The organism is Paracoccus aminovorans (assembly GCF_900005615.1).
Classification (GTDB): Bacteria; Pseudomonadota; Alphaproteobacteria; order Rhodobacterales; family Rhodobacteraceae; genus Paracoccus; species Paracoccus aminovorans.
Genome location: NZ_LN832559.1, coordinates 2,830,902 through 2,941,651, shown reverse-complemented (window position 1 = coordinate 2,941,651; position 110,750 = coordinate 2,830,902). Strand labels below are relative to the sequence as shown.

The following is a 110,750-nucleotide window of genomic DNA, read 5'->3' as shown; positions in this document are numbered from 1 at the left end:
CGCTGCTGACGCCTTTGACCGCGCCCGACGACCGGGACGAGAGTCTGGGCTTCGGCGCGCGCATGGCGGATCGCGTCGCCGACTGGGGCGGTTCATGGGGCTTCATCCTCAGCTTCGTCGCCGTCCTGGCGCTGTGGATGATGGTCAATGCGGGCGGATTGCTGGTCCGGCCCTTCGACCCCTATCCCTTCATCCTGCTGAACCTGGTGCTGTCCTGCATCGCCGCATTGCAGGCGCCGGTCATCATGATGAGCCAGCGCCGGCAAGAGGCCAAGGACCGCCGCCGGGCAGAGAACGACTATCAGATCAACCTGAAGACGGAACTGGAGCTGCGGCAGCTGCATGAGAAGATCGACCACCAGCTGACGCATCAGTGGCGCCGGCTGCTGGAGATCCAGCGCATTCAGGTCGATCTGCTGCATGAGATGCGGCGCGCGCGGCAGTAGCGGCAGGCGCCAGGAAATGAAGGCGGCGAAACGAAGCCGGCGAAACGAAGGCGGCGCGGCCTGTCGCGCGGCCTCGAAGGGAACGAGCCGCTCCGTGGGAGCGGCTCGCGAGATCCACGGAGATGGTCCGGTTAGGGTTGGTGCCCACCGTCCCAGCCAGGGTTTACGACCCTTGGGGCTGCCCTCAGGCCACGGCCCCCCTGACTGTCCCGACACCTCTCTCCACTATCACTCTCGACACTGGACCACCTCCTTTCAATAAGTTGCCGTATGCGCTCAGCCTGCCACAAAATAATGACCAGTCAATGAATTTGCGCGCGGCGCTGGATCAAATTTCCGACGACGATGCGGAAGGGGACAAGCGCCAGAATCGCCTGGGCGAACTTCACCAGCCAGTCGGCTGCGGCCAGCGAAATCCACAGCGGCAGCACCGGTCCCAGGCCCAGCAGCCGAACCGGCTCATTTGCCCAGGAAACATCGTCGGCGGGGAACAGCACGGCCAGTTGTGCGGCGAAGGCGATGCTGAAGAACAGCGCGGTATCCACCACCGAGCCGACCACGCTGGCGGCCAGGGGTGGCAACCACCAGTTGTATTTTCGCAACGTGTTGAACACGGCGATGTCCATCAGCTGCGCCGAAAGGAACGCCGCGCCCGAGGCGACGGCGATGCGCAGCGTGGTCTTGTCCATGCCCGCGGCCACGAGCGAACACAGCACGCCGGTCACGAAGCCGGCAAGCACCACCCGGCGTGCGGCGGCGGGGCCATAGACCCGGTTCATGATGTCGGTGACCAGGAACGAGATCGGATAGGTGATCGCCCCCCAGGTCAGCCAGGGGCCAAGCAGGTGCTGGACGAGGATGTTCGAGGCCACCACTATGGCGGCCATGGCGATGACGCCGGGAAGAAGTCGGGACATGGTATGGTTCCGTTTTGGCAAGGTAGCGGAGACTCGGCCCGCTCGGGGCAGGGCCGCATAGGTCCGCGCCGGCTCGGTGTCAACGCTTTCCTGCGCTAGGCCGCGAAGGCCGCGGCGATTTCCACGGCAAAGGCGCCGTTCATGCCCTCGGTCGTGGTGTTGGTCAGGGCGACCAGGCTGCGGTCGCGGGCGGGATCGGCGATCCAGCTGTGACCGTAGATGCCACCCCAGCTCAGGCATCCCGCCGGCAGGCCGATCCCGGCCAGTTCGGCATCGGTGACCACCGCGCCGGCCCAGGCATGGCCCCAGCCGGGACCGCGCATAGGATGGCGGTGGTGACCGATGCGGTTGCGGCGCGCCTGGTCCCGCAGGGCCTCGCCGATGAAGGAGCCGCGATGCAGCGCCTCAATCACGGTCAGCGCCGCCTCGGCCGTGCCCGCCATGCCGCCGCCGCCCGAAGGATAGGCGTCGGGCGCCATGATCCGCTCGGGCAGGAAGCTGTAGCGTTGCTCGGGGCGCAGCGGATTGGCGACCCGCGTCGGACCGGCCATGCGCCGCGGAGGCTGCACGTCGCCGGCATAATTCGCCGCCAGAGTGCCGGGATCGGGCGCGTGGAAGGCGGCCTCGATGCCCAGGGGACCGGTGACCAGATCGGCCATCGCTTCGGGTAGGGGGCGGTCCGTCGCGGCCTCGATCACCGCGCCCAGCACGTCGGTCGCCAACGAATAGCGCCAGCGCGTGCCCGGCGCACGGTCCAGCGGCACCGCGGCCAGCCGGCGCAGGTTCTCGGCCAGCGAGATGCCGGCGTCGCCGATCCCGTCCGACACCCCGGCGCGGGCATAGGGCCCGTCCTCGGGCTGGTTGAAGCCGTAGTCCAGCCCGGCCAGATGCGACATCAGATGGTCGAGCGTGATGCGGGGCCGGCTGCCGTCGGCCAGGGCGGGGGCGAAGCCCGACAGCCAGCGGGTGACCGCGTCCTCGGGCGAAAGCCGGCCCTGGTCCATCAGCCGCAGCGCCGCCAGCGTCGTGAACGGCTTGGTGACCGAGGCATAGCGCAGCCAGCTGCCCGGCGTCATCGCCCGGCCGGCCTCGCGGTCGGCCATGCCGGCGGCGCGGGCATGGACCACCCGCCCCGAGGCGGCAAGCAGCAGCACGCAGCCGACCAGCCGCTGTTCCGCCAGGGCGTCGTCGACGGCGCGGTCCAAGGCCGCGATCAAGGCCGGCAGGCTCATTCCGTGACCCGGTATTCGACCAGCTCCGTGCGCTGGAACCAGTTGAAATTGTCATCCGAGATCAGTGTCAACCGGATCCCGGTGCCGTCGTCCCAGACCGAGATCCCCTCTAGGTTGTCGTATTGCAGCGGCCGGCTTTCCAGAAGCACGCGCTCGTTCGCGACGCCGTGCTCGGTCAGGTCGAAGCGGCGCACGCGCGAGCGAAAGCCTAGCAACCCCTTGAAATCGCGTTCCAGCAGATAGAAGCGGCCGTCCGGGCCGACATCCGCCCCAACCGCCAGCCAGTCGCCCGAGCGCGGGATCGAGAAGGGCTGGTCCCATTTGCCGTCCCGCCAGCGCCAGACCGGGAACGGCCGCGTCAGCTGGCCCGAGCGTTCCGGCAGCGTCAGCAGCGTGCCGTCGGGCAGGATCGCCAGCGCCTCGAGCGAGGAGTTGCCCTGCATCGCCTTGAACGCGGGCGGGCGCGGCAGGGGCTGGGCCGGGCTGTCGGGCGTGTCGTAGCGGGCGACGCGGGTCAGCCCCTCGAAACTGATCCAGATCGTGCCGTCCGCGGCGATTGCCAGCCCCTCGCTGTCGCCCTGCCGGCCGGGTTTCAGCGGCTTGCCGGAACTGTCGCGCAGCCGGGCGCGGCCGGCGGCCTCCATGCCGCGGATGCGGCCCTCGGCGTCGCGCTCGACCGTGCCCCAGCGGATCGAGGCGCGGTCGGACAGCGCGGTGAAGCGGCGGCCGTCGGCGCTGATCTCGATGCCGGAAAAACCGCCGAACTGATCGTCCTCCATGCGCCAGACATAGGTGGCGACATAGTCCACGCGCGGCCCGGCCGAGGGCGCGGGATCGGCGGCGCAGGCAGCGCCGGCGGACAGCAGCAGGGCCGAGAGCGCCAGCCGGGGCAGGCGCCGGAACCAGCCGCCTTGCGCCCGTTCTAGCGGGCGGTGGCGACGGCCTGGCATTGGCGGGGCATCTCGCTGAGGCGGTAGCTGCGGGGATGGCGATAGTTCGGATCGGGTGGCACCGGCTTCACCCGGCTGGGGTCGATGCGGTTCTTGATCCATTCGGCGGCCTCGGCGCAGCCGTCGCCGGGGGGCGGCGCGTCCTGCGTCTGGCAGACCGAGCCCGCCGGGCAGGCCAGCCGGACGTGGAAGTGATAATCGTGGCCGTTGATCGGGCGAATCTTGCGCAGCCAGCTGCGGTCGCCCGAGGCGCTTTGGCACATGGCGACCTTGGCGACGGGATCGACGAAGATGCGCTCGACGCGCGGGTCGCGGGCGGCGGCGCGCAGGATCGCCATATGCGAGCCGCTCCACAGCCCCGAGGGCGCGGTGCCGGCCTTGTTCACCACCGATTGCGACGAGATCTTTTCCCGCTGCGCCCGGGTCAGCTGCAGGCTGGACGGCGGCAGCATCCAGATGTCGGCGTCCAGCCCCATCTGGTGGCTGGCGTGGCCGGTCACCATCGGCCCGCCGCGCGGCTGGCTCATGTCGCCGATATAGAGCCCCTGCCAGCCGGCCTGGCGCGCCGCGCCCGAAAGGCCGATCAGGAAGCTGACCAGGTCGGGGTGGCCCCAGTTGCGGCCCCGCGACAGCCGCATCACCTGCCAGGTCGGGCCGCTTTCGGGCATCTGCGCGGCGCCGGTGATGCAGCCCTTGGAATAGAAGCCGATGGCGGCGGCGCCGCCGGCGGTGGGGCCGGGTGCGGCGCCGAACACGTCCTTGGCCAGCGGATCGGCGGCCGCGGGCAGGGCCGAGGCAAGCGCGGCCAGCGCCAGCGCGGCGGCGGTCAGGGTTCTGCGGATCACTGCTCGGGTTCTCCTTCGGTTTTGACCCAACCTAGCAGAAGCAGCGCCAGAAGGAACATCACGATGAGCGGAGAGATGCCGAGCCTCTGGCTGCCGGTCAGATCGGTCACCAGCGCGACCAGCAACGGGGCGAGGAAGGCGGTGGCCTTGCCGGAAAGCGCATAGAGGCCGAAGGCTTCGGTGGCGCGCTCGGGCGTGGTGTGGCGCACCATCATCGTGCGGCTGGCCGATTGCAGCGCGCCGCCCGCGCCGCCGATCAGCGCCCCGCACAGAAAGAACAGCGCGTCGGGCAGGCGCGCGCCCTCGGCCAGCGGCAGGCCCAGCACCTGCGCGCGGTCCATGCCGGTCAGCAGGACGCAGACCCCGGTCAGCACCAGGGTGCAGACGACGATCACCGGCCTGGGTCCCCAGCGCCGGTCGGCGCGGCCGCCGATCCAGCTGATGACGGCGGCCGAGACTGCGCTGACCACGCCGAAGACTCCGGCCAGGAACACCGGCCAGCCCAGCACCGTGCCGGCATAGACGCCGCCGAAGGCGTAAAGCGCGTTCAGCGCATCGCGCGAAAACATCGACGAGGCGAGCCAGGCCGAAAGCGACGGCCGCCGCGGCAGGCTGGACAACAGCCGCCCCAGGTCGCGCATCGCCGCCCCCAGCCGCAGCCTGCGGCGCGGGCCGGGCGTTTCCCGCACCCAAAGCGCGAAGGGGATCATGAAGACCAGATACCACAATGCGGTGAATGGACCCGCCGCCCGCGTGCCCTCGCGCAGCCCGGGATCCAGGTCCAGCACCGGCGGGACGCCCAGCAGGGTGCGGCCGGTCTGGGCGTTCTCGGCCAGAAACAGCAGCACCAGCGCCAGCGAGACGACCCCGCCCAGATAGCCGAAGGCGAAGCCCGAGCCCGAGACCCGGCCGATCTCGCCCGCGGGGGCCAGGCCGGGCAGCAGGGCATTGGTGAAGATGGTGGCGAATTCCATGCCGATCAGCCCGATCCCGAACGAGACGATGGCCAGATGCAGGTCGGGCTGCCCCGGCATCAGGAACCACAGCCCCCACGAACCCGCCATGTAGAAGCCGGAAAAGACCCAGACCCAGACCAGCCGGCGTCCGGTGTTGTCGGCGATGGCGCCCAAGACCGGCGCCAGGGTCGCGATGATCACCCCGCAAAGGCCCAGCCCGTAGCCCCAGAGCGACTGCGCCGCCGCCCCCGCCGCCTCGGCCGTCATGCCCTGCGCGATGAAATGGGCGCGGGCGACCTCGGCGTAATAGACCGGGAAGATGAAGGTCATCAGCAGCGTCGCGAAGGGCTGGCTGGCCCAGTCGAAGAACCACCAGCCCCAGATGCGTCTGCGTTCCATGAAGTCCTCGCCGCGGCCTCGTTTTCCGCGCGCATAAGGCCCCAGCGCGGTCAGGCTGGCAAGTCGGCATTCCGGTCGCCGGGGGTGATCGGCGGCAGAAGCGGCGGCCAGGGCCTTTCGGCATCCGCGGCGATCCAGGCCCGCACCCAGCCCGGCAATTCGGGGCTGACCGGATCGCGGCCTGCGGCCTGCATCAGCCGCGCCGGCGCCACGATCCCCTGGGCCGAGGTGATCGCCGCGCGCAGCAGCATGTGGTTGCAGCATTCGCCCGCGCGCCACATGCTCTGCTCCATGTAGAGAAAGCGCGCGTCCCAGCCCAGCGTCCGCGACACCATGGTGAACCGGTGAAAGCATCGGATGCGGCGGCGATAGCGCACCGAGTTGCCGGCGACGGTGATGCCCCAGCCGTTGTCCCGCATGATGCCGATGATCCCGGTCCTGACCGCCATCGGCAACCGGCCCAGGTCGTAGAGCGTCAGCGTGCGGCCGTTGTTCAGCTCGATCCAGGGGTCGAGGTCCCAGGGCCAGCAGCGGTGGGTCGAGACATGCGCGTCCAGCACGCCGATCCGGGGCGCCCGGCGGAACTTCAGCATCTCCTTGGCGAAGCGGAGCATCGGATACATGGGCGGCTTCCTTCTTGCCTTCCGGACCCCGCCCCGCTAGCGGCGGCCCGCCGGGGCGTCAATCGGAACGCTGCGGCCGATCCTTGCTGCTTGCGCAATGCGGATGCCTGCCTTACCTGTCCGGGGAACTGCCGGAAGGGAATGAAATGGTCACGCTCTACCAAGCCTTGATGCTGATACTCGACGTGGTCTGGTTCGTGATGATCGCCCATATCATCATGTCGTGGCTGATCAACTTCCAGGTGCTGAACCTGCGCCAGCCGCTGATCTGGCAGATCTGGAACGGGCTGAACCGCCTGCTGGAGCCGATCTATGCCCCGGTGCGCCGGATCCTGCCGAACACCGGCGGGCTGGACCTGGCGCCGCTGGTGGTCTTCATCGTCATCATCATCGCGCAGCGCGCGCTCGCCAATAACGCCGGCTTCTTCTACGGCTTCTAGATGTCCGCCGCGCCCCTTCTGCGTCAGGTCTTCGGCTTCGACGCCTTTCGTCCGGGGCAGGAAGAGATCGTGGATGCCGTGGCCCAGGGCCGCGACGTGCTGGCGATCATGCCGACCGGCGGCGGCAAGTCGCTGTGCTATCAGCTGCCGGCGCTGATGCGCGACGGGCTGACGGTGGTGATCTCGCCCTTGATCGCGCTGATGCGCGACCAGGTGCGGGCGCTGACCGAGGCGGGCGTTTCGGCGGCTGCGCTGACCTCTGGCAATTCCGAGGAGGAGAATTCCGAGGTGCTGCGGGCGCTGAACGCGCGCGAATTGCGGCTGCTCTACATGGCGCCCGAGCGGCTGGCCTCGGGCGCGACCATCCCGATGCTGCGCCGCGCCGGCGTGCAGGCCATCGCCGTGGACGAGGCGCATTGCGTCAGCCAGTGGGGCCACGATTTCCGCCCCGACTACCTGCGCGTGGGCGAGTTGCGCCGGGCGCTGGCGGTGCCGCTGGCCGCCTTTACCGCCACCGCCGATGCCGAGACGCGCGAGGAAATCGTCAAGCGCCTGTTCGACGGTGCGCAGCCGCAGTCGTTCCTGCGCGGCTTCGACCGGCCGAACATCCACCTGGCCTTCCAGCCCAAGGACGGGCCGCGCCGGCAGATCCTCGACTTCGCCGCCGCGCGCCGCGGTCAGTCCGGCATCGTCTATTGCGGCACCCGCGCCAAGACCGAAACCTTGGCCGGCGCCCTGAACGACGCGGGCCTTGCCGCCACCGCCTATCATGGCGGCATGGAGGCCGAGGCCCGGCGCGAGGTCGAGATCCGCTTCCAGCGCGAGGACGGGCTGATCGTGGTCGCGACCGTCGCCTTCGGCATGGGCATCGACAAGCCCGACATCCGCTGGGTCGCCCATGCCGACCTGCCGAAATCCATCGAGGCCTATTATCAGGAAATCGGCCGCGGCGGCCGCGACGGCGCCCCGGCCGAGACGCTGACGCTCTACGGCCCCGACGACATCCGCCTGCGCCGGACCCAGATCGACGAGGGCCTGGCCCCGGCCGAGCGCAAGGCCGCCGACCACGCCCGGCTGAACGCGCTGCTGGGCCTGGCCGAGGCCACCGGTTGCCGCCGCGTCGCCCTGCTGGGCTATTTCGGCGAAACGGCGGCTTCCTGCGGCAATTGCGACAACTGCGACAGCCCGCCCGACTGTTTCGACGGCACCGAGGCGGCGCAGAAGGTGCTGTCGGCGGTCCTGCGCACCGGCCAGACCTATGGCGCCGGCCATATCATCGACGTGCTGACCGGCACCATGACCGACCGCATCGGCCAGCGCGGCCACGACCGGCTGCCGACCTTCGGCTGCGGCCGGGACCTGACGAAACCGCAATGGCAGGCCGTCATCCGGCAGATGCTGGGCCGCGACCTGATCCGCCCGGACCCGGAACGCCACGGCGGCCTTGCCATCACCGCTGCCGCCCATGCCGTCCTGCGCGGCGAAACCCGCATCACCCTGCGCCGCGACGCCATGACCCGCGCCCGTCCCGCCGTGGTCGTGCGCACGCAGGTGGACGAAGAGGACGCGCCGCTGCTGTCGGCGCTGAAGGCCAAGCGCCGCGCGTTGGCCGAGGCGGCGCGGGTGCCGGCCTATGTCATCTTTCCGGACCGCACCCTGATCGAGATGGCGCAGACACGGCCGCGCACGCTGGACGAGATGGCCCGCGTGAACGGCGTCGGCGCCAAGAAGCTGGACAGCTACGGCGACGATTTCCTGCGCGTCATCGCCGGCGAGGTCGCACCGATGCATCCGGCGCGCCGCGCTCTGGCCGGCCGCGAAGCCGGCGCCTTGTTCGACCGGCTGGCCGAGGTTCAGGCCCGGCTTGCGCGCGGCGAGGACGGCACCGAAAAGCCGCTGTCGGTCGGCAATTCGACCCTGCGCCGCATCGCCGAGGACCGGCCGCGCGACCTGTCGCGCTACCTGGACGAGCCCCGGCTCGATCGCTTCGGTGCCGCCTTCGCGGCCGAAATCGCCGCCGATCCCGAAGCCTGATCACGGCTGCAGCCCGATGCGGAACTCGGAACGGCGGCAGGTTCAGCCCGTCGCAGCCGGCCAGCGTCGATCGGCCTTTTGATCGCGGCCTGGGTCAATCCCGTTTTCGATTTCGTGCCGGGGGCGTCTTCCTTTTCGAGGCCATGCATGACGATTTCTGGCCGAAGCGTTCAATCCATGCGGCACGGTTTTCCGTTGCCGCAGCGGCTTGGGCGAGGCTGCCGCAACCACGGACCCGACGGGATCATGGGCCTTGCGTCGAGTCTGCGATTTTCTGGGCCTGGAGGATCGGCCCGCTCCTGCTGCCATCGCGGTGCCGCTGGTCCAAGCGGAGTGCAGGATGGCATTCGCGCCATCGCGACCTGCGCTTTCCATTCGCTCCGGCCGCCGCGCGCTTGCGGCAATAATGGTGGTCCGCACCAAAACACTCGGCTCAGCGAGGTCAAGCAGACCTCGACGGCCAGCACGCTGCCCCGGAATCTTCAGAGCCAGAAGTTCGCTGATCGATTACAACTCCCGCCCCGGCTGCCCCTTCTCCTCGCGCCTAGCGTCGATCAGGTGGGCTGTTGCATAAACGCTGCCCTGGAAAGGATTCACTAAAAAGACCAAGGATGGCATGACGAAGTCATCGCGTGCCTGCTCCCGCATGGCGCGCTGGTTCGGCGGCGTTGCGTTCGGAGCCGCGAGTCGCGCCTCATTTGGATCCACAAGGAGAGGACTTGGCTCACGCCGCATGGGACCGTCAGGGTCGACAGCCTGTCTTCTCGAACGCAGCGATCCAGTTCTGCCTGTCGATCCAGGTGCCGTTCGAGCTACCGCTCAGGTAGACCGCGGGAGGGTCGCGAGACTGCTGTGCTGGCGGGGATGGACTGTCCGTCGCGGACTATTCGACCGTGCCGCAGACAGAGGACTCTTAAAGGTCCGGATCCCGTATCGCCGCCGTGCCGATGGCCCGCTGAACCCGCCGGTGGACAGCATCGCGATCAAGTTCCTCGGCGAAAGGCAGGCCCGCAAGCATGGCGTCAAGGTCGACACCCATGGCGCAAGGTGCGTCTGGCCATGGATACTGCGACTCCGAATATCCGCGCTGTCGCGTTTATCCCCAGCCCGTGGCGGCGACAGCCCCGTGCTGGCCGGGTATTAGCAGCTGCACCATGGGCGCACCCTCTGATCGGGTGTTTGCCATGATGCATTGGTCCCTTGCGGCCGATCTGCCTTCGATGCTCGTCCTGAGATCGGCGCGAACTCGGGTGGAACCGTTTGCGCGGCGTCAGCTTTCGCCGTTCATCATCGAAAATGCTGACGCCCTATTGATGCGCTGCCGCCCGGGCGCGGTCCTCGGCGCTGGGCATGGGGTCGCCCTCGGGCGGGCGCACCCGAAAGACCGCGCAATAGAGTGCCGGGACGAAGATCAGCGTCACCAGCGTACCGGCGATGATGCCGCCCATCATCGCGAATGCCATCGGTCCCCAGAACACCTGACGCGAGATCGGGATCAGCGCCAGACTCGCGGCCGCCGCGGTCAGCAGGATCGGGCGGGCGCGGCTGTCGGATGCCTCGAAGACCGCGTTCCATGCCGTGTGGCCCTTGGCGATCAGCACCTGGATCTCATGCACGAGGATGACCGAGTTGCGGATCAGGATGCCGATCAGCGCCAGGATCCCCAGGATCGCCACGAAGCCCATCGGCACGCCGAAGGGCAGCAGCGCCGCGACCACGCCGATCAGCCCCAGGGGCGCCGCGGCGAAGACGATGAAGCTCAGCCGGAAGCCCTGCATCTGCACCATGACCAAAAGCGCCATGACCAGCAGCATGACCGGGACCACGGCGGCGATGGGCTCCTGGCTTTCGGCCGAGGTCTCGACCGTGCCGCCGACCGTGACCTTGACGCCCTGCGGCAGGCTCTGCCGGAACTGCGCCACCCGCTCGGCCAAGGCCGCGACCAGGGTCGCCGGCTGGTCCTTGCCGGCGATGTCGGCCTTGACCGTCACCGTGGGCAGCCCGTCGCGCTGCATGATCAGCGGCTGTTCGGTGCCGTATTCCAGCACCGCCAGCGAGGCCAGCGGGATCGGCGTGCCGGTCTGGGTCGCCAGTTGCAGGTTCTGGATCGACTCGACCGACTCGCGATCCTCTTGCGAGCCGCGGGCGGTGACGTTGATCAGGAAGATGCCGTCGCGCAGTTGGGTGATGGTCCGCCCGTTGAATGTGCCGGCCAGCGCGCCGGAGATATCCTCGTTCGTGACCCCCAGCCGCCGGGCCTGGTCCTGGTTGACCTGCAGGCGGACCACCCGCGCCGGCTCGTTCCAGTCCAGCGAGATGTCGCGCAACCGCGGCTCGGTCGCCAGCACGGCGGCCAGATCGCGGGCCGCGTCGCGCGCCTGATCCGGGTCCGCTGAGGACACCCGGTATTGCACGGGCTTGCCGACCGGCGGCCCGATTTCTAGGTTCTTGACGTAAAGATCGGTGCCGATCAGGTCGTTGCGACCGAACTCGACCAGGCTGGCCTTCAGCCGGTCCCGCGCGGCCAGGTCCGGTGTCTGGATCACGATCTGGCCCATGTAGGGGCCCGGCGTCGGCACGTCCATCGACAGCACGAAACGCGGCGCCCCTTGGCCGACATGGCTGGTCCAGAACAAGGCGTCGTCGTGGTTGGCCAGCATCGCCTCGATGCGCGCGATGTCGGCATCGGTCTTGGCGATCGAGGCATTGGCGCGTTCGTTCACGTCGACGATGATCTCGGTCCGGTCCGAGGTCGGGAAGAACTGCTGCTCGACGAAGCGCATGCCGACGACCGAGGCGGCAAAGACCGCCAGGGTGATGGCGATGGTCAGCCACTTGTAGCGCATCCCCAACAGCAGCAGGCCGTGGAAGCGCCGGCGCAGCCAGCCCGCGCGCCCGGCGCCGTGCTTCATCCGCGCCGGCAGCAGCGTCACCCCCAGAAGCGGCGCGAACAGCACCGCGACGATCCAGCTGACGATCAGCGAGACCGCGATGACCACGAAGAGCGAAAAGGTGAATTCGCCGGCGGCCGAGCTGTTCAGGCCGATGGGGATGAAGCCCGCCACCGTGACCAACGTGCCGGTCAGCATCGGAAAGGCGATGGAGCTCCAGGCGTAGCTGGCGGCGCTTTCCAGGTTTTCGCCCAGTTCGAGGCGCGAGATCATGGTCTCGATGGCGATCATCGCGTCGTCGACCAAGAGCCCCAGCGCGATGATCAGCGCGCCCAGCGAGATGCGTTGCAGGGTGATGCCGTAGATGTCCAGGACGATGAAGGTGATCGCCAGCACCAGCGGTATGGTCAGCGTCACCACCAGCCCCGCCCGCAGCCCGAGGCTGACGAAGCTGACCAGCAGCACGATGGCCACCGCCTCGACCAGGGCCTGGACGAAATGGCCGACGGCCTCGTCCACCACATGGGGCTGGTCGGCGACCTTGGCCATCTCGATGCCGATGGGCAGGTTGCGGGCCACGTCCGCCATCAGCGCGTCCACTTGCTTGCCGAACTCCAGGATGTTGCCGCCGTCGCGCATGCCGATCTGCAACCCGACCGCCTCTTGCCCGTTATAGCGAAACAGCGCGGTCGGCGGGTCCTCGTAGCCGCGCCGCACGGTGGCCACGTCGCCGATGTTGAAGAAGCGCTCGCCCACGCGCAGGTTCACCGCCGCGATGGCTGCGGCGTCGTCGAACTGGCCGCCGACGCGCACCAGCACCTGTTCCGGCCCCGCCTGCACGATACCCGAAGGCGCGATGGCGTTCTGCACCGCCAGCGTCTGCACCACCTGGTTGTGGTTCAGCCCCATCGCCGCCAGCCGCGCCGAGGAGAATTCCAGATAGATCTGTTCCTTGCGCACGCCCAGCAGCGAGGTCTTGCCGGCCATGGGCAGGGCCTGGACCTGCTTGCGGATGGCCTCGACCCGATCGCGCAATTCGCGCTGGGTGAAGCCGTCCGAGGTGAAGGCGTAGATATTGCCGAACACGTCGCCGAAATCGTCGTTGAACTGGAAGCCCTGGAATTCCTGGGGAAAGTCGGGGCGGATGTCCGACATCATGCTGCGGACCCGCTTCCAGACCTCGGGCACCTGCGGACCGCGGATGGTGGGATCCAGTTCCAGGTAGACGATGGATTGGCCGGGCATGGTCACCGAGCGGGTGAATTTCAGCTCGTCCAGTTCCTCGAGCTTGGTCTCGATCCGGGTGGTGACCTGGTCCAGCGTGTCCTCGATGGTGGCGCCGGGAAGCGAGGCGCTGATCACCATGATCTTGATGGTGAAGTTCGGGTCCTCCTCGCGGCCCAGGCGCAGATAGCCCAGCGTGCCCGCGACCATCGACACGATCAGCAGAAACCACACCAGCGAGCGGTGATGCAGGGCCCAGTCGGAAAGGTTGAAGCCGCGTTCGGTCATGGCGCCACACTTGCCCCTACGGCTTGGCCCTCGGCGAGGGAATGGATGCCGCGGATCACCACCTCGTCGCCCGTCGCAAGGCCGGAGCGGATCGCGACCCGGCCGCCCAGCGGCGGGTCCTGGATCTGGACGGGCCGCAGAGAGACGCTGGCGCGGTCGCCGTCGCGGGTGACGATCCAGACCAGGCTGGCGCCGTCGCGCTGCAGGATCGCGCCCTCTGGCAGGGTCGGCCTGGCCTGGGCCGGGCCGGCCGGCCGCGCCCGCACCAATGCGCCCAGACGCAGCGCCGCATCGTCCCCCAGCGACAGGTGAACCTGCCGGGTCCGGGTCATGGCATCCGCCACCGGCTCGATTTGCGAGACGGTGGCGGGCAGCAGGCGGTCGGGCTCGTCTTCGGACCAGATTTCATAACGGTCGCCGGCCTTGACCCGCGACAGCGCGGTATCGGGCAGGTCGATGACGGCCTCGATGCCTTTCTGCGCGGAAAGCCGGATCACCGGCTCGCCGGCGCTGACCACGGCGCCGGGATTGGCATGGACCGCGCTGATGACGCCGTCGAAAGGCGCGCGCATCTCGGCGAAACCTTCGGCATCGCGGGCGCGGATCAGTTCGGATTCCGCCTGCTGCTCGGCGGCCATGGCGGCGGCCAGTGCGCGCTCGACCTGTTCGAGCTGCGCGGCCGAGGCGACGTTGCGCCGGGCCAGCGCCCGGGTGCGGTCGGCGCTGGCCTGGGCCGTGCGCAGTTCGACCTGCGCGGCATCGACCGCGGCCTGGGCGGCGCGGACGTCGCCCTGAAGATCGCCGGGATCGAGCGAGGCCAGCACCTGGCCCTGCCGCACGATGTCGCCGACATCGACATCGCGCGCGGTAAGCCGGCCCAGCGTCTGGAAGCCCAGCGCGACCTCGATCCGGGCGGCGATCACCCCGGGGATGGAATGGCGGGCGGCCAGGTCGTCGCTGACCAGGACGCTGACCACCGGCCGCGGCGGCTCGGGCGCGGGGTCTTGCCGCGACATGCCGAAGCCGGCGGCCTGCTGCGCCAGCGTCATCACCACGAGCAGCGCGGGAATCAGGACCTTGCGCATCATTCCCCCTTGCCCGCCGAGGCGCCGGCGACCTGCCGGCCGGGATAGAGCAGCTGCGAGCCGGCGCCGACCACGACCTGGCCCGGCTCGACGCCATCGCTGAGGATGACGGTGCCGTCGATGAAGCGCGCGATCCGCACGGGAGCCAGACGGACACGGTCGTCCTTCTCGACCAGCCAGACCGCGGGTCCGCCCTCGACGGCGGTCAGCGCGGTCCAGGGCACCGCGATCCCGGTGCCGGCGGGGTAATGCACCGCGCCGCGGACCGCCGCGCCCAGCAGGCTGGCGCTGGCGGGCGGGTCCTCGATCTCGGCCCGCACGGTGACCGAGCCGGTGGCTGGGTCGACCAGCGGTGCGATCTCGGTGACGCGGGCCTCCATGTGCAGACCGGGGAAGTCTATGCCGGTCAGGGAAACCGGGGCGCCGATGGCATTGCGCAGCAAGGGGGTGTCCGGGGTCAGGAACACCGCCTCGCGCCCGGTCGCCGAGGCCAGCGAGATCACGGCCTGCGCCGCGCCCACGATCTGCCCCGGCTCGGCCTTGCGTGACGTGACGATGGCATCCGAGGGTGCACGCATCACGGTGTCCTGCAACGCCCTTTCCGCCTGTCCCAGTTCGGTCCGCGCCTGGGTCTGCGCCCTGGTGGCGGCCGAGAGCGCCTGGCTTGCGCCGTCGAAGGCCGCGCGCGTGCCCACGCCGCGGCGCAGCATGGCGTCTGCGCGGTCCAACGCCTGCTGAGCCTGGGCCTCGGCCGCCTCGGCCGAGGCGACGGCGGCCTGCGCAACGCGCAAGGCCTGTTCCTGCTGCAGCGGATCGGTGCGGGCCAGAGCCTGGCCTGCCGAGACCTGGTCACCTTCGCGCACCATGACCTCGGTGATGCGGCCGCCCAGGCGAAAACCGATGTCGACGCTGTCCTTGGCGACGACCGTACCGGTCAGCGCCGCGTCGAAGGTCAGGTCGGTGCGGCGGACCTGGACGAACTCCACCGGCAACGGCGCCTCGGCCCATAGCGGCGAAGCGCAGGAAAGCAATGCAAGGATCCATCCGGTCAGGCGCGCCATGCAGGCCCCCTTGGTGGTTTGTCTTCTGATGCCCAAGATCGGCGCGGTTGAAAAGATCTGCGGTCGGGTAACCTTACGACGGGGCTCCGGTACCGGCCAGATCCTGGGTGGCCGGAGAGAATGACATTTGCGCCAGCCGCGTCCGGAATGTCGAGGCCCCGATCCAGGACAGAGTGGTGTTATTGGTAACTTCGGACTAGGGCGGCCGCGATCATGCCCCAACCGTCCACCACCAGGAAGAAGGCCAGCTTGAAGGGCAGGGCGACGATGGCGGGCGGCACCATCATCATGCCCATCGACATCAGTACGGCCGAAACCACTAGGTCGATGATCAGGAAGGGCAGCGCGACTAGGAAGCCGATCTCGAAGGCGCGTTGCAACTCGCTGAGCATGAAGGCCGGGATCAGCACGGACAGCCGGTCCGGCGCGGCCTGGGGCTCGGGCGAGACCTCGGCAAGCGTGGCGATCATCTCGGGGTCGGTGCGATGCTCCATGAAGCCGCGAAAGGGGACGATGCCGCGCTCGAAGGCCTGCTCGACGGTGATCTGCCCGTCGCGCAGCGGCGCGCCGGCGACGTTCCAGGCCTCGGTCAGCACCGGGCTCATCACGAACCAGGTCAGGAACATGGCCAGGCTGACGATCAGCATGTTGGGCGGCGACTGCTGCAGTCCCATCGACTGGCGCAGGATCGAGAGCACCGTCACGATGAAGGGAAAGCAGGTGACCATGATCGCGATGCCGGGGGCCAGCGACAGCGCCGTCAGCACCGCCAGCAGCGTGATCGAGTTGCGACCGACGCCATTGGCGACCGCATCGAGCGCCGCGGGATCCAACGGCAGCTCCTGCGCAGCGGCGACATGCGGCCATAGCAGGACCGCGAGGGCTAGGACCAGGCGGCTCACGATGCTGCGGCCGGTCCGAGGATGCGGACGCAGAGCCGGCTGTCGGCGGCGTCCGCCGTGGTCAATTCGCCCCGGGCAATGACCTTGTCGCCGACGCAGATGTCCACGCCATCCGACATGTCCTGGTCCAGCGTCAGGATGTCGTCCGGGCGCAGCCGCGACAGTTCGGCCACGGTCAGCTGCGTACCGCCCAGCCGGATGGTGATTTCCACCTGGATCTGGTCGGTTGCAATCAGGCTTGCGAGATCGTCCATGATCAATCCTCGGTCAAGATGTCGTCGATGAGGGTCTTCAATCCGCCTACGACCAGCGCCGGGTCGAAGACGATGGTGCCTTGGCCCGCCACCAGTTGCACGACCGGCTGTCCGGGCAAGGCGTCCTCGACCTGGGCCTGGGGAAAGCGCGCTCGCTCCAGGCTGTCCATCAGGTCCGGTCGCAGGTCGGCCGGACAGCGCAAGACGATGGCCTGGTCGGGAGCATGTTCGGCGAGCCGTGTCATTTCCGTGGCCAGCGCCTCCCGCAGCCGCGACTGCTGCGTGCGCGGCGCCAGAAGGTCGACGATCGCGTGCAGCACCGGAACCAGGCCGGCAAGGATCTCGCGGCGCAGGGCGGCCTCGTGCTGCTGGCTGGCACGCATCTCTTGCCGGCAGTCGGCCAGGGCCAGGCTCAATGCGTCCAGGCTGCGCTCTCGTCCTTCGGTCAGGCCCTGTTCATGGCCGCGATGATAGGCCTCGTCCACGTCGAGCATGGTCACGGTAAGTCCCGGACGTCCGTTGCCGGCTGAGAAGGAATCCAGGCGAAGTGGGGCGGGTCTCATACGGCGTCCTCACGTTTCTCGATCCAGCCCGACAGGATCTGCAGACTTTCGTCCTTGCGGGATTTCATCAGTTCTTTCAGACGGCCGACCGGGTCGCCGCTGCCAGCCATCGGCGCGAAGTCGATTTCCGGCACCACCTCGGCCATTGCCGCGACCGGGGACGGGACCTCGGCAGGCTTGCCGGCTTCGATCGCTTTCATGCCCGGCGCCTCGGACCGGTCCAGCGTGGCCAGGGCGGGAGCGCCCGCCGGCCGCGCCCGAAGCAGAGGCCGCAGCAGGAACGCGGCCAGCGCCAGCGCAAAGAAGCCTGCCAGAACGATACGGATCAGACCGTTCAGGTCCAGCTTCGACAGGAAGCCGCCCTGGCTCGCCAAGGTGCCGGCATCGGAAAGCGCCGCGAAGGGCAGGGATTTCACCGTGATCGCATCGCCCCGGGCCTCGTCGAAGCCCACGGCCGAGGCGACCAGCTCGCGCAACGCCTGAAGTTCGGATTCGTCGCGGGGGACCAGCGTGGTCTCGCCCTTGGAGTCGGTCTGCGGCACGCCGTTGACCAGAACCGCCACGGTCAGGCGGCGGGTTGCGCCCGGCTGGCGGGTGACCTCGCGGGTGACCTTGCTGACCTCGAAATTCGAGCGTTGGCGGGTTTCCGAGCGCTGGGACTTGCTCTGATCGCCACCGCTGTCCTTGCCGTCGGGCAGATTCGAGGCGGCGGTCACGGCACCCTGCTGGGAATTCGTGCTTTGATCGGCCGTTTCCTCGCTTTCCTGCGAGATCAGCGCGCGCTGCTGCGGGTCGAAGCGCTGCTCGGTCATCAACTCGGATTCGTTGACCACGTCCAGGTTCAACTCGACGATGGCGTTGCCGGCGCCGACATGGGCGGCAAGGATGCGCTCGACATTGCGCTTCATCTCGGCCTCGCGGTCCTCGCCGGCGAAATCCTCGCCCGAGGAGATGACGCCGCGCTCGCTGTCGATGACCGCCACGCGTTCGGCCGACATGCCCGGTACCCCGGAGGAGACCAGGAACTTCAGCGCCTTGGCCTGGCTTCGGTTGATCGGCGTGCCGTCGGTGGTCAGGGTAACCGAGGCGGTTGCTTCGGCCTCGCGCCGATAACCGCGGCCGCTGGGCACCGCCAGATGCACGCGCGCGGCCTTGACATTGGGCAGGGCCAGGATGGTGCGGGCAAGCTCGCCCTCCTTGGCGCGCCAATAGGCGGCGTCGAACATCTGCGAGGTGGTGCCGAAGCCGGACATGCCGTCCAGGATTTCGTAGCCCGTCCCTCCAGCGGAAGGCAGTCCCTCGCCGGCCAGGGTCATGCGCAGCTCGTCCCGGCGACTGTCCTGAACCCAGATCGAATCGCCCCGGATCTCGTAGGGCACGCCGGATTTCTCGACCGCGGCCATGACCGCGCCCGACTGCTGCGCATCCAGTCCTGAGTAAAGCAGGGACATGCCCGGGCGCGCCGCCAGCCAGGACAGTCCGGCGATCGCGGCGAATGTGAACAGGAAGGCCGCGGCCAGGATGGCCCTCTGCTTCGCGCTTCTTTCGCGCCAGTAGTCCTGCAGCTTCAGCAAAGCGTCCTCCGAATCGGCTTGATCGTCGTCGGAGACCTTCTTGGCACGGGGGCGATTAAGAATTGGTTAGCCCGCAGGTGCTATCCAGACCGCAGATCGATGGAGAATCACCATGACCGATGTCGCCGACATCAACACGGAACAGAAATCCGGACGCGGGCTTGGCCGCATTCTTCTGCCGCTGGGATTGGCGCTGGCGTTGGGCGGGGCGGGCTTTGCCTCGACCTGGCTGGGTTTCTGGTCGCCCACCGCACTGCTGGCCGCCAAGAAGCCGGAAGAAGCAAAGTCCGAGGCCATGCCTCAGGTCGATTTCGTCGGTATCCCGCAGATCGTGCTGACTCTGGCCGGCCCCCGGCCGCGCATGTTGGTGATGACCGTCAAGATCGAGACCGACCAGGTCCACAAGCCCGAGGTCGAGCATCTGATCCCGCGGCTGCTGGACAGCTTCAACAGCTTCCTGGCCGACGTCGATCCTGCGGCCTTCGAACGGCGCGGCATCCTGGACATCATCCGCGATGAACTGGCCACGCGTGCCGTTTTCGTCCTGGGCAAGGCGGCCTTTACCGATGTCCTTATCACGGAGTTTCGGATCCAATGACGATTGCCCAACTTTTACAGATATTTCTGATCGCGTTCACCGTGGGACTGTCCGGCTTCTGCTTTGCGCTGGCGCGCAGGCTGCGCAAGCTCAACGATCTGGAAAGCGGCCTCGGGGGCGCGATCGCGGTGATGACCAGCGAGATCGGCCGGCTCGAGAAGGCCATCCTGCTGGCCAAGGCCGAGGCCACCAGCGCCACCGAAGCCCTCTCGGACGAGATTGAGCGTGCCAAGGAAGAGCGCGCGTTCTGGATGCTGCAGCAGAAGTTCGCCGAGGCCGGCCCGACCCGGCCCGCGCGGCTGCAGCGCCGGCGGCGGCGCGAAGGGATGGATTGCGATGCGTAGGCCGGTGCTGTCTTTCCTGGGAGGGGTCATGATCCTTGCGGCAGCCGGGCAGGCGGTCATGGTGATGGACGGCTTTTCGCGGCTTCGGGCGACGGCAGAGCCCTCCGAACTGATGGCCGGCTGCACCGATGTCCCAGAGGCCGTGGCCTTGGCCGAGACGCTGCGCGAACGGGGCCTGCGTATCGACCGCTACATGCAGGACATGCAGCGCCGCAAGGACGAGATCGCCCTGGCAGAAAAGCAACTGACCGAAAAGCTGGTCGAGCTGCGCAAGCTCAAGCAGCAGATCGGCAACGATGATCGCGGTTACGCCCAGGCGCAAAGCGACGACATCGCTCGCCTGATTGCGGTCTATGACCAGATGAAGCCCGAGCAGGCGGCGATGGTGCTGTCGAATCTGCCGCCCGACTTCGCCGCCCAGATCCTGGCCCGCGTCCAGCCCGAGACTGGCGCCCGGATCATGGCGTCGGTCGAGCCCGGCCAGGCGGCGTTGCTGACATCGTACATGGGCGCAATCAGAGCCAGGAAATAGGTGTAACTCATGTTCGGCATGATCGGCATTGTCGTGACCTTCGCGATGGTCTTCGGCGGATATATTATGGCGGGTGGCAAGCTGGGCGTGATCCTGCATTCGCTGCCCTTCGAAATGATGATGATCGGCGGCGCCGCCGTCGGCTCGTTCCTGCTGTCGAACGAGACGGCGGTGATCAAGCAGTCGCTCTCTGGGATGGGGCGGTCGCTGAAGGGGCCGCGCTGGCACGAATCCGATCTGCAGGACGTGCTTTGCCTGCTGTTCCAGTTGCTGCGGATCGCGCGCTCCAGCCCGGTCGAACTGGAGGAGCACATCGAGAACCCGGAAAGCTCGCCCGTGTTCCAGGCCTATCCGCGCATCCTGGCCGATGAGAACGCGGTGACGCTGATCGCGGACACACTGCGCTCGGCCAGCCTGAACTACGACGACCCCTACCAGGTCGAGGAGATGCTGTCCCAGCGCATCGGACTGATGAACGAAGAGGCGATGCACGCGCCGCATGCGTTGCAGAACATGGCCGATGCGCTGCCGGCGTTGGGAATCGTTGCCGCCGTGCTGGGTGTCATCAAGACCATGAGCGCCATCGACCAGCCTCCCGAAGTTCTGGGCAAGATGATCGGCGGCGCCCTGGTGGGCACCTTTCTGGGCGTGTTCCTGGCCTATGCCCTGGTGGCACCTTTCGCGCAAAGGCTGTCGGCGGTGATGAAGCAGGACCAGGCCTTCTACGATGTGATCAAGTCGGTGCTGGTCGCGGGGCTGCACCAGCATGCCACGAACCTTTGCGTCGAGGTCGGTCGCCAGGCCGCGCCGGAACATGTCCGCCCCTCGTTCGGCGACCTCGAAAGCGCCTTGCGCGAGTTGAAGAGGGCGTCGTGATCGCCGCCTTGCTGTTGTCCGCCGCGCTTGCGGCCGAACCGCTGGCGGCTCGGGATGCCCTGATCCGCGACGCCACCGAATGGCTGCTGAACGGCGAGGATCTGCCGCGCGACATCGACGAGAGGCTGATGCGGCTGCCGCCTGCGGACCGGGTCGAGGTCCTGGTCTTTCTTCGGCGCTCGGGCATGATGCTGGGTCCGGGCTGGAGCGCGGATCGCCTGCTGGCGCCGGCAAAGAACGGGGAAACTGCGCAATGAGCATTGCCGAGACCGGCCAGGGCATGGCGCTGGCCACACGGCCGCTGGTGATCACCGGCGTGCTGGTGCTGATCGTGCTGTCCATGGTGATCCCGCTGCCGGCGGGATTGCTCGACATGGGGATCGCGCTTTCCATCGCGACGGCAACCCTGATTCTGGTCATGGCATCGCTGGTGGACAAGCCCACGGATTTTCAGGCCTTTCCGGTCCTGTTGCTGATGTCGCTGCTGATTCGGCTGTCGCTGAATATCTCCTCGACCCGACTGATCCTGACCCATGGCCACAACGGCCCCTCGGCCGCGGGCCATGTGATCCAGGGCTTTGCCGAATTCGTCGCCGGCGGCTCGCTTCTGGTCGGGTTGACGGTCTTTGCGGTGATCTCGGTGGTGAACTTCATGGTCATCACCAAGGGGTCGGGGCGGATGGCCGAGGTCTCGGCCAGGTTCGCACTGGATTCGCTGCCGGGCAAGCAGCTGGCGATCGACGGCGACCTGAATTCCGGCGCCATCGACCACGAAGAGGCCAAGCGCCGCCGCACCCGCGAGCAACGCGAGATCAGCTTCTTCGGCTCGCTGGACGGGGCGTCGAAATTCGTCAAGGGCGACGCGATTGCCGGACTGGTCATCACCATGATCAACCTTTTCGTCGGTCTGGCTGCCGGGGTGCTGGTGCATGGCATGCCCGTGGGCGAGGCGATGGCCACCTATTCCAAGCTGACGATCGGCGATGGCCTGGTCACCCAGATACCGGCGCTGATCACCTCGATGGCCGCCGCGCTGCTGCTGTCGCGCGGGGGCGCAACCGAGAACACGGCGGACCTGCTGTCGCAGCAGTTCCTGAGCAATTGGCAGGTGCCGGCGGTCGGTGCCGCCGGGATGATGCTGGTCGGGCTGGTGCCGGGCATGCCGACGATCATCTTCTTCGGTCTGGCATTGTCGCTGGCGGCGGCGGCCTGGTTCATCCGCAATCGCAAGCCCGCCGCGCAGATGGCCGAGGCCGAACCGCAGGAGCCGGCGACGCTGGCGCCCGCCCAGGCCCGCATCGGCGACGTGCTGGACACGGACGAGATCTGCGTCGAGATCGGGGCTGGACTGATCCTGAGCGCGCTGGACCCGGTTCGCGGCCTTGGCCAGCGCATCACCAACCTGCGGCTGCATATCGCGCGCAGCTATGGGCTGATCCTGCCCGATGTGCGGATCACCGACGGCACCGGCTTCGGCGAAGGCGACTATGTCATCCGCCTGCAAGGGGTGGTGCGCGGCAAGGGAACGCTGCGGCCGGCGGGAATCCTTGCCTTGGGCGCCGAGACGGTGCTGGAAGGGCTGGCGGGCGAAAGCGTGCGCGAACCCGTCTATGGCAGCGCCGCGCGCTGGATCCCGTCGGACTGGCAGGACGAGGCCGCGATTGCCGGCGCCACCGTGGTCACGCCGATGGAGGTATTGTCGACGCATCTGATGGAGGTGGTCAAGACCAACCTGCCGGCGCTGCTGACCATGTCCTCGATGCAGCGCATGATCCGCGAGCTTTGCGGCGTCTCGGACGAACATCGCGCGCAGCTGAACCAGCGCTTCTTCGACAGCATGGTGCCCGACAAGGTCTCGCCCGAGATGCTGCTGGCGGTGCTGCGCGGCATGCTCGAGGAGGGGATCTCGATCCGCAACCTGGTGCTGATCACCGACGCGGTGCACGAGGCGCGCAATGCCGCGACGCCCGAAGCGGTTTATGAACAGGTCCGCAAGCGTCTGCGCGGCCAGATCACCGAGCAATTCCTGGACGAAGAGGGCGGGCTGAGCATCCTGCAGCTGCACCCGCAATGGGAGGCCGACATCGCCCGCGCCGAGGCCGAGGGCGCGCGCACCGGCGCGAGTGCCATCCCGCAGATCCAGAAACGGCTGGCCGATGCTTTGCAAGCCACGCTGCGCGATCTGGCCCCGGGCACCGAGGTCGTGCTGGCGGTGCCGGACCATCGCCGTCGGCTGGTGCGGATGATGCTGAGCTCGGCCGGGATCGCGACCCCGGTTCTGGGGTTGGACGAAATCGACCCCTCGGCGCAGATCCGGCTGCGGGGGACGGTCGGCCCATGAACCAGTTTGCCGGCGATCCGCGCATGGTGCAGGTCCTGATCGGGCTTTTTCTGACCTATTGCCGGGTGCAGGCCTGTTTCATGATGCTGCCCGTATTCTCCGAACGCGCCCTGCCGGTGCGCGTGCGCACGGCGCTAGCCATGGCGGTCACGCCCTTGCTGGCCGAACAGACCCCGCCGGCCGGCGAAATCGACGGGCTTCTGCAACTCGCCGGGCTGGCCGGCGCCGAGATCGTTTCGGGCCTGGCCCTGGGCGGGCTGGTGCGACTGTTTGCCTCGGCGCTGGACGTGGCGGCGACCGCGATCGCCGCGACCTCGTCGCTGTCGCAACTGATCGGTGCGGCCAATGAATATTCGCCGCATCCGATCGGCAACCTGATGCACCTGGCCGGGCTGGCGGTGCTGATGGCGCTGGGCTTCCCGGCACTGGCCTGCGATCTGTTGCGCGAAAGCCTGGTGCTGCGCCCGCTCGGCGACTGGCCGCAGGTCGCAGACCTGCTGCCCCATGCCGTCGGGCTCATCCGGCAAAGCTTCGTTCTGGCCATGCTGCTGGCCTCGCCCTTCATTCTGGGCGGTTTCCTGTTCCAGCTGCTGTCGGGCATGATCAGCAAGGTGATGCCCAACCTGCCCATCGTCTTCATCGCCGCGCCTGGCGCCATTCTTCTGGCGCTGCTGGCGCTGGCGGTGCTGACCCCCTCGATCGTCTCGGTCTGGGCCGGGGCGGTGCTGGACGTCGCCGGCGAGTTGCTGCGATGAGCGACGACAGCGACGACAAGCAATTCGACGCCACGGAAAGCAAGCTGCGCAAGGCGCGCGAGGAAGGCGACATTCCGCGCTCGGCCGAACTGCAGGCGGCGCTGGCCTATCTGGGTTTCTGGTTCGCGGTGATGTTCGCGGCCGGTTGGGCGGTGCCGAACTGGACGCGCATGGCTGCGCGCGCGCTCGGCAGCGAACCCTGGCCCGACGCGCAGGGGCAATCGGTTGCGGACCTGGCGCGGGCCATGGCTTCGCAGGCCGGTCTGGCGGTTCTCGCGGCGGTGGCGATCATGGCGATGCCGGTGATCCTGGGCATTGCCGTGCAGCGCTCGCTGGTGCTGACGCCCAAGAAGCTGCTGCCGGATCCGAAGCGGATCGATCCGCTGAAGAACGCCGGGCAGAAATTCGGCAAGAACGGGTTGGTGACCTTTGCCATCTCGTTGGGCAAGGCGGTGCTGGTCGGCGTCGGCGGATGGTTCCTTTATAGTGCGCTGCTGGTCCAACTGATGAGTTCCGGCGGAATGGCGGACCTGCAATGGGTCGAGGGGCTGGGGGCGATTTTGCGCCAGGCGATCTGGCTGGCGCTGGGAATCGGCGCGGTATTCGCCGGCATCGACCTGGTGTGGAAGCGGCTGGAATACAGGAAGCGCCACCGGATGACCCGACGCGAGATGCAGGACGAACACAAGGAAAGCGAGGGCGACCCGCATCTGAAGGCGGCGCGCCGGCAGAAAGGCGTCGACATCGTTCTAAGCTCGATGCTGGCCGATGTGGAAAAGGCCGATGTGGTGATCGTGAACCCGACCCACTACGCCGTCGCGCTGGAGTGGAAGCGCGGCAGCGGCCGGGCGCCGGTCTGTCTGGCCAAGGGCGTCGACGAGGTCGCCCGCCGCATCCGCGAGCGGGCGACCGACCACCGGGTGCCGATCTGGTCCGACCCGCCTTGCGCGCGCGCCCTGCACGCCACGGTCGAGATCGGAGACGAGATCAAGCCCGAACATTTCGCGCCGGTGGCCGCTGCGATCCGCTTTGCCGAGGCCATGCGCAAGAAGGCGCGCGACGGCTGGGGGCCACCGCCGCGGCGCAAGGAGGACGGATGAGCCGCCAAACCGATGCCCTGGCCGGACTCGGGCGGATCGCCCGGCTGAAAGCCGATTTGGAGATGCGGCGCTTTGCCGCGTTTCGCGCGCATGTCGATGCCGCGCGGCAGCGGATTGGGCAACTCGAGGACGAGCTTCAGGCGCTGTATCGTGCCGAAGAAGCATTTTCCGTTTCCGAGGCGCGGCTGGTCAACGCGCTGGCGCGGGACCGCAGCCTGGCGCTCTTGGGCGCGGAACGCGACCTCGAGCGCATGTTGCCTGGCTATGAACAGGCGCGTCAGGCGGCCGCCCGTGAATTCGGGCGCGCCGAAGCGGTATCGGCGGTGCGCGATGACATGATTGCCCAAGCCCGGCTGGACCGGGCGCGGCGTGCCGGGGGGACGTGAGCCGAAGCTCGGTGCGACACGCGTCTTGCGCCATGGCTGGCGCATGGCCCGGCGTGTACAGGCGTAAGCGAACGCTCGTTCCAAGAAAAAGTGCGCGCAGGGCTCGCGGAGGATTGCATCGCGGCTTGGCCTTCCGGGCTTGAGAAACCCCTAGGGGCGGCACGGCACGGGAACCTTACCATGAGGTTCCTGGGTGATTCGGTTCTGAACGCAACCGGAAGCGGTTCGGCTGGCGGCTTCCGACGCCCAGCCGTCGGGGCCTGCCTTTGCCGGAACGGCGCCATTTCGCCGAGATTCCTGCGCAGAGGCATAAGTCGGCACATCAGCTGACATTTGTCTATTGATATGTTGCCGCTGCTGGGTCATTTCATGCAACGTATTTTATACATATTGGACTTCTTGGCGGAGGACTGGCCAGAATCCGGTTTTGGCATTATGAACGGAATGGTTCGGTTGAACCGTGACGTTATGGTTTTGCCCGGTGTGTGTTGCCGGGTGGTTAAGAACGAGTACAGAGGGGTTACCAGCGATGACCAAGTCGCTTCAGGTGATGCGCGGTCGCAAGTTCCTTCAGGTCCTGGAAGGAGCGCGGACGATTTTTCTGCGGGACGGGTTCGAGGGCGCCAGCGTCGACGAGATCGCCCGCGAGGCGGGGGTCTCCAAGGCCACGCTCTACAGTTATTTCCCCGACAAGCGGATCATGTTCATGGAGGTCTTCCGCAACGAGCTTGCGCGCGAGACCGCCGATGCCAGCGCCCTGATCGAGGTCGATCTGCCGGTCGAGCAAGTGCTGCCTTTCATCGTTCAGATCGTCTCGGCCCACATGATTTCCGAATTCGGGCTGCGGATCTATCGCGTGAGCGTGGGCGAGGCCGAGCGCTTTCCTACCCTGGCCCAGGAATATTACGAATCCGGTCCGATGCTGCTGCGCCAGCAACTGATCACCTATCTGGAGCGCTGCGTGCAGCGCGGCGAACTGAGCATCCCCGACCTGGAACTGGCGGCCGAACAGTTGATCGCGCTGGCCAGCGTCAGCGTCCACGGCCGCGCCCTGTTCCTGGGCCCCCCGGCGGTGGACAAGGAACTGGTGCGCAAGGTCAACGGCAGCGCGGTCTCGATGTTCCTCGCCTGCTATGCCAAGGGCCGCGATCCGGTGATCGAGGCGGCCGAATAGTCCCGGCGCGTTTTGCGTGCAACGCCCGGCGGCGGCATGTCGGCGGCCGCTTCTCATTCCGCTGCGGCATGACTATGATGCCGCGTCAGATATTTTCGCACTGGATGACCGCCCGATGAACCGAGTCCTGATCGCATTGCTTGCGCTTGCCCCCCTGGCCGCCTGCGCGCCGGCCTATTCGCCCGAGCCGGCGCCCGTCGTCGAGCCGCTGCCGCCGATGCCCGTGGCCAGCGTCAGCGGCCTCGAATCGCGCGAGCCCGACGCTTGCCATGCCAAGAATTACGTCTCGGCGCTGGGCCAGCCCGGTACCGTCATCCCGACCCTGGGCGTGACGCGCGAATACCGGGTCGTCGAATATCGCGGCATCGAGCCCCAGGAATACAATCCGTTGCGCATCGTCTTCCGCCTGGACGCGGCGGGCAATATCTACAACATCGACTGCGGCTGAGGACGGGCGGATGAAACGGCTTCTTCTGCTGGCCCCGCTCTGCACGCTGGCCGCTTGCGTCGAGGCCGAGCCTCCGGCACCCTTGCCGCAGTCCGACGGCTGCCAGGCGGCGGCGCTCCACGGACTGGTGGGGCAACCGCGCGCGGTTCTGGACCGGATGAAGCTTCCTGCGGCGGCCAGGGTGATCGGACCCCGCGACGCGGTGACGACGGATTTCCGTCCCGACCGCATGAATTTCGAGATCGGCGAAAACGGCCTGATCGCGAAGATCGCCTGCTACTGAGCCCGGGAGGCGCGAGATCACGGGCCTTTCCCGATCCGGCTCTGCAAGCGGTTCCCAAGCGTGTCGATGAGCCGCAGCCCTGTATGCGCCGAGGTGCCAGCGCAGTAATGACCTCTTCAGCAGGCTGGTGCGCAAAATTGTGCTGGAACTTCGGCTATTCAGTATCCTTCGATCTTGGGGGGTGTGGGCTGCTGCCCCATCGGGGCGCAATCTTGGGTCCGGCTCAATTTCTTTGGTGAGGTCGCAAAGGCAAGGATTGGCATGGCCAGTTGTGCATGCGGGAATGTCAGCGCCGATTCCATGGGGTTTCTCGGCTATGGGCGCATCCTGTCGCGCCAACCCGATAGTTTCGAGGTCCTGGATCTTACCTGATCCGGGGGGGCGAAGCTGTCCTGCGCCGGCTGTAGCCCATGGCCCGAAGTGGCCTACTTTTCGCGATTTCGCCAAATATTAGTGACCGACTATTATTTTGCGGGGCCCGGTGCAAAGCACCACCCGCAAAATGTCGGACCAGGTGCAGCGCCCCGGTACCCAGCTTCCTCCGCCCAGGAAGAAGATCGCCCCCCAATACCGCCCGATGGGCGGCCGCAACCAATTACGGATGAAGCGCCAGCAGATCCTGCCCGAACTGGTGCAGCGACATGACCTCGATGCCGTTCGGCAGCGGGAAAGCCTCGCCCCCCGGATAGACCACGATCCGCCGCACAGGTTGCAGGTCTTCGCAGGCCGAGTGAAAGCCGCGCTCGACCTTCGGCGCCAGATTGCGCTTGACCTCGACGGCCCAGACCGCGCCGCCGGGCAGGGTCAGTACCAGATCGACCTCGGCCCCCGCCCCGCTGCGGTAGAACTGCGCCTGCGTCCCTTCTGGCATCAGGGCATGGGCGGTCTCGATGATCAGCCCCTCCCAACTGGCGCCCGCAACGGGGTGGCCGAGAACGTCGTCCAGCGTCGTCAGCCCCAGAAGCGCATGCAGGATGCCGGTGTCGCGCACATAGATGCGGGGCGATTTCACCAGCCGCTTGCCGATATTCGCATGCCAGGGCTCCAGGCGGCGCACCAGCATCAGATCGACCAGCAGATCGAGATAGGAGGCGACGGTCTTGGCATCGACCCCGAGCGCGCGGGCGAGCTCGGCGGCGTTCGACAGGCCGGATTGCCGATGCGCCAGCATGGTCCAGAAGCGCCGCAGCGTCTCGGCCGCGATGCGAGGGCCGAGCGCGGGAATGTCGCGCTCCAGATAGGTGCGGATGAAATCGCGCCGCCAGCGCAGGCTGGCCTGATCGTCGCGGGCGAGAAAGCTGTCGGGAAAGCCGCCGCGCAGCCAGAGCCGGTCCAGATCGGCGGCGGGAACCTCCAGCGCATCGAGGGGAGCGAGTTCGGCATAGGCGATCCGGCCCGCCAGTGTCTCACCCGACTGCCGCAGCAGGTCGATGGAGGCCGAGCCGAGCAGCAGGAACCGCCCCGCCCGCAGCCCCTTGCGCCGCCCCCGGTCGATCAGGCCGCGCAGGTTCTGGAACAGGTCCGGCACCCGTTGCACCTCGTCGAGGATGACCAGCTTGTCCTCATGCGCTGACAGGTAGAGTTCCGGGTCGGAAAGCTTCGCCCGGTCGGCGCTGGATTCGAGGTCGAGGTAGAGCGATGGTCGCTCTTCCCCCAACTCCTGCGCCAGCGTGGTCTTGCCCACCTGGCGCGGCCCCAGCAGGGCAACGGCAGGGCTGTCGTCCAGCAGGGACTTCACGGTCTCGGTGATACGGCGCTCGATCAACATCCTTGCAATTATGGAGATAGATCCCCGATTTGCAAGGTTATTTTGAGAGCTATTCATTGCCGGGCTGACTTCAATGAGTCCAACTGTCGAAAGCCCGCTGCATCTCTTTGGGCTTGTGCAGGACACCAACGGTGCAGCGCAAGCGCAGTCAAGCCGGGTTGGAGATGGGAGACTGTTGACCGACGGCAGCTTGAAGGGTGCCGCCCGACGGGCGGCCGCAAACCCCATTCCGCCCCAGCCTCGTGGGGGCGGTCGGAATGCGGTTTGCGCGCAGCCTGACCCCGGCCCGCTCGCATCACGACGGGCCGTAGGGACGGGGTCAGGCGAATTCGTTTTCCCAGCAGGCCATCATCCAGCGCTCATCGCTGTCGGGCAGGTCGATGCCGTAGAATTCCAGCACCTGGGTCAGGTCGTAGATGCGCTCTTCCTGCTCCGGCTCGGTCAGCGCGGCCCACCAGTTGCGTGCCTTGACCTCATCCGGCTGGAAGATCGATGCGGGCAGTTCGCCTTTGAACGGTTGCGGGGGCATCATTTGTCTCCTGTCATTTGCCGCTGATCCGACGAGGCTGAGGCGGTGGCCCGTGCCTCGCCCATTTCCTGGGCGGGAACCCAGTTCAGCGCGTGAGGTTCCTGCCCTCAGCCCTTGAACCGGGAAACCTCGGGCAGCGCGGGAAGATATCGCAGGGCCGCCAATGCCATCTCCGCATTCACGCCTGCCGGCAGATCGACGGTATCTCCCTCAGCGATATGCATCAGCCGCGCCCGTAGCGTATTCCAGCTGAGGGAGCGGCCGGTCGTCATCTTTGCCATCACGACCCGACCGATGGTGAACGCAACCATGTCCGGGTTGCTCAGGTAGTCAGGCCCTTTGCGCCGATATCCGTTGGTTGCGTGCACGGTCCCGTGGGAGGTCACGGCTTGCCTCCCGTCATCCATGGCCGGACCGCGTCCAGCGCCGCTGCCGATCCAGCGAGGCTGAAGCGGTGGCGCTTGCCGCCGAAGCCGATCTCGACCCATTCCGCCTGCCGGACGTTGTGGACGAAGAGGTTGGTCGCGCCCATGCCGGCCGTGTCAAAATTGCTGAGCAGGATGTCGCCACCGGCAGCGACGAAATCCAGCTTCTCGCCATTCGAGAACAGGATGCTGACCCGTTCGCCCGCCTCGGCGTTGCGGCCGTCCAGCGTCACGCTGACGCGGCAGTTGTTGAAGTCGCAGGTGCCGTTGGCGTCAAGTTCGTTCATCTGGTCGGTGCGGGTGATCCAGATAGCCACAGCGATGGGATCAGACCCCCGCGATATCGTTCAGATCGTGCGAGATGCTGAGGGGCGTTGATGCCCGTGAACTGGAACCGCAGGCATGTTTTTGGGGTTTCCATGAAAATCGCTGCCATGATTGCGTGGGCTGTGGTGATGCTGGGCGTCTTGGCTGCTGCTTCCACCCCCGCCATCGGGCTGGAGGACGTCCGGGAAAATACCGCGAATATGCCGAGGCGTGCCGCTATAGGCGATATTGATTTGATGTGTGGTGGGCGCCTCACGGCATCGCATCTCCGTAGCGAGAGCGGACTGATAATAGCGTAGAGAGCGGCGGATCCGTCGATAATACATAAGTCGATAATACATAATATGGCGATCCGGCAGGATATTGGGATGCTGGGCAAGATCGTGTTTGGTCTTCGGATTATAAAACGCGTTGGATTTCGGGTTCTCGGTATCGTAATTTTCTACCTTGTCCATTCGGATCGCCCGCATCCTACGGTCAGGACCCATAAATTCACTTGAGCGCAGTCTAACGTCATGATTCTACCCTCCCGACATGAAGAGGGATGATGGACGAACTTTTCTGGCTGACCGATGCGCAGATGGAGCGGTTACGGCCGTTCTTTCCGAAATCACGAGGCAGGCCGCGCGTTGACGACCGGCGCGTGCCGAGCGGCATAATCTTCATTCAACGCAATGGGTTGATGTGGAAGCACACGCCTGCCGCCTATGGTCCCGCGAAGACGCTCTACAACCGTTGGAAGCGCTGGAGCCGGATGGGGGTGTTTGCCACCATCATGACCGAACTGGCCGGGCAGGCGCAGGAAACCGACACGGTGATGATCGACGCGACACATCTGAAAACGCACCGGACGGCATCGAGCCTGGGGCTCCAAAAGGGGGACGCGGACGGCTGATCGGGCGCACGAAAGGCGGACTGAACTCGAAGCTGCATGTCCTGGCCGATGCGAAGGGCCGTCCGATCCGGATGTTCCTGTCGGCGGGGCAGACCTCGGATTACATCGGGGCGGGGGCGCTCCTGTCCTCCATCCCTCCAGCCGGGGCATTGCTTGCCGACCGGGGCGACGATGCCGACTGGTTTCGCAATGCGCTGATCGACATGGGGATTTCACCCTGTATCCCATCCCGAAAAGCCCGGAAGGTGCCGATCCCACACGACGCCGACCTCTACCGTCAACGCCACAGGATCGAGAACATGTTCGCCAGACTGAAGGACTGGCGTCGGATTGCAACCCGCTATGATCGCTGCCCGATCCTGTTTCTCTCAGCCTGCGCCTTGGCAGCCACCGTCATCTATTGGTTGTGAGTCCTGACTGTAAGAAAGCACTGGTTTGCGGGTTGGAGCAGCTCTGCCGCAAACACTGGTAATACTCGTTGCTCGAATCATTACCAGTCAATAGCCTGCGGCTGGAGGAATGAAGATTTTGAAACACTATGCGCATACGGGTATTCATGAGGATCGAAGCGATTGGCAATTGCTGACCGACCATCTAGAAAATACCGCCGCTCTGGCTGCTGGGCGCGCCGTACCCCTCGGGTTGCGGGCGGCGGCATCTATGGCTGGCCTTTTCCACGACTTTGGCAAATATGACCCCGCCTTTGATCGCATCCTGTCCGGCGAAAAATTGCGTGTGGATCATTCGACGGCTGGGGCTGCCCTGCTGCATGCCCGGACGCCTGCCGGTTTGCGGCCAATTTCTGAAGTGATCGGCTATGCCATCATGGGCCATCACGCCGGGTTGCCTGATCGCCATGGCGCCGACAGCAGTATGGAGCGCCGGCTTGAGACCTTCCGCGACCCGATCGCGCCGGAAATCTCGGCCGCGACCAGCCCAGATTTTGGCTCGGTCGCCAGGGAACTGGCTAAGCTGATGCGCCCGTCATCTTGCGGCTTCGACCTGTCGGTCGCGGCGCGCATGGTGTTTTCCTGTCTGGTTGACGCGGATTTCCGTGACACCGAGTCCTTCTATGCCGGACTGAACGGCACGCGGCCGGATCGCGGCTGGCCGGCCCTAGCCGATCTGTTGCCGGAATGGAGAGACGCCTTCAATGCGCATATGGAGGGATTTCGCCAGAATGGCCGCATCAACCGCCTGCGCGCCGAGATCCTGATCCATGTCCGGCAGGCTGCGGCGATGACGCCGGGGCTTTTCACGCTGACCGTGCCCACCGGCGGCGGCAAGACGCTGGCTTCACTAGGTTTTGCGCTGGACCACGCGGCGCGTTATGGGCATCGCAGGATTATCTTCGCGATCCCCTATACCTCGATCATCGACCAGACCGCGGGTATTTTCCGCGGCCTTTTCGGCGATGCGGTGTTGGAACATCATTCGGCCATCGACGACGAAAGGACCAACCCGGAGCGCAAGGACAAGCTGCGCCTCGCCATGGAGGACTGGGCCGCGCCTCTGGTCGTCACGACCAATGTGCAGTTCTTCGAAAGCCTTTTCGCGGCGCGTCCTTCGCGCTGCCGCAAGCTGCACAATATCGCCGGTTCGGTGATCGTTCTGGACGAGGCGCAGGCCCTGCCGCGCAAGCTGCTGATGCCCGCGCTGCGGATGATCGACACGCTCTGTGCGCATTACGGCTGTTCGGTTGTGCTTTGCACGGCGACGCAGCCCGCCTTCGACAGCCGCCAGCTGAAGCAGGGTGGCTTGCCGCTGGAGGGCCGTGAACTGGCGCCCGATCCGGTGCGGCTCGCCCGCGAATTGCGCCGCGCCCGGATCGTGCAGGGGGGCGAAATGGACGACGATGCCCTCATCGAGGCCTTGCGCGACACGCCGCAAGGGATGGTCATCGTCAACAGCCGTGCCCATGCATTGGAACTGTTCAATGCGGCCAGAGCCGAGGAGTTCGAGGGGCTGGTCCATCTGACCACGCGGCAATATCCGGTGCATCGGCGCACCATTCTGGAGGAGATCCGCGCGCGCCTGAAATCCGGCATGCCCTGCCGGCTGATCGCAACTAGCCTGATCGAGGCAGGCGTGGATCTGTCGTTTCCCAAGGGCTGGCGGGCCGAGACGGGGCTGGATAGCTGCGTACAGGCCGCAGGCAGGGTGTCCCGAAATGGCGAATGGCCGGTCGAGGACAGCACGCTGACGGTGTTCTCGGCCCCAGGTCGTCCGATGCCAGATGAGGTTCGAAAACTGGCCGAAGCGATGCGCAGCATCGCCGGGCGGCATGACGACCTGCTGTCCCCCGCCGCGATCCGCGACTGGTTCGAACATGTCTATTGGCAGGCCGGGTCCGCGCGGCTGGGGCAGTCGATGGTTGATCGGATGGTCCTTGGCCGCAGCGGCACGGATTTCCCCTTCCGCAGCATGGCCGAGGATTTCCGCATGATCGAAACCACCATGGTACCGGTCATCGTTCCCGGCGATGCGGCGGCGGTCGAAGCGATCCGGCAACTGGCCTTTGAGAATATCCCCTCCGGCAAGCTGGCACGGGCATTGCAAGTCTATATCGTCCAAGTGCCCGCCAAGGCGCGCGCGCTGCTGGTCGAGGCAGGCCATGCGTCCTTTCACCAGCCTGCGTTGCGGGGGGATCAGTTCTGCGTGCTGGACAATACCGCGCTCTATCATGCGGACAGCGGGTTGTGGTGGGAGCATGCGGAATATCTGGGGACCGAGCAGTCGATCTGGTGATTGATGCAATTTTAGGCGGATTTCCGCTTGCCTGCTCCACTCTGCGCGATAAGCTGACAAAAATCACGAGGGATAATGGCTTACGGTATCCGCCTGCATGTTTGGGGCCAGCATGGGCTGTTCACGCGACCCGAGTTGAAGGTCGAGCGCATGTCCTATGATGTCATGACGCCCTCGGCGGCGCGCGGCATTCTCGAAGCCATCCACTGGAAGCCCGCCATCCGCTGGGTCATCGACCGCATCCATGTGCTGGAACCGATCCGCTTCCAGTCCATCCGCCGCAACGAGGTCGGCCACAAGGCGCCCGCCGGCAAGATCAGGCAGGCGATGAAGCGCGGCAACCTGGAGGATTTGCAGCTTCTGGTCGATGAGGATCGCCAGCAGCGTGCCTCGACCGTCCTGGTCGCGCCCCGCTATGTGATCGAGGCGCATTTCGACATGACGGGAAAGGCGGGCCCCGAGGATAGCGCGGGCAAGCATCTGGACGTCTTCAACCGTCGTGCCGCGCGGGGGCAGTGCTTTCATCAGCCCTGTCTTGGCACCCGTGAATTCACCGCGCATTTCGAACTGATTCCGCCGGAGGCGCCGCTGCCCGCCCGCAGTCCCGAGGCGGAAACCGCCGAGCATGGTTTCGGCGCGCCGCGCGATCTTGGTTTCATGCTGTGGGACATCGACCATGGGAAACCGGGCCGACCTTCGCTGTTTTTCCGCGCCGCGCTGCGCGACGGCGCGCTGGAGGTGCCACAGCCCGGCAGTCCGGAGGTGAAGGGATGAGCATGCTTGCCTCGCTGGTGCGGGCCTATGATCGGCTGCCCGACGCACCGCCCTTCGGCTTCTCGACCGAGAAGATCGGCTTTTGCGTGCTGCTGAACGCGGACGGATCGGTTGCCAGTGTCGAGGATCTGCGCGACTACGCCGGGAAAAGACCGGCGCCGCGGAGCATTGTCGTTCCTGCAACTCCCAAACGCTCGGGAAGCACACCTCGTCCTAATTTTCTTTGGGACAACATCAATTATGCGCTGGGAGGGGGAAAGCTCTCGGACCCGGCCGACAAGCGATTCGATTCATTCCGAGACAAACATCTGGAATACCTTTCTGACAGCAACAGCCCTGAGGTGCGTGCATTCTGCGAATTTCTTAAGCACTGGAACGTCGAGGACGTTGGACGATACTTTCCTCCGGAAAACCTCCCGACAGATGGGATCGTGTTTGCGATGTCCGATACCTATCGCGAATATTTTCTGCATCAGACGGTGGAGATGCGAAATTTCTGGAATGACAACAGAAGTCGTTGGATCGCGATTGAGGGAAAAAGTTCAACTCCGGCAGCATGCCTTGTCACCGGAAAAATGTCTCCGATAGCGCGCACGCACCCGCCTATAAAGGGTATGTCTGGAGCGGGCGGAAAGAGCGAGATGGCATTGATTTCCTTTAACGATAACGCCTACGAATCTTACGGGCACGAACAAGGGGATAATGCTCCCGTATCTGAAGCGGCTGCATTCGCCTACACCACTGTCCTGAACCGCTTTCTCGACAAAGACAGCGGCCATCGCATCCAGATCGGCGATGCCTCGACGGTGTTCTGGGCGGATTGCAGCGACATGAAGCTGGCCGCGGAGGCGGAGGTCTTCTTTGCGGCGTTGCTGGACTCCGTTTCCGAGGAGAAACTGGTTGCCGAGGATGAGAGGTTGGAAACCGCCAAAATCCATTCCCGCCTGGACTCCATCCGCAACGGCCAACGTCTGTCGCAGGTCGCGCCCGAACTGGCCGAGGGGGTGCGCTTTCACGTTCTGGGGCTGGCCCCCAATGCCGCCCGGCTTTCGGTGCGCTTCTACTGGCAGGACGATTTCGGTCGGCTGACCGGGAACTTCCAGCAGTATCTTGCGGATATGGCGATCGACCCACCTCCGCGCGATGGCTGGCCGCCGCTGTGGCGCTATCTTCTGGAACTGGCTTCGCAAGGCAAGCGCGAGAATGTGCCGCCCCTGATCGCCGGCGAATGGCTGCGTGCGATCCTGACCGGCACGGCCTATCCGCTGACCCTGCTTTCTACGGTGCTGATGCGCATGCGCGCCGATGGCGAGATCAACGCTCTGCGATGCGCTATGCTGAAATCCGTCCTGATCCGCAATTTCCACTATAAGGAGACCCCGGTGGCGCTTGATCCCACATCCAGAGACACGGGCTATGTGTTGGGGCGTCTGTTCGCCGTCTATGAGAACATCCAGAGAGCCGCACTTGGCAAAAGCGTGAATGCTACGATTCGCGACAAGTTCTATGGCTCAGCATCGGCCACGCCGGCGCGCGTGTTCGGCTCGCTTGCAGCCAACGCGTTCAATCATCTGGCGAGGATCCGCAAGGACAAGCCGGCGTTCGCTCATTATCTGCAAGCTGAATTGCAGGAGATCGCCAATTTGCTCGACGTCTCGAAGGAGCCTTTTCCAGCGTCTCTTTCTCAGGAGGCACAGGCAAAGTTCGCACTGGGCTATTACCACCAAGCCAGTTTCCGCAAGAATGATGACAAGACCCCCGAGGTATCCCAATGACCACGCTTTCCCGCCGCCATGATTTCGTGCTGATCTTCGACGTGACGAACGGCAATCCCAATGGCGACCCCGATGCGGGCAACCTGCCGCGGCTTGATCCTGAGACAAATCACGGCTTGGTCACCGACGTCAGCCTGAAGCGGAAGATCCGCAATTACGTCGAACTGGCGCGAGAAAGTGCCGAGGGGCATCACATCTATGTCCAGGAAGGTGCGATCCTGAACGAGAAACACCGCCAAGCCTATGTCGCTCTGCGTGGCGACGAAAAGTCGAAAAAGGATGCCAAGCTGAACCCCCGGGACGATGCCGAGGCAAAGGAACTGCGCGACTTCATGTGCCGCAATTTCTTCGACGTGCGAACATTCGGTGCCGTCATGTCTACCGGGATCAATTGTGGCCAGGTCAAGGGCCCGGTGCAGATGACCTTTGCCAATTCGGTCGAGCCGGTTCTGCCGGTCGAGATTTCGATCACCCGCATGGCGGCCACCAACGAGGCCGAGCAGAAGAAGCGGGCCGAAGGGGACGATGGCGATTTGCGCACCGACAACCGTACGATGGGCCGCAAGCATATCGTGCCCTACGGCCTCTATGTCGCGCATGGCTTCGTCTCGGCCAAATTCGCCGAACGTACGGGCTTTTCCGAAGCCGATCTGGACCTGCTGTTCGAGGCGCTGGCGAACATGTTCGAGCATGATCGCGCGGCCGCGCGGGGCGAGATGACTTCGCGCAAGCTGATCGTCTTCCGCCATGCGAATGCGCTTGGCAATGCGCCGGCACACCGGCTGTTCGACCTGGTTCAGATCGGCCGCAACGTGGATGGCGAATTCCGTGCGCTGGATGACCGCGGCCTGAGCAATCTGCCGCCGGCGCGGAAATTCACCGATTACAGCGTCAATATCGACCGTGAGGGTCTGCCCGAAGGCGTCGAAATCCTCGAACTGCTGTGACTGTGACCGGCGCCGAGGAATCCATTCCCCTCTCGGCGCTGCAACATGCGGTCTATTGTCTGCGCCAGGCTGCGCTGATCCATCTGGAGCGGCTTTGGGCCGAGAATCGCTTTACCGCCGAAGGCGACGTCCTGCACGCCGTTGCCGACAAGGGCGGTCACCGCAAGGCGCGCGGGGTGCGGCGGGTGATGGCCTTGCCGCTGGCGTGCCATCGCTTGAACCTGACCGGCACCGCCGACCTGGTCGAGTTCCTCCCCGGTCCGGATGGCGAGACCGCTTTCCCCATCGAATACAAGCGCGGCAAGCCCAAGCTGCACCGCGCCGACGAGGTGCAGCTTTGCGCACAGGCGCTCTGCCTTGAGGAAATGACCGGCCGTCCGGTGCCACAGGGTGCCCTGTTCTACGGTCAGACCAAACGCCGGGTAACCGTGCCTTTCGACGCCGATCTGCGTGCGCTGACCGAAAGCACCGCTGCCGAACTGGCCGCGGTGCTGGCCAGTCGCCGCACGCCGCCGCCGACGCCGCATCGCAGCCGCTGCCGGGCCTGTTCGCTTCTCGATCTGTGCCGGCCCGAGGCGATTCGCCGTCCCGTGCGGCAATGGCGCGACCGTATGCTGGCAAGGGCGCTGGAATGAAGAAGCTGCTGAACACCGTTTATGTCACGACCGAGGGGACCGCCCTTAAGAAGGATGGCGAGAACCTGGTGGCCGAAATCGAGGGGGCCGAAAAGGCGCGTGTGCCTCTGCATATGCTGGCCTCGGTCGTCGCCTTCGGGCCGATCCTGCTGTCTCCGGCGCTGATCGGCATCTGTGCCGAGCGCGGCATCACGTTGGTGCTTCTGGATCGCGCCGGGCGGTTCCAAGCCCGGGTCGAGGGGCCGGTCGCGGGGAATGTCCTGCTGCGGCGTGCACAATATCAGGCTGCCGACGACGCGACGGATGTGGTGCGCGGCATCGTCATGGGCAAGATCGCCAACCAGCGCGCGGTGATCCGGCGCGCGCTGCGCGATTACGGCGGCGAGATGACGACCGAGGCGCGTAATGGGCTCGAGCGGGCAACGGATCGCATGGCCATGATCCTGCGCCGCGTGCAGTTGTCCGACGATAGCGTGGATCTGTTGCGCGGCGCCGAAGGTGAGGCGGCGACGCTGTATTTCGGCGTCTTCGATCACCTGATCCGCTCACCCGATCCCGAGCTTCGCTGGACGAGCCGCTCGCGCCGCCCGCCGCTCGATCCGATGAATGCGGTACTGTCCTTTCTCTATACCCTGCTGACCCATGATTGCCGTTCAGCCTGCGAGGCGATCGGGTTGGACCCCGCCGTCGGCTTCCTGCACCGCGACCGCCCCGGCCGGCCCAGCTTGGCGCTGGACCTGATGGAAGAACTTCGCGCGCCCCTGGCGGATCGTCTGGCGCTGTCCTTGGTGAATCGCCGCCAGTTGCGCGCAGGGGACTTTCGCCGCATTGACGGCGGCGCGGTGTTGCTGACCGACGACGCCCGCCGCACCGTCCTGACCGCCTGGCAGGAGCGCAAGAAGGAAGAGCGCCAGCATCCCTTCCTGCAGGAAAAGGCGCCGTTCGGATTAGTGCCCTATCTTCAGGCGCAGATGCTCGCGCGTCACCTTCGCGGCGATCTGGACGCCTATCCGCCCTGGTTCTGGAGTTGAGATGCTTGTCCTAGTCACCTATGACGTAAATACGCTGGACACCGGCGGCAAGAAGCGTTTGCGCCAGGTTGCCCGAGCGTGCGAGGATTACGGCCAGCGGGTGCAATTCTCGGTCTTCGAGATCGAGGTGGACCCGGCGCAATGGATCCGGCTGAAGGCGCGCCTGGAAGGGGTCATCCGACCCGAGGTCGATAGCCTGCGCTATTATTACCTCGGTTCAAACTGGGCGCGCCGGGTCGAGCATGTCGGTGCAAAACCCGCGACGGATCTTAACGGCCCGCTGATTCTATAGTTTTCTTGACCCTGCGAACATGAAGCGTGTCGACTTTTGCGCTGAGGTTCGCATCGGGGCGGCTTTTTTGAAATCGTTGGATTTTCTTTTCCTGTCCGTCATGTCGGCTGACTTAGGACGAGCGCAACTGCCCCTTTCGCATTCGCAAGGAAGATTGCGGGATAACAACAGCGCGGTATAGGGAGGGCAGTCGCCCCCTTCGCGGGGGCGTGGATCGAAACAGGATGTCGCGCAGATGGTCGCGGCCCCATGAACGTCGCCCCCTTCGCGGGGGCGTGGATCGAAACCGTAGAGGCGGGAGAAGCGGATTCGTCCGTCGCCGTCGCCCCCTTCGCGGGGGCGTGGATCGAAACGCAACGAACGGCTCAACCATCAGGACTCACCGACGTCGCCCCCTTCGCGGGGGCGTGGATCGAAACACCGGGCAATGGGCTGCCTACACGCTGGCGCGGGCGTCGCCCCCTTCGCGGGGGCGTGGATCGAAACACATAACGAATCCAATCCCCTATAATCAAACGGCCCGTCGCCCCCTTCGCGGGGGCGTGGATCGAAACGAGGCGAAACACGCCGCGAATGTCGCCAGCATGAAGTCGCCCCCTTCGCGGGGGCGTGGATCGAAACGGATTGCTCGATACGGGCCGATGGAAGCGTTATGGTCGCCCCCTTCGCGGGGGCGTGGATCGAAACATCGCCGGATCGCTGCAACCGACCATCATCAACCGTCGCCCCCTTCGCGGGGGCGTGGATCGAAACGGCCAGGTCAGGTTGTAGGAGCCGTCGATGTCCGTCGCCCCCTTCGCGGGGGCGTGGATCGAAACGCCCCAGATGCGCCGCACCGGGCCGAGGTGGTCGTCGCCCCCTTCGCGGGGGCGTGGATCGAAACACCTGCGAGATAAGCGCGGCGCGGGCGTCCTCTGTCGCCCCCTTCGCGGGGGCGTGGATCGAAACGCCGCCGTGCCGCTAGGCGCACTCGCTGTAACGGGGTCGCCCCCTTCGCGGGGGCGTGGATCGAAACGAATGGGTCCACGAGGAGGCCGATGCGCACGGAATGTCGCCCCCTTCGCGGGGGCGTGGATCGAAACATGCGCTGGCCTTTTAGATATTCCAGGCTGATCTGTCGCCCCCTTCGCGGGGGCGTGGATCGAAACGGGCAAGCCCGCGCCCCGCGCGTCCGTGTCGCGACGTCGCCCCCTTCGCGGGGGCGTGGATCGAAACGCGTCAGGGTGCGCGTCGATCTCTTGTGGCATAAGGTCGCCCCCTTCGCGGGGGCGTGGATCGAAACCTTCGCCCGGGGCCGCATTGCGGCAGCACCTTCTGTCGCCCCCTTCGCGGGGGCGTGGATCGAAACAGGCGGGTGATCAGCGGAATGTTGATGGTCTTGGTCGCCCCCTTCGCGGGGGCGTGGATCGAAACGCAGCCGAAACCCCAGCAGCGCATCACTTGTCCCGTCGCCCCCTTCGCGGGGGCGTGGATCGAAACGGCTCTGTCGAGCATTTCGAGCGCACGATCTGCGGTCGCCCCCTTCGCGGGGGCGTGGATCGAAACAAACCCCAAGAAGCCGTGCGGGAAGTGCATGACGGTCGCCCCCTTCGCGGGGGCGTGGATCGAAACGCCCTCACCGCGACGGGCGGGGGCGGTGCTGGCTTGTCGCCCCCTTCGCGGGGGCGTGGATCGAAACCTCAAACATGATGTGGAAGTACTCGACGTACGGCGTCGCCCCCTTCGCGGGGGCGTGGATCGAAACTTCGGATTGTCCTTCTTGCCCCAAGTGATCCATTGTCGCCCCCTTCGCGGGGGCGTGGATCGAAACCCAGTCATTTCGTGCCGCAGCGCGAGCCGCGCACGTCGCCCCCTTCGCGGGGGCGTGGATCGAAACGCCAAAGCGTCAGCATCAATATTGATGCCTTCGGGTCGCCCCCTTCGCGGGGGCGTGGATCGAAACAACGTGCGAAAGCAACATCACCATCGCAACCGGTCGCCCCCTTCGCGGGGGCGTGGATCGAAACCCGACGCCCGAGGCGTCGAGGTAGGTTGATTTTGTCGCCCCCTTCGCGGGGGCGTGGATCGAAACTGCCGTCGCTGGTCGTGGTTGTGCAGCCCGGTCGTCGCCCCCTTCGCGGGGGCGTGGATCGAAACACGGTCGACGAATACGACCGGATGCAGCTGCGGTGTCGCCCCCTTCGCGGGGGCGTGGATCGAAACTGACAATGGCACAACAATTAACAGTGCAAGGGCGAGTCGCCCCCTTCGCGGGGGCGTGGATCGAAACAGTTACAACATCACCGACAATTCGGCTTTCGCGAGTCGCCCCCTTCGCGGGGGCGTGGATCGAAACACGCGACACAATGTCAAGCGCAGCATAAAGTTCGGGTCGCCCCCTTCGCGGGGGCGTGGATCGAAACAGCCAGTTAGTGAACGGGCAATGATTGGCCGACCAGTCGCCCCCTTCGCGGGGGCGTGGATCGAAACTTATGCATAGTCATAGGGTCCGACGAAATCTAATTGTCGCCCCCTTCGCGGGGGCGTGGATCGAAACATTCAAAACGCCGGGCAATACCAGCAACCCGGAAGTCGCCCCCTTCGCGGGGGCGTGGATCGAAACGCAACGTGAAGGATATGCCGGTCATTTCGTTATCGTCGCCCCCTTCGCGGGGGCGTGGATCGAAACTCATGCAGCGCAGAGGGAATCGCTATGGTCAATGGTCGCCCCCTTCGCGGGGGCGTGGATCGAAACCGAGGCAGTCCGAGGCCGCGCAGCGTCGTTTCGCTGTCGCCCCCTTCGCGGGGGCGTGGATCGAAACGACCGCAGCATTCTGCAAATGCAGACCGCCATTTGTCGCCCCCTTCGCGGGGGCGTGGATCGAAACATGGATTACATCGGGCGCCGGAATTACACGGTGCGGTCGCCCCCTTCGCGGGGGCGTGGATCGAAACCGCAAGCTAGGGCTGAGCGCGGAGGATGTCGCGAAGTCGCCCCCTTCGCGGGGGCGTGGATCGAAACAACTTGACGGTGCGAACCCGCCGGCCGTCGACCGTCGCCCCCTTCGCGGGGGCGTGGATCGAAACCCGCGCTCGTTGCGGGCGTCCATGCGCGCATCCGGTCGCCCCCTTCGCGGGGGCGTGGATCGAAACAGCCTCGCCGTCATGGGCGGCGGGGCTGGCCTGACGTCGCCCCCTTCGCGGGGGCGTGGATCGAAACAGCGGTGTCCTGCTTGGCGCGACCGCGCTGTCTAGTCGCCCCCTTCGCGGGGGCGTGGATCGAAACATCGACCCGGCCTTCCACCTGACCGATGCCCAGCAGTCGCCCCCTTCGCGGGGGCGTGGATCGAAACAGCAATTCACCGTCCCGAAGGGTCATTGTGGTTGTCGCCCCCTTCGCGGGGGCGTGGATCGAAACCGGCTGCGGCTTTCGGATCGCCGCGAACCGGGCCGTCGCCCCCTTCGCGGGGGCGTGGATCGAAACGCCGCCCTATCAGCCGAAGAGCAAGGGTAACGTCGTCGCCCCCTTCGCGGGGGCGTGGATCGAAACATGCATGCGACCGTCGAATGCCCGGCGCTCGGCAGTCGCCCCCTTCGCGGGGGCGTGGATCGAAACGGCCCGAAACCTTGCCGCCGAAGGCTGTGCGCTGGTCGCCCCCTTCGCGGGGGCGTGGATCGAAACTTGTCCGAATGTAGCAGTAAGGCTTGTGGTAGGTGTCGCCCCCTTCGCGGGGGCGTGGATCGAAACGTTGCGGGCGCTCGGGCGCGAGGTGAGGCCACGTCGCCCCCTTCGCGGGGGCGTGGATCGAAACGTTGCGGGCGCTCGGGCGCGAGGTGAGGCCACGTCGCCCCCTTCGCGGGGGCGTGGATCGAAACATCGACGAATTCGATGCGCTCGCGCCGCAGCGGCGTCGCCCCCTTCGCGGGGGCGTGGATCGAAACGGATGAGAGATCTTGCGGTCCGCGCGCCTGACGGTCGCCCCCTTCGCGGGGGCGTGGATCGAAACTCCCAATCGGAGGTCGGGGCATCCACGCGCTTGGTCGCCCCCTTCGCGGGGGCGTGGATCGAAACCTCATACCAGCAGATCCTCATCCACGGGCGGGGACGTCGCCCCCTTCGCGGGGGCGTGGATCGAAACGCCGGCATCCAGACGCAGGGTTGGACCAGCGTCCGGTCGCCCCCTTCGCGGGGGCGTGGATCGAAACATTTCAGCGCCTCCATTTCGGCGAGGATGGCGTGTCGCCCCCTTCGCGGGGGCGTGGATCGAAACGACAATTTCGCGGCGCTGGTCACCACCCCTTACCCGTCGCCCCCTTCGCGGGGGCGTGGATCGAAACGCGATGGTGGCGTGCTCGTCGTAGATCAACATGTCGTCGCCCCCTTCGCGGGGGCGTGGATCGAAACAGCCCGGAAGGTATCGCGTCCAACCCCTTGTGACCGTCGCCCCCTTCGCGGGGGCGTGGATCGAAACGAGGCGATTGTCGAGAAGGGGGCCAAGACGGCCGGTCGCCCCCTTCGCGGGGGCGTGGATCGAAACGGGGCAATGACACCCGAGCCGGCGACGATGGTGATGTCGCCCCCTTCGCGGGGGCGTGGATCGAAACGTGCAATGCAACGGCACTGAATCGTTTCATCAGCGTCGCCCCCTTCGCGGGGGCGTGGATCGAAACCGGTTGCAGATGGATTGGGATTTTCGGCGCATAGGTCGCCCCCTTCGCGGGGGCGTGGATCGAAACGCGCGGGCGTGGATGCCCTGCAGGATGGCGGCAGGTCGCCCCCTTCGCGGGGGCGTGGATCGAAACAACCGCCTGATTGATAGCTTCATGTTCGGATTTGTCGCCCCCTTCGCGGGGGCGTGGATCGAAACGACGGTCCGGTGCAGATCCAGCGCGCCACCTGGGGTCGCCCCCTTCGCGGGGGCGTGGATCGAAACCCAAGCAAGGCGAGGGCCGTAATATCGAAGCTATCGTCGCCCCCTTCGCGGGGGCGTGGATCGAAACAGCGCATAGGCGCCGGCAACTGCATCAACGAGACGTCGCCCCCTTCGCGGGGGCGTGGATCGAAACCAAACGACCTCGGCGAAGATTTCCCCCGACCCGAGGTCGCCCCCTTCGCGGGGGCGTGGATCGAAACGTGTGCGCGCGAAATGTGCGGTCGAGCGGGGTGTCGTCGCCCCCTTCGCGGGGGCGTGGATCGAAACCAGCGCGGCCCGGATGAAGCTGCGACCCATGGAGTCGCCCCCTTCGCGGGGGCGTGGATCGAAACATCCGCAGGATCTCATCCAAGCGATCCGGGGCAAGTCGCCCCCTTCGCGGGGGCGTGGATCGAAACCTCAACGCGGGCATTGAAGGCGAGATGAAACGCATGTCGCCCCCTTCGCGGGGGCGTGGATCGAAACGAGCGTAATCGGCCCCATGCGTTGCGGGTTCTTGGCGTCGCCCCCTTCGCGGGGGCGTGGATCGAAACAGCACGGCCGAAGAGGCGTTCAGCGCGGCAAGCACGTCGCCCCCTTCGCGGGGGCGTGGATCGAAACGGCGAGGCGAACTGGTTGACTTCGGGTCGGATCGTCGCCCCCTTCGCGGGGGCGTGGATCGAAACACGCCCGACCAGCGTGCCGAATACATGGCCACGGGTCGCCCCCTTCGCGGGGGCGTGGATCGAAACGATCTCGCGATCCGAAATCCGCTGAAGAATGCGCGTCGCCCCCTTCGCGGGGGCGTGGATCGAAACCGGCGTGCCGATCCCGCCCGATGTGCTGCTGGAAGGTCGCCCCCTTCGCGGGGGCGTGGATCGAAACGCTGACCACGACCGCAGCTTCACCGGGCAATGGGGTCGCCCCCTTCGCGGGGGCGTGGATCGAAACACGGCGTCCTCGATCTGCTGGGCCTGCGCCGCACGGTCGCCCCCTTCGCGGGGGCGTGGATCGAAACTTCCAGGGTACTGAACATCTGGCCGTTGACGCGATGTCGCCCCCTTCGCGGGGGCGTGGATCGAAACACCTGCGCGCGCTGCGGCGTGATCGGGCAGAGCCGCGTCGCCCCCTTCGCGGGGGCGTGGATCGAAACAGGCGGATGCGAGTGCCGTGGATGTCGATGGTGGTCGCCCCCTTCGCGGGGGCGTGGATCGAAACGTGCAAACCGCCTACGGCTGGCCGGTGGGCGAGGGTCGACCGCCGGTCGAAGTGGTGGTGTCGTTCATCGATGCACATCGGGGAGTGCATGGGGTCGAGCCGATCTGTGGCGTGCTGCCGATCGCCCCGTCCACCTATTACAGCCACCTGGCGAAGCGGGCCGATCCCACGCGGCAGTCCGACCGGGCGCGCCGCGACGAGGCCCTGCGGCCAGAGATCCTGCGCGTATTCGAGGAAAACTGGCATGTCTACGGCGTGCGCAAGGTCTGGCGGCAGCTGGGCCGGGAAGGCTTCGATGTTGCCCGATGCACGGTGGCAAGGCTGATGAAGGGCATGGGTATTCAAGGCATTATCCGCGGCAAGCCGCATAGAACGACGGTGCCGGACAAGAAGGCTCCATACCCGTTGGACAAGGTGAATCGGCAGTTCCGGATTGTCGCGGAGAGCCTGCAACCCGGTGTTCGGTTGCGGATGTGGCGCGGCGTCATGACATGCAGCCCCACCATCTTTCGGAATGGCGTAGCCGTGCGCGGCGCGGATTGTTGGCTCTGCCGGCCGATTTCATGGCGCAGCCCAAGTTGCCCCGCTCCATTTCCACGGAGCCGTTTTTTGTGCCGCTGGCGGTTGACGATCCTTCTGATCGACGGGCCGGGAAGGCCGTGCCTGTGGCGCCTGATCGGCACAGGCACGGGATCCTGACCGTGGAAATCGGCGCCGGCATCGTGCTGCGTGTTCCCGGTGATGTCGCAGTGGAGCGTGCCGCCGCCCTGGTGCGCGCGTTGCGAGGAGAGGCATGATCGTTGCGGGCGCGCGGCAGCCGATCCTGATCGCGAAGCCGGTGGACTTCCGCTGCGGGCACCAGGCCCTTGCGCTGATGGTTCAGACAGAGTTGAAGCTCGACCCGCATTCCGGGGTGACGGTGATCTTCCGGTCGAAACGCGGGGACAGGTTGAAGATCCTGGTCTGGGACGGCACCGGAATGGTGCTGACCTACAAGGTTCTGGAACACGGCAGCTTCGCCTGGCCCAAGGTCCAGGACGGGGTGATGCGGCTGTCACGGGCGCAGGCGGAAGCTCTGTTCGAGGGTCTGGACTGGCGGCGGACGGTTGCGCGGCGCGTGGCGGCGCCGACTGCGGCGGGGTAATCAGACGGGTATTTTGCCTTGTTTTACTGGGATTTCTGGTCCGGATCGGGTAGGAAGGCGCATGTCGCAGCCCTTCGATCTCAGCCTTGTTCCCGGACCTGCCTGCCGAGGTGAGGAAGGCTTTTGCGGCGATGCAGTTCGAGCTTTCGGTCGAACGGGCGGCCCGCCAGCACGAGCAGGCGGTGGTGGCCGAGAAGGAAGCCTTCATCACCGAACTGAAGGCGCTGATCGAAAAGCTGGAAGGCCAGGTCCGGGATTACCGTCGCACGAAGTTCGGACCGAAATCGGAAAAGATGGACCCGGCGCAACTGGCACTGGCGCTGGAAGATCTGGAAACGGCCATTGCCGAGACCCAGGCACAGATCGCGGACGTCGAGGACAGGATCGCTGCCAGCGAACCAGAGCCCGAGAAGCGCAAGCCGCAGGCGCCCCGCAAGGCACGGGCATTGCCCGAGAGCCTGCCGCGCGTCGAGCGGGTGGTCGAGCCCGACAGCATCGTCTGCCCCTGCGGTTGGGGGACATGTCCGGATCGGCGAGGACCGGAGCGAACGGCTGGATTACATCCCGGCACGTTATCAGGTGATCGCCACAGTGCGCCCCCGTTATGCCTGCCCCAAGGGGCGAGCCGGTGTGGTGCAGGCCAAGGCACCCGCGCATCTTCTGGAGGGCAGTTGGCCGACCGAGGCACTGCTGGCGCAGATCGCCGTTTCCAAGCATTCCGAGCATATGCCGCTGAACCGGCAGGCCGTGGTGATGGCGCGGCACGGGCTGCCGATCGAGCGCTCGGTGCTGGCCGACTGGATGGGCCGGACCGGTGCCCTGATCGCGCCCGTGGTCGACCACATGGCCAGGCGGCTGATGGCGGAAAGCACGCGGCTCTATGTCGATGAAACCACCGCCCCGGTGCTCGATCCAGGGCGTGGCACGACGAAAACCGGCTACCTCTGGGCCGTTTTACGGGACGACCGGGGTTGGGGCGGCACCGCTCCGCCCGGCGTGGTATTCCACTACCGGCCCGGGCGTAAGGGCGAATATGCCGCTGAAATCCTTGCTGGCTTCGATGGCACGATCCAGGTTGATGCCTATGGTGCCTATACCCATCTCGCCACGCCAAAACGCACCGGCGGCGCTCCCTTGCGGTTGGCCTTTTGTTGGGCGCACGGTCGGCGCAAGCTGATCAAGGCCAAGCCGAAGAAAGGCTCACCGATCATCGATGAGGCGCTCCTGCGCATTGCTGCACTCTACAAGGTCGAGGATGCCATCCGCGGAAGCGATCCGGAACATCGACGGGCCGTCCGGCAGGAACTGTCCCGCCCCCTAGTCGACGCGTTCTTTACCTGGCTGAAGGCGCAGGCTGCCCGGGTCTCGCGAAAATCCGACCTTGGTGAGGCCATGGCCTATATGCTGAAGCGCCAGGACGGCTTCCGGCTGTTCCTTGATGACGGCCGCGTCGACATCGACTCCAACTTGGTCGAGAATGCCATCCGAAGCCGGCCATGAACCGCCGCAACGCATTGTTCGCCGGCCATGACGAGGGCGGACGCAACTGGGCTCGCTTCGCCAGCCTCATCGGCACATGCAAGATGAATGGCGTCGAGCCCTATGCCTACCTGCGCGATCTCTTCACGCGCCTGGCCAACGGCCACCGGGAAAAAGACATCGACGCCCATATGCCCAGGCGGCGAAACCAGCCGGGATGAGCTCATAAAGGACTCCTTTCTGAGCTACGAACGGGCATCAGCTCTGTCCGGCGCCCCGCGGCGCAAGCCTGAAATCAATGGGGCGCAGCCGCCGCATACGAAGAACGCGACGATCGAGCTTTATCAGGCCGGTTGTGATGACGAGATGGTGAAGGCCGTGATCGGCCATTCAGGCGTGGAGATGCTGAAGAAATACGGCGGCCGGGTCCGCCAGCGCAAACTGGCGCGGCGTGCGCAGGACGCCAGAAACCGCGCAGAACAGAACAAGAGCGGAACGTGAATGTTTCAACGCTCGTTTCAAACCGAGGCCGATATGACCGAAAAGGTGCCGCAAGCTATTGAAAATATTGGAGGCGGGTACCGGAATCGAACCGGTCTTCACGGATTTGCAATCCGCTGCGTAACCTCTCCGCCAACCCGCCGGAGCCTCGCGTTTGCTAGGGTTTTCGATCGCCTGGGTCAAGGGGGTATCGCGCGCTTCTGGATCTTCCCCTAGCTGGCATTTGCTGCCAGGTCGGGACGATCAGCGGTACAAGGGGCATGGTCCTTACCCCGGAGCGCCCCGCCATGGCGCGGAAGGCACCGTGCCCCGCAAGGCCAGGAACGCGGGCTGATGGGCCCGCAGGCCTGATCCGGGTCCGCCCCCGAGCAGAGGCGGTTCAGCGATAGAAATGGTCGCGGCGGAAGGGATAGCCGGATTGCGTGCCGGGCAGGTCTCCATCCTGCTGCGTCGGGTCGGGGTGGATCAGCAGGATCTGGTGCAGCGCCACCCAGCCTTGCTGGAAGGCCAGCGCGCAGCCGGAGAGGTACAGCCGATAGGCGCGCAGCACCTCGCCGGCACGATCGGCGGGCATGGCGCGGGCCAGCACCGCCTCGGCCTCGGGCAGCTGCGATTCCAGCGCGTCTGACCAGGCCCACAGCGTGCGGGCATAATGCGGCCGCAGGTTCTCGGTGTCGACCATCTCCAGCCCGGCCTGCGACAGGGTGCGGATGGCGTGGCTGACGTGGATCAGCTCGCCGCCGGGAAAGATGTGATCCTCGATGAAATCGCCCAAGCCGCCGCCGACCATGGCGTCGTCCAGGCCGGCGGCGGTGATGCCGTGGTTCAGCACCATGCCGCCCGGCCTGACCAGCCGGCACAGGATCTCGCAATAGGTCGGCATGTTGGCGCGCCCGACATGCTCGACCATGCCGACCGAGGCCAGCTTGTCGAACGGCCGCTCGGGCCGCAGGTCGCGATAGTCGCAGATCTGGATGCGAACCCGGTCGCCCAGCCCCTCGGCCGCGATCAGCCCGTTCACATGGTCGTACTGGTTCTGCGACAGGGTGATGCCGGTCGCATCCACGCCGTAGTGGCGCGCGGCGTGCAGCAACAGCCCGCCCCAGCCGGCGCCGATGTCGACGAAACGCTCGCCCGGGCGCAGGTCCAGCTTGCGGCAGATCAGATCCAGCTTGGCCACCTGGGCCGCCGCCAGATCCATCTGCGGTTCGGCGAAATAGGCACAGGAATAGACGCGCAACGGATCCAGCCACAGCGCATAGAAATCGTTCGAGACGTCGTAATGCGCCCGGATCTGCTGGGCGTCGCGGTCGCGGCTGTGGTTCAGGACCGAGTTGAGGCGATTCTTGAACCTTTGCCAGGGGCTCGGCAGCTGTGCCTGGCCGCCCGCAGGCACCAGGGCCGCCACCACCTGCATCAGGTCGCGCATGCTGCCCTCGACCCGGACCTGGCCGCGCACGATGTCGTCGCCCAGCCGGCCCAGCCGGCCCGAGGCCAGGTGCCGCAGCCCGGCCATCGTCTGGAAGGCCAGGGTGACCGGCGCATCGGGAGGGCCCAGCCGCCGGCCCGAGGGCAGGCGCAGCGCCAGCGGCGCGGACAGGCTGTGCAGCTTGCTTTCGACCAGAGATTCCAAAGCCGACATATGTACCTCACGCTAGGGCTGGCCGCGAATCGGAGGAGGGGGGTTGCGAGTCGCGGCAGCGTTTCCTGACGGATGTCCCGAATGACAGGCGGGGCAACAATGCGGGCACACTAGACCCGATTCGCCGCGAAAGGCCAGAGCCCAGGCGCCGCGCGAAGGGCAGGGGCTGAAACGCCGAAAGCGGCCCGAAGGCCGCTGTCCGCTGTTCCCGAAGGAAGAATTCTGGAGCGGGCGATGAGATTCGAACTCACGACCCTAACCTTGGCAAGGTTATGCTCTACCCCTGAGCTACGCCCGCACTCCATGTCCCAAGGCCGCTTGGCCTTCGGTGAGGCGTCATTTATGGGACCGCGCGGGGCCGTGCAAGGGGAAAATCGCCGCGTCCGGGAAAATTTTCGGCCCCCTTGTCAGGCCCGGCCGCGGCGCCCCCGCAGGCGGAGGCGACCGGGCTTGACCCCGGGGCCGGCATGCCGAAACTGCCGGGCAGAGGGGTGCCGATGAAACCGTCCGACCAGCTTTCCGAATTCGTGCGCCATGCCATGGCGCAGGGCGGCAGCCGCCAGCAGATCGCCCAGGCGTTGGCCCAGGCCGGCTGGTCCGGCCCCGAGATCGACGAGGCGATCCAGGGCTGGGAAGCGGCGCCGGGACTGCCGCCGGTGCCGCGCCCGCGGCCCTATGCCTCGGCGCAGGAGGCGCTGCTCTATGGGCTTCTGTTCCTGTCGCTGGGCATGGTCGCCTGGCATGTCTGCGACCTGGGCATGGGCATGATCGACCGGCTGATCCCCGACCCGGCCGAGGGCTGGACCTATCGCGGCGGCAGTTCGGTGCGCTGGTCCATCGCCTCGCTGATCGGCTTCGCGCCGCTGTTCCTGTTCCTGAACCGCAAGGTCGCGCGCATGAGCCGGGGCGATGCCGGGCCGCGGCGGTCGCTGGTGCGCAAATGGTTCGCCTCGCTGACGCTGCTGGTCGCCTCGCTGGTGTTCCTGGGCGACGGCATCTATGCCGTCTATGCGCTGCTGAACGGCGAACTGACCGCGCGCTTCGCCGCCAAGGCGGCGTTGGTCGCCGGGATGGCGGTGCTGGTCTTTGCCTATTACCGGGACGAGTTGAATGACTAGCCGCGGTTGGCCCGCCCTTGTCATCGGCCTGCTGGCGGCGCTGGCCGTCGGCGCCGGGCTGGTCCTGACCGGCGGCCCGTCCGAGGCACGCAAGGAGCGGCGCGACCGCCAGCGCGACAGCGACCTTTCGGCGCTGGCCGGGTTGGTGCGCTGCCTGGCCGAGCACGACCACCGCCGCCTGCCCCAGGTGCTGGCGCCGACGCCGGACTGCGACTGGCAGGCGCGGCTGCAGGACCCTTTCACCGGCAAGCCCTATCGCTACGAGGTCACCGGGCCGCGCAGCTATCGGCTATGCGCCGATTTCGAGCTGCCCGAGGACCGGCCGCCCGGCCTGCGCGACCGCGACGCCGCGGGCTGCGTCAGCCGCGAATACCTGCCCGGCCGCCGGACCGCGCCGGGGGCAGAGGCGACGATTCCCTATCGGGAATGACCCGCTCAGCCCAGGGTCGACAGCGGCAGGGACAGGTTCTCGGGCTGAAGCGCGGCGGCCAGGAAACGCGGCAGGCCCGCCGACAGCCGGGCGAATTCCGGCGGCGGGGTCAGCAGCGGATCGGCCTCGATCAGCAGGTCCAGCCCGTTTGCCTCGCCGTCGCCGCGGATGGTGATGTTGAAGCCGTCGCCCGGCCCGTTCGACAGCACATGGCGCCGGGTGTCGCAGCCCGAAAAGCGGGCCTCGTCAAAGGGTAGCACGTTGATCAGCGGCGAGAAGAAGAAGCGGCTGCGCGGCGCCATGCCGTAATCCTCGGCGATCTGTTCGATGCGATAGCGGCCGTGGCGGCGCAGCTTGCGCAGCCGCGCGCCCAGCCCGGCCAGCGCCTGGGACAGCGGCTCGGTTTCCGACAGCGACACGTCCAGCGGCAGGATGTTCACCACCAGCGCGGGGACCGAGACGGCGACGCTGCCCATCCGGCTCATGTAGGGCAGCCAGACCGGCATCGAGATGCGGCCGCGGTCCTGCCGGTGCCGGGCCGAGCCGTCGCGCAGGTTCAGTGCCGCCCAGGCCGCGCAGAGCACGGTCAGCAGGTCTGGCCAGCCCATCCCCGTCGCCTGCGCCTGCCGCATCAGCGCCCCGCGCAACGCCGACAGGTCGCTGGCCGTGGCCAGGCTTTCGGCGGGGTAGTCCTCGGACCCCTTGCGCAGCACCCGCGGCCGCGGCTCGGCCGCCAGCACCCCGGCCCAGTGCTGGCCGTCGGCGGCGTGGCGCGGGCTGGCGCGGTAATCGGTCTCTTCGTTCAGATAGGCGGCGAAGCGGCCAAGCCCGGGGCCGGGATCGCCGCCGTCCAGCGCCGCGGCGTAAAGCCGGGCGCAGCGCCGTTCGATCAGGCCCATGGCATAGCCGTCCAGCGCGATGTGATGGCCGCGGTTGAACCACAGGTAATGGTCCGCCCCCAGCCGGATCAGCCATTGCGCGGCCAGCGGCTGTTCCAGCAGGTCCAGCGGCGAATCGACATCGGCCTGCATCAGCGCAAAGCCCTGCGCGCGGGCATCGGCGCGGCCCGACAGGTCCAGGCGGCGCAACCGCGGCCGCCGCGTGGGCGCGATGCGCTGGACCGGCTGGCCGTCCGGCCCCAGGCTGAAGCGCAGCGCCATGATGTCGGTCTCGGCGATGGTGGCCTGGATGGCGCGCGCCAGTGCCGGCGGATCGGCGACGCCGCGCAATTCCACGGCATGGGCCACCGTCGAGACGGCTTCGCCGGGGTGGAAACGGAACTCTTCCCAGAAATCCAGCTGGGCCAGCGTCAAGGGCATCCAAAGCCCGTCAGCCTGATGGTGCGTCATGAAATCCCCGCTCCGCTGAAGGAGGTCGGCTGCCTGAAAATGAGAGGGAGAGCTGGCTTTCCGGACGCCCGGGCGCGGCTGGCTTGCTTCGAGAGAGAGAGCGGGATAAAAATACTCAACAATTGATCCCCGTCAAGGCGCCGGCGGTGCCCTGAGCGGGTCGTTGCCGTCGAAGAAATCTGCCGCCGCAAACAGGTATGTCCATGATCGAATTCAGCCCCTGGCCCCGGGATCTTGCGCAACGCTATCGCCAGGCGGGCTACTGGATCGACCAGCCCCTGACCCATATCCTGGACGCCCAGATGGCCGCCGGACCCGAGGCCGAGGCGCTGGTCTGCGGCAGCCGCCGCCTCAGCTATGCCGACCTGGACCGGCAGTCGCGCAACCTGGCCGCCTATCTGGCCGAGCAGGGGCTGGGCCATGGCGACACCGCGCTGGTGCAACTGCCGAACGTCGCCGAATTCTTTGCCGTGTTCTTCGCGCTCTTGCGCATCGGCGTGGTGCCGGTGAACGCGCTCTTCAGCCACCGCCGGCTGGAGCTTGCCGCCTATGCCCAGCAGATCGCGCCGCGCGTGGTCATCGCGTCGCGCGCGCATGAGCTGTTCCGGGACGACGCCTTCGCCGTGGAACTGCGCGCCGGGGGCGTCGAACATGTGCTGCTGCTGGGCGAGGACGACCCGGCGCTGAGCCTGGCGCGCCGGCTGGAACAGCCCGGCGAACTGCCTTCCGGCGCCGGTCCCACGCCCGCCGACCAGGTGGCCTTCTTCCAGCTGTCCGGCGGCTCGACCGGTACGCCGAAGCTGATCCCGCGCACGCATAACGACTATGATTACAGCATCCGCGCCAGCGTCGAGATCTGCGGCGTGACCTCGGCCACGCGCTTTCTTTGCGCATTGCCGGCGGCGCATAACTTCACCCTCAGCTCGCCGGGAACGCTGGGCGTGTTCCACGCCGGGGGCACCGTGGTCATGGCGCCCTCGCCCGAGCCGCTGGGCTGCTTCCCCCTGATCGCGGCCGAGCGCGTGACCATGGCCCCGCTGGTCCCGCCCGCCGTCGCCCTATGGTTGCGCGCGGTGGAAGAGGACCCGTCGCGCCGCGCCCAGCTGGACAGTCTGGAATCGATGCTGGTCGGCGGCGCCAGCTTCGCCGAGGCCACCGCCCGGCGGGTGCCGGAACGCCTGGGCTGCCGCTTGCAGCAGGTCTTCGGCATGGCCGAGGGGCTGGTGAACTACACCCGCCCGAACGAGCCGGCCGAGGTGATCTTCACCACCCAGGGCCGCCCGATCAGCCCCGACGACGAGGTCCGTATCCTGGACGAGGACGGCCGCCCGGTCCCCGACGGCACCCCCGGGGCGCTGGCGACGCGCGGCCCCTATACCTTCCGCGGCTATTACCGCAGCCCGGAACACAATGCGAAGGCCTTTGATTCGGAAGGCTTCTACCATTCCGGCGACGTGGTGGTGCGGGTGGACGGCAATCTGCGCGTGGTCGGCCGCATCAAGGATCAGATCAACCGGGGCGGCGAAAAGATCGCCGCCGAGGAAATCGAGAACCTGCTCTTGCGCCATCCCGACATCACCCATGCCGCGCTGGTCGCGACCCCCGACGCGCATCTGGGCGAAAAGAGCTGCGCCTTCCTGGTCCTGCGCGACGGGCTGGAGAAACTTTCGCCCCCGGCCCTGCGCCGGCATCTGCTGGAGCTGGGCGTCGCCGAATACAAGCTGCCCGACCGTTTCCGCTTCCTGCCCGAGCTGCCGCTGACGGCGGTGGGCAAGATCGACAAGCGCCGCCTGCGCGACAGCCTCGCGGCGGCCACCGCCTGAAAGGACCGAACCATGCTCGACAAGACCGAACTCAGCCCCGAATGGCTGGCCTCCCGCGTGGCCGAGATGATCGAGGACGATTGCGAGATCGACCCGGCCGAGAACCTGGTGCTCTATGGGCTCGATTCCATCGCGGTGATGACCTTCGCCAGCGAGTTGAAGCAGATGGGCGTTGAGGCCGGTTTCGAGGAACTGGCCCGCGAGCCCACGCTGGCGAACTGGTGGGCGCTGATCGCCTCGCGGCTGTAGCGGGCTGCTGAAAAAGCCGCCGCGGCTGGGCGCATTGGACCAGAAAACAGGAATTTTGCCTCGAATTGCCCGCAAAGCGGCTCTAGGCCGGCGCACAGTTCCCCGCACCGGCGCGCGTTGGATCGGAAAACAGGAAACTTGCCTTGCATTGCCTGCAAATGCCTTGTTTTCCAGCCGATCCTGTCAGGCCCAGAACGATTTTTCCGTCCCCCAACCTTTCGCAAAAGGTTGCTGGGAAGGCATGGTGGTGGAAGCGGTTCCGGTGCAAATCTCGCGGCCGATTTGAGGCGGATCTGCCGGTTCCGGCCGGAACTGCGGCCTGCCGACCTGAAGAACGCGGCACATCCGATGCGTGCCGGCCCCGTCCGAGAGCGGGGACTGCCGACGTTGCTGCCGCTGCGGCGCTGGCCCGAGGGATCGGCGCGGGTGTAGCGCAGCGATTGCCATGGCGGCCTTGGCCATCGGCGCGCGCATGGCGGAAGGGCGGAGGCCGCGGGGATCGCCGCGCCCTTCCATCCTGCGGAAGTCTTTGGTCGCCCGTCAGGCCCGCAGCGTGGCGCCGCCGTCGACGTAGAGGTCGGCCATGGTGACATGGCCGGACTGGTCCGACAGCAGGAACATCACCGCGCCGGCGATGTCCTCGGGCGTCGCCAGCTTCTGCAGCGGGATGCCGGTGCGATAGGCTTCCAGGCTGCCCTCGATCACCGCGCGTTCGCCGGCGCCGCCGTCCTCGGTCCACATGCCGGTCTGCATCGGCGTCAGGGTCGAGCCCGGCGCGACGATATTGCAGCGCACGCCCTGGCCGGCCAGTTCCAGGCCCAGGCAGCGGATCGTCATGGTCGCGGCCGCCTTGGACGCCGCATAGGCGCCCATGTTCAACCGCGGGATGCCGGCGGCGTTCGAGCTGACCGCGACGATGGCGCCCTTGCCCTGCCGCGCCATGGCCCGGCCGAAGGCGCGGGTCACGTTGAAGGTGCCGGTGGTATTGACGCCGATCACGCGGTCCCATTCCCTCGGGTCCAGATCCAGCAGCGGCCCGATGGCCAGCACTCCCGCCGCATGGACGCCCAGGCCCAGCGGGCCGTTTTCGGCCTCGACCTCGGCCACCAGCGCCTCGGCCGCCGCACCGTCGCGCACGTCCAGCACACGGTTCGGCACGCCCGGCACCGGCGCGGCCTCCAGAGCGGCCAGCGTGTCGGCGGCGGTGACGCGGGCGCCGGCCTGGACCAGCGCGGCGACGACCGACCGGCCGATGCCGCCGGCGGCGCCGGTCACGATGGCGGTCTTGCCCTGAAATCCGGTCAGCTGCATGTCATTCCTCTCCCAGCGCGGTCAGGGCGTGATCCGTCGTCAGCGGCACCCCGCAGGTCGCCGCGATCCAGCCCATCGCCAGATCATGCTTCTCGCGTGAGAAATCGGCCTGGGCGTCGGCGACGGCAAAGGCCTCGATGTCGCGCTGGAACGCCTCGGCGGCGGTGGCGAGGCAGCCGATATGGGCATAGATGCCGCAGATCATCAGCTGGTCGCGGCCGCGCGCGCGCATCAGATGCTCCAGGTTCGACCGCTGAAAGGCGCTGTAGCGGTGCTTGTGCAGGACGAAATCGCCGGCGGCGGGCGCGAGCTCCGGCAGGATCTCCTCATGCTCGGGGATGGCGTTCATCCCCGGGCCCCAGAGGTCGGCCTGCAAACCGCGATCGGGGCGGAACTGGTCGCCCTTCTGCGCGGTGTAGAAGACCGGCACCCCCGCCGCCCGCGCCGCGGCGATCAGCCGGGCGATATTCGCGACCACCGGTGCCAGCGGCGCGCCCTCGGGAAAGGGGCGGCAGAAATAGCGCTGCATGTCATGGACCAGCAGCGCCAGCCGGTCGCGGCGCGGCTGCCAGGGGCCGCGCGGCTGCGGCAGTTCGCCTTGGATCGGCGGGTCGTAGGGGGCGATGCCGGGCAGGGCCATCAGTCTTCTCCGTCCTTGCGCAGGCCCTCCAGCCCGGCATCGGCCGGTAGGCCCAGCGCGGCCAGGAAGGCGCCGAATTTCGCGCCGGTCTCGGCGGCCTCGGCCATCGGGTCCGAGCCGGGGACGATCCCCGCGCCCGCGTAAAGCCGCGCTTGCCGGCCGCTGATCTCGGCGCATCGGATGGCGACATACCAGGCGCCGTCGCCCTTGCCGTCGCACCAACCGACGGCGCCGGCATAGAAGTCCCGGGCGACGGGTTCAAGCTCGGCGATCAGCTTGGCGGCGCGCATGGTGGGCACGCCGCAGACGGCGGGGGTCGGATGCAGCGCCGAGGCCAGCACGACCGAAGGCGTGTCCTCGTCGCGCAGCCGCCCCTCGATCCGGGTGCCCAGATGCCACATGCTGCGGGTCGAGGTCACGGTCGTGCCCTCGGGGCAGGACAGGTCGCGGCAATAGGGCGACAGCGTGTCCAGGATCGCCTCGACCACCAGCGCATGTTCGCGGTGGTCCTTGGCCGAGCCGGCCAGCGCCTCGGCGCCCTCGCGGTCGGCGACCGGGTCGGCCAGCCGCCGCGCCGAGCCGGCCAGCGGATGCGAAAGCACAAGCCGCCCGGTCTTCTGCACCAGCAGTTCGGGCGTGGCGCCGCACAGCACCCGGTCCTGCGGATGGGCCGGACCGGCGGGCAGCGCGACGCGGAAGGCGGTGACGGTGCGATCGGCATGCAGCCGCGACATCAGCGCCTCGACCGGGATCGGCGCCTGGGATTCGACCAGAAGCGTGCGGGCCAGCACGATCTTTTCCAGCGCGTTCTGGCGGCCGGATTCCTCGTACATCATCGCCAGCGCCCGGGTGACGGCGCGGGCGTAATCCGTGGCCGAGGGCTGGTGCCGCAGCCGCCAGTCCGGCAGCGGCAGGCCGCGGGGCGCGATGCCGGTCGGCTCGGGCGCCGGGGCGCGGCGGCATTGCCACAGGCAATCCTCGGCCCGGCGGTCGAAGGGCAGGGCGCCGCCGATCAGCTCCTCGGCCCCGACCGAGGCCAGCGCCGTCGCGACCCGGCTGCCCAGTGTGGCGGCATTGCCCGCGGGCAGCCGCCGGGCCGCGCCGCGGCCAAGCACATGACCCGAAGGCCCGTTGAAGCCGAAAAGGACCGGATCAGGCACGGATGACGCCGATGTCTTGGGCGCCTCGGACAGGCGGATGTTCATGATGCATCTCTTTTAAAAGAACTTTCCTCCCCGTCCGAACGGGCTGCGCAGCGGTGGGATGACGCGCCTCGCGCAGTCATGGACATGCCGCGTTCAGATCTGGGGCAGAATTCTCCCACTTGGGTCAGTAACCGATGGCCGGGTGGCGAAATGGCCGCAGCTCCGCCAGGGAGCAGACGAGCCGAACAGGGCCTGTCGACCCCTTCCCTTGGCTTCCCGCGCGCAATCTGTCAAAGCGGCCGGGCAAAGACAAGTAAAAAGATCAGGATTGGGGCGGCTGCACGGAAAGGCCCGGAAGCGCTGCGGAACCTCCGGCGTCCGAACCGGGTTGCGAGGGGGAGCCAGCACCAGGGGGCAAGGGGCATGACAGGACAGGGCGAACCGGCCGCCGAAAGCGGCTTCGACCTTGCGGGGGCGCGGGTCTGCGTCATCGTCAACCGGGGTTCGGGGCGCAAGCAGGGCCAGGACATCGCGCAAGAGCTGCGCCGCCTGTTGCAGGACAGGGTCGCCGCGCTGGAAATCCACGGCACCGACGAGGGCGCCACCCTGCCCGAGATGGCGCGCGACGCGGTGGCGCGCGGGGTCGAACTGATCGTCGCGGCCGGCGGCGACGGCACCCAGGCCGCGGTGGCCAGCGCCGTCGCCGGCAGCGACACCGCCATGGCGGTGATCCCCGGCGGCACCTTCAACTATTTCGCCCGCGATCTCGGCTCGGGCGAAACCGTCGAGGAGGCGCTGCGCATCTTCGACGCCCCGGTTCTGCGCCATGTCGACGTGGGCGAGATGAACGGCATGATCTTTCTCAACAACGTCAGTTTCGGCGCCTATCCCGAGATCCTGCGGCGGCGCGAAAGCATCTATCGGCGCTGGGGCCGTTCACGTCTGGCCGCCTATTGGTCGGCGGTGGCGGCGATGTGGAACCTGCGCCACCCGTTGCGGCTGGTGGTGCGCGCCGGCGGCGAAGAGCGGCGTTTCACCACCGCGCTGGCCTTCGTGGCGAAAAGCGCCTACCAGCTCGACAGTTTCGGGCTGGAGGGTGCGGATTGCGTGCGCAAGGGCCAGCTCGCGCTTCTGGTGGCGCGGGCCCGGCGGCCCTGGCCGCTGGTGCGCTCGGCGCTGCGGCTGGCCCTGGGCAAGACGGCGCGCTATGCCGATTTCAACCTGGTCTGCGCCGAGGAGATCGCGCTGGAAACCCTGCCCGCCCATGAATATGTCGCCCATGACGGCGAAAAGACCTGGATGGATTCGCCCTTTCGCATCCGTGTGCGCAAGGGCGCGCTGAAGGTCCTGGTGCCGGCGGGCAGCGGGGGCCGCGACGCGGCATGACGCGGATCCTGCACCTGTCGGACCTGCATTTCGGCTATGAACGCGTGGCCTTGGTCGAGCCGCTGCTGGACCTGGTCAATGCCGCCCGCGCCGATCTGGTGGTGGTGACAGGCGACCTGACCCATCGCGGCCGCTCGGCGCAATTCGCCCAAGCCGCGGCGTTCCTGCGCCGGATCGAGGCGCCTTTGATCGCGGTGCCGGGCAATCACGACATCCCGCTCTACAAGCTGGCGGACCGGATGATGCGGCCCTATCGCCGCTGGCGCCGCGCCATCGCCCGCAACCTGGAGCCGGTGGGCCATGTCGGGGCGGTGCGCGTGCAAGGCGTGAACAGCGTCGATCCGATGTCCTGGCAGCGCGGCGCCATCTCTTCGGCCCAGGTCGCGCGCGTGGTCGCGGCGATCCAGCCCGATTGCGTCAACATCGCCGCCCTGCACCACCCGATGCAGCAGCGGCCCGAGGTCGACAAGGCGCTGATGAAGGGCGCCCCCGACGCCCTGGTCCGATTCGAGACCCAGGGCGTGCAGCTGGTGCTGACCGGGCACCTGCATCTCTGGTCGATCGGCGCCTTCCAGGGCGAAAGCGGCCGGCCGATCCTTCAGGTGCAGGCGGGCACGGCGCTTTGCGCCCGCCCCGGAGATCGCCAGAACGAATTCGCCACCCTGGACTTCGACGGGCCCAACCTGCGGGTGGAACGCCATGTCGCGCCGATGGACGAGCCCGGCTTTCGCCCGCCCGAACAGCTTCGCTTCACCCGCCGCAGCGGCCTTTGGCGTCCTGCCTGATCTTCACCGTTTCGCACATGCTCCGGGGGAACGCGGCCTCGCCCCCATTGAGGGGGCGGTGCCGCGTGGGGGCAGAGCCCCCGGTGCCGCTCAGCCCTTCGCGGCGATCCTGAACCGCGTGCCCCAGGGATCGGTGAGTGCCTGCCCCGGCAGCGCGGCCATCGCCGCGGCATCGGCGGCCAGCACCACCTCGGCCAGGCCGGTCGAGTCGGGGCTGCGGCGGCCGGCCCCTCGGCTCTGCCAGATGTTGCCCGCCAGGTGATGGTGATAGCCGCCGGTGGCGAAGAAGCTGGCGCCGAAAACCTGTGCGCTGCGATCCATGCCCAGCCGGCCCATGTAGAAGGCCTCGGCTTCGGCGATGTCGCCGACCTGCAGGTGGACGTGGCCGACCACGCTGCCCTGGGGCGCGCCGGTCCAGGGCCGGTCGGCAGCCGCGGCCAGGGTCTGCAGGTCCAGGGGCAGGGTATCCATCCGCACCTGCCGCCCATCCGTCTGCCAGGCGGCGCGCGGACGGTCGGCATAAAGCTCGATGCCGTTGCCTTCGGGGTCGCGCAGATACAGCGCCTCGCTGACCAGATGGTCCGAGGCGCCGTCGAGCCGCAGCTGCCGCCCGGCCGCATGCCGCAGCCAGGCACCCAGATCCCGGCGGTCGGGCAGCAGGAAGGCGGTATGGAACAGCCCCGCCTCATGCGGGCGCCGGCGCGCGGCGGCGTCGCGGCGCAGCTCCAGCAACGGCAGGTCGCCCGCGCCCAGAACCAGGTCCTCGCCGCTGCCGGAGAGGCGCTCCAGCCCGATGACCGAGCGGTAGAAATCCCCGACGCGGTCGAGGTCGTTCACGATCAGCGCAACCTGGCTGACCTGAAGGGGCGCGTCGCTTGTGGCCATGATGGTCTCCTTGATCCTTGCGCCCAAGATAAGCGCCGCACGAAGCGCCGGAAACGGCGGCAGTCGCGGAAGACTGTCGCCACACCGGCGGCAATTCCGCCGCATTGCCTTCGCCGGCGCCAGGGCGCATGATGCGGGGCCTTTCGCCGCCGGAACCAGATGACGCCCCGCAAGACCCAGCCCGCCCGCAAGCCGCCCCTTTCCGACACCCCCCGGCCCGAAGCCGCGCCGCTGGCCGCCGATCCCGCGCGGATGGAGATCTTCCTGGTCGCCACCCCCGGCCTCGAAGAGCCGCTGGCCGCCGAGGCGCGGGCGCTGGGCTTTGACGCGCAGGTCCAGCCCGGCGGCGTTGCCTTCACCGGCGGCTGGCCCGAGGTCTGGCGCGCGAACCTGCATCTGCGCGGCGCCACCCGCGTGCTGGCCCGCATTGGCGCCTTCCGTGCCATGCACCCGGCGCAGCTGGACAAGCGCGCGCGCCGCTTTCCCTGGGCCGACTGGCTGCGCCCCGAGGTGCCGCTGCGGCTGGAGGCGACCAGCCGCAAGTCGCGCATCTATCACGCCGGCGCCATCATCCAGCGCGTCGAGGCCGCCCTTCGCGATACGCTGGGCGTCGCCTTCGCCGACGATGCCCCGGTCACGCTGAAGATCCGGCTTGAGGACGATCTTTGCACGCTCAGCCTGGATACCTCGGGCGAATCGTTGCACAAGCGCGGCCACAAGCAGGCCGTCGGCAAGGCGCCGATGCGCGAGACCATGGCGGCGATGTTCCTGCGCCAATGCGGTTTCGACGGGCGCGAGCCGGTGCTGGATCCGATGTGCGGCTCGGGCACCTTCGTCATCGAGGCGGCCGAGATCGCCGCCGGGCTGGCCCCGGGCCGGCTGCGCGACTTCGCCTTCCAGCAGCTGAGGTCTTTCGATCCCGAAGCGTGGCAGGCGATGCGGGCGACGGCTGCCGCACCGCCCGCACCGGCGCTGCGCCACCATGGCCGCGACCGCGACGCCGGCGCCATCCGCATGAGCCGCGAGAACGCCGAGCGCGCCGGCGTGCAGGACCTTACCGACTTCCAGACCGGCGCCGTTGCCGAACTGCAGCGCCCCGAAGGCCCGCCCGGCCTGGTGATCGTCAACCCGCCCTATGGCGCGCGGATCGGCAACAAGGGGCCGCTCTTCTGCCTGCACGCGGCCATGGGCGAGGTGTTGCGCATGCGCTTCCGCGGCTGGCGCGTGGGGCTGGTGACCAGCGACGCGCAACTGGCCCGCGCCACCGGCCTGCCGTTCCGTGAACCGGGACCTTATGTCGCCCATGGCGGGCTGAAGGTGCGGCTGTGGCGGACGGGACCGCTCTAGCAGGCTGCTGAAGAAGTATTCCGAGAGGGTGTCGGGACGAAATTGTTCCAGACCGGCCAAATTCCGGTCGGAAGGCAGGTCATTCCGGCCGGTTCGGGGCAAGTTTTCCGCTTTCTGCTCGACTATGCCCCGTCGCGGGACGTCTTCGGCAGCCTCCTGGTAGCCGAAACCCGCGGGCCACCCCGGCGTTGATGCGATCGGTCGCAGGGACGCGGCGCCTTGCGCCGGGCTATGATCCCTGCCGGAACAGCGCAGGAGAATCCGATGGACATTCGCTTCGACGACAAGATCGCCCTGGTCACCGGCGCCGGTTCGGGGCTGGGCGAGGCCATAGCGCTGGAGCTTGCCGCCTCGGGCGCCACGGTGGTGGCGGCCGACCTGCATGAGGAGACCGCCCAGGCCACGGCGGCGAAGATCGTGGCAGCCGGCGGCAAGGCCAAGGCGGTCGCCGGCGACGTCGCCGATCCCGAACAGGTCCGCAAGGCCGTCGATGCCGCCAAGGCGTTGGGAGGGCTGCACCTGCTGGTCAACAACGCCGGCATCGGCGGCCCCAGCGCCCCGACCGGGGCATATCCGCTGGACGGCTGGAAGAAAGTCATCGACATCAACCTGAACGCCGTCTTCTACGGCATGCGTTTCGGCATTCCGGCGATGCTGGAATCGGGCGGCGGGGCGATCGTGAACATGGCCTCGATCCTGGGATCGGTCGGCTTCGACGGCGCCCCGGCCTATGTCTCGGCCAAGCATGCGGTGGTCGGCATGACCAAGAACGCGGCGATGGAATATGCGACGCAGGGCATCCGGGTGAACTCGGTCGGCCCGGCCTTCATCGACACGCCGCTGCTGGACCACATGGACCAGGAGACGAAGCAGATGCTGGTGTCGCGCCACCCGGTCGGTCGGCTGGGCCGGGCCGAGGAGGTGGCGGCGCTGGTGGCCTTCCTGCTCTCGGACCGGGCGAGCTTCATCACCGGCAGCTATCATCTGGTGGACGGCGGCTATACCGCGCGCTGATCCTGGCGCCGTCGCGCGGGCCAGCGGGGCAGGGCGGGGACCAGCAGCTCCTCGCCCGGCCGCAGCACCGAGGCCAGCCAGGCAAGGTCGCGCCGGGCCATGGCGATGCAGCCGGCGGTCGGAAAGCCCGGCCGGCGCCATTGGTGCAGGAAGATCGCCGAACCTGCGCCCGGCCGGGCATCCGGCCAGTTCCAGTCGGTGACCAGCACGATGTCGTAAAGCGGGTCGGGCCGGCGCATCGCCTCGTGGCTGGCGGCGAAGGGCGCGCGGGTGGCGTGGTTGTAGGCCGGATGCCCGGAGGCGTCGCACCACAGGTCCCCGGGCAGGATCGGCTGCGCCCATGCCGCCGGCCGCGCCATCCGGTCGGGCCGATAGAGCAGCCCGACGATGCGGTGCCGACCCAGCGGCGTGGCGCCGTCGCCCTCGCGCTTGGTCGGCGTCAGCCCGCCACGGCCGATGCTGCACGGCAGGACCCGGCCGCGGGCCCAAAGCCCCATCGGCGTCAGGCGGATCACAGCAGATGCCCGGATTTCGCGGCTTTGACGTCCAGGTAACCGGTGTTGTGGCGGTTGCGCGGCGTGACCAGCGGCACCCGCTCGGCCACAGCGATGCCGTGGCTTTCCAGCATGGCGACCTTGCGCGGATTGTTGGTCATCAGCCGCACCGCGCCGAAACCCATGCGGCGCAGGATGCCGGCGCCGATGCGAAAGTCGCGCTCGTCGTCCTGGAAGCCCAGGCGGTGGTTGGCCTCGACGGTGTCGAAGCCCTGGTTCTGCAGCGCATAGGCCCGCATCTTGTTCGCCAGCCCGATGCCGCGGCCTTCCTGGTTGAGATACAGCAGCACGCCTTCGCCAGCCTGCCCCATGGCCTGCAGCGCGGCATGCAACTGCGGACCACAGTCGCATTTCAGGCTGCCCAGCACGTCGCCGGTGAAACAGGCGGAATGCAGCCGCGCCAGCACCGGCGCCGTGCGCGAGGGGGCGCCGATCTCGACCGCGTAATGTTCGGCCTCGCCATTGTCGGGGCGGAAGATGTGCAGTTTCGCGTTCTCGGCCGCCAGCAGCGGCAGGCGGGCGGCGGCCACCGGCGCCATCGCCGCCTCGGCCGCCATCTGCGCCAGCGCCGGGCCGGGCGAAAGCCGCGTCAGCTCTTGCGGCGGGGCGGCCACCGGCACCACCAGCACCGCCGGCAGCAGCTGCGCCGATTTCGCCAGCGCGATGCCGGCGCGATGGGCGGCGACATCGCCGCCGCGCGGGCTGCGGAACGGCCCCTTCATCGGCGTCATCAGGTCGCCCGCCGGATCGGCCACGGCGCGCAGCCAGGACAGATCGGCGTCGCCCGGCACCTCGACCCGCGCCAGGTCGCCGTCGTAGACCCGCGCCTTCAGCGTCTCGGCCCGCGGCTCGGTGATCGCCAGAACGGCGGGGCCGAGCGCGCGCATCGCCTGCAGCCGGGGGGCGGCCAGCGTCTCGACCGCGGCGACCAGATGGCCGCCGATGACCACGGGCAGGCCCATGCGCAGGTCGGCGCGGGCGCGCGAAAGGGTCTCGGTCAGGGTCGGGATCAGGGTCATCGGGCCAGCGGGGTTGAAACAATCTGAAACATAGGGCGGATTTCCGACAACTCCATGTGAGAATTGCTGCAAACCGCTGGACGCCTTGCGCGCCGCGCCACAGTTTTCCGTCATAACGCCAAAGGAGGCAAGAATGGCCGGACTGAAAAAGATCCTGCTGGTCGACGACGAAGAGGACCTGCGCGAGGCCCTGGCCGAGCAGCTGGCCGCCACCGAGGATTTCGAGGTCTTCGAGGCCGGCTCGGGCCACGAGGCCGTCGAGAAGAGCAAGGGCGCCATCTTCGACCTGGTGGTGCTGGACGTGGGCCTGCCCGACACCGACGGGCGCGAGCTGTGCAAGCGGCTGCGCAAGCAGGGGGTCAAGTGTCCCATCGTCATGCTGACCGGCCACGACACCGATGCCGACACCATCCTGGGGCTGGATTCGGGTGCGAACGACTATATCACCAAGCCGTTCAAGTTCCCGGTGCTGCTGGCCCGCCTGCGCGCGCAGCTGCGCACGCATGAGCAGTCCGAGGACGCGATCTTCCAGCTGGGTCCCTATACGTTCAAGCCGGCGATGAAGATCCTGGTCGATGCCAAGGACCGCAAGATCCGGCTGACGGAAAAGGAAACCAACATCCTGAAGTTCCTGTATCGCGCCCAGGACGGCGTGGTGCCGCGCGACGTGCTCTTGCACGAGGTCTGGGGCTACAACGCCGGCGTGACCACCCACACGCTGGAGACGCATATCTACCGCCTGCGCCAGAAGATCGAGCCGGACCCCTCGAACGCCCGGCTGCTGGTGACCGAGTCCGGCGGCTATCGGCTGGTCGCCTGATAAAGGTTTACCGGCGGAACCCGCGGCCGGCCCGCGGGTTTGGCCTGCGAAGCCCAGTGGTCGGAGGATGCGGCCACATGACGACCCGGCCCCGGCCCCACCGGCGGCCGGGTTTTCCGTCGGCCCGGCCCGCGGGGGCGCTTCGCCCCCCGCACCCCCCGAGAGTATTTCTGAACGAAGAAGAGGGGGGTCGGGTTTCCCCGCCGGAGGTGGGGAGAGCACGCGGTGGACAAGCCACGCCCCCGCCCCTAGGGTCCGTTCCCGAAAAGGAGCTGCCATGTTCACCATTGCCACCTGGAACATCAACTCGGTCCGCCTGCGCGAGGCCCTGGTCGCGCGCCTGCTGACCGAGGAGGCGCCGGACGTCCTATGCCTGCAGGAGATCAAGAGCCCGGTCGAGAAGATCCCGCTGGAGGGCTTCCAGGCGCTGGGCTATCGCCACATCGTCGCGCGCGGCCAAAAGGGCTATAACGGCGTCGCCATCCTGTCGAAGCTGCCGCTCGCGGATGCGGGCGATCGCGACTATGCCGGGCTGGGCCATGCCCGCCACGTCGCGGCCCGGCTGGAAAACGGCGTCACCATCCACAATTTCTACGTTCCGGCCGGCGGCGACATTCCCGATCGCGAGCAGAACCTGAAATTCGGCCAGAAGCTGGATTTCCTGACCGAGATGCGCGATGCCTTCCACGCCGACAATCCGGCCCGCTCGATCATGGTGGGCGATCTGAACATCGCCCCGCGCGAGGATGACGTCTGGAACCACAAGGCGCTTCTGAAGATCGTCAGCCACACGCCGCTGGAGGTCGAGCATCTGGGCGCGGCACAGGATGCGGGCAAGTGGGTCGACATCACCCGCAAGGACATTCCGGACGGCCGGCTCTACAGTTGGTGGAGCTATCGGGCCCGGGACTGGGACGCGGCCGACAAGGGCCGGCGTCTGGACCATATCTGGGCCACGCCCGACATCGCCAACGCCGGCCATGGCAGCCGCATCCTGCGTCCGGTGCGCGGCTGGGAACAGCCCAGCGACCACGTTCCGGTGCTGGCGCGTTTCGACCTCTAGCAGGCAGCGGAAAACGCAGCGGCATAGCCGGCCTGGGATCTGGGAAACTCGCCGCAAACGGGCGTTTGCCGTCGATTTCTTGACCGGTTTTCGTCGGATCCGGAATGATCTTCCGGCAGATGCCCTCTCGGGGCTCTCTTTTTGGCGCCAGTTCGACATGTCGCGCGGGGTCGGGACCTCACTGCGTCCCGTCCCGGTGGCGCCCTCGCGCCGGCGCCTGCCGGGGGCGGCGACGTTGCGACCTTGCATCGCCCCGGTCGCTGCTCCATCTAGGGGACAACCCGTTCGCAAGAGGAATTCCGATGCTCGAGCTTGGCCAAGCCCCCGCCGAAAAAGCCCCCGCCGACATCATCAAGGACGTGACCGAGGCGACCTTCATGGCCGATGTCATCGACGCCTCGATGACGGTGCCGGTCATCGTCGATTTCTGGGCGCCCTGGTGCGGCCCCTGCAAGACCCTCGGCCCGCAGCTGGAGGCCGAGGTCGCCCGTCACAAGGGCCGCGTCCGCATGGCCAAGATCAACGTGGACGAAAACCAGATGATCGCCGGCCAGCTGCGCGTGCAGTCGATCCCGACCGTCTATGCCTTCTTCCAGGGCCAGCCGGTCGACGCCTTCCAGGGCGCGGTGCCGCAAAGCCAGGTCAAGCAATTCGTCGAGAAGCTGGCCGCCATGTCCGGCGACGACGGCGGCCTGGCCGAGGCGCTGGACGCCGCCGAGGCGATGCTGGCCGAAGGCGCCGCCGAGGATGCGGCCGAGACCTTTGCCGCCATCCTCGAGGAAGAGCCCGAGAACGCGGTGGCCTGGGGCGGGGCGATCCGCGCCTGGCTGGCGGCGGGTGATGCGGACCGGGCCGAGCAGGAACTGGCCCGGGTCCCCGCCAGCGTCGCCGGCGCGGCGCCGGTCGAGGCCGCCCGCGCCCAGCTGCAACTGGCGCGGCAGGCCGCCAATGCCGGTCCGCTGGACGAATTGCGTCGCAAGGTCGAGGCCGATCCGGCCGATCAGCAGGCGCGGCTGGACTACGCCACCGCCCTGCATGCCGCCGGACAGGTCGAAGAGGCCATCGACCAGCTTCTGGACGCTTTCCGCCGCGACCGCGACTGGAACGACGGCGCGGCCAAGGCGCAGCTGCTGACGGTCTTCGACGCGCTGAAGCCGACCGATCCGCTGGTGCAGAAGGGACGCCGGCGGCTGTCCTCGCTGATCTTTGCCTAGGCCATGTCCCGCGGCATCGACCTGCCCGAGGTCATTCCCCTGTTCCCCTTGCCGGGCGCGGTGCTGATGCCGCGCACCCGGCTGCCGCTGCAGATCTTCGAGCCGCGCTACCTGCAGATGGTCGAGGACGTGCTCAAGACCCCCGCCCGGCTGATCGGCATGATCCAGCCGGCCGAATCCGGGCTGGAGTCGCTGGCCCAGGTCGGCTGCGCCGGGCGCATCGTCGCCTTTTCCGAACTGGACGACGGCCGGCTGATGATCTCGCTGAAGGCGATCACGCGCTTCCGGCTGGCCGAGGTGCGGCCGGGCTTCACCCCCTATCTGCGCGGCCGGGTGGACTGCACGGGCTTTGCCGCGGACCTCAGCCCCGATCCCGAACAGGATGCCGGCTTCCAGCGCAGCGGCTTCATCGCCCGGCTGGGACGCTACATGGAGCAGCGCGGCCTGTCCACCGACTGGGATTCGGCCGAGGCGACCGACGACGAGACGCTGGTGAACTCGATGTCCATGCTGCTGCCGCTGGCCGCCGAGGAAAAGCAGGCCCTGCTGGAATGCCCGACGCTCAGCCAGCGTCGCGTGCTTCTGGACGGGCTCTTGGAATATGCGCTGCATGGCGGCGACAGCGAGGAGACGATCCAGTGAGCGAAGACACCCCCCAACGCGGCTTCGACCGTCATATGCTCGAAGCGCTGGTTTGCCCGGTCACCCACGTCGCGCTGCGCTACGACGCCGCGGCGCAAGAGTTGATCTCGGATGCCGCGGGCCTCGCCTTTCCGATCCGCGACGGCATCCCGATCATGCTTCTGGACGAAGCGCGTCAGATCCGCGCCTGACCGGCCGGGAAGGGTCGGCGAAAAATTGGCGGGCGCACGGGATAACCCGGGGACGTGCGCCCGCCGCGCGGTCATGTCCGGCAGATGTCCGACCGCACAAGGAAACGCTTCTCGCGACCGTTGTCGAGGCTGAACATGCCGCCTCGGCCCGGTACCACGTCAATGGTCAGGTTGGTGTGCTTCCAGGCATCATGCTGGCTGGCCGAGATATAGAAGGGCATGCCCCCGATCTCGCCCAGCTTCACGTCGCGCTCGCTGATACGGAACTCGCCCTGCGGATAGCACATGGGCGACGAGCCGTCGCAGCAGCCGCCGGATTGGTGGAACAGCACCGGCCCATGCTCGGCCACGATCTCGGCCAGCAGGTCCAGCGCGGCGGGCGTGGCTGTGACGGTGGCCATTTGGTCTTCTCCTTTCACATCCCGCTGCGGATGCAGCCATGATGTCTAGGTATTCGGACAACGAAGAAACAACGCGCATTTTTTCGTTTCACAAATACCCCGCGGGGGTGCGGGGGCGCGAAGCCCCCGCCGCCGGGATCAGAAGAAGCCCAGCTTCTTCGGCGAATAGCTGACCAGCATGTTCTTGGTCTGCTGATAGTGGTCCAGCATCATCTTGTGCGTCTCGCGCCCGATGCCCGACTGCTTGTAGCCGCCGAAGGCCGCATGGGCCGGATAGGCGTGATAGCAATTGGTCCAGACCCGGCCCGCCTTGATGCCGCGGCCCATGCGGTAGCAGGTGTTGGCATCGCGCGACCACACGCCCGAGCCGAGGCCATAGAGCGTGTCATTGGCGATCGACAGCGCCTCGGCCTCGTCCTTGAAGGTGGTCACCGACACGACCGGGCCGAAGATCTCTTCCTGGAAGATCCGCATCTTGTTGTGGCCGCGAAAGATGGTCGGCTGGATGTAGAACCCGCCCGACAGCTCGCCCCCCAGGTCGGCGGCGGAACCGCCCGTCAGCACCTCGGCGCCTTCCTTCTTGCCGATGTCGAGGTAGCTCAGGATCTTTTCCTTCTGCTCGCTCGACGCCTGGGCGCCGATCATGGTCGAGGCATCGCGCGGGTCGCCCTGCTTGATCGCCTCGACCCGTTTCACGGCGCGCTCCATGAAACGGTCATAGATCGATTCCTGGATCAGCACCCGCGAGGGGCAGGTGCAGACCTCGCCCTGGTTCAGCGCGAACATGGCGAAGCCTTCCAGCGCCTTGTCGAAGAAATCGTCGTCCTCGCGCGCCACGTCGGCGAAGAAGATGTTCGGCGACTTGCCGCCCAGCTCCAGCGTCACCGGGATCAGGTTCTCGGCCGCGTATTGCATGATCAGCCGGCCGGTGGTGGTTTCGCCGGTGAAGGCGATCTTGGCGATGCGCGGATTGGACGCCAGCGGCTTGCCGGCTTCCAGCCCGAAGCCGTTGACGATGTTCAAGACGCCCGGCGGCAGCAGGTCGCCGATCAGGTTCGCCCAGACCATGATGCTGGCCGGGGTCTGCTCGGCCGGCTTCAGCACTACGCAGTTGCCTGCGGCCAGCGCGGGCGCCAGTTTCCAGCAGGCCATCAGCAGCGGGAAGTTCCAGGGGATGATCTGTCCGACCACGCCCAGCGGCTCGTGGAAGTGATAGGCGATGGTTTCGCTGTCGATTTCCGAGATGGTGCCTTCCTGCGACCGCAGCACGCCGGCGAAATAGCGGAAATGGTCGATGGCCAAGGGCACGTCGGCGGCCATGGTCTCGCGGATCGGCTTGCCGTTGTCCCAGGTCTCGGCCGTGGCGAGCAGCTCCAGGTTCGCCTCCATGCGGTCGGCGATGCGCAGCATGATGTTCGACCGCTCGGCCGGGGCGGTATGGCCCCATTTGTCCTTGGCGGCATGGGCGGCATCCAGCGCCGCCTCGATGTCCTCGGCGTTCGAGCGGGCGATCTCGCCGATCTCGGCGCCGGTGATGGGCGTGGTGTTGACGAAATATTTGCCCGACTTCGGTGCGACCCAGTCGCCGCCGATGTAGTTGTCGTAGCGCTTGGCAAAGGGCAATGCGTTCACGCCCTTGAAGTCATGCGTCTGGTCGTTCGGCATGATGGTTCCTCCTGTCCTGCCCGGCTCCTCCCGCCGGTTCTTCCAGAAGGGTGGGGCGCGCGGCCCCGCAAATCAACGCGGCCGCCACGCCGCGCCGCGGAATGTGTTTCACCCCCGAGACAATCGCCCCGGATTTTCCGAAATCCCCAGCCGCTGCATCCGGCGATAGAGCGTCGCCCGGCCCACCCCCAGCGCGCGGGCGGCGGCCGAGACATTGCCCTCGGCCCGGGCGAGAGCGCGAATCACCGCGGCGCGCTCGGCTTTTTCAAAGCCGGTGGCCTCATCGTCGCGACCCAGCAGGTCCGAGGCCGGCCGCGGCCGCAGCCGGCCCTCCTTCTCCAGCCCGAAGGCGCGGCGGGCCGCGCGGTTGGCGCCGATGGCCAGGTCGTCCTTGTCCACCGCGATCAGCAGCGCCGCATCCTCGGCGCCCGCCGCCTGCGCGGCGATGATGCGCGCGCCGGGAAAAGACACGCGAAAGAACGCCGCTTCGATGGCCCGCGCGCTGTGGGCGACCTGCGCCGCGATCAGCGCGTTCCAGCGCTCGGTATGGTCCGAGCGGGCCGAGCTCACGTCCAGCGCCGCGATCAGCCGCCCGTCCGGCCCCCAGATCGGCGCGTCCATGCAGGAAAGGCCGGTGTTGCGGGTATAGAAATGCTCGTCGCGGTGAATGGTGACCTGGCGGCCCTCGGCCAGGCAGGTGCCGATGCCGTTGGTGCCCTCGGCCTGTTCCGACCAGTCGGTGCCGGCACACAGCCCCCAGTCGCGGAACACCCCCGTATCGGCATCCCTGGCGCGCTGTTCCAGCACGATGCCGGTGGCGTCGGTCAGAAGCACGTTGCAGCCGGTCGGGCAGACCAGCTGGAACAGCTGGTCCAGCTGCGGCCGGGCGACGGCGATGAACTCGTCCAGTCGGCCGCGGCGCTCGGCCAGTTCTCGCCCGGTCAGGCGGCGCAGCTGCGGCGGGCGGGCGGGGTCCAGCCCGTGCTTGACCATCGAGCGGCGCCAGCTGGCGGCCAGCCGCGTCACCGCCCCCGGCGATTGCGAGGCCGAGGCGACGCGATCCTCATGGCGTTCGGGCAAGGTCTCCTCCCTTCCCTGTCGGTCGCGGGATTATCGCGCGGCGAACCCGTTCCGGCAAGCGATGCTTTCCGCGGCGCGCGCTGCCGGACGGGAAATCCCGCCCGGCTTTCTCTGTTCTGCAAATACTCATCGTCGCGACGGCGCCACCGGCGCCGCGCGGAGATCAGGGCGCGACCGTGACGGTGCCGCTATCGCTCCAGGCGCGGAACTCGGGGCGATACATGTCCTCGACGCTGGCCGCCGGGTGGCGGAACTGGCCGGGGGTCACGGCGCGGACGATATAGACCAGCCGGAACGGCTCGGCCGAGGTCCAGGTCAGCGCCGCCGCGAAACGGTCGGCGCGGAATTCGGTCATCTCGGCCGAGGTCTCGCCTTCCAGCCAATCCAGCGCCGAGACGTCGCCTGCGCGCAAGAGGTTCGGGTTGTCGATCTCCCATCCCGCCGGCAGCGGATCCGAGATGACCAGCCGCCCGCCGCCCTCGGACTGGGGCGAGACCTGCAGCTCGACCACCATGCGCGTGCCCTGCTTCAGGCTGGCGGGGTCCAGCGCCTCGCCCTCGATGCTGTAATAGCGCCGGGCGATGGCATAGCCCTTGCCGCCCGCCGCGACCTGGCCCGAGGGTTTTCCGGTCGCGGTCAGCGTCACTTCCAGCGCGCCGTCGCCGGTATTGGCAAGGCTCGCCTCGGCGTCGGGCAGGCTCGCCACCGGCTGGTTCAGCGCCACCCCGTTCAGCGTCGCCGGCGGGGTCGCGCGCGACAGCGACTGCGCCGCCATCACCGTCCAGACCGATTCTTGGGTGGAAAGGCTGCGCCCGTCCTCCTCGGCCCGGGCGATGCGCTCGGCGACCTGGCTGGTCAGGTCGGTTTCGTCCACGGCCCGGGTCTTGGCCTCGGCCGCCAGCGCCAGCAGCGCCGTCGCGTCACGCAGCTTAGTGCCGTAGTCGGCGCGGAAGGCATAGGGCTCGGGCGCGCCGAGGTTCAGCAGGTTGCGCGCCTGCGTGAACATCCGGTCCGCCCGCCCCTGGTCGCCATAGGACGCCAGCGCCGCGCCCAGGTTCGCCGCGCCCATGGGGGTCGAGAACGACCCGGCGGCGGTGTCGGCGTAATAGCGCAGGTCGCCGACGGTGGCGGCACGCTCGCGCGCCAGCACCGCCAGCGCATAGGCGAGTGCGGCATTCTCCTCGGCCGAGGCGGCGGTGGGTTCGGTGGCGTAATTGGCCCGGTTCCGCAGGTTGTCGATCGCCAGCTTGAAGGCGGTGTCGGGCACTGCATGGCCGGCCGCGCGTGCCCGCGACAGGAAGTCGGTGACATAGGCCTCCAGCCACAGGTCGCCCGAATCGGCATACCACAACCCGAAACCGCCGTTGCTGCCCTGCCGGGTCAGGATCTGCGTGATCGCCTTTTGCACCTGCTCGGCCGTATCGCCGCCATCCACGCCTTCCAGCGCGGCGAGGCCGGGCAGATACAAGAGCGGCATCGCCCCCGAAGTCAGCTGCTCGGTGCAGCCATAGGGATAGCGCGAAAGGCGCGCCAGCGCCCCCGCCACGTCCAGCCGCGCGTAAGGTCCGACCGCCGCCGTCAGCAGGGCGCCGGGCAGCATGCCTTGGGTCAGCGTGGCAGGCACAGAGACGCTTTGCCCCGGCTCGACCACCAGGCGGTCCTGGCGCTGGATGTCGGCCTCGTTCAGCGCCACGGGGATGGTGATATCCTTGGTCAGCGCCTGCCCGTCGGGCGTGGTCAGCGTCAGGCGCAGGTTGGCCAACCCCTCGGCATCGCCCGCCGTCACCGGCATCTGCACCTGTGCTTCGGCCTTCTCGGCCAGCGTCACGCTGTCCGTGGGCAGGCTGGTCGCCAGCGGCGCGGCGCCGCCGACCTGCTCGACCGCCAGCTTGACCGCGCCCGCGGGCCCCGCGGCATGGGTCAGCCGCAGCCCGACCTGCGCCCGGTCGCCCGGCGCCAGGAAGGCGGGCGCGGTCACGGTCATCACCACCGGGTCGCGCACCAGCACCGAGGCATCGGCCTGGCCCACGCCCTTGGCGGACCAGACAACGGCCATCACCCGCACCTCGCCGTTGAAATCGCCTACCGGCACCTCGACGGTCGCGGTGCCGTCCGCGCCCACGGTCACCGAGCCGGAAAACCAGCTCATCAGCTTTTCGGTCGGCGGCGGCGCCTCGGCATTGCCGCTCATGGCGTCGCCGCCTTCGCGCAGCGCGCCGTCCGGGGCGCCGGTGGACAGGATCAGCCGGCCGTAGAGATCGCGCAGCCCCACGCCCAGCCGGCGCTGGCCGAAGTAATGCTGCGATGGGTTCGGCGGCTGGAACCGGGTCAGGTTCAGGATGCCCTGATCGACGGCGGCGACGGTGGCATGCACCGTTCCGCCCGCCGCGCCATCGACCTTCAGCGTGACCGGGATGGTGCCGCGCGGGCGGGTCTCGGCGGGGGCCTCGATGCTGGCCGTCAGCTTGCGGTCGCCGGGATCGACGGCGGCATGGGCCAGCCCCAGCGCCCGCACCGGCGCGCGGGTGTCGGCCTTGGCCTCGCCCAGGGGACGGATGGCGCTGACGGTGACATAGACCCCGGCGCCCCAATCGTCGGTCACCGGCAGGTCGATCCGGTTCTCGCCCGCCTTCAATGCCACGGTCTGCATGGACACCAGCCGGTTCGACAGCACCGAGACCAGGCCCAGCCCGTCGCTGGCGGCATCGACCGTGACCCGCGCGGTATCGCCGCTGCGATAGGCGGGCTTGTCCAGCAAAACCTGCAAGCGGTCGGGCGTCTGCGTGCCGGCATTCGCCACCGCGCCCCAGCCGGCATAGAACCGGGTCGAGCTTTGCCCGCCCTGGCCCGAGGCCGGCTCGGCCACCAGTTCGTATTGGCCCCATTCGACGGGCGCCGCGATCTCGGCCGGGGCGGCGCCCGGTTCGGCCACGCCTTCGTCGACGCGGGTGCGGGTGGTGATCGCCTCCCAGTTCCATTGCCCGCCCAGCGAATACCATTGGTAGTCGGTGTCGATGCGGTTCAGCACCCAGCGCAGGGGTTCGGCGGCCGGTTTCAGGTCCGGCCCGACCGCGACCAGCGCGAAGCGCGCCTCCACGCCCTCGGCCACGGTGCCGCCCTCGAACAGCGGCTTGATGCCGACGACCGGGGCCTCGGGCATGACCACGCGGGTCTCGGTGCGCTCGACCGGGCGGCCGGCGCCTTCGCGGATGTCCAGCACCACCTCGGCCGCGACCGGGCGCGGGCCAAGCTCGCCCGCCGGTGGCAGGTCGATCTGGGTCTGGTAATCGCCCTGCGCATCGGTCTGGCCGGCGGGCAGGCTGTCCGTCACCGGCGAGGTGTCGTCGTCCTCGCGGCCGAAGACATAGCCGTCGAAGCCGGCCAGTTCGCGGGTGGGCGACAGGCGCAGCGTGCCCTCGACCGGCAGGTTCGCGGCAGGCGCCCCGAACAGCCAATGCGCGTTCAGCGTCAGCGCCAGCGTGCCGCCGGCGCGGGCCGGTCCTTCGGGCAGTTTCGGGGTGAAGTCGATGCGCTCGGGCAGGAAATCCTCGACCAGCAGGCGGGCTGTGGCCAGAGCCGGGCCGTCGGCCTCGGTCCGCAGCTCCATCCGCCAGGTGCCGCGCGGGGCGTTGCCGGGGATCTGCCAGGCCACCGTGCTGCCGCCGGCGCCCGCGTCCTGTGCGGGCAGGCGGGTCGCCTCGACCCCGTCGGGGCGCAGGATCACGGCGGTCAGCGGCAGGTTCTGCAGCGCGCGCGATTCGGCATCGCGGGCCAGCACGGTGGCGTTCACCGTCTCGCCGACGCGATAGGCGCCGCGGTCGGTGGTCAGGAACAGGTCGATGGGGGGCGCCGGCGGCTGGCCCTCGACGCCGCGGTCGGACAGGTCGAACTCGGGGTCCGACAGCGACAGGAAGGCCATGTCGCGCGGCGCGCGATCCGCGCCCTCGCCTTGCCAATCGGTCACCGTCACCAGTGCAGGCGCCGCCCCGTCCTTGCCGAGCGCCAGGCCCGGCGCGAAATGCGCGATGCCGTCGGCGTCGGTCACGGCCTTGGCCAGAACCTCGTTCGAGCGGCTGACCAGCGCCACCTCGGCCCCCGGCTTAGCCGAGGTATCGGCAAGGCTGCGCACCGCGACGGTCAGCCCGTCGGTGCCGCTGAAGGTGGAAATCCCGAAATCCGAGATCACGAACCATTGCGTCGCGAGTCCGGTGTCCGAGACGTTCTCGTTCTCGATCCCCGCCTCGACGATATAGATGCCGGGCTCCAGCGGGCCGGCCTCGGCCGGGATGGCAAGGCTGGTCGTCAGTTCGCGGTTCAGGCTGTCCTGGCCCATGGGCTTGGCGACCTGCGCCTTGCCCTTCCAGACCTCGCGCGCCATGCGGTCGCCGAAGTAATCCGCCTGCCAGCTGTCCAGGGGGGTGGCGAACATGTCCTCGGCCATGGCGCGGATCAGGTTGCGGTCGGAAATGCGCAGCAGGCGCAGGTCGATGGTGTCGGCATTGACCGTGACCATCGACAGCCGCTGGTCGCCCGAGGCTGGCAGGACATAGGCGCGGCCGGGAAAGCGCACCTCGGGGCTGCGGTCGCGGACATAGCCCTTGAGAGTCACGTCGCGGGCCAGCACCTCGCCATCGGCCGAGGGCAGGCCGGCGCGCAGGGTGACCTCGACGTCCTGGCCGTGGGTCAGGCCGGCGACGCAAAGCCGGTCGCCGCTGGCCTCGACGGTCAGGTCGCGGCCGGGCAGGCGCAGGAATTGCGCGTAATCGGTGCTGCCCGACAGTTCGCGCGTCATCACCGCGCAGAAGCGCGGCGTCTTGCCTTCGGATTCGACCTGCGTGTCGGAAACGCGCAACCCGTTGCGCGCCTGCGATTCCTCCAGCGCCTGCGCGATGGCGCCGTCGGCGGGCGCCAGTTTCGCCGCCAGCCGCAGCGCCGCCAGTGCGTCGCGGCCGCGGTCCAGCCGCTCCCACGCCATGGCGAGCCAGGACAGCGCCCGGGCGGCCACCGCGTCCTCGCCCGCGCGCAGATAGCCGTTGATCGCCATCGAGGCGATGGCGGCCGAGGCCTCGCGGTCGTTCTGGTCGCTGGTGTAAAGCGTCAGCCGGGCCAGGTTGGTCCAGTCCTCGGCCCGGTCATAGCGCGCGGCCTCGGCGGCGGTGATGCGGGCGGCCCGGGCCAGGTCGCCGCTGCTCTCGGCCTCTTGCGCGCTGCCCTGCGCATCGCCTTGCGGCGGGTGCAGCGCCGGGAAGGAGCGCGCCAGCGATTGCGCGGCGCCCAGCGATTGCGCGTCCAGGAACGGGGCCGTCCCGGTGCGCGATTCGGCGCGCAGCCGCTCTTCGGCGGTGGCGGTGACGACATGGCCCGACAGGGCGCCGACGAAAGCGGCGGCGGCGCCGGTGCCCTCGCCCTTGGGGAAGCAGGCGCGGGCGCGTTCGTTATAGGTCAGCGCGGTGCAGGCGGCATTGCCCAGGCAGGCCTGCACGCAGGCTTGCAGCGTGGTGTCGAAGAGCGGGCCAAGATCGCCGCCCGGCAGGTCGGTATCGGCTTGCAGGGACAGCCGCCGCTCGGGCAGGGGCGCGTCTTGTGCATGCGCTGTGCCGACCAGCAGCAGACCGGCCAGAGCCGCCGCGATGAAACCGTGCCGGGCAAGACGTGCCATGACCATACCTTCCTGTTGCGCTCGGCATAGTTGTGGCATCGGGGCGCGGGCGAGGCAATCTATTCCCATTCCAGTTCGGCGAAGGCCGTGGCGGCATTGCGTGCCGTCACCGCCTGGAAATCGGCCCAGCCTTCGGACACCGGCCGCATCGCCAGCACGATCGCGGGGATCGCAGCCGAAAGCGCCAGACCCCGCGCGATGGCGTCGCGCGTGGCGTCGCGCAGGGCAGAGAGGTAATGCCGCGTCGGCGTCACCGCCTCGTCCCAGCCTTCGGTGACCGGACCGTGGCCGGGCACCACCAGCGCCGGCAGCGGGTCGGGCGGATGGTCGAGCCAGTCCAGCCAGCCCTGCAACGAGCCGTCGAGCGACGGCGTCAGCCCCAGAAACGCCAGATCGCCGGTGAACAGCGTCTCGGTTTCCAGATCCAGCACCGTCATGTCGCTGTCGGTATGGGCGGGCGGGACCGGCACCAGCCGCAGGTCGCGGCCGCCCAGCGCGATCGTCTCGGGGCCCGCGACCTCATGGTCCACCGAAGCGATGCGGGTGCCGGCGAAATTCTCGGCCCCGATCTGGCGCGGGACCGAGATCATCCAGGCCTCCGCCCGCCGCGCCACCGCCTCGGGCAGGCGGGCGTCGGCGACGATGGCGGCGCCGGCTTCGGAAAACACCTGGGCGCCCAGGATGTGATCGGGGTGCATATGGGTCAGGATGGCGTGGCTGACCGGCTTGTCGGTCACCTGGCGGATGGCGGCGTACAGCGCCTCGCCCTCGGCCCGGGTTTCGCCGGTGTCGATCACCGCCACCGAATCGCCGATGACGAAGGAGAGGTTCGCGATCCGGCCCCGGTTCTGCGGCGACAGCTGGTCCATGGCGCCCTGGTGGACAAAGACGCCGGGCGCGACCTCCTGCATGGTCAGGGCGGGCAGTTCGGCGGTCTCGACGCAGCGCGCGCCGCCCTCGCCGGCGCGCAGGTCGGGGTGCCGGGTCAGCCAGTCCCGGGCGACGGCCTCGGCGCGCGCCTCGCAATCCCCGCGGCTTGCGGCCTCGTCGGCGGGCAGCAGGCGGGTGTCGCAGGTGCCGGGCTGGGCGGCGAGGCAGGCGGCCAGGACCAGGTGGAACATGGCGTTTCCTTTCGGGCGGCAAGGCTAGCACAGCCCCATGGGGCTTGCCATCTACGACCTTTGGCGCGTTGACGCGGATACCGCCCGGGCCCAGCATCGACCTGCACGCATTCGACGCGATGCCCAGTAGGAGGAGAAACAGATGGCCTGGACCAAACCCGCGCTGAAGGAAATCGCCTGCGGTATGGAAATCAACATGTATGCCCCGGCCGAGGACGAGCCGGTCCTGTTCTAAGCCGATCCGGTGAAATCCGGGTCCGGTCCCCGGCCATCGGGGGCCGGGTCTTCCAGGACCCCTGACCCATGCGCATCCTGATTCTCGGCAGCGGCGCCGGTGGCGGCGTGCCGCAGTGGAACTGTGGCTGCCGCAACTGCGATGCCGCGCGCCAAGGGCACATCCCCGCCATGAGCCAGAGCGGGATCGCCGTATCCGCCAATGGCCGCGACTGGGCGCTGGTGAACGCCTCGCCCGACCTGCGCCAGCAATTGGCCGCGACGCCGGCCCTGCGTCCGCAGGGGCTGCGCGGCTCTCCGATCCGGTCGGTGCTGGTGACGAACGGCGACATCGACCATGTCGCCGGGTTGCTGACTTTGCGCGAGGGGCAGGCCTTCGACCTGTTCGCGACCCCCGCCATCCAGGCGGTGCTGGCCGCCAATCCGATGTTGTCGGCGCTGGACCCGGCACTGGTCCAGCGGCGCGAGGTGGCGCTGGACTGCGGCTTCGACCTGGTGCCCGGGCTGCGCGCCACGCTGTTCGCGGTGCCGGGCAAGGTGCCGCTGTATCTGGAGGGCGCGCGGGTCGAGACCGAACTGATGGGCGAGCAGACCGTGGGCGTCGAACTGGCCGCGAACGGCCGCCGGGCCTTCTATATTCCCGGCTGCGCCTCGGTCCCGGACTGGCTGCGCGACCGCATCGAAGGTGCGGATGCGCTGCTGTTCGACGGCACGCTCTGGACCGATGACGAGATGGTCCGCGAGGGCCTGGGCGCCAAGACCGGGCGGCGCATGGGCCATGTGCCGGTCTCGGGTCCCGGCGGCAGCCTGGATGCGTTGGGTCGGGTGTCCCTGGGCGCCCGCATCTATGTGCATCTGAACAATTCCAACCCGCTGGTCGATCCCGCCAGCCCCGAGCGCGCACAGGCGCAGGCGGCTGGCTGGAAGATCGGCCACGACGGCATGGAGATCGCGCCATGAAGCTTGCCGACCACCGCGCCCAGACCCGCGCCGAGTTCCACGAACGCCTGAAGCGCATCGGCGCCGAGCGCTATCACGACCGTCACCCGTTCCACAAACGCCTGCACGGCGGGCAGTGCAGTCCGGACGAGGTGCGGGCCTGGGTCGTCAACCGCTGGCATTACCAGTCGCGCATCCCGATGAAGGACGCGGCCTTCCTGTCGCGGCTGGAGGACCCGCAGCTGCGCCGCATCTGGCGCCACCGGATCGAGGATCACGACGGCGGCGTGGACGCGGGCGGCGGCATCCGGCGCTGGCTGGCGCTGGCCCGGGCCGTGGGCTTGGATCCCGATTACGTCGCCAGCGGCGCGGGGGTGATGCCGGCGACGCGCTTCGCCGTCGATGCCTATGTGCGCTTCGTGCGCGACATGCCGCTGCTGGATGCCGTGGCCGCCAGCCTGACCGAGATGTTCGCGCCCAAGATCCACGCCGAGCGCATCGAAGGGCTGCTGAAGCATTACGATTTCGCCGACGACGCCAGCCTCGCCTATTTCCGAAACCGGCTGACCGAGGCGCCGAAGGATGTCGAATTCGGCCTGACCTATGTCCTGGACCACGCCGACACGCTGGAGAAACAGGACGCGGCGGCGGCGGCGCTGGTGTTCAAGACCGACGTGCTGTGGGCCCAGCTGGACGCGCTGTGGCACGGCTATGTCGAGGGGCGGCTTCCCCCCGGCGCCTGGCGGCCGGGCGAGGGGCTGCTGGATTCGGCCATCCCCGAGCCCGCGCGAGACGCGGCTGCGGTGCCATGACCGGGCGGGCCATCAGCGGCGCCTGCGTGCCCTATCTGCCGCGCGGCGTGCGGCTGCACGACGACCGGGTGCGCGGCATCCGCGTGCTGCTGGCGCCGGAACGGGCGGTGCAGCTGGATGCGGTCGGCGACGCGATCCTGTCCGAGCTGGACGGCAAGCGCAGCCTGGCCGAGGTCGTGGTGAACCTCTGCACGCGCTATGACGCCCCCGCCGAGCAGATCGAGGGCGACGTGCAGGATTTCATCCGCGGTCTCGTCGACCGGCGCATGGTGTTCCTGGCCTGCGCCGAGGGCGACGGCACGCAGGAGGACGCCGCATGACCGACGCGCCCGCCCCCCGCGACATCGACGGCAATCCGGTTCGCGCCGGCCTGCCGATGGCGATGCTGGCCGAGCTGACGCATCGTTGCCCGCTGGCCTGCCCCTATTGCTCGAACCCGCTGGAGCTGACGCGGGTGCAGGCCGAGCTGACGGCGGCGGAATGGGCCGACACCTTCCGGCAGGCCGCCGAACTGGGCGTGCTGCAGGTGCATCTGTCGGGGGGCGAGCCGGCCTCGCGCCGGGACCTGGCCGAGATCGCCCGCGCGGCACGGGATGCGGGGCTTTACGTCAACCTCATTACCTCGGGCATCGGCCTGACCGAGGCGCGGCTGCGCGAACTCGACGGCGTGGTCGATCACATCCAGCTGTCGCTGCAGGGCATCGACGCCGAGATGGCCGACTGGATCAGCGGCTATGGCGGCAGCTTCGCCCGCAAGATGCAGGTGGCGGAATGGATCGGCGCCATCGGCTTTCCGCTGACCCTGAACGCGGTGGTGCATCGCCAGAACCTGGACCGCCTGCCCGAGATGATCGCCCTGGCCGAGCGGCTGGGCTGCCGCCGCATCGAGGTCGCGACCGTGCAGTTCCACGGCTGGGCCGACCTGAACCGGCGGCCGCTGATGCCGACCATGGCCCAGGCCGCGCAGGCGCGCGAGGTGGTGAACGCGGCGCGCGCGCGGCTGCGCGGGCGCATGGTCATCGACTATGTGCCGGCCGACCATCATGCCGTCTATCCGAAAAGCTGCATGGGCGGCTGGGGCTCGACCGGTCTCAACATCGCCCCGGACGGGACCGTGCTGCCCTGCCACGCCGCCCAGACCATCGCCGGGCTGCATTTCGACAATATCCGCGAGCGGGGGCTGGCGCGGATCTGGCATCACGGCGACGCTTTCAACGCCTTTCGCGGCACGGCCTGGCTGCCCGAGCCCTGCCAGTCCTGCGACCGGCGCGAGGTGGATTTCGGCGGCTGCCGCTGCCAGGCGATGGCGATGGCGGGGGATGCGCGGGCGACCGATCCGGTCTGTTCGCGCTCGCCCTTCAACGCCCGGCTGCGGGCCGAGGCCGAGGCGGATGCCGCCAGCGACGACACCGCGCTGGTCTATCGCCGCATGCCGAAGGAGAAACGCACATGAAACTTGCGCCCATTCCGGCCCTTGTGATGGCCCTGCTGGCCGCGCCGGGACTTGCGGCCGACGTGGCGAACCCGATGCAGCCCTCGGCGCTGTGGGACGACATGCGGCTGGCGGTGATCGGCACCGACGAGGAGCCGCCGGTCGATCCGGCGGTCTTCGACCTCGACGCCCCGCCGCGCGCCGACAATCCGGCGCTGGTGCCGGTCCATATCACCCAGCCGCCCGGCGCTCCCGCCATCACCGCGCTGACGCTGGTGGTGGACGGCAACCCGGCGCCGGTTGCGGCCGAGTTCACATTCGGCGCGGCGCTGATGCCCCTGGATTTCGAGGTGCGGGTCCGGGTGGACAGCTATTCCGACCTGCGCGCCATCGCCACGCTGGCGGACGGGCGCAAGGTCATGGCCGGGCGCTTCGTCAAGGCTTCGGGCGGCTGCGCGGCGCCGGCCGGGAAAAGCATGGACCAGGTGCGCGCCACCATGGGCCAGATGCGCTATCGCGAGACCGAGGAAGCCGGCCGCCAGATCGGCACGCTGATGATCCGGCACCCGAATTTCTCGGGGTTGCAGCGCGACCAGGTGACGCTCCTGACCATTCCCGCCGAGTTCATCCAGGTGCTGGAGGTCAAGCAGGGTGCGGCGCCGCTGTTCGCCATGGAGGCCGGGATCTCGATTTCCGAAGACCCGGTGTTCCGCTTTGCCCATGCCCCGGGCGAGGGGCCGGTGACGGTCCACGCCCAGGACACTGACGGAAGGGTCTGGGATCAGTCGTTCTGAAGCCGCGCCGGCTGGCCGGCCAGGTGCAGGGGGCGGGCGTGCAGCGCCTCGGCCTCGCGCGGGTCGTGGGTGACCAGCACCAGCCCGGCGCCCGTGCGCGCCAGCAGCGCGTCGGTCAGCGCCAGCATCCGCGCCGCCGTCTCGGCGTCCAGCGAGGCGAAGGGCTCGTCCATCAGCAGGATGTCGGGGCCGGCGGCAAAGGCGCGGGCCAGGGCCAGCCGCCGCTGCTGGCCCAGCGACAGCTGGCGGGGGACCTTCGCCTCGTGCCCGGCCAAGCCCACCTGCGCCAGCCAGTCCCGTGCCGTGGCGGCGTCGCAGCCGGTCGGGATGGCGATGTTCGCCACCGCGTCGCGCCAGGGCAGCAGCACCGGTTCCTGGAACACCACGGCCAGCCGGTCGGCGCCGTCCAGCCGGCCGCGATACTCTGCGTCGAGCCCGGCCAGGATGCGCAGCAGCGTCGATTTCCCGATGCCCGAGGGGCCGAGGATCGCCACCCGCTCGCCCCGCGCGACAGAAAGCGTCAGCGGGCCCAGCACCGGCCGCGTGCCGAAGGATTTGGCGTCCAGGTCAAGCCGCATCCTGCCTCCAGCGGTTGGCCCGCGCCTCCCACGGCCGCAGCAGGGCAAGGTCGATCGCCAGCATGACGGCGACGAAGGCCAGCGCCCAGGCCAGCACGCCGGTCACGTCGAAGCTGGAGAACAGCAGGTGGATCTTGAAGCCGACGCCGTTCGAGCGGCCCAGGAACTCGACCACCAGCACGATCTTCCAGATCAGCGAGATGCCGGCCCGCGCCGAGGCGGCGACATGCGGCGCCAGTTGCGGCAGCACGACATGGCGCAGCCGCGCCAGCGGCGCCATGCGAAAGGCGCGGGCCATGTCGTCGAGGTCGGGCCGCAGCGCCCGGGTGCCCTCGCGGATCATCACCGTGACCACCGGGATCTTGTTCAGCGCCACGGCCAGGATGGCGGCGGTTTCGTTCAGGCCGATCCAGATGTAGCACAGCACGATCACCACCAGCGCCGGCACGTTCAGCAGGATGATGACGCCGGGGTTGAGCCATTGGTCCGCCCCGCGGCTGCGGCCCATCCACAGCCCCAGCGCCATGCCGACCGCCATGGCCAGCGCGAAGCTGGCGACGACGCGGAACAGGGTCATGCCGGCGTTGAACCACAGCTCGCCCGTGGCGACGAGCCGGCCGATGCGCGCCGCGACCTCCCAGGGGGCCGGCAGGGTCTGCGGCCGGTCGGTCAGCTGCGAGGCGACGGTCCACAGCAGCAGCATGGCGAGCACCGACAACAGCCCCGGCACCAGGCCGGAACGGGTCGCGGGGGGCTTGGGCGTCCTGGTCAAGCCGGCGCTACTCCGGCCACCAGAACAGGCCCTCGGGCAGGGTGGCGACGCCGCCGGTCAATTCCTCGCCGCCCAGTTCGGCCATGGTGGCGAACATCTTCTGCGCGTTCGCGGCATCGACCGGGCCGTGGGCGGGGATGCCGGCGCGCCAGCCGGCCTTCAGCGCCTCGAATTCGGCGTCGTCGGCGGCCTCCATGATCGGGCGCAGGTCCTCCCAGGCGGCATCGTCGCGCGCCAGCAGCGCCTTGGCGGTGCGCGAGGCGCGGGCCAGGCCTTCGGCCAGCACCCGGTTGGACTCGATCCAGTCGTCGCGCAGCACATAGCCCAGAAGCGGCGTGGACGGGTCCAGCCCCAGGTCGCCGGCCGCGGTCTGGACCGACATGATCTCGCGCATGCCGCGCGCCTTCATCTTGGCCTGGAAATGCCAGAAGTTGATCGCGGCATCGACCTCGCCGGTCTCGGCGGCGTTCAGGATCATCGGCGGCGCGCCGAAGACCTGCTGGGTCACGTCGGCCAGGTCCTGGCCCAGCTTCTCGCGCGACCAGGCGCGCAGGATCAGCCAGCTTTTGTCCACCGGACCGCCGGCGATGCCGATCTTCTTGCCCTTGAGGTCGGCCAGCGTCCGCGCCGGGCTGTCTGCGCGCACCATCACGCCGCCCACGGCGGTGGAATAGGGCAGGAAGCGGAAGCCGGTGCCGCGCGCCCGCTGCTGCGCCACCCACAGGAAGTCCGAGACGATGGTGTCGACCTCGCCCCCCTGCATGGCGACCTGGGTGGCGGGGTTGCCGGCCAGGATCATCGGCACCAGGCGAAAGCCGTTCTCGCGGTCGAGCCCGCGCTTGACGATGGTCTGCAGCTCCCAGTTGACAGTGCCGTTTTCCAGGGTGCCGACGCGGATGGCGGGCAGCGCGGCGTCCTGGGCCGCGGCGGGAAGCGCCAGGCCGGCAAGCGCGGCCGCCCCGGCCAGCAGGGTGATTCTCCGGCTAAGACGCATGTGATTTCCCCCTCTGGATCCCGTCAAATTGGCATGGGCCCCGGTTTCGGCCAATACACCCGAAGTCGTAGCCCGAAACCGGCTGCGGCGTCCAACGCCCTTGCGCCCCCGGCCCGGGGTCGTAAGATAGAAGCCCCAGGGCGAGGGGTGCCAACCCCCCGGCCCCCTGTCGTTTCTTTGGGAGGAGAACGATGGCCTCAGCCGAAATGCAGACGCAGGATCGCGCCGTATCGCCAAGGCTTTCCGCAGAACGCGTCCGCGAGATCCTGATCGTGGACGACCATCCGCTGATGTGCGACGCGCTGGCCCTGACGCTGAAGATCAGCTTCGGGCTCAAGAACGTACGCACGGCCCGCAGCCTGGCGGCGGCGCAGGAACAGATCCGGTCGCAGGGCGCGCCGGATGCGGTGATCCTGGACCTGAACCTGCCCGATGCCAAGGGCGCCGAGGGGCTGGTCACCCTGCGCCGCCAGATCCCGGACGTGCCGATCACCATGATCTCGGCCGACCTGGAAAACGCCATGATCTCGGCCGCGATGGCGGCCGGGGCGCAGGGCTATGTCAGCAAGTCGCTGGGCCGCGAGGCGCTGGTCGACAGCCTGCGCCGCATGTGGGAGGGCGAGCGGGTGACCCCCGACAGCTACCAGCCCGACAGCGTCGGCGAAGAGGATGCCGCCCGCGTGGAACTGGCCCGCCGCTTCGCCAGCCTGACGCCGCAGCAGATGAAGATCCTGCGGCTGATCTGCCAGGGCAAGGCGAACAAGGAGATCAGCTACGAGCTGTCGATCGCCGAAGCCACGGTCAAGACCCACATCACCGCGATCATGTCCAAGATCAACGCCCGCCGCCGGACCCAGGCGGTGCTTCTGGCCAATAGCGTCCGGCTGTTCGAGCCGGCATGAGCGGCGCCGCGCCCTGGCCGGAGGCCGCCCGCGCCGGCGCGGGCGCGCCGCCCCTGGCGGTGTCGGTCCCGGCCGAGGCGACGGACATGGCCGCCAGCATCGCCCGGGCGATGGCACCGCTGGATCCGGCGCTGGTGCTGCTTTTCGGGACGCCCGGCTGCGGGATGCCGGAACTGGGGATCGAGCTGCGCCGCCGTCTGGGCGCGGACTGCCGCGTCGTCGGCTGTTCCTCGGCGGGCGAGATCGGGCCGCGCGGCTATTGCGCCGCCACGGTGACGGCGGTGGGCCTGCCCTCGGCCAGCTTCCGCATCGGCATCTGCGTGCTGCGCGACCAGGCCCTGGTGCCGGCCTCGGAATGGATGGCGGTGCTGCGCCGCTTCCACGCCGATTTCCGGCCTGACCTGCGGCGCTCGGTCTTCGGGGTGCTGCTGCCCGACGCCCATGCCCGGCAGGAGGACGTACTGACCGCGACGCTGGACGCGGCGATCCCGGGGCTGCCGGTGGTGGGCGGCTCCAGCGCCGAGGGCATCCTGTTCGCGCCCAGCTGCCAGATGGTCGACGGCATGATCCATTCCGGCGCGGCGCTGTTCCTGCTGGTCGAGACCGACCTGGCGGTGTCCGAGGTGCTGTTTTCGCATTTCAGCCCGACCGACAGGCGGGCGGTGGTGACGGCGGCTGATCCGCACAACCGCATCATCCTGGAACTGAACGCCGAGCCGGCGGCGCAGGAATACGCCCGCCTGGCCGGGCTGCGGCCGGATGCGCTGACGCCGACCGAATTCGCCCGCCACCCGCTGCTCTTGCGCACCGGCAAGCGCCACCACGTCCGCGCCATCCGCGCGGTGACGCCGGAAGGCGGCTTGCAGCTGATGTCGGGGACCGAGCCCGGCCATATCCTGACGCTGGGCCGGGCCATGGACATGACCCGCGGCTTTGCCGAGATGATGGATGCGCTGCCGCGCCCGCCGCTGATGGTGCTGGGCTTCGACTGCATCCTGCGCCGGCTGGCGCTGGAACGCGCCGGCATGATCCCGCAGATGTCGGAACTGCTGGCCCGCTACCGCGTCGCCGGCTTCAACACCTATGGCGAGCAGCACAGCGGCATGCACGTCAACCAGACCTTCGTCGGCATGGCCCTGATGCCGCCCGAGCCGGGCTGAGCCATGTTCCTGCGCGACGACGATCCCCCGGCCCGCCGGGTCGAGAAGCTGGCCCGCATCGCCGACGTCCTGGTCGAGCGCATCGACCGGCTGGAGGAAAGCCGCGGCTCGGCCTGGTCGATGTTCCAGGCCGCGCTGGCGCTGGAGCGCGAGGTGCAGGTCCGCACCCGCGAGCTGGAGCAGGCTCTGGCCGACCTGTCGGAACGCAACCGCGAACTGGCCGTGGCCCGCGCCTCGGCCGAAGAGGCGAACCGTTCCAAGACCCGTTTCCTGCGCGCGGCCAGCCACGACCTGCTGCAGCCGCTGTCGGCCGCGAAGCTGTTCCTGTCGGCGCTGAAGGACACCGAACTGGACGAATTCCAGAGCGAATTGACCGGTCGGCTGTCGGGCGCCTTCGAATCGGTCGAGGAACTGATGCACGCGGTGCTGGACATCTCGCGCCTCGACAGCCAGCGCATCGAGTTCCAGAGGAAACCCGTGGATCTGGGCGACATGTTCCGCCGCCTTGCCGTGGAATACGCCCCCATGGCCGAGGCCAAGGGGCTGCGGCTCAGCTTCGCGCCGACCTCGGCGGTGGTCGAGAGCGACCCGACCTTCCTGCGCAGGATCGCGCAGAACCTGATCTCGAACGCGATCAAGTATACCGACCGCGGCGGGGTGCTGGTCGGCGTCCGCAAGCGGGGCGAACGCGCCTGGCTGGAAATCTTCGACACCGGCATCGGCATCGCCGCCACCGACCGCGCCCGCATCTTCGACGAGTTCCAGCGCATCGGCCGCGAGGGCGGCGGCGTGCCGGGCATGGGGCTGGGCCTGTCGATCGTGCGCCGGGCCTGCGCCAAGCTGGGCCATCCCATCGCCATGGACAGCGAGCCGGGGCGCGGCACCGTCTTTCGCGTCAGCCTGCCCCTGGCCGCGCGGGGGGCCGAGACCGCCCGCCCCGACGGCGAAGGCGCCGGCCCGTCCCTGCGCGGGCGGGTGGCGCTGGTGGTGGAAAACGACGACGCCATGCGCCGGGCGCTGGAGCTGGTGCTGAAGGACCGGCTGGGCATGGTGCCCCGCGTCTCGGGCGGGATCGCCGAGGCGCTGGCCCAGATGGGCGACGAGCCGCCGGACGTGGTGATCGCGGATTACAACCTCGACAACGGCGACACCGGATTGCAGGCCATCGCCGCGCTGCGCCAGGCCGCCGGCCAGCCGGTGCCGGCGATCCTGGTGACGGCGCAGCGCGCCCCGGAACTGGCGCGCGCCAGCCACGCCATCGACGTGCCGCTGCTGGAAAAGCCGGTGCGTCCCGAGGATCTGCAGGCCATGCTGTGCCAGATGCTGGCCTAAGACCAAAGCAGGATAAAGCCGGGCATGGACTTTTCCCATGCTCCGGCCGGGGGCAAGTTCCCGTTAAGGAGGCAGGGAAGCACATGGGATTTCTGCGTCGTACCGTCCTGGCCTGGCTGGTGGCCGCCGCAACTGCCGCCGCCACACCGCTTTGCGCGGGCGAGGCAGGCGACCTAGTCTTTGCCGAACGCGCGCCCTGGGACCTGTCCGCGCCGCTGGTCTGGACGCTGGCCCAGACCGGCCCCGAGGTCGAGGGTTTCCGGCCGGCCGGGCAGGGCACCCTGTCGCTGAGCGAGGGCGTCGATGCCTCGGACGGCAAGCCGGTGCTGGAACTGGCCGAAAAGACCCCGCGCATCACCCGTAAGCTGGGGCCGTTCCCGGTCTCGGGCGGCGATCCGGTGCTGACCTTCTTCCTGGAATCCACCGCCCGCGACATGGCGGCGCTGACCGGCGGCAGCCCCTTCTACATCCGCAACCGGATCAAGGAGGCGCTGTTCCAGGGCGGCGAGGTCCGGCACGAGGGCGGCGCCACCGTCGCCGTCTTTACGCCCTTCAAGGGGGACGAGAACCGCGACCGCATGTTCGGCTTCGACACGCTGGAGCTGCGCTTCACCCTGGACGATCCCAAGCGGCCGATCCGCGGCCTGGTGGCGCGGACCGGCCCCCTGGCGGGCGGGCGGCCCGCCTATGACAGCGAAATGGTGTTGCAATGATGATCCGGGCGACCCTTGTGGCGGCGTTTGCGGTCTGGGCCGGATCGGCCGTGGCGCAGGCGGTGAACGACTATCCCACCAATGCGCGGGCGGATTACGTCTTCGTCTGCATGGCGACGAACGGCCAGACCCGCGAGATGCTGGAAAAATGCAGCTGCGCCATCGACCAGATCGCCTCGGTCCTGTCCTATGACGATTACGTCAAGGCCGAGACGGTGCTGGCCATGCGCCAGGTTCCCGGCGAACGCTCGGCCTCGTTCCGCAACACCGGCACCAACGACATGGTGGCGAATTATCACCGCGCCGAGGCCGAGGCCGAGATCCTCTGCTTCTGAACTGGACAATCGCCGCCGCCCGCGCTTCCCTGTCGCCGGGTTGAACGGGAGAAAAGCCGATGGATCTGGGGATCAGGGGCAAGACGGGCCTTGTCTGCGCCGCGTCGAAAGGGCTGGGCCGGGGCTGCGCCGAGGCGCTGGCCGAGGCCGGGGTCGATCTGGTCATCAACGCGCGCGGCGCCGAGACGCTGGAGGCCACCGCCCGCGACATCGCCGCGCGACACGGGGTTTCCGTCACGCTGGTCGCCGCCGACATCACCACCGAGGACGGCCGCGCCGCCGTCCTGGAGGCGCTGGGCGGGCAGGCCGACATTCTGGTCAACAACGCCGGCGGCCCGCCGCCCGGCAGCTGGACAGACTGGACCCGCGAGGATTTCATCAAGGCCATCGACGCCAACATGCTGACCGCCATCGCGCTGATGCAGGCGCTGGTGCCGGGCATGATGGAACGCGGCTGGGGCCGGGTCGTCAACATCACCTCGCAGTCGGTGCGCGCGCCCATCGCGCAGCTGGGCCTGTCGAACACCGCCCGGGCCGGGCTGACCGGCTTTGTCGCCGGCATGTCGCGGCAGGTGGCGGCTTCGGGCGTGGTGGTGAACAACCTGCTGCCCGGCATCCACGCGACCGAGCGCGCCTATGCGCTGGACAAGGGCGTCTCCCAGGCCGAGGGGCTGGAGATCACCGAGGCCCGCCGCAAGCGCGAGGCGACGATCCCGACCCGCAGCTATGGCCGGCCCGAGGATTTCGGCGCGACCTGTGCCTTCCTGTGCAGCCAGCACGCAAGGTTCATCGTCGGCCAGAATATCCTGCTGGACGGCGGCGCCTCGAACATCACGATCTGAGGCATGGAATCCATGCGACAAATCGATGGAAGACCCTTGTCAGCCGCATGGGCGCGGGCTACGACTTAAGTCGGAAATCGGGAGACGCTGGCGCAAGCCAGGGCCGAAGGAGCAACCGCCCCGGGAATCTCTCAGGCGAAGGGACCGTTTTCCGGTGAAGACTCTGGAGAGAGGCGGTTCAGGCCGCCCGCCGAAGGGATAACGATCTCAGGCGCCCGTGGCCGGGCAGGGACAGAGGGGGCATCTGATGCGGGCGGGATCATCCCGTCCGGGAAACAGGGGATGCCCATGGCCGAGCTCAAGCGAACGCCGCTTTACGACCTGCATGTCGCGCTGGGCGCGAAACTGGTGCCCTTTGCCGGCTGGGAGATGCCGGTGCAATATCCGATGGGCGTGCTGAACGAGCACCTGCACACCCGCGCCCATGCCGGGCTTTTCGATGTCAGCCACATGGGCCAGGTGATCCTGCGCGGTCCGGACGCGGCGCGGGCGCTGGAGACGCTGGTGCCCGCCGACGTGGTCGGGCTGGCGGCGGGCCGGCAGCGTTATGGGCTGTTCACCGCGCCGGACGGCGGCATCCTCGACGACCTGATGTTCGCCAACAAGGGCGACCACCTTTATCTGGTGGTGAACGCCGCCTGCGCGGAACAGGACATCGCCCATCTGCGCCGGCTGGAGGCGCTGGGGATCGAAGTCCTGCCGGTGACGGATCGCGCTCTGCTGGCCTTGCAGGGACCCGAGGCCGAGGCGGTGCTGGCGCGGCTGCTGCCCGGCGTCGGGGCCATGCGCTTCATGGACGTGGCCGAGTTCGACTGGCGGGGGGTGCGGCTGTGGGTCAGCCGCTCGGGCTATACCGGCGAGGACGGTTTCGAGATTGTCGTGCCCCAGGGGCTGGCGGTCGAGCTGGCGCAGGCGCTGCTGGACCAGCCCGGGGTCGCGCCCATCGGGTTGGGCGCCCGCGACAGCCTGCGGCTGGAGGCCGGGCTGCCGCTTTACGGCCATGACATGGATGCCGCGACCACCCCGGGCGCGGCCGGGCTGGGGCGGTCGATCCCGAAGCTGCGGCGCCAGGGCGGCGCGCGCGCGGGCGGCTTTCCCGGCGCCGACACGGTGCTGGCCGAGCTGGCCGCGGGTCCGGCGCGGGTCCGCATGGGCTTGTGCCCCGAGGGCCGCGCGCCGATCCGCGACGGGGTCGAGATCTTTGCCGCCCCCGAGGGCGGCGCGGCCATCGGCACGGTCTGCTCGGGCGGTTTCGGCCCCTCGGTCGGCGGGCCGGTCGCCATGGCGATCCTGCCCTCGGACCTGGCGCCCGGCGCGACGGTCTGGGCCGAATTGCGCGGCAGGCGCATTCCCGTGGCGATTGCCGCGCTTCCTTTCCATCAACCCGGCTACAAGCGCTGAGAGGCCAGAGATGCTGAAATTCACCGAAGACCACGAATGGCTGAAACAGGACGGCGACGAGATCACCGTCGGCATCACCGCCCATGCCAGCGAGCAGCTGGGCGACGTCGTTTTCGTCGAACTGCCCGAGGTCGGCCGCGAGGTCGCGGCGGGCGAAGAGATCGTGGTGATCGAATCGGTCAAGGCGGCCTCGGACATCGTGGCGCCGGTCGGCGGCGTGATCACCGCCGTCAACGAGGCGCTGCCCGACAATCCCGGCGCGGTGAACGAGGATGCGATGGGCACCTGGTTCTTTCGCATCCGGCCGGCCTCGGTCGATCTGTCGGGCTTCATGGACGAGGCCGCCTATCAGGCGCTGATCGGCTGATCGGGGCGGCTGCCGGGGGCGCTTCGCCCCCCGGACCCCCAGAGGGTATTTGGAAAACGGAAAATGCCAGGTGGGGCGTTCGCGGCCCGCGCAATCCCGATGCATCGAGGCCAGTGATGGGTAAATGGATCCCGACCGATTACAATCCCGACGATTTCGCCAATCGGCGCCATATCGGGCCTTCTCCGGCCGAGATGGAGGCGATGCTTGCGGCCGTGGGCGTCGGGACCCTGGACGAGCTGATCGCCCAGACCGTGCCCGCGAGCATCCGCCAGGCCGAGCCGCTGGACTGGCCGGCGCTGTCCGAGGCGGCGCTGCTGGCGCGCATGCGTGCGGTGGCGGGGCGCAACAAGGTCCTGACCAGCCTGATCGGGCAGGGCTATTACGGCACCGTCACGCCGCCGGCGATCCAGCGCAATATCCTGGAGAACCCGGCCTGGTATACCGCCTATACCCCCTATCAGCCCGAGATCGCCCAGGGGCGGCTGGAGGCGCTGCTGAATTTCCAGACCATGGTCGCCGACCTGACCGGCTTGCCGGTGGCCAACGCGTCCCTGCTGGACGAGGCGACCGCCGCCGCCGAGGCCATGGCCATGGCGCAGCGCGTGGCGAAGTCGAAGGCGCGGGCCTTCTTCGTCAGCGATGCCTTGCATCCGCAGACGGTGGCGGTGATCGAGACCCGCGCCGCGCCGCTGGGGATCGAGATCGTCCGGGGGGCGGAATGCGATCACTCGGCGGTGTTCGGGGCGATCTTCCAGTATCCGGGCACCTTCGGCGAGGTGAGGGATTACACGGCCGAGATCGCCGCCCTGCATGCGGCGGGGGCCGTGGCGGTCATGGCGACCGATCTTTTGGCGCTTTGCGTGCTGAAGGAGCCGGGGGTGATGGGGGCGGATATCGCCGTCGGCTCGGCGCAGCGCTTCGGGGTGCCGATGGGCTATGGCGGGCCGCATGCCGGCTTCATGGCCTGCCGCGACGAGATGAAGCGCGCCATGCCGGGGCGGATCGTGGGCGTGTCCATCGACAGCCACGGTCACCGCGCCTATCGGCTGGCGCTGCAGACCCGCGAGCAGCATATCCGCCGCGAGAAGGCGACATCGAACGTCTGCACGGCGCAGGCGCTGCTGGCGGTGATGGCGGGCTTCTATGCCGTATTCCACGGCCCGTCCGGGCTGCGGGCGATCGCCCAGCGGGTGCATCTGGACGCGGTGACGCTGGCGGATGCGCTGCGGGCGGCCGGGGCCGAGGTCGAGCCTGCGAATTTCTTCGACACCATCACCGTGCGCGTCGGTGTCGGGCAGGCGGGGATCCTGGCCGCCGCTCGGCAGCGCGGCATCAACCTGCGCAAGGTCGGGCGGGACCGGGTGGGGATTTCGGTCGACGAGACCACCGATGCGGGGGTGATCGCACGGGTGCTGGACGCGTTCGGCATCGCCGAGCCCGCGGCGCCGGCGGTGGCGCCGGCGCTCCCCGAGGGGCTGATCCGCGAAAGCGACTACCTGACGCATCCGGTCTTTCACATGAACCGGGCGGAATCCGAGATGATGCGCTATATGCGCAGGCTCAGCGACTGCGACCTGGCGTTGGATCGGGCGATGATCCCGCTGGGTTCATGCACCATGAAGCTGAATGCGGCGGCAGAGATGATGCCGATCACCTGGCCCGAGTTCGCCGCGCTGCATCCCTTCGCCCCCGAGGACCAGGCTGCCGGCTATCACGAGGTCTTCGCCGACCTGACCGACAAGCTTTGCGCGATCACCGGCTATGACGCGTTTTCGCTGCAGCCGAACAGCGGTGCGCAGGGCGAGTACGCGGGCCTGCTGACCATCGCCGCCTATCACCGTTCGCGCGGAGAGGAGCGCGACGTCTGCCTGATCCCGGTATCGGCGCACGGCACCAATCCGGCCTCGGCGCAGATGGCGGGGATGCGGGTCGTGGTGGTGAAATCGGCCCCGAACGGCGACATCGATCTGGAGGATTTCGCGACCCAGGCGGCGAAGGCCGGCGACCGTCTGGCGGCGGCGATGATCACCTATCCCAGCACGCATGGCGTGTTCGAGGACAGCCTGCGCGAGGTTTGTCGCATTACCCACGAGCATGGCGGCCAGGTCTATATCGACGGTGCCAACATGAACGCGCTGGTCGGTCTGGTGCGGCCGGGCGAGATCGGCGGCGACGTCAGCCATCTGAACCTGCACAAGACCTTTGCCATCCCGCATGGTGGCGGCGGACCGGGCATGGGCCCGATCGGGGTGAAGGCGCATCTGGCGCCCTTCCTGCCCTCCGACCCGCGCGAGGGTGCGGGGGCGGTCTCGGCGGCGCCTTGGGGGTCGGCCTCGATCCTGCTGATCTCCTGGGCCTATATCCTGATGATGGGCGGGGCCGGGCTGACCCAGGCGACGCGGGTCGCGATGCTGAATGCGAATTATATCGCGAGCCGGCTTTCTGGGGCCTATCCCGTGCTGTTCATGGGCAACCGGGGCCGTGTTGCGCATGAATGCATCCTGGACACCCGCCCCTTTGCCGCCCATGGCGTGACCGTGGACGACATCGCCAAGCGGTTGATCGACAACGGTTTCCATGCGCCGACCATGAGCTGGCCGGTGGCCGGCACGCTGATGGTCGAGCCCACGGAATCCGAAACCAAGGCCGAGATCGACCGCCTGATCACCGCCTTCCTGGCCATCCGCGACGAGATCGCCGACGTGGCGGAAGGCCGCCTCGGCATCGAGGCGAGCCCGCTGCGCCATGCTCCGCATACGGTCGAGGACCTGGTCGCTGCCTGGGCGCGCGCCTATACGCGCGAGCAGGGCTGCTTTCCGGCCGGGGCGTTCCGGGTGGACAAATACTGGCCTCCGGTCGGCAGGGTGGACAATGTCCACGGCGACCGGAATCTGGTCTGCACCTGCCCGCCGTTGGACAGCTATGCCGATGCGGCAGAGTGATCGCATCGCAGCCTGACCGGGGGCGGGCTGGTCCCGTGTCGGCAAAGCGGAGAAGCCGGGATTTGACCGCTTGACAAGTCATATCTGCTGGGCGAGATAGCACCCGATGGGGCCGTAGCTCAGTTGGTAGAGCGCATCGTTCGCAATGATGAGGCCAGGGGTTCGATTCCCCTCGGCTCCACCAGTAACCTATTTTCATTTAAAATCAGTAGGTTGCAGGGTTCCTTCCCCACATACTTTCCCCACTGGTTTGCCCTACAGCTTAGGTATTTTGCTACCTCAATACTTACCTGGCGAATCACTCTGATTTTTTTTGTAGAATCAGGTATTGAGCCTTAGGGCAATTACCTTAAAGCCTTGATTTTTATTTTTTTTATTTTGGAAATGTAGGGGATTACCCCAACGCCAGGGGGTGGCCTAGCCTAGAATCAGGGGGGACCCTATCCGTTAGGTGACTTCCGGTCATCAAGGCCATACATCGAATCAACAGAAACATCCTATAAAGAATCCATCGTTCACAATCCTACAAGGAAGTGCTCCTTGCATCTTCCGAATGATGAAGGCAAAGCCTTTACACAAAATAGTCAAGCAACATTGTTCACTCTTAGCTTTGCTAAGTCCAACGGGCTAGTGCAGCTTCTGCCTGTTCAGGGTTGTCCTTGATCCTGATGACTGCCTGACGTGACAGGTTATGCGTTCTGGCAATCTCCGATACGCTCACAGAGGCTTGGAGAGCGTCCCTGACAAGGTTGTAGGTTGCCCGGTCGTAGGAAGGCTTCCTGCCAAGATACTTCCCTTCTGTAGCCTTGGCATGAGCTATACCAGCTTTCTGAGCTTCCTTTGTAGCTTCTGCTTGAGCTTGAGAGGTTGCCGCCATGAAGGCAATGAGACTGTCACGGATAGCTTTCTGCACAGGGTCTTGTGTCGATCCGTCTGTTGAACGGCTTGCAATAAGGACCCCGCTTCTGGGGTGATCGGCGTCCAAAATGGACCCCACCGACCGGGGGTTGGGTCCATTGTGCCTTCGATGATTATCGGAGGCCGAGCACGGGATGCTGATCGTGGAGACAATCGCAAAAATCAGGCGGCTACATTTCACCGAGGGCAAGGGGATCAAGACGATCTGCCGTGACCTGAAGCTGTCGAAGAAGGTGGTGCGGAAGGTGATCCGCACCGGGATTACCGAGTTCACCTATACCCGGACGGTGCAGCCGCGCCCGAAGCTGGGTGCCTGGCTGGGGGAACTCAACCGGCTGCTGGAGGTCAACGCCGCGCGGTCCAGCCGGGAACGTCAGTCTCTGATACAGATCTACGAAGAACTGAGCGGTCTCGGTTATGAAGGTGGGTATGACGCGGTGCGCCGCTACGCCTCGAACTGGGCACGCACTCAGAGTTCAGGCGCTTCTGCCGCCTTCGTGCCCCTGAGCTTTGCGCCCGGTGAAGCCTATCAGTTCGACTGGAGCCACGAGGTTGTGGTGATCGATGGGGCGACCACCACCATCAAAGTGGCCCATGTTCGCCTGTGCCACAGCCGGATGTTCTTTGTGCGGGCCTATCCGCGCGAGACGCAGGAGATGGTGTTCGATGCCCACGACAGGGCTTTCGCCTTCTTCAAGGGCACCTGCACCCGCGGGATCTACGACAACATGAAGACGGCGGTGGAGACCATCTTCACCGGCAAGGAACGCCTCTACAATCGTCGGTTCCTGCAGATGGCCAGCCATTATCTGGTCGAACCCGTTGCCTGCACCCCTGCTGCGGGTTGGGAGAAAGGCCAGGTGGAGAGCCAGGTCGGCACTGTCCGTCAGCGGTTTTTCGCGCCCCGCGTCAGGGTCAAGAGCTACGAGGAACTGAATGCCTGGCTGCTGGACAAGTGCATCGCCTCGGCCAGAACCAGCAAGCATCCGGAGCTGACGGACAAAACCGTCTGGCAGGTCTTCCAGGAAGAGCGCCCGCACCTTGTCCCCTATGCCGGGCGCTTCGACGGATTCCATTCACTGCCTGCGGCGGTGTCAAAGACCTGTCTCGTGCGCTTCGACAACAACAAATACTCCGTCGCGGCAACGGCTGTCGGGCGGCAGGTCGAGATCAGGGCCTATGCTGAGCGGATCGAGATCCGGCAGGAGGGCCGACTGGTCGGAGACCACCCGCGTCACTTCGGCCGGGACCGAACGGTTTACAATCCCTGGCATTATGTGCCTGTTCTGCTTCGCAAACCCGGGGCGCTGCGTAACGGCGCACCGTTCAAGGACTGGGTTCTTCCCGGAGCTCTTGAACAGATCCGCCGCAAGCTGCAGGGCTCCTCAGATGGCGACCGCCAGATGGTGAAGGTCCTCGGCGCTGTGCTGACGGAAGGGATGCCTGTGGTTCAAAAGGCATGTGCCGAAGCTCTCTCGCAAGGCGTCCATTCTGCCGATGTAATCCTCAATATTCTATCCCGCAGGCGAGATCCGGAACCACCACCGCTTCTGCTGACCTCTCCGGCCTTGCAGTTGACCCATGAGCCTGTGGCGGACTGCGCCCGTTATGATCTGCTGCGGAGGGCCTGCTGATGGATCGTGCTGACATCATGGCTGCAATGGGCGAGTTGAAGCTCTACGGGATGCGCGCCGCTTATGACGAACTCATGGCGGTGGCTGTGCGCCGCCAGCACGAACCCCGCCAGATCGTTGGAGATCTTCTGGCCGCCGAGATCAACGAGAAGAAAGCGCGGTCGGTCAAATACCAGATCACCACCGCCAAGCTGCCCTATGCCCGGGAGATCGAGGAGTTCACCTTCGATGACACCCCAATCAACGAGACCCTGGTGCGAGATCTGGCCAGCGGGGAGTTCCTCAGCCAACAGCGCAATGTCGTGCTGGTTGGCGGCACCGGGACCGGCAAGACCCATATCTCTGTGGCCATAGCGCGCGCGGTCATCCGCAATGGTGCCCGGGGCAGGTTCTTCAATGTCGTCGATCTGGTGAACAGGCTGGAGGCCGAGGCCCGTGCCGGACGGGCAGGCCGGCTTGCAGAACATCTGATGCGGCTCGACTTCGTCATCCTCGATGAACTCGGATACCTGCCATTCGCGCAGTCCGGCGGCCAGCTGCTGTTCCATCTGATCAGCAAGCTCTATGAGCAGACTTCCGTCATCGTCACCACCAACCTCGCATTCGGGGAGTGGCCGACCGTCTTCGGAGACGCAAAGATGACCACCGCGCTGCTCGACCGGCTCACCCACCACTGCGACATCGTCGAGACCGGCAACGACAGCTGGCGCATCAAAACCCGAGCCTGAACACCCTCCAAAACGCAGGCCCGCGTCGGCTGCGCCAGCTGGAAAGCTACGCCGCCACGGGCCTGCTCACCCGCGCGCCAAAGGGGTCACTTTTGGACGCCGATCAGGGGGCCCGTTTGAATGCCGATTGACACTAAGGATTGCCGTGTCGTTTCAGTGATTTCGAAGCGAACAGGCTTACCCGTCTTGCTCTGGGTGACCGAGGTGCGCTCCTTCACCCTCCCTGCCGCGAAGACGTCGCGGACTTTCAGGCAAACGAGGTCGCAGCCACGAAGCTTGCTGTCGATGGCCATATTGAACAGGGCAAGATCCCGCCGGTTATCCGCCATCTCAAGGCGGACACGGATGGACCATACATGCTTCGGCAGCAGGGGGCGCTTTTGGCCGGCCTGCCCGCACGGGGAGCTGGGGGCTTCACCGAGCCACGCCCGCCCTCTTGCGCCCTGCAGCAGCATGTTGCCCGAAGCTCATCACCAACATACGTACCAACCGCAAAGATGCTGGCGTCTCGCTGATGCGGCATAAAATGGCGATCGTTGATGCCCACTCCCCGTTATGGCGCTCGACCGCGTCAGCGGTCAGCGTTTCTTGTTCGACTGCGACAGGACCGACCCGGCCAGCGATTTCGTTGTGGCGCTGTACTTCGGGCTAGACAGCACCTGCGAAGCGCGATCCTCCATCCGCGCGCCTGTCTGCTTGTCTGTCCCGGCCTGCGCCAGCGCCGACCCCGCGAGGCTGCGGGCGGTTGCCGAAGCGTTCGGGTTGCCGAGTATCGAGCCAGCCTTCGACGCCATACCGCCTGAAGTGCCTTTTGTGTTCTTAGACATGCTATTGTCTCCAATGGACGACTGACACCACATCTAGCAGATGTTCATCTTTCGTCCAAATGGATTCCGCAAGACATAGTGCTAGACAGGAGAGCAGTGAGGCCGCACATTGTGCCGCATGATCAAACGCAGGGCTATGTCCGAAAATGGGTGATGTGGCCTGAGAAGGCGGCGTATCGTGGCGGGTGCTGAAGCCTGCCAGAACCTTCCGCAGGAGCGATACGCCATGAAGGACAATACCACGATCACCCAGCTTCACCAGCCCGGAACGATCCTTGACCCGCTGACCGAGATCGCCCGCGAGGGTGCTCGCCAGATGCTGGCCGCGGCGCTCAGGCGGAAGCGGCGAGCTTCGTCGCCAGGTTCACGGACGAGCGTCTGCCCGATGGGCGCCAGCGCGTTGTTCATCACGGCACGGCCCTGCGCGGATGATCCAGACCGGGATCGACCCCTTGCCGGTGCAGCGGCACAAGGTGCGCGACCGCGCTACCGCCGTGCCGGCCGAGAAGAAGGTCCGCTTCACCTCGAACATCCTGCCACGGCGTCCGGATCCATCGTCGAGGCGTGGGTCACATTCGAACGCTTCTCGCCCCTGAAGCCGACTTCGGCATTGCGGGGGTTGGGTTTGGTGCGGGGCATCGGAGCGATCTCGGTCGTGTTGGGCTGGTCAAGGGCCGTGGCGCCGCCGGCGACCAGCAGATCGCGGGTCAGGATCGACGACTTTGCAGGCGATGGTGTGATCGAGTGTCGGGTGGTGGATTGAACCGTATGCATAGCACGTAGCTGCCTCCGTTGTTGGCAGCGACATCCCCGCGGCCTTGTCCCGACTTTCCTTGAAGCAACTCCGGCCAGCACTCCGGTTGCTACCCGCAAATCGAGAAAGCCTTGGAACGACGGTTTCGACAGTCAGCGCGAGTAGACACGACAAAGCGCAGCCGGTTCCAGATCGTCAGAATGAGGCCGCCATAAAGGAGTGGCGGCAGCGGTTGCATGGCTGCGGGCAACCCGCCGAGCATCGCGATGATGAGGCCGAGCACGGCGAGGGAGGCGAGCGTCACCTGATTGGCCGTGATGCCCATTCCCGCAAACTTGGCGGCCAACGGCCTGATCACCGTCTTCAGACGAGGTTTCAGGAATGTGAGCGTAGACGCCCCAAGAAGCGGCGCGTCGAGCTGGATCTGCGACTTGCGGCCAGTCGGTCGCGCGGATGCGTCGAAACTCAGCGTCATCGTCATCTGGTCCGGTTTCGGGGGGGGGGTGCCACGGCCACTGGTGGCCGCGTGACTTATGCGGTTTGCGACGCTTCCCCTTGCTTGCGCGCCCTGGCCAAGATCTCTGCCTCCGTTTTCCTGGGATGATCGCGGGGGATCGGTGTGGGGCTCTGCCAGTCGGTCTCGCCGCATTCGCGAAACCTGTGGATGGCGCACTCGATCGCGGCGCGATCGATGGCAGGGATATCGAGGACGATCTCCAGCCCGGTGCCGTAGCGATAGGCGCGGTCCAGCCGGAAGGATTCATGGACCGGGGGCGGGGTGTCGCGCAGGATGTCCGAGGCCGCCCGCACCTAGTATTCCCGGAAGGTGAGGCCGTCGAGCGCGGCATGCCGGCGCGGTTCGGGCAGGATCACCGGGTAGAACTTCTGCCGGCCGACGGAATACACTGGCCCGGATTTCCAGCGGAACTCGGCTTCGAACTCGGCCGGGGTCAGGCGCGCGCAGGTCCGATCCCAGGCTAGGTCCTGGATCCGGTCCTGGAAGACCAGCCCGCCGGTGACCAGGGTGGCGTTCCAGATGCTGTGGCCGTCGAGGCCGAGGAACACAAAATCGAACCATTGCCGGGCAGGCGCTGTCTCGTCCAGCACCATGTCGCTGGCGAACAGTCCGCCATGGCGCGGGGTCTCGCGCAGGATGCGTCCGCGCAGGCGGATGAAGGCATCGCGCTGGCGATGCCGCGACAGGTTTTCGTAGGGGGTGAACGATCTGCGCGTGTTGCCGCGCCGGTGCCGCATGGTTGCCTCCTCCCTCTCGTCCCAAGACATCTTGCCTCCTCTCCCGTCTAGCGGTGCATGCCTGTGCGGCGCCGTCGGATGCGACACCGACCCTCGCTTTTGCCCCCGGCTGGGCATCGCGCCAGTGCCGATGCGCCGGCATGTCGTGCGACCGGGCCGCAGCCTGTCGAAGCATCACCGACGGGCAATCCCAAGCCTTGACGCCAGCATCACGCTGTTCGCGCTGCCTTGGCAATGACCTTGGCGCCGCTGACCACGGGGCTGCCGAAGCGATTCTCCCGCACGCCCGCGCCCTATCCGCCCTCAGGCCAATCCGGCCCCCGGCTCGACCTCCCGCCAGTGCCTGTTGACCGGCAGCCCGCGCGCCCGCTGCAGGGCCTGGCGGAGCGTGACGGGCCGGTAATCCCAGGCATCGACGCCGACATTGACCGCATTGCGCGACCCCAGCCAATGGCCATGCACATGGCCGAAGAGATGCGCCGCGCCGCCGCGGGCCTGGGTCTAGGTCATCATCGGGTAATGGCAGAGCGTGACCGGCTGCGCCGCGTCGGGATCCTCGACCTCGGCCAGGTACGAGGGGCTGTCCCAGGGCAGCCCCCGGGTCGCGATCCCGTCGTGATCGCCGATCACCAGGTGCTGCCGCGCGCCGGGCAGCTGTTCGAAGATCCCGCGCAGTCCGTCCGCGTCCCCGGCCTGCGGCCCGCCGGCGAAATCGCCGAGGATCCAGAGATCGTCCTCGGCCCCGACCTTCTTCCAGAGGTTTTCGAGCAGCACCGTTTCCATGTGCCCGGCATGGCGGAAGGGCCATCTGGTGACCGGGATGATCTCCTCATGCTCGAGATGCAGATCGGCGGTGTACCAATGGGTCATGGCTGTGGTCTCCTGCGGTTCATCCGGCCGCATGGCGGTCTGGGGTGTCGGCGCGGCTGAATCCCGGGCCCCGGATCAATCCGTCCGCCAGCCCCTTGCGGATCGCCGGTGTGCGGCTGCGAGTTCCTCGGGTGACAATCGCTCCAGGTAGCCGTGCTCGAAGACCACCGCCTCCGCCCCGGCGAACTGGTCGAGATCCATGCGCAGGAAGGCCTCCTGCACGAAGCGGTGGCGGATGGCGCGGCCCTGCAGGATGTCGCCGATTTCCAGATGAGCCTGGAACTCCAGCGCGACGGCGGCGAAGGCGAGGCGCCGGCCCCTCGGGCCCGGGCCGGAAAAGCTTGCGGGCGCGACCAGCCCGATCGCATGCAGTGCCCGGGCCGCCGCGACATCGGCGCAGCCGTGAAGGTGCAGGTTGACCAGGGCGAGGCCCAGGTCGGGGGTGAGACAGGTCGGGAAGGTCGTGGCTCCGTGACTGGAATGATGAAACGCTTGGATCATGTCACCCACCTCGCCGGATGCTTGCACACTGCCGGGCGGTGACGCGGCGCCCGCTACTCCGCCCCACCCGCAGCCCCGGCCTGCATGCAGGGCCGTGGCGCGTTCCCGGCGCGGCTGCGCGCCAGCCAGTCCCGGGCCAGGGCCAGCACCTCACCCATCCGGCTGCCGCCGTCGGCATCGACCATGCCGTGGTCCAGCCCGGGCAATTCCCAATAGGCAAGATTGCAGCGGCCCGCCCTGGCGAAGAGATCGGCACTGGCGCGGGCGGCCTCGGCCGGGGCCGAGCCGTCGCGGCCGCCCTGGACCAGCAGGATCGGGGCGCGGGCGCGCAGCAGGTCGTCGGCGGCGCGGTAGTCGATCAGGTCGGACCAGAAGCTCGGCAAGCAATCCAGAGGAAACTATGTTTTCACCGCGTTGACGGCGAGTCAGCACTATGATGTGCCAATTTCCTTGCTGAATCGGCAGCTTCGTCTAGAGGGCCTGCGAGCCGACAATCGACCGAATCACAGCAGTGATCCGACGCTGCTGATTCCGCGGGCGCGGATGGAAGATATTATCGCAAAGGTTCGCAAGCTGTCCTCGATCACGGTGGCGCGCTCCGTTTTGGGCGCGGATCGTTATGTGATGGAGCGGCTTCGCGCGGCCGGGCTGTTGGTGCCGCATTTTGCCGATGATGGCGGCATGCCGATGTATCATCAGGATCAGATAATGGCGTTCCTGAAACGTCTTCAAGATGCGGTGACGGGGATTCGAAAGCCATCGCGATATTGGAGACCAATCACCTCGGCGGCGGCGCGTACCCACTGCTCGACGGCGTGGATTCTTGGACAGGTCTTTGGCGGCAGGCTGGAATTGGCCGCGCGACTGCCGAATCCGTTTCAGTTGGCCGATTTCGTGGTGCCGATGAATTCGTTGAAGGCGCTGCTGCACCTCCAGCCAGAAGGTATGGTGACAGTCGCAGAGGCAGCAAAATGGCTGGCAGTAGATGTCAGGACCATTCAGAATACGCGATTGGCAAAGTTTGCTGATCGGGCCTCGGAACCGACGCAGCACGACGCCGAGGAGGGCGAGTCATGAGCGAACCCTTCATGGAGATCGACCACGACATCTGGAATTATGGCCAACCCAAGCTGCGCTCGGTGGGCAAGATCACCCTGCCGGACGTCCACGGCGTGCTTCCGTTCACCGGCGCCCGGAATCCGACCACCATCAGCAGCACCTCGCATAAGGTAAGCCTGACCTACAAGACCGAGGCCAATGGGTGGCAACCGCGTATCGGGTTGGCTGAAAGCGGCGCCGAGGTCGCGGTAGGTGAGATGGCCTTGACCACGCCCGGCATTTATAATGTCGAGTTTCAGCCAGTACGCTTCCCTTACCGGCATCCGTCTGGTCGCAGCGCCTGGCATACGATCGACCTGAGGATCACGTTCCGGTCTGGTTTGCGCCGCTTCATCTTTGTCCGAAACAGGGACAGCCTAGAAAAGCCTTGGGTGCGGGAAGAAATCGACGCCATCGCCGAAGCCGTTCCGCACCATGAGGCGCATGAGTTCGCCGTTGTCGACGGCGATAGTTATTCCCGCCCGCACCGCGAGAACCTGCGCCGCATGCACTGGCTGGTGGCATTCGAGCCAGATCCGGCCTCAGACCGGTTGGTCGAAGCCGCCATCCATGACCTGAAAACCCTTTGGCGGATGTCGGATCTGATCCCGCATCTCGATCTGTCCCCAAGTCGCATTTTCCATTCCTGCATGCGCCTGATCGCCGCGAAAAAGCTCGGTGCCAATCGGGACGCCGTTATCTGCCATCGCTCCCGCATCTGGAGGGTCGAAGAATGACGCTGAACTATACTATTCCCCCCGGCCTGCATGTGAAAACGGCGGGGACTACCCGCATTCTCTATCCCAATGGCGACGGCCATTACCGCGCTGAGCATGCTGAGACCGGACGGGTCGAGGTGATGAGCTATAATGAGGTGCTGGCCAGATTGCGGCGCCCTGACTGCTCGACCAATCAGATAGCCGATTCCGGCGGGGCGGCGCGTGTCCGGCAAGGCGGGTTGCATTACCGGCAGCAACTGTCCGAAGACCTGCGGGACCAGATCGATCTGCGTAAGGCTATCATCGCCGGGGTCGATTATCTTGCCGAAGCCGGTGTGGAGGTCACCGCTGCGGCGCTTGACAAGGACCACAATCGGCGCGTCATGCGCGACATTGCCAGGCAGCTTTACATCACCCGCCCCATCAACCTAGCTCCGCGTGGCGGATCGACCAAACTGGTCGCGTTCATGCCGAAGGGCCGAACCATCCTTGAATATCGGCAACGTTACATCGATGCGGGCCATGACGAAATGTCCTTGGTTGATCGGGTCTGGTTACGCGGTAACCGCGCACCCCGCATCCTGACCAGAGTGCGCGAACTGATGACTGAGGCAATCGAGCAGATCCATCTCGACCTGAAAAAGCCCAATGTCTCGGCCGCGCTTCGGCACCTGTGCACACTGATCACCGAGGAAAACGCCAAACGTAAGCTGAACGGCCTGGAGCCGCTGAAGCCGGTCACCCACAAGACCATGGCTGATCATATCAGGATGATTGGTTCCACTGCTCTGGCGATCGCTCGGGATGGTGCACGGGCCGTGGCCAATAACCGGTCTCGCGGCTGTACGGACACACGGGCACTGATGATCGGTGAATTGGTTCAGATCGATGAATGCAAGCTGTCGCTGATCACGGTCGCGAAGAAAAAGGGTTGGTGGGAACGGCTAAGCGCGGATGAGCAGGCTGCGCTGGAAGAGATTGATGAGATCATCCACACCCGTCTCTGGCTAGTTTTGATGCTGGATGTGGCAACGCGTATGCCCTTGGCTTGGGTCTTGACCGGCAGCCCCTCGAAGGAGGCCACGTTGGAGGCCATGCGCATGGCCACGCGCGACAAGACCCGCGAAAAAGTCATCTATGGCTGCGAATGCGATCCGATGCCACCCGTTGGCATCGGAAGCCTCAAGGGCGATAATGGTTACGGCATCCGAAATGCTGCCGTGAAAGCCGCAACCCTCGGCATCCTCGGCCAAAGCGTCGATGCGCGCAGCTATCACGGCGTCGACAAACCCTATCTCGAACGCATGTTCGGCTCGATGGAAAGCATCCTGATCAATCTGATCCACGGCTATACCGGGCGCCGGGCCGGCGCACTGCCGGGCTATGATCCGATCAAAAATGGCGTTCTGGATTGTGAGGAGCTTTACGGCCTGATCACCCGCTATCTGGTCGATGAGTACCCGAACGAGCGGCATTACGGCGTCACCCTGATGGGGCGCCGCCCGATCAAAATGAAGGAGTATATCGATCACAACTACGGTGCGATTTCCGCGCCCGGCCCGCATGACCGGCGCATCCATCTGGGCTGGGAGAACAAGGCCAAGATCACCGACGAGGGCGTCAAGGTCTTCGGGCTACCCTACAATTCGCCAGCATTACAGTCGGTCAGGGATCACGTCGAGGGCAAGGTCTCGGTTCATTCCGATCCGGATTGCACCAATCATGTCACTGTCCTGATCAAGGGCCATCCCGACCCGATTCTTGCTGATCTGTCCTAGACCGCGATGTCTGATTTGACCATTCCGGAATTCTTGGCCATCGCCGAGGCTACGCGGGCCGAGGACCCGGAGGAGGCAGAAGACGCTGAGGCTCTTCTGGCGCGGGTGCGGCGCGAACGCTTCGACCGGATGCATTTCATCGCGGTCGAGCACAAGCTGGCGCGCAGTTACATGACCACGGATGAGGCGCAGAAGAAAGCTCAGATCGTGACAGCGGGCCAGCATTCGCGCCGCCGGACAGCAGTCCCGGGAATGGTACAGCCCGGTTGCATAGCCGATGAAACCGCGACCTCGGGTGTGCGCAGGATCGGTCCCGGCTTCCAGCCGCCCATTGACGGTCAGGTCCTGCAGCCCGGTGCCGATGCGGACAGGTCCGAGCCCGCACTGCCCAAACCCGACACGACTGGGAAACTGTCATGAGCTTCGTCAATCTCGCCACGGCCGGGACGATTTCGGCGCTGAAGGGCGCCCATTATAGCTTCCCGCGGGCCACGCGCCTGCGGGAGGGGATGGAGTGGATGGTTACCGATTACTATGCCAAAGCCGCCCTTCGCCACCCCTTCGAGGCGCGAGGCCTGCTTGTTACTGGTCCCTCGCGGATCGGCAAAACGACCGAGATTCGCAGGCAGATTTTTAGTCTGAACGATGGCAGCACGAAAATGCCTGATGGCCGATCGGCGCGGTTTGTCTCTGTTGTGCTCAAGGGGTTGCTCAGCTGGAAGGATCTGGGCATACATACTCTGCGCGAGGGTCTGGGCTATCCGGCCGAGGGCCGCCTGACACAGCGCGAGGTTTGGGACCGAGTCGTTATTCAGGCACGCGAACAGGGCGTGATCGGCATCCATTACGACGAATGTCAACACATCTTCCCGAAAGCCACGGGCGAGGCGCGGGTCATGATACTCGACAGCTTCAAATCCCTACTGAAGCAGCCTGAATGGCCGCTGATGCTGATCCTGTCCGGCGTCAACAGCCTCGTTCCACATATTACCAGCGAGGAACAGCTGGCCTATCTCCTGCGCCCGGTTTCTTTCTCTGAGATCGCCCTGCATAGGCCCGATGATCTGACCGAACTGGTCAACCTCTGCCACGCCTATGCCGACAAAGCCGGTCTGGGTTTTGCCAATCTGAACTCGCGTGATTTCTACGAACGCCTGACCTGCGCCTGCGCCAGTCGATGGGGATTGGTGATCGAACTCTTGATTGACGCCTACGTGATTGCACTGGATCAGGGCGGGATCGAACCCGGCCTGCAAGACTTCTGCCTAGCTTTCACCCGTCGAACTGGTCTGCGCGAGGGCTATTCCCCCTTCTCGATCGACAGCTACGAAAAGCTGTTCGAGGCCCGGAAGATCTTCGAAATTTGGGAAAAGAAACGCTCCGCGATCAGCATGTGATCTGAATCTCGCCCCCGCAACTAAGGCTCGCGCTTTGCGCGGGCCTTTTCATGGGCGAAGGCGTAAAAATGATCAAAAATTCGCACGTCCGCAATTGCTCCAAATCGGAACGGAATTGCTCCAAAAAAATTCAGGTGCAATATTTATATTTAATATCAGTATTCTGCAGGTGATTCGATATCGGAGCCGCGAAAGCCTGCACTCTTACAGTCGAATGAAAAAAGTAGTGATTTTTCGAGGTTTTCCGCGAGACTTCACGTCTTGTCCCCACACTTGTCCCATCATCACGGCAAGGTTGGCCTCGTTTCTGGTCTTCGTCGGGGCTGCAAGGGTCTCCTCCCCAAATCAGGTATCCTGCTTTACAGGAACTGCGCATGTCGGAAGTCTGGAACTGCGCGTGTCGAAAGTTGGCGCTCTCATCTCGGTGCAACGGGTTGCAAATATCGCCTCCCCCAATGGCGATACCAGTCAGCGTGTGAGGTGGTGGAATTGAGCGTGTCGAAAGTTTTCAGCACCCCCTTTGGGTCGATGTAGCTGCGGGTGATGCGCTTGGGCAGTTCATGCCACGCGATGTTGAAGGCGCAGAGGCGCGGATAGAAGCACATCTCGGAATAGGGCAGGTGGTCATGTATCCACCATGCCAGCGCCCGCCAGTCCTCGCCCGCCGCGTAGCGATCAGCGAACCATGGGATGACGATGCAGGCTGTGGCCCCGAATGCGCCGTTTTCGTCCCGGACGGACTCTGTTGCACCAAAGAGTTGATGGCCGGATTTCCCCCTTCCCCGGACAGATCTATCCCACGGCCTCTGTGACGGGGATGCCAAGCGCGGTGTAACGGTTCAGAATAGCGATACGGACCTGAAGCTCGGCGACCTGTCGGTCAAAGTCCCGTGCCATGAGGCGCTGACCCAGCAGTTTCACACAGTGCATCTTCGTCTCGACGCGGCTTCGGGGGTGGTATCCACTCCATCGTCGCCAGAGGGCACGACCGAGGTATTTCGATGCCCGCAGAGCCTCGTTTCGTGCGCCCGCGCCGGCGGCGACTGTCTTCCAGGGTTTGGCGTTCTTGCGGGGCGGAATGACAGCGTCGGCGCCGCGGTCAGCGATGGCATCGTGGCATTTGCGGGTGTCGTAGGCGCCGTCTGCTGTGACGCGGCCGATCTGCTCGTGCGCCGGGATCTGTTTGAGCAGGTCGGGTAACACCGGCGCATCGCCGATGTGGCTCCCTGTGATCTCCACCGCCCGAACCTCCAGCGTTTCCTCATCAATCCCCAGATGGATCTTGCGCCAGACGCGCCGTTTCGGGCCGCCATGCTTGCGGGCGTGCCACTCGCCTTCGCCCTCGACCTTGATGCCAGTGCTGTCGATCAGCAGGTGCAGCGGCCCCTTGGACCCGCGATACGGTATGTTCACAGCCAGGGTCTTCTGGCGACGGGACAGGGTGCTGAAGTCAGGCACCGTCCAGTCGAGACCAACCAACTGCAGCAGGCTCTCGACGAAACCAGTCGTCTGCCTGAGCGCCATGCCGAAGAGCACCTTCATCGAAAGACACGTCTGAATGGCGGCATCGCTGTAGGTCTGCTGGCGGCCACGCCTGCCTGTCGGCGCGGCATCCCAGCTCATCTCGGGGTCGAACCAGATCGTCAGCGAACCCCGGCGCTTGAGCGCTTCATTGTAGGCTGGCCAGTTCCGGGTTCTGTATGTCGGGGATGCGGGTCGGCTCATGCAGACCAGCTACCGTACGGGTTTCATCAGATGAATCCATGACAGGATTTGTGCAACAGTGCCTCGGAAACGTATGCTCTTTGGCATGAGGTCCTTCAGGACCGGGTGCGAGAGGCGCGGCGTGCAACCGGAACAGGACCTTGGTTCGACGCCGATTAACAGTCAGCCGGCGTTTCCTGGTTAATTCTTTCGTTCTACCTGCTTGACCGGGTGTCGCACGACGAGCCCGGTCATTGGCTTATGGGTGATTCGCATGGTGGTTCTATTGCGCCTCAAGAACGCAGGGTGAACACTTGGGCAGCACGCCAGAACCCCGTCTGGACAAATAGGCCAGATAGCAGATTTGTATAGCAGAAGTGCTATATTTGCCAGTTGGTTGCGGGACATTGGCGTAAACCCGCGACAGGCTGACCCCTCGTAAAGAGGGAGATCACGATGACTAACGCCGCTCACATCCAGGCCATCTACGACCAGGCCGAAATCATCATCGACAACCTGGACATCGGCTTGGCCTGTCTTGCGGCGCTCGAGGCGGCGCTGA

At 67.2% G+C, this 110,750-nt stretch carries 104 protein-coding genes, 3 tRNA genes, 5 pseudogenes, 1 CRISPR repeat array, 1 riboswitch and 1 other annotated feature (2 of these 115 cut by a window edge); of the genes and pseudogenes, 67 read left to right on the top strand and 45 right to left on the bottom strand.

Translation table 11 applies throughout. The annotated features are described in order from the left end of the window. A protein-coding gene (locus JCM7685_RS14640) for a DUF1003 domain-containing protein (protein ID WP_074966500.1) crosses the window boundary here: on the top strand, positions 1–446 show its 3' portion. Its footprint begins 265 nt before the window's first position; only the last 446 of its 711 coding nucleotides appear in the window; its start codon lies beyond the left edge, outside the window; it ends in the stop codon at positions 444–446. Between the two features lie 302 nt (positions 447–748). Here JCM7685_RS14640 and JCM7685_RS14635 read toward each other — a convergent pair whose 3' ends face one another. The 6 genes from JCM7685_RS14635 to JCM7685_RS14610 form a co-directional block, all read right to left on the bottom strand. Further along, on the bottom strand, positions 749–1,363 hold the full coding sequence (locus tag JCM7685_RS14635; protein ID WP_074966463.1) for a VUT family protein: 615 nt from the start codon (positions 1,361–1,363) through the stop codon (positions 749–751). Positions 1,364–1,458: 95 nt separating this feature from the next. Further along, positions 1,459–2,595 carry a serine hydrolase domain-containing protein gene (locus JCM7685_RS14630; RefSeq protein ID WP_074966464.1) on the bottom strand — a complete coding sequence of 379 codons (1,137 nt, stop codon included), beginning with the start codon at positions 2,593–2,595 and terminating at the stop codon, positions 1,459–1,461. Next, on the bottom strand, positions 2,592–3,545 hold the full coding sequence (locus tag JCM7685_RS14625; RefSeq protein WP_074966465.1) for an esterase-like activity of phytase family protein: 954 nt from the start codon (positions 3,543–3,545) through the stop codon (positions 2,592–2,594). Before JCM7685_RS14625 ends, JCM7685_RS14630 begins: the two co-directional genes overlap by 4 nt. Continuing rightward, positions 3,518–4,390, bottom strand: a complete 873-nt coding sequence (gene mepA / locus JCM7685_RS14620; protein ID WP_074966466.1) for a penicillin-insensitive murein endopeptidase — start codon at positions 4,388–4,390, stop codon at positions 3,518–3,520. The genes JCM7685_RS14625 and mepA overlap by 28 nt, the downstream gene beginning before the upstream one ends. Beyond that, positions 4,387–5,745 (bottom strand): MFS transporter, encoded by a 1,359-nt coding sequence (locus JCM7685_RS14615; RefSeq protein ID WP_074966467.1) that lies wholly within the window; start codon positions 5,743–5,745, stop codon positions 4,387–4,389. The genes mepA and JCM7685_RS14615 overlap by 4 nt, the downstream gene beginning before the upstream one ends. A gap of 50 nt (positions 5,746–5,795) precedes the next feature. Then, complete coding sequence (locus JCM7685_RS14610; protein ID WP_074966468.1) at positions 5,796–6,368, bottom strand: acyl-CoA thioesterase; 573 nt, start codon at positions 6,366–6,368, stop codon at positions 5,796–5,798. A gap of 146 nt (positions 6,369–6,514) precedes the next feature. Here JCM7685_RS14610 and JCM7685_RS14605 point away from each other — a divergent pair, with 146 nt between their 5' ends. The 3 genes and pseudogenes from JCM7685_RS14605 to JCM7685_RS20370 all read left to right on the top strand — a co-directional run. Then, entirely contained in the window at positions 6,515–6,808 is a 294-nt protein-coding gene (locus tag JCM7685_RS14605) for a YggT family protein (RefSeq protein ID WP_074966469.1), read from the top strand. Further along, positions 6,809–8,842 carry a DNA helicase RecQ gene (gene recQ / locus JCM7685_RS14600; RefSeq protein ID WP_074966470.1) on the top strand — a complete coding sequence of 678 codons (2,034 nt, stop codon included), beginning with the start codon at positions 6,809–6,811 and terminating at the stop codon, positions 8,840–8,842. A 627-nt stretch (positions 8,843–9,469) separates the two neighbouring features. After that, positions 9,470–9,974: pseudogene (locus tag JCM7685_RS20370) on the top strand (transposase); the annotation flags it as partial. A 175-nt stretch (positions 9,975–10,149) separates the two neighbouring features. Here JCM7685_RS20370 and JCM7685_RS14595 read toward each other — a convergent pair. From JCM7685_RS14595 to fliF, 7 genes are all read right to left on the bottom strand, one after another. Further along, positions 10,150–13,245, bottom strand: coding sequence for an efflux RND transporter permease subunit (locus tag JCM7685_RS14595; RefSeq protein WP_074966471.1), 3,096 nt, complete (start codon positions 13,243–13,245; stop codon positions 10,150–10,152). Beyond that, on the bottom strand, positions 13,242–14,330 hold the full coding sequence (locus tag JCM7685_RS14590; protein WP_231964654.1) for an efflux RND transporter periplasmic adaptor subunit: 1,089 nt from the start codon (positions 14,328–14,330) through the stop codon (positions 13,242–13,244). The genes JCM7685_RS14595 and JCM7685_RS14590 overlap by 4 nt, the downstream gene beginning before the upstream one ends. Then, positions 14,330–15,391 carry an efflux RND transporter periplasmic adaptor subunit gene (locus tag JCM7685_RS14585; protein WP_074966473.1) on the bottom strand — a complete coding sequence of 354 codons (1,062 nt, stop codon included), beginning with the start codon at positions 15,389–15,391 and terminating at the stop codon, positions 14,330–14,332. The genes JCM7685_RS14590 and JCM7685_RS14585 overlap by 1 nt, the downstream gene beginning before the upstream one ends. Before the next feature lie 179 nt (positions 15,392–15,570). Continuing rightward, positions 15,571–16,293, bottom strand: a complete 723-nt coding sequence (gene fliP, locus JCM7685_RS14580) for a flagellar type III secretion system pore protein FliP (protein ID WP_074966474.1) — start codon at positions 16,291–16,293, stop codon at positions 15,571–15,573. Continuing rightward, positions 16,290–16,547, bottom strand: a complete 258-nt coding sequence (locus JCM7685_RS14575) for a FliM/FliN family flagellar motor C-terminal domain-containing protein (RefSeq protein ID WP_074966475.1) — start codon at positions 16,545–16,547, stop codon at positions 16,290–16,292. The genes fliP and JCM7685_RS14575 overlap by 4 nt, the downstream gene beginning before the upstream one ends. Before the next feature lie 2 nt (positions 16,548–16,549). Continuing rightward, positions 16,550–17,041, bottom strand: coding sequence for a hypothetical protein (locus JCM7685_RS14570; RefSeq protein WP_083412587.1), 492 nt, complete (start codon positions 17,039–17,041; stop codon positions 16,550–16,552). A 65-nt stretch (positions 17,042–17,106) separates the two neighbouring features. Further along, positions 17,107–18,684, bottom strand: a complete 1,578-nt coding sequence (gene fliF / locus JCM7685_RS14565) for a flagellar basal-body MS-ring/collar protein FliF (RefSeq protein ID WP_074966477.1) — start codon at positions 18,682–18,684, stop codon at positions 17,107–17,109. 112 nt (positions 18,685–18,796) lie between these two features. Between fliF and JCM7685_RS14560 the strand changes: the two genes are divergently transcribed. From JCM7685_RS14560 to JCM7685_RS14505, 12 genes are all read left to right on the top strand, one after another. Further along, positions 18,797–19,282 (top strand): flagellar basal body-associated FliL family protein, encoded by a 486-nt coding sequence (locus JCM7685_RS14560; RefSeq protein ID WP_074966478.1) that lies wholly within the window; start codon positions 18,797–18,799, stop codon positions 19,280–19,282. Beyond that, complete coding sequence (locus JCM7685_RS14555) at positions 19,279–19,626, top strand: hypothetical protein (RefSeq protein WP_074966479.1); 348 nt, start codon at positions 19,279–19,281, stop codon at positions 19,624–19,626. The genes JCM7685_RS14560 and JCM7685_RS14555 overlap by 4 nt, the downstream gene beginning before the upstream one ends. A gap of 58 nt (positions 19,627–19,684) precedes the next feature. Next, positions 19,685–20,158, top strand: a complete 474-nt coding sequence (locus JCM7685_RS14550; protein WP_231964653.1) for a MotE family protein — start codon at positions 19,685–19,687, stop codon at positions 20,156–20,158. Positions 20,159–20,167: 9 nt separating this feature from the next. Next, positions 20,168–21,034 carry a flagellar motor stator protein MotA gene (gene motA, locus JCM7685_RS14545; RefSeq protein WP_074966481.1) on the top strand — a complete coding sequence of 289 codons (867 nt, stop codon included), beginning with the start codon at positions 20,168–20,170 and terminating at the stop codon, positions 21,032–21,034. After that, the gene (locus tag JCM7685_RS14540; RefSeq protein WP_074966482.1) at positions 21,031–21,291 is read left to right on the top strand and encodes a hypothetical protein; all 261 of its coding nucleotides are present in this window, start codon (positions 21,031–21,033) and stop codon (positions 21,289–21,291) included. Before motA ends, JCM7685_RS14540 begins: the two co-directional genes overlap by 4 nt. Next, positions 21,288–23,375, top strand: a complete 2,088-nt coding sequence (locus JCM7685_RS14535; RefSeq protein ID WP_083412589.1) for a flagellar biosynthesis protein FlhA — start codon at positions 21,288–21,290, stop codon at positions 23,373–23,375. The genes JCM7685_RS14540 and JCM7685_RS14535 overlap by 4 nt, the downstream gene beginning before the upstream one ends. Then, positions 23,372–24,130, top strand: coding sequence for a flagellar biosynthetic protein FliR (locus tag JCM7685_RS14530; protein ID WP_074966483.1), 759 nt, complete (start codon positions 23,372–23,374; stop codon positions 24,128–24,130). The genes JCM7685_RS14535 and JCM7685_RS14530 overlap by 4 nt, the downstream gene beginning before the upstream one ends. Continuing rightward, positions 24,127–25,230, top strand: a complete 1,104-nt coding sequence (gene flhB, locus JCM7685_RS14525) for a flagellar type III secretion system protein FlhB (protein WP_074966484.1) — start codon at positions 24,127–24,129, stop codon at positions 25,228–25,230. Before JCM7685_RS14530 ends, flhB begins: the two co-directional genes overlap by 4 nt. After that, on the top strand, positions 25,227–25,616 hold the full coding sequence (locus tag JCM7685_RS14520) for a hypothetical protein (protein ID WP_074966485.1): 390 nt from the start codon (positions 25,227–25,229) through the stop codon (positions 25,614–25,616). Before flhB ends, JCM7685_RS14520 begins: the two co-directional genes overlap by 4 nt. Before the next feature lie 529 nt (positions 25,617–26,145). Continuing rightward, on the top strand, positions 26,146–26,790 hold the full coding sequence (locus JCM7685_RS14515) for a TetR/AcrR family transcriptional regulator (RefSeq protein WP_074966486.1): 645 nt from the start codon (positions 26,146–26,148) through the stop codon (positions 26,788–26,790). Between the two features lie 115 nt (positions 26,791–26,905). Then, positions 26,906–27,238, top strand: a complete 333-nt coding sequence (locus tag JCM7685_RS14510) for a hypothetical protein (RefSeq protein ID WP_074966487.1) — start codon at positions 26,906–26,908, stop codon at positions 27,236–27,238. A 10-nt stretch (positions 27,239–27,248) separates the two neighbouring features. Further along, on the top strand, positions 27,249–27,521 hold the full coding sequence (locus JCM7685_RS14505) for an I78 family peptidase inhibitor (RefSeq protein WP_074966488.1): 273 nt from the start codon (positions 27,249–27,251) through the stop codon (positions 27,519–27,521). Between the two features lie 595 nt (positions 27,522–28,116). On the opposite strand, the gene JCM7685_RS14500 is transcribed toward JCM7685_RS14505, so the two are convergent. From JCM7685_RS14500 to JCM7685_RS19645, 5 genes are all read right to left on the bottom strand, one after another. Further along, the gene (locus JCM7685_RS14500) at positions 28,117–29,289 is read right to left on the bottom strand and encodes an ATP-binding protein (RefSeq protein ID WP_074966489.1); all 1,173 of its coding nucleotides are present in this window, start codon (positions 29,287–29,289) and stop codon (positions 28,117–28,119) included. Positions 29,290–29,608: 319 nt separating this feature from the next. After that, positions 29,609–29,818, bottom strand: a complete 210-nt coding sequence (locus tag JCM7685_RS14495; protein WP_011748680.1) for a hypothetical protein — start codon at positions 29,816–29,818, stop codon at positions 29,609–29,611. A 107-nt stretch (positions 29,819–29,925) separates the two neighbouring features. Then, positions 29,926–30,129, bottom strand: coding sequence for a hypothetical protein (locus JCM7685_RS14490; protein ID WP_231964652.1), 204 nt, complete (start codon positions 30,127–30,129; stop codon positions 29,926–29,928). 71 nt (positions 30,130–30,200) lie between these two features. After that, positions 30,201–30,530, bottom strand: a complete 330-nt coding sequence (locus tag JCM7685_RS14485) for a DUF1176 domain-containing protein (RefSeq protein ID WP_231964651.1) — start codon at positions 30,528–30,530, stop codon at positions 30,201–30,203. Between the two features lie 60 nt (positions 30,531–30,590). Continuing rightward, on the bottom strand, positions 30,591–31,025 hold the full coding sequence (locus JCM7685_RS19645; protein WP_139218065.1) for a hypothetical protein: 435 nt from the start codon (positions 31,023–31,025) through the stop codon (positions 30,591–30,593). 92 nt (positions 31,026–31,117) lie between these two features. Between JCM7685_RS19645 and JCM7685_RS14470 the strand changes: the two genes are divergently transcribed. The 13 genes and pseudogenes from JCM7685_RS14470 to JCM7685_RS20555 all read left to right on the top strand — a co-directional run bounded on the left by JCM7685_RS14470 (position 31,118) and on the right by JCM7685_RS20555 (position 48,901). Further along, positions 31,118–31,875 (top strand): IS5 family transposase gene (locus JCM7685_RS14470; protein WP_100526122.1). Its coding sequence is split into 2 segments (ribosomal slippage): positions 31,118–31,436 and positions 31,436–31,875, totalling 759 coding nucleotides; the frame shifts between segments, so codons are not numbered across the junction. Positions 31,876–31,984: 109 nt separating this feature from the next. Beyond that, positions 31,985–34,213 (top strand): CRISPR-associated helicase/endonuclease Cas3, encoded by a 2,229-nt coding sequence (locus JCM7685_RS14465; RefSeq protein ID WP_074971175.1) that lies wholly within the window; start codon positions 31,985–31,987, stop codon positions 34,211–34,213. 75 nt (positions 34,214–34,288) lie between these two features. Next, the gene (gene cas5c / locus JCM7685_RS14460; RefSeq protein ID WP_074971177.1) at positions 34,289–34,987 is read left to right on the top strand and encodes a type I-C CRISPR-associated protein Cas5c; all 699 of its coding nucleotides are present in this window, start codon (positions 34,289–34,291) and stop codon (positions 34,985–34,987) included. Further along, positions 34,984–36,762, top strand: a complete 1,779-nt coding sequence (gene cas8c, locus JCM7685_RS14455; RefSeq protein WP_074971179.1) for a type I-C CRISPR-associated protein Cas8c/Csd1 — start codon at positions 34,984–34,986, stop codon at positions 36,760–36,762. Before cas5c ends, cas8c begins: the two co-directional genes overlap by 4 nt. Next, positions 36,759–37,709 (top strand): type I-C CRISPR-associated protein Cas7/Csd2, encoded by a 951-nt coding sequence (gene cas7c / locus JCM7685_RS14450; RefSeq protein WP_074971181.1) that lies wholly within the window; start codon positions 36,759–36,761, stop codon positions 37,707–37,709. The genes cas8c and cas7c overlap by 4 nt, the downstream gene beginning before the upstream one ends. Positions 37,710–37,711: 2 nt before the next feature. Further along, positions 37,712–38,344: a CRISPR-associated protein Cas4 gene (gene cas4 / locus JCM7685_RS14445; protein ID WP_231964650.1), complete on the top strand. Its 633-nt coding sequence runs from the start codon at positions 37,712–37,714 to the stop codon at positions 38,342–38,344. Next, complete coding sequence (gene cas1c, locus JCM7685_RS14440) at positions 38,341–39,375, top strand: type I-C CRISPR-associated endonuclease Cas1c (protein WP_074971184.1); 1,035 nt, start codon at positions 38,341–38,343, stop codon at positions 39,373–39,375. The genes cas4 and cas1c overlap by 4 nt, the downstream gene beginning before the upstream one ends. A 1-nt stretch (position 39,376) precedes the next feature. Further along, positions 39,377–39,667: a CRISPR-associated endonuclease Cas2 gene (gene cas2, locus JCM7685_RS14435; protein ID WP_074971186.1), complete on the top strand. Its 291-nt coding sequence runs from the start codon at positions 39,377–39,379 to the stop codon at positions 39,665–39,667. A 189-nt stretch (positions 39,668–39,856) separates the two neighbouring features. Further along, positions 39,857–45,777: direct repeats of the CRISPR family, unit length 32 nt; unit sequence GTCGCCCCCTTCGCGGGGGCGTGGATCGAAAC. A gap of 27 nt (positions 45,778–45,804) precedes the next feature. After that, positions 45,805–45,906 (top strand) — a sequence feature (AL1L pseudoknot). Further along, a pseudogene (locus tag JCM7685_RS20365) lies at positions 45,805–46,213 on the top strand (IS3 family transposase); the annotation flags it as partial. (Overlaps the previous feature by 102 nt.) Positions 46,214–46,268: 55 nt before the next feature. After that, entirely contained in the window at positions 46,269–46,574 is a 306-nt protein-coding gene (locus JCM7685_RS20820) for a hypothetical protein (RefSeq protein ID WP_100526093.1), read from the top strand. After that, positions 46,571–46,921, top strand: a complete 351-nt coding sequence (gene tnpB / locus JCM7685_RS14420) for an IS66 family insertion sequence element accessory protein TnpB (RefSeq protein WP_100526092.1) — start codon at positions 46,571–46,573, stop codon at positions 46,919–46,921. The genes JCM7685_RS20820 and tnpB overlap by 4 nt, the downstream gene beginning before the upstream one ends. A 61-nt stretch (positions 46,922–46,982) precedes the next feature. After that, positions 46,983–48,621, top strand: a pseudogene (gene tnpC, locus JCM7685_RS14415) (IS66 family transposase). 145 nt (positions 48,622–48,766) lie between these two features. Beyond that, entirely contained in the window at positions 48,767–48,901 is a 135-nt protein-coding gene (locus tag JCM7685_RS20555; RefSeq protein WP_269458816.1) for a hypothetical protein, read from the top strand. 68 nt (positions 48,902–48,969) lie between these two features. Here the strand turns inward: JCM7685_RS20555 and JCM7685_RS14405 are convergent. The 3 genes from JCM7685_RS14405 to JCM7685_RS14395 all read right to left on the bottom strand — a co-directional run bounded on the left by JCM7685_RS14405 (position 48,970) and on the right by JCM7685_RS14395 (position 50,841). Beyond that, a tRNA-Cys gene (locus JCM7685_RS14405) sits at positions 48,970–49,043 on the bottom strand. A gap of 237 nt (positions 49,044–49,280) precedes the next feature. Beyond that, positions 49,281–50,543: a class I SAM-dependent methyltransferase gene (locus JCM7685_RS14400; protein ID WP_074969258.1), complete on the bottom strand. Its 1,263-nt coding sequence runs from the start codon at positions 50,541–50,543 to the stop codon at positions 49,281–49,283. A 223-nt stretch (positions 50,544–50,766) separates the two neighbouring features. Next, positions 50,767–50,841: transfer RNA gene (locus JCM7685_RS14395), tRNA-Gly, on the bottom strand. A gap of 199 nt (positions 50,842–51,040) precedes the next feature. On the opposite strand from JCM7685_RS14395, the gene JCM7685_RS14390 reads away from it, so the two are divergent. Both JCM7685_RS14390 and JCM7685_RS14385 read left to right on the top strand, forming a co-directional pair. After that, a complete protein-coding gene (locus JCM7685_RS14390; protein ID WP_074969260.1) occupies positions 51,041–51,661 on the top strand; it encodes a DUF5671 domain-containing protein in 621 nt (206 codons plus the stop codon). Beyond that, complete coding sequence (locus JCM7685_RS14385; protein WP_074969262.1) at positions 51,654–52,091, top strand: hypothetical protein; 438 nt, start codon at positions 51,654–51,656, stop codon at positions 52,089–52,091. The genes JCM7685_RS14390 and JCM7685_RS14385 overlap by 8 nt, the downstream gene beginning before the upstream one ends. Before the next feature lie 5 nt (positions 52,092–52,096). On the opposite strand, the gene JCM7685_RS14380 is transcribed toward JCM7685_RS14385, so the two are convergent. Further along, positions 52,097–53,440, bottom strand: a complete 1,344-nt coding sequence (locus tag JCM7685_RS14380; RefSeq protein ID WP_083412840.1) for a condensation domain-containing protein — start codon at positions 53,438–53,440, stop codon at positions 52,097–52,099. 203 nt (positions 53,441–53,643) lie between these two features. Here JCM7685_RS14380 and JCM7685_RS14375 point away from each other — a divergent pair, with 203 nt between their 5' ends. Together JCM7685_RS14375 and JCM7685_RS14370 are read left to right on the top strand one after the other, a co-directional pair. After that, positions 53,644–55,263: a (2,3-dihydroxybenzoyl)adenylate synthase gene (locus JCM7685_RS14375; RefSeq protein ID WP_074969328.1), complete on the top strand. Its 1,620-nt coding sequence runs from the start codon at positions 53,644–53,646 to the stop codon at positions 55,261–55,263. Positions 55,264–55,275: 12 nt separating this feature from the next. Further along, complete coding sequence (locus tag JCM7685_RS14370) at positions 55,276–55,512, top strand: phosphopantetheine-binding protein (RefSeq protein ID WP_074969265.1); 237 nt, start codon at positions 55,276–55,278, stop codon at positions 55,510–55,512. A 540-nt stretch (positions 55,513–56,052) separates the two neighbouring features. On the opposite strand, the gene JCM7685_RS14365 is transcribed toward JCM7685_RS14370, so the two are convergent. From JCM7685_RS14365 to JCM7685_RS14355, 3 genes are read right to left on the bottom strand one after another with little or no spacing between them, the layout of a single operon-like run. Beyond that, complete coding sequence (locus JCM7685_RS14365; RefSeq protein ID WP_074969266.1) at positions 56,053–56,823, bottom strand: SDR family oxidoreductase; 771 nt, start codon at positions 56,821–56,823, stop codon at positions 56,053–56,055. 1 nt (position 56,824) lies between these two features. After that, the gene (locus JCM7685_RS14360; protein ID WP_074969268.1) at positions 56,825–57,463 is read right to left on the bottom strand and encodes an isochorismatase family protein; all 639 of its coding nucleotides are present in this window, start codon (positions 57,461–57,463) and stop codon (positions 56,825–56,827) included. Further along, positions 57,463–58,668, bottom strand: a complete 1,206-nt coding sequence (locus JCM7685_RS14355) for an isochorismate synthase (protein ID WP_074969270.1) — start codon at positions 58,666–58,668, stop codon at positions 57,463–57,465. The genes JCM7685_RS14360 and JCM7685_RS14355 overlap by 1 nt, the downstream gene beginning before the upstream one ends. A gap of 363 nt (positions 58,669–59,031) precedes the next feature. Here JCM7685_RS14355 and JCM7685_RS14350 point away from each other — a divergent pair, with 363 nt between their 5' ends. Continuing rightward, complete coding sequence (locus JCM7685_RS14350; RefSeq protein ID WP_074969271.1) at positions 59,032–59,994, top strand: diacylglycerol/lipid kinase family protein; 963 nt, start codon at positions 59,032–59,034, stop codon at positions 59,992–59,994. After that, entirely contained in the window at positions 59,991–60,779 is a 789-nt protein-coding gene (locus JCM7685_RS14345) for a metallophosphoesterase family protein (RefSeq protein ID WP_074969273.1), read from the top strand. Before JCM7685_RS14350 ends, JCM7685_RS14345 begins: the two co-directional genes overlap by 4 nt. A 90-nt stretch (positions 60,780–60,869) precedes the next feature. On the opposite strand, the gene JCM7685_RS14340 is transcribed toward JCM7685_RS14345, so the two are convergent. Beyond that, positions 60,870–61,664, bottom strand: coding sequence for a VOC family protein (locus tag JCM7685_RS14340; RefSeq protein WP_074969275.1), 795 nt, complete (start codon positions 61,662–61,664; stop codon positions 60,870–60,872). Between the two features lie 159 nt (positions 61,665–61,823). Between JCM7685_RS14340 and JCM7685_RS14335 the strand changes: the two genes are divergently transcribed. Next, a complete protein-coding gene (locus tag JCM7685_RS14335; RefSeq protein ID WP_083412842.1) occupies positions 61,824–63,011 on the top strand; it encodes a THUMP domain-containing class I SAM-dependent RNA methyltransferase in 1,188 nt (395 codons plus the stop codon). Between the two features lie 264 nt (positions 63,012–63,275). After that, positions 63,276–64,025 carry an SDR family NAD(P)-dependent oxidoreductase gene (locus JCM7685_RS14330; RefSeq protein WP_074969277.1) on the top strand — a complete coding sequence of 250 codons (750 nt, stop codon included), beginning with the start codon at positions 63,276–63,278 and terminating at the stop codon, positions 64,023–64,025. Here the strand turns inward: JCM7685_RS14330 and JCM7685_RS14325 are convergent. Both JCM7685_RS14325 and ribA read right to left on the bottom strand, forming a co-directional pair. Then, positions 64,010–64,522, bottom strand: coding sequence for a L,D-transpeptidase family protein (locus JCM7685_RS14325; RefSeq protein ID WP_170848951.1), 513 nt, complete (start codon positions 64,520–64,522; stop codon positions 64,010–64,012). The genes JCM7685_RS14330 and JCM7685_RS14325 overlap by 16 nt on opposite strands. A gap of 14 nt (positions 64,523–64,536) precedes the next feature. Then, positions 64,537–65,598: a GTP cyclohydrolase II gene (ribA, locus tag JCM7685_RS14320; protein WP_074969279.1), complete on the bottom strand. Its 1,062-nt coding sequence runs from the start codon at positions 65,596–65,598 to the stop codon at positions 64,537–64,539. Between the two features lie 133 nt (positions 65,599–65,731). Here ribA and JCM7685_RS14315 point away from each other — a divergent pair, with 133 nt between their 5' ends. The 5 genes from JCM7685_RS14315 to JCM7685_RS14295 all read left to right on the top strand — a co-directional run bounded on the left by JCM7685_RS14315 (position 65,732) and on the right by JCM7685_RS14295 (position 69,528). Beyond that, a complete protein-coding gene (locus JCM7685_RS14315; protein WP_074969281.1) occupies positions 65,732–66,418 on the top strand; it encodes a response regulator transcription factor in 687 nt (228 codons plus the stop codon). 277 nt (positions 66,419–66,695) lie between these two features. Then, a complete protein-coding gene (locus JCM7685_RS14310; RefSeq protein WP_074969283.1) occupies positions 66,696–67,481 on the top strand; it encodes an exodeoxyribonuclease III in 786 nt (261 codons plus the stop codon). A 302-nt stretch (positions 67,482–67,783) separates the two neighbouring features. Then, positions 67,784–68,695 (top strand): thioredoxin family protein, encoded by a 912-nt coding sequence (locus JCM7685_RS14305; RefSeq protein ID WP_074969285.1) that lies wholly within the window; start codon positions 67,784–67,786, stop codon positions 68,693–68,695. Positions 68,696–68,698: 3 nt separating this feature from the next. Beyond that, complete coding sequence (locus tag JCM7685_RS14300) at positions 68,699–69,337, top strand: LON peptidase substrate-binding domain-containing protein (protein WP_074969287.1); 639 nt, start codon at positions 68,699–68,701, stop codon at positions 69,335–69,337. A 35-nt stretch (positions 69,338–69,372) separates the two neighbouring features. Continuing rightward, the gene (locus tag JCM7685_RS14295; protein ID WP_139218109.1) at positions 69,373–69,528 is read left to right on the top strand and encodes a Trm112 family protein; all 156 of its coding nucleotides are present in this window, start codon (positions 69,373–69,375) and stop codon (positions 69,526–69,528) included. A gap of 71 nt (positions 69,529–69,599) precedes the next feature. Here JCM7685_RS14295 and JCM7685_RS14290 read toward each other — a convergent pair whose 3' ends face one another. From JCM7685_RS14290 to JCM7685_RS14270, 5 genes are all read right to left on the bottom strand, one after another. Next, positions 69,600–69,929, bottom strand: a complete 330-nt coding sequence (locus JCM7685_RS14290) for a DUF779 domain-containing protein (RefSeq protein WP_074969290.1) — start codon at positions 69,927–69,929, stop codon at positions 69,600–69,602. Between the two features lie 138 nt (positions 69,930–70,067). Then, on the bottom strand, positions 70,068–71,594 hold the full coding sequence (gene adh, locus JCM7685_RS14285; RefSeq protein WP_074969292.1) for an aldehyde dehydrogenase: 1,527 nt from the start codon (positions 71,592–71,594) through the stop codon (positions 70,068–70,070). A gap of 108 nt (positions 71,595–71,702) precedes the next feature. Continuing rightward, a complete protein-coding gene (locus tag JCM7685_RS14280) occupies positions 71,703–72,674 on the bottom strand; it encodes a helix-turn-helix domain-containing protein (protein WP_074969294.1) in 972 nt (323 codons plus the stop codon). Positions 72,675–72,837: 163 nt separating this feature from the next. After that, on the bottom strand, positions 72,838–78,333 hold the full coding sequence (locus tag JCM7685_RS14275) for an alpha-2-macroglobulin family protein (RefSeq protein WP_074969334.1): 5,496 nt from the start codon (positions 78,331–78,333) through the stop codon (positions 72,838–72,840). Positions 78,334–78,392: 59 nt separating this feature from the next. Then, positions 78,393–79,454, bottom strand: coding sequence for a quinoprotein relay system zinc metallohydrolase 2 (locus JCM7685_RS14270; RefSeq protein WP_074969296.1), 1,062 nt, complete (start codon positions 79,452–79,454; stop codon positions 78,393–78,395). 142 nt (positions 79,455–79,596) lie between these two features. On the opposite strand from JCM7685_RS14270, the gene pqqA reads away from it, so the two are divergent. From pqqA to JCM7685_RS14240, 6 genes are all read left to right on the top strand, one after another. Then, positions 79,597–79,689 carry a pyrroloquinoline quinone precursor peptide PqqA gene (gene pqqA / locus JCM7685_RS14265; RefSeq protein WP_019353469.1) on the top strand — a complete coding sequence of 31 codons (93 nt, stop codon included), beginning with the start codon at positions 79,597–79,599 and terminating at the stop codon, positions 79,687–79,689. Between the two features lie 68 nt (positions 79,690–79,757). After that, a complete protein-coding gene (gene pqqB / locus JCM7685_RS14260) occupies positions 79,758–80,648 on the top strand; it encodes a pyrroloquinoline quinone biosynthesis protein PqqB (RefSeq protein ID WP_074969298.1) in 891 nt (296 codons plus the stop codon). Further along, positions 80,645–81,439 (top strand): pyrroloquinoline-quinone synthase PqqC, encoded by a 795-nt coding sequence (gene pqqC / locus JCM7685_RS14255; protein WP_074969300.1) that lies wholly within the window; start codon positions 80,645–80,647, stop codon positions 81,437–81,439. The genes pqqB and pqqC overlap by 4 nt, the downstream gene beginning before the upstream one ends. After that, positions 81,436–81,759: a pyrroloquinoline quinone biosynthesis peptide chaperone PqqD gene (gene pqqD / locus JCM7685_RS14250; RefSeq protein WP_074969302.1), complete on the top strand. Its 324-nt coding sequence runs from the start codon at positions 81,436–81,438 to the stop codon at positions 81,757–81,759. Before pqqC ends, pqqD begins: the two co-directional genes overlap by 4 nt. Beyond that, on the top strand, positions 81,756–82,892 hold the full coding sequence (gene pqqE / locus JCM7685_RS14245; protein WP_074969304.1) for a pyrroloquinoline quinone biosynthesis protein PqqE: 1,137 nt from the start codon (positions 81,756–81,758) through the stop codon (positions 82,890–82,892). The genes pqqD and pqqE overlap by 4 nt, the downstream gene beginning before the upstream one ends. Then, positions 82,889–83,665, top strand: a complete 777-nt coding sequence (locus JCM7685_RS14240; protein ID WP_074969306.1) for a quinoprotein dehydrogenase-associated SoxYZ-like carrier — start codon at positions 82,889–82,891, stop codon at positions 83,663–83,665. The genes pqqE and JCM7685_RS14240 overlap by 4 nt, the downstream gene beginning before the upstream one ends. Here JCM7685_RS14240 and JCM7685_RS14235 read toward each other — a convergent pair. Genes JCM7685_RS14235 through JCM7685_RS14225 form a run of 3 tightly spaced genes read right to left on the bottom strand, consistent with a single transcriptional unit; the run spans position 83,653 to position 86,009 of the window. Beyond that, positions 83,653–84,243, bottom strand: coding sequence for an ATP-binding cassette domain-containing protein (locus tag JCM7685_RS14235; protein ID WP_074969308.1), 591 nt, complete (start codon positions 84,241–84,243; stop codon positions 83,653–83,655). The genes JCM7685_RS14240 and JCM7685_RS14235 overlap by 13 nt on opposite strands. Then, positions 84,233–85,015 (bottom strand): ABC transporter permease, encoded by a 783-nt coding sequence (locus JCM7685_RS14230; protein WP_074969310.1) that lies wholly within the window; start codon positions 85,013–85,015, stop codon positions 84,233–84,235. The genes JCM7685_RS14235 and JCM7685_RS14230 overlap by 11 nt, the downstream gene beginning before the upstream one ends. Positions 85,016–85,022: 7 nt before the next feature. Beyond that, positions 85,023–86,009 carry an ABC transporter substrate-binding protein gene (locus tag JCM7685_RS14225; RefSeq protein WP_074969312.1) on the bottom strand — a complete coding sequence of 329 codons (987 nt, stop codon included), beginning with the start codon at positions 86,007–86,009 and terminating at the stop codon, positions 85,023–85,025. A gap of 191 nt (positions 86,010–86,200) precedes the next feature. On the opposite strand from JCM7685_RS14225, the gene JCM7685_RS14220 reads away from it, so the two are divergent. From JCM7685_RS14220 to istB, 12 genes are all read left to right on the top strand, one after another. Continuing rightward, positions 86,201–86,911 carry a response regulator gene (locus JCM7685_RS14220; RefSeq protein ID WP_074969314.1) on the top strand — a complete coding sequence of 237 codons (711 nt, stop codon included), beginning with the start codon at positions 86,201–86,203 and terminating at the stop codon, positions 86,909–86,911. Next, the gene (locus JCM7685_RS14215) at positions 86,908–88,071 is read left to right on the top strand and encodes an FIST N-terminal domain-containing protein (RefSeq protein WP_074969316.1); all 1,164 of its coding nucleotides are present in this window, start codon (positions 86,908–86,910) and stop codon (positions 88,069–88,071) included. The genes JCM7685_RS14220 and JCM7685_RS14215 overlap by 4 nt, the downstream gene beginning before the upstream one ends. A gap of 3 nt (positions 88,072–88,074) precedes the next feature. Further along, on the top strand, positions 88,075–89,403 hold the full coding sequence (locus JCM7685_RS14210; protein ID WP_074969318.1) for an ATP-binding response regulator: 1,329 nt from the start codon (positions 88,075–88,077) through the stop codon (positions 89,401–89,403). Between the two features lie 83 nt (positions 89,404–89,486). Further along, complete coding sequence (locus JCM7685_RS14205; RefSeq protein WP_074969320.1) at positions 89,487–90,116, top strand: hypothetical protein; 630 nt, start codon at positions 89,487–89,489, stop codon at positions 90,114–90,116. Then, a complete protein-coding gene (locus tag JCM7685_RS14200; protein ID WP_074969336.1) occupies positions 90,116–90,451 on the top strand; it encodes a hypothetical protein in 336 nt (111 codons plus the stop codon). Before JCM7685_RS14205 ends, JCM7685_RS14200 begins: the two co-directional genes overlap by 1 nt. Before the next feature lie 59 nt (positions 90,452–90,510). Then, complete coding sequence (locus JCM7685_RS14195; RefSeq protein ID WP_074969322.1) at positions 90,511–91,293, top strand: SDR family oxidoreductase; 783 nt, start codon at positions 90,511–90,513, stop codon at positions 91,291–91,293. Between the two features lie 68 nt (positions 91,294–91,361). Beyond that, a riboswitch (glycine riboswitch) is annotated at positions 91,362–91,450 on the top strand. Positions 91,451–91,581: 131 nt separating this feature from the next. Further along, positions 91,582–92,694: a glycine cleavage system aminomethyltransferase GcvT gene (gcvT, locus tag JCM7685_RS14190; RefSeq protein ID WP_074969324.1), complete on the top strand. Its 1,113-nt coding sequence runs from the start codon at positions 91,582–91,584 to the stop codon at positions 92,692–92,694. A gap of 10 nt (positions 92,695–92,704) precedes the next feature. Beyond that, positions 92,705–93,061, top strand: coding sequence for a glycine cleavage system protein GcvH (gene gcvH, locus JCM7685_RS14185; RefSeq protein ID WP_083412844.1), 357 nt, complete (start codon positions 92,705–92,707; stop codon positions 93,059–93,061). Positions 93,062–93,177: 116 nt separating this feature from the next. Beyond that, positions 93,178–96,006 carry an aminomethyl-transferring glycine dehydrogenase gene (gene gcvP / locus JCM7685_RS14180; protein WP_074969326.1) on the top strand — a complete coding sequence of 943 codons (2,829 nt, stop codon included), beginning with the start codon at positions 93,178–93,180 and terminating at the stop codon, positions 96,004–96,006. Positions 96,007–96,114: 108 nt separating this feature from the next. Then, a tRNA-Ala gene (locus JCM7685_RS14175) sits at positions 96,115–96,190 on the top strand. An 868-nt stretch (positions 96,191–97,058) separates the two neighbouring features. Beyond that, positions 97,059–98,558 (top strand): IS21 family transposase, encoded by a 1,500-nt coding sequence (istA, locus tag JCM7685_RS14170; RefSeq protein ID WP_090271472.1) that lies wholly within the window; start codon positions 97,059–97,061, stop codon positions 98,556–98,558. Next, the gene (gene istB / locus JCM7685_RS14165) at positions 98,558–99,286 is read left to right on the top strand and encodes an IS21-like element helper ATPase IstB (protein WP_028030902.1); all 729 of its coding nucleotides are present in this window, start codon (positions 98,558–98,560) and stop codon (positions 99,284–99,286) included. Before istA ends, istB begins: the two co-directional genes overlap by 1 nt. 134 nt (positions 99,287–99,420) lie before the next feature. Here istB and JCM7685_RS14160 read toward each other — a convergent pair. Beyond that, positions 99,421–99,672: pseudogene (locus tag JCM7685_RS14160) on the bottom strand (integrase); the annotation flags it as partial. Between the two features lie 192 nt (positions 99,673–99,864). Continuing rightward, positions 99,865–100,113, bottom strand: coding sequence for a hypothetical protein (locus tag JCM7685_RS14155; RefSeq protein WP_074971137.1), 249 nt, complete (start codon positions 100,111–100,113; stop codon positions 99,865–99,867). Between the two features lie 226 nt (positions 100,114–100,339). On the opposite strand from JCM7685_RS14155, the pseudogene JCM7685_RS20920 reads away from it, so the two are divergent. Continuing rightward, positions 100,340–100,655 (top strand): annotated as a pseudogene (locus JCM7685_RS20920) (IS256 family transposase); the annotation flags it as partial. Between the two features lie 321 nt (positions 100,656–100,976). Here JCM7685_RS20920 and JCM7685_RS14140 read toward each other — a convergent pair. The 6 genes from JCM7685_RS14140 to JCM7685_RS14115 form a co-directional block, all read right to left on the bottom strand. Then, complete coding sequence (locus JCM7685_RS14140) at positions 100,977–101,348, bottom strand: hypothetical protein (protein WP_074971135.1); 372 nt, start codon at positions 101,346–101,348, stop codon at positions 100,977–100,979. 50 nt (positions 101,349–101,398) lie between these two features. Next, complete coding sequence (locus JCM7685_RS14135) at positions 101,399–101,677, bottom strand: hypothetical protein (RefSeq protein WP_074971133.1); 279 nt, start codon at positions 101,675–101,677, stop codon at positions 101,399–101,401. Beyond that, positions 101,678–102,121, bottom strand: a complete 444-nt coding sequence (locus tag JCM7685_RS14130; protein ID WP_074971131.1) for a hypothetical protein — start codon at positions 102,119–102,121, stop codon at positions 101,678–101,680. A 501-nt stretch (positions 102,122–102,622) separates the two neighbouring features. Next, positions 102,623–102,991, bottom strand: coding sequence for a hypothetical protein (locus JCM7685_RS14125; protein WP_231964649.1), 369 nt, complete (start codon positions 102,989–102,991; stop codon positions 102,623–102,625). A 75-nt stretch (positions 102,992–103,066) separates the two neighbouring features. After that, positions 103,067–103,501 (bottom strand): hypothetical protein, encoded by a 435-nt coding sequence (locus JCM7685_RS14120; RefSeq protein ID WP_139218156.1) that lies wholly within the window; start codon positions 103,499–103,501, stop codon positions 103,067–103,069. Between the two features lie 44 nt (positions 103,502–103,545). After that, entirely contained in the window at positions 103,546–103,875 is a 330-nt protein-coding gene (locus JCM7685_RS14115; protein ID WP_074971127.1) for a hypothetical protein, read from the bottom strand. Positions 103,876–104,035: 160 nt separating this feature from the next. Here JCM7685_RS14115 and JCM7685_RS14110 point away from each other — a divergent pair, with 160 nt between their 5' ends. The 5 genes from JCM7685_RS14110 to JCM7685_RS14090 are packed head-to-tail and all read left to right on the top strand — an operon-like array spanning position 104,036 to position 108,484. Then, on the top strand, positions 104,036–104,569 hold the full coding sequence (locus JCM7685_RS14110) for a hypothetical protein (protein ID WP_074971125.1): 534 nt from the start codon (positions 104,036–104,038) through the stop codon (positions 104,567–104,569). Beyond that, complete coding sequence (locus tag JCM7685_RS14105) at positions 104,566–105,327, top strand: hypothetical protein (protein WP_074971123.1); 762 nt, start codon at positions 104,566–104,568, stop codon at positions 105,325–105,327. The genes JCM7685_RS14110 and JCM7685_RS14105 overlap by 4 nt, the downstream gene beginning before the upstream one ends. Then, on the top strand, positions 105,324–107,087 hold the full coding sequence (locus tag JCM7685_RS14100; RefSeq protein WP_139218155.1) for a transposase family protein: 1,764 nt from the start codon (positions 105,324–105,326) through the stop codon (positions 107,085–107,087). Before JCM7685_RS14105 ends, JCM7685_RS14100 begins: the two co-directional genes overlap by 4 nt. Before the next feature lie 6 nt (positions 107,088–107,093). Then, positions 107,094–107,507, top strand: a complete 414-nt coding sequence (locus tag JCM7685_RS14095; RefSeq protein ID WP_074971119.1) for a hypothetical protein — start codon at positions 107,094–107,096, stop codon at positions 107,505–107,507. Then, the gene (locus tag JCM7685_RS14090) at positions 107,504–108,484 is read left to right on the top strand and encodes an ATP-binding protein (RefSeq protein WP_074971117.1); all 981 of its coding nucleotides are present in this window, start codon (positions 107,504–107,506) and stop codon (positions 108,482–108,484) included. Before JCM7685_RS14095 ends, JCM7685_RS14090 begins: the two co-directional genes overlap by 4 nt. A 792-nt stretch (positions 108,485–109,276) precedes the next feature. On the opposite strand, the gene JCM7685_RS14085 is transcribed toward JCM7685_RS14090, so the two are convergent. Then, positions 109,277–110,209, bottom strand: a complete 933-nt coding sequence (locus tag JCM7685_RS14085) for an IS5 family transposase (RefSeq protein WP_100526042.1) — start codon at positions 110,207–110,209, stop codon at positions 109,277–109,279. Between the two features lie 435 nt (positions 110,210–110,644). On the opposite strand from JCM7685_RS14085, the gene JCM7685_RS14080 reads away from it, so the two are divergent. Beyond that, positions 110,645–110,750, top strand: the 5' end (the start) of a protein-coding gene (locus tag JCM7685_RS14080) for a hypothetical protein (RefSeq protein WP_074965999.1). It continues 110 nt past the right edge of the window; 106 of the gene's 216 nt are visible here — the first part of the coding sequence; its start codon is at positions 110,645–110,647; the stop codon falls past the right edge of the window.

What these genes read in the sequence shown, in the direction of transcription:
- JCM7685_RS14635 (WP_074966463.1), bottom strand. Translation starts at nt 1,363, where the DNA reads ATGTCCCGACTTCTTCCCGGCGTCATCGCCATGGCCGCCATAGTGGTG.
- JCM7685_RS14630 (WP_074966464.1), bottom strand. Translation starts at nt 2,595, where the DNA reads ATGAGCCTGCCGGCCTTGATCGCGGCCTTGGACCGCGCCGTCGACGAC.
- JCM7685_RS14625 (WP_074966465.1), bottom strand. Translation starts at nt 3,545, where the DNA reads ATGCCAGGCCGTCGCCACCGCCCGCTAGAACGGGCGCAAGGCGGCTGG.
- JCM7685_RS14615 (WP_074966467.1), bottom strand. Translation starts at nt 5,745, where the DNA reads ATGGAACGCAGACGCATCTGGGGCTGGTGGTTCTTCGACTGGGCCAGC.
- JCM7685_RS14610 (WP_074966468.1), bottom strand. Translation starts at nt 6,368, where the DNA reads ATGTATCCGATGCTCCGCTTCGCCAAGGAGATGCTGAAGTTCCGCCGG.
- JCM7685_RS14605 (WP_074966469.1), top strand. Translation starts at nt 6,515, where the DNA reads ATGGTCACGCTCTACCAAGCCTTGATGCTGATACTCGACGTGGTCTGG.
- recQ (WP_074966470.1), top strand. Translation starts at nt 6,809, where the DNA reads ATGTCCGCCGCGCCCCTTCTGCGTCAGGTCTTCGGCTTCGACGCCTTT.
- JCM7685_RS14595 (WP_074966471.1), bottom strand. Translation starts at nt 13,245, where the DNA reads ATGACCGAACGCGGCTTCAACCTTTCCGACTGGGCCCTGCATCACCGC.
- JCM7685_RS14590 (WP_231964654.1), bottom strand. Translation starts at nt 14,330, where the DNA reads ATGCGCAAGGTCCTGATTCCCGCGCTGCTCGTGGTGATGACGCTGGCG.
- JCM7685_RS14585 (WP_074966473.1), bottom strand. Translation starts at nt 15,391, where the DNA reads ATGGCGCGCCTGACCGGATGGATCCTTGCATTGCTTTCCTGCGCTTCG.
- JCM7685_RS14575 (WP_074966475.1), bottom strand. Translation starts at nt 16,547, where the DNA reads ATGGACGATCTCGCAAGCCTGATTGCAACCGACCAGATCCAGGTGGAA.
- JCM7685_RS14570 (WP_083412587.1), bottom strand. Translation starts at nt 17,041, where the DNA reads ATGCTCGACGTGGACGAGGCCTATCATCGCGGCCATGAACAGGGCCTG.
- JCM7685_RS14560 (WP_074966478.1), top strand. Translation starts at nt 18,797, where the DNA reads ATGACCGATGTCGCCGACATCAACACGGAACAGAAATCCGGACGCGGG.
- JCM7685_RS14555 (WP_074966479.1), top strand. Translation starts at nt 19,279, where the DNA reads ATGACGATTGCCCAACTTTTACAGATATTTCTGATCGCGTTCACCGTG.
- JCM7685_RS14550 (WP_231964653.1), top strand. Translation starts at nt 19,685, where the DNA reads ATGGTGATGGACGGCTTTTCGCGGCTTCGGGCGACGGCAGAGCCCTCC.
- motA (WP_074966481.1), top strand. Translation starts at nt 20,168, where the DNA reads ATGTTCGGCATGATCGGCATTGTCGTGACCTTCGCGATGGTCTTCGGC.
- JCM7685_RS14535 (WP_083412589.1), top strand. Translation starts at nt 21,288, where the DNA reads ATGAGCATTGCCGAGACCGGCCAGGGCATGGCGCTGGCCACACGGCCG.
- JCM7685_RS14530 (WP_074966483.1), top strand. Translation starts at nt 23,372, where the DNA reads ATGAACCAGTTTGCCGGCGATCCGCGCATGGTGCAGGTCCTGATCGGG.
- flhB (WP_074966484.1), top strand. Translation starts at nt 24,127, where the DNA reads ATGAGCGACGACAGCGACGACAAGCAATTCGACGCCACGGAAAGCAAG.
- JCM7685_RS14520 (WP_074966485.1), top strand. Translation starts at nt 25,227, where the DNA reads ATGAGCCGCCAAACCGATGCCCTGGCCGGACTCGGGCGGATCGCCCGG.
- JCM7685_RS14515 (WP_074966486.1), top strand. Translation starts at nt 26,146, where the DNA reads ATGACCAAGTCGCTTCAGGTGATGCGCGGTCGCAAGTTCCTTCAGGTC.
- JCM7685_RS14510 (WP_074966487.1), top strand. Translation starts at nt 26,906, where the DNA reads ATGAACCGAGTCCTGATCGCATTGCTTGCGCTTGCCCCCCTGGCCGCC.
- JCM7685_RS14505 (WP_074966488.1), top strand. Translation starts at nt 27,249, where the DNA reads ATGAAACGGCTTCTTCTGCTGGCCCCGCTCTGCACGCTGGCCGCTTGC.
- JCM7685_RS14500 (WP_074966489.1), bottom strand. Translation starts at nt 29,289, where the DNA reads ATGTTGATCGAGCGCCGTATCACCGAGACCGTGAAGTCCCTGCTGGAC.
- JCM7685_RS14495 (WP_011748680.1), bottom strand. Translation starts at nt 29,818, where the DNA reads ATGCCCCCGCAACCGTTCAAAGGCGAACTGCCCGCATCGATCTTCCAG.
- JCM7685_RS14490 (WP_231964652.1), bottom strand. Translation starts at nt 30,129, where the DNA reads ATGGTTGCGTTCACCATCGGTCGGGTCGTGATGGCAAAGATGACGACC.
- JCM7685_RS14485 (WP_231964651.1), bottom strand. Translation starts at nt 30,530, where the DNA reads ATGAACGAACTTGACGCCAACGGCACCTGCGACTTCAACAACTGCCGC.
- JCM7685_RS19645 (WP_139218065.1), bottom strand. Translation starts at nt 31,025, where the DNA reads ATGGACAAGGTAGAAAATTACGATACCGAGAACCCGAAATCCAACGCG.
- JCM7685_RS14465 (WP_074971175.1), top strand. Translation starts at nt 31,985, where the DNA reads ATGAAGATTTTGAAACACTATGCGCATACGGGTATTCATGAGGATCGA.
- cas5c (WP_074971177.1), top strand. Translation starts at nt 34,289, where the DNA reads ATGGCTTACGGTATCCGCCTGCATGTTTGGGGCCAGCATGGGCTGTTC.
- cas8c (WP_074971179.1), top strand. Translation starts at nt 34,984, where the DNA reads ATGAGCATGCTTGCCTCGCTGGTGCGGGCCTATGATCGGCTGCCCGAC.
- cas7c (WP_074971181.1), top strand. Translation starts at nt 36,759, where the DNA reads ATGACCACGCTTTCCCGCCGCCATGATTTCGTGCTGATCTTCGACGTG.
- cas1c (WP_074971184.1), top strand. Translation starts at nt 38,341, where the DNA reads ATGAAGAAGCTGCTGAACACCGTTTATGTCACGACCGAGGGGACCGCC.
- cas2 (WP_074971186.1), top strand. Translation starts at nt 39,377, where the DNA reads ATGCTTGTCCTAGTCACCTATGACGTAAATACGCTGGACACCGGCGGC.
- JCM7685_RS20820 (WP_100526093.1), top strand. Translation starts at nt 46,269, where the DNA reads ATGCAGCCCCACCATCTTTCGGAATGGCGTAGCCGTGCGCGGCGCGGA.
- tnpB (WP_100526092.1), top strand. Translation starts at nt 46,571, where the DNA reads ATGATCGTTGCGGGCGCGCGGCAGCCGATCCTGATCGCGAAGCCGGTG.
- JCM7685_RS20555 (WP_269458816.1), top strand. Translation starts at nt 48,767, where the DNA reads ATGGTGAAGGCCGTGATCGGCCATTCAGGCGTGGAGATGCTGAAGAAA.
- JCM7685_RS14400 (WP_074969258.1), bottom strand. Translation starts at nt 50,543, where the DNA reads ATGTCGGCTTTGGAATCTCTGGTCGAAAGCAAGCTGCACAGCCTGTCC.
- JCM7685_RS14390 (WP_074969260.1), top strand. Translation starts at nt 51,041, where the DNA reads ATGAAACCGTCCGACCAGCTTTCCGAATTCGTGCGCCATGCCATGGCG.
- JCM7685_RS14385 (WP_074969262.1), top strand. Translation starts at nt 51,654, where the DNA reads ATGACTAGCCGCGGTTGGCCCGCCCTTGTCATCGGCCTGCTGGCGGCG.
- JCM7685_RS14380 (WP_083412840.1), bottom strand. Translation starts at nt 53,440, where the DNA reads ATGACGCACCATCAGGCTGACGGGCTTTGGATGCCCTTGACGCTGGCC.
- JCM7685_RS14375 (WP_074969328.1), top strand. Translation starts at nt 53,644, where the DNA reads ATGATCGAATTCAGCCCCTGGCCCCGGGATCTTGCGCAACGCTATCGC.
- JCM7685_RS14370 (WP_074969265.1), top strand. Translation starts at nt 55,276, where the DNA reads ATGCTCGACAAGACCGAACTCAGCCCCGAATGGCTGGCCTCCCGCGTG.
- JCM7685_RS14365 (WP_074969266.1), bottom strand. Translation starts at nt 56,823, where the DNA reads ATGCAGCTGACCGGATTTCAGGGCAAGACCGCCATCGTGACCGGCGCC.
- JCM7685_RS14360 (WP_074969268.1), bottom strand. Translation starts at nt 57,463, where the DNA reads ATGGCCCTGCCCGGCATCGCCCCCTACGACCCGCCGATCCAAGGCGAA.
- JCM7685_RS14355 (WP_074969270.1), bottom strand. Translation starts at nt 58,668, where the DNA reads ATGAACATCCGCCTGTCCGAGGCGCCCAAGACATCGGCGTCATCCGTG.
- JCM7685_RS14350 (WP_074969271.1), top strand. Translation starts at nt 59,032, where the DNA reads ATGACAGGACAGGGCGAACCGGCCGCCGAAAGCGGCTTCGACCTTGCG.
- JCM7685_RS14345 (WP_074969273.1), top strand. Translation starts at nt 59,991, where the DNA reads ATGACGCGGATCCTGCACCTGTCGGACCTGCATTTCGGCTATGAACGC.
- JCM7685_RS14340 (WP_074969275.1), bottom strand. Translation starts at nt 61,664, where the DNA reads ATGGCCACAAGCGACGCGCCCCTTCAGGTCAGCCAGGTTGCGCTGATC.
- JCM7685_RS14335 (WP_083412842.1), top strand. Translation starts at nt 61,824, where the DNA reads ATGACGCCCCGCAAGACCCAGCCCGCCCGCAAGCCGCCCCTTTCCGAC.
- JCM7685_RS14330 (WP_074969277.1), top strand. Translation starts at nt 63,276, where the DNA reads ATGGACATTCGCTTCGACGACAAGATCGCCCTGGTCACCGGCGCCGGT.
- JCM7685_RS14325 (WP_170848951.1), bottom strand. Translation starts at nt 64,522, where the DNA reads ATGGGGCTTTGGGCCCGCGGCCGGGTCCTGCCGTGCAGCATCGGCCGT.
- ribA (WP_074969279.1), bottom strand. Translation starts at nt 65,598, where the DNA reads ATGACCCTGATCCCGACCCTGACCGAGACCCTTTCGCGCGCCCGCGCC.
- JCM7685_RS14315 (WP_074969281.1), top strand. Translation starts at nt 65,732, where the DNA reads ATGGCCGGACTGAAAAAGATCCTGCTGGTCGACGACGAAGAGGACCTG.
- JCM7685_RS14310 (WP_074969283.1), top strand. Translation starts at nt 66,696, where the DNA reads ATGTTCACCATTGCCACCTGGAACATCAACTCGGTCCGCCTGCGCGAG.
- JCM7685_RS14305 (WP_074969285.1), top strand. Translation starts at nt 67,784, where the DNA reads ATGCTCGAGCTTGGCCAAGCCCCCGCCGAAAAAGCCCCCGCCGACATC.
- JCM7685_RS14300 (WP_074969287.1), top strand. Translation starts at nt 68,699, where the DNA reads ATGTCCCGCGGCATCGACCTGCCCGAGGTCATTCCCCTGTTCCCCTTG.
- JCM7685_RS14295 (WP_139218109.1), top strand. Translation starts at nt 69,373, where the DNA reads ATGCTCGAAGCGCTGGTTTGCCCGGTCACCCACGTCGCGCTGCGCTAC.
- JCM7685_RS14290 (WP_074969290.1), bottom strand. Translation starts at nt 69,929, where the DNA reads ATGGCCACCGTCACAGCCACGCCCGCCGCGCTGGACCTGCTGGCCGAG.
- adh (WP_074969292.1), bottom strand. Translation starts at nt 71,594, where the DNA reads ATGCCGAACGACCAGACGCATGACTTCAAGGGCGTGAACGCATTGCCC.
- JCM7685_RS14275 (WP_074969334.1), bottom strand. Translation starts at nt 78,333, where the DNA reads ATGGCACGTCTTGCCCGGCACGGTTTCATCGCGGCGGCTCTGGCCGGT.
- JCM7685_RS14270 (WP_074969296.1), bottom strand. Translation starts at nt 79,454, where the DNA reads ATGTTCCACCTGGTCCTGGCCGCCTGCCTCGCCGCCCAGCCCGGCACC.
- pqqA (WP_019353469.1), top strand. Translation starts at nt 79,597, where the DNA reads ATGGCCTGGACCAAACCCGCGCTGAAGGAAATCGCCTGCGGTATGGAA.
- pqqB (WP_074969298.1), top strand. Translation starts at nt 79,758, where the DNA reads ATGCGCATCCTGATTCTCGGCAGCGGCGCCGGTGGCGGCGTGCCGCAG.
- pqqC (WP_074969300.1), top strand. Translation starts at nt 80,645, where the DNA reads ATGAAGCTTGCCGACCACCGCGCCCAGACCCGCGCCGAGTTCCACGAA.
- pqqD (WP_074969302.1), top strand. Translation starts at nt 81,436, where the DNA reads ATGACCGGGCGGGCCATCAGCGGCGCCTGCGTGCCCTATCTGCCGCGC.
- pqqE (WP_074969304.1), top strand. Translation starts at nt 81,756, where the DNA reads ATGACCGACGCGCCCGCCCCCCGCGACATCGACGGCAATCCGGTTCGC.
- JCM7685_RS14240 (WP_074969306.1), top strand. Translation starts at nt 82,889, where the DNA reads ATGAAACTTGCGCCCATTCCGGCCCTTGTGATGGCCCTGCTGGCCGCG.
- JCM7685_RS14235 (WP_074969308.1), bottom strand. Translation starts at nt 84,243, where the DNA reads ATGCGGCTTGACCTGGACGCCAAATCCTTCGGCACGCGGCCGGTGCTG.
- JCM7685_RS14225 (WP_074969312.1), bottom strand. Translation starts at nt 86,009, where the DNA reads ATGCGTCTTAGCCGGAGAATCACCCTGCTGGCCGGGGCGGCCGCGCTT.
- JCM7685_RS14220 (WP_074969314.1), top strand. Translation starts at nt 86,201, where the DNA reads ATGGCCTCAGCCGAAATGCAGACGCAGGATCGCGCCGTATCGCCAAGG.
- JCM7685_RS14215 (WP_074969316.1), top strand. Translation starts at nt 86,908, where the DNA reads ATGAGCGGCGCCGCGCCCTGGCCGGAGGCCGCCCGCGCCGGCGCGGGC.
- JCM7685_RS14210 (WP_074969318.1), top strand. Translation starts at nt 88,075, where the DNA reads ATGTTCCTGCGCGACGACGATCCCCCGGCCCGCCGGGTCGAGAAGCTG.
- JCM7685_RS14205 (WP_074969320.1), top strand. Translation starts at nt 89,487, where the DNA reads ATGGGATTTCTGCGTCGTACCGTCCTGGCCTGGCTGGTGGCCGCCGCA.
- JCM7685_RS14200 (WP_074969336.1), top strand. Translation starts at nt 90,116, where the DNA reads ATGATCCGGGCGACCCTTGTGGCGGCGTTTGCGGTCTGGGCCGGATCG.
- JCM7685_RS14195 (WP_074969322.1), top strand. Translation starts at nt 90,511, where the DNA reads ATGGATCTGGGGATCAGGGGCAAGACGGGCCTTGTCTGCGCCGCGTCG.
- gcvT (WP_074969324.1), top strand. Translation starts at nt 91,582, where the DNA reads ATGGCCGAGCTCAAGCGAACGCCGCTTTACGACCTGCATGTCGCGCTG.
- gcvH (WP_083412844.1), top strand. Translation starts at nt 92,705, where the DNA reads ATGCTGAAATTCACCGAAGACCACGAATGGCTGAAACAGGACGGCGAC.
- gcvP (WP_074969326.1), top strand. Translation starts at nt 93,178, where the DNA reads ATGGGTAAATGGATCCCGACCGATTACAATCCCGACGATTTCGCCAAT.
- istA (WP_090271472.1), top strand. Translation starts at nt 97,059, where the DNA reads ATGCTGATCGTGGAGACAATCGCAAAAATCAGGCGGCTACATTTCACC.
- istB (WP_028030902.1), top strand. Translation starts at nt 98,558, where the DNA reads ATGGATCGTGCTGACATCATGGCTGCAATGGGCGAGTTGAAGCTCTAC.
- JCM7685_RS14155 (WP_074971137.1), bottom strand. Translation starts at nt 100,113, where the DNA reads ATGTCTAAGAACACAAAAGGCACTTCAGGCGGTATGGCGTCGAAGGCT.
- JCM7685_RS14140 (WP_074971135.1), bottom strand. Translation starts at nt 101,348, where the DNA reads ATGACGATGACGCTGAGTTTCGACGCATCCGCGCGACCGACTGGCCGC.
- JCM7685_RS14130 (WP_074971131.1), bottom strand. Translation starts at nt 102,121, where the DNA reads ATGCGGCACCGGCGCGGCAACACGCGCAGATCGTTCACCCCCTACGAA.
- JCM7685_RS14125 (WP_231964649.1), bottom strand. Translation starts at nt 102,991, where the DNA reads ATGACCCATTGGTACACCGCCGATCTGCATCTCGAGCATGAGGAGATC.
- JCM7685_RS14110 (WP_074971125.1), top strand. Translation starts at nt 104,036, where the DNA reads ATGGAAGATATTATCGCAAAGGTTCGCAAGCTGTCCTCGATCACGGTG.
- JCM7685_RS14105 (WP_074971123.1), top strand. Translation starts at nt 104,566, where the DNA reads ATGAGCGAACCCTTCATGGAGATCGACCACGACATCTGGAATTATGGC.
- JCM7685_RS14100 (WP_139218155.1), top strand. Translation starts at nt 105,324, where the DNA reads ATGACGCTGAACTATACTATTCCCCCCGGCCTGCATGTGAAAACGGCG.
- JCM7685_RS14095 (WP_074971119.1), top strand. Translation starts at nt 107,094, where the DNA reads ATGTCTGATTTGACCATTCCGGAATTCTTGGCCATCGCCGAGGCTACG.
- JCM7685_RS14090 (WP_074971117.1), top strand. Translation starts at nt 107,504, where the DNA reads ATGAGCTTCGTCAATCTCGCCACGGCCGGGACGATTTCGGCGCTGAAG.
- JCM7685_RS14085 (WP_100526042.1), bottom strand. Translation starts at nt 110,209, where the DNA reads ATGAGCCGACCCGCATCCCCGACATACAGAACCCGGAACTGGCCAGCC.